Source organism: Stenotrophomonas sp. (genome assembly GCF_059505245.1).
In genome coordinates, this window is sequence record NZ_JCACKF010000010.1 from 54,575 (window position 1) to 145,701 (window position 91,127).

Sequence of the window (91,127 nt, forward strand, 5' to 3'; positions counted from 1 at the left end):
AGTCAGAGTTAAATCAGTTCAAGGAAGTGGTTAGCGTAAATGGCCTTGAACAATACTTTGAAGTCATTCGAGCCGCAGCCTTAAAGCTGAAGAGCAACACCTTGATCAACGCGATCGAGGGTGAGTTAAAAGAGCAGAATGTGAAAGGCCCCACTTGGAAAGTGGGAGTCGCAATCATCTACAAGCTGCGATGCGCGATTGTTCACGCAGGACAGAAGCACGTTGTGTTCGACCGGCACCAAGACGGCAATGATGCGTTGGTGGAGCTCGTGCCGCTGCTAGAGGACGCAGTACTTGCACTATTAGGATTACGATTGAGTTAAGCCCACTCCGACACTTAATTCAAATTGTTCGCCAAGCCGCAGCAGGCGCGGCAGAAGGCGACAGTGCGGGTGGCAGATGGGTCTAACATGCAGATCTATAAAGGTTTGATGCGGATTGCAAAGCCGTTTACGGCGGTTCGATCCTGTTGATGCCGCCAATGGAATAGCCCTGACTCCGGTCAGGGCTATTCTGTTTGGAAACATTGCGTCGGAGCGGCACGCGATCCCGATCTGCGAGGCGTGGGTGAGGATAGGGCTCCAGCATCTACGGCACGCGGTATGAGCTGAGGCCCAGATACGTGGCCCACTCCTCCATGAGGAGTCGTCGCTTGTCCAGAAGCTGCCCACGGCGGTAGGCCGCCTCTGCCTTGTTCTTGATGGCGTGTGCCATCGCCATCTCCACAACCTCGTTTGTATAGTCCGTCGTCTCGGCTGCCCAGTCGCGGAAGCTCGATCGGAAGCCGTGCACAGTGAAGGGCAAGCCCAGGCCTTTGGGCGCCGGCTTCTGCACTAGGTAGAGCATCGCGTTCTCAGACAGGGAGAACGGGGGTTCCTTCCGGGATAGCGGTTTCAGCAGCGCCACCGCAGCTTCGGTCAGCGGCACGATGTGTTCCCGTCCGCCCTTCATCCTGGTGGCTGGGATGGTCCACACTCGGTGTTCCAGGTCGAACTCGGACCAATCCGCCCCGGTCACCTCGGCCGTCCGCGCTGCGGTCAGGATGACGAACTGCAGCGCCCGTCGGCTGCGCGCCTCCCGCCCGGCAAGGGTGGCCATGAAGGCCGGCACATCCGCGTAGGGCATCGCGTCGTGGTGCTTGGGCTTACTCACCTTGGTGGGCTTGGGAAGCAGGTTCTCCAGATGGCCACGCCAGCGCGCCGGGTTGTCGCCGTCGCGGTGCCCGTGGACCTTTGCCCAGTCCAGCACGCGCTCGATGCGCCCGCGCACGCGCGTGGCAGTCACGGTCTTCTCGGTCCAGATGGGCCGCAAGCATGCCATGACCAGGTGGGTATCGACGCTTCCGACTGGGGTATCCCGCGCCGGCCCGTAGGTCCGCAGGGATTGCTCCCACTGTTCCGCTTGGGCCTCGTTCTTCCAGCCAGCGCGGTGGGAGGCGATGTAGGCGTCTGCTGCCTCGCCAAATGTGGTGCCGGCCGACCGGCTTACTCGGCGGGCCTCAATAGGGTCATCTCCCGCGAGCAGCTGTCGGCGGTGCTGCAAGGCTGATGCCCGAGCCTCCTGCAGGCTGACTAGCTGCGTGGGGCCAAGTCCCATTTCCCGACGACGGCCGCCCCGCTGGTAGCGCAGTACCCAGGACTTTGAACCGGTCGGTCCGACCAGCAGGTACAGGCCCCCGCCATCTGCGTGATAGCCTGCTTTGGTTGTGGTCTGCACGGCGCGCGCGCTAAGTCGATTGGTCGGTCTTGCCATCAATAGTGCCCCACAGTTCGCCCCATGTTTAGGGTCCGGATTCCGCGAGACTCGATGGTATGGGTGTGGAGTCTCAGGCCTTGATACGCCTAGGTTTCTGGACTCCCTGAGAGATTGTGAGAGTGGAAAATCGGCCACTCTCTCCGCCAAGAAGTTCAGAAGAGCCCCTGGAAGCAGGGGCTTTTCTGTTTCCACGGCCCTTGCTGGCCAGCCATCCGGCAACCAAGGTCAGGTGAACGAATGAACCGGTGCATTCCTCTGACCCAACAGGGAATTGCTTCATTCAAGGACGTAATCGTTGCAGGTGCACAAGCGCTGACGTTGGCGCCGGGCAATTTGAATGTGCCAGACACCCGCGCTAGGCTTCGGATGCCCAAGGAGGGCGACCAACGGAGTCATGGCATGAAGATTGGATTCAAGCTTTCTGTTGCTGTTGCGGCCTGTGCGTTGACCTTTGGAATCAGCAGCGCTACGGCGAAGGCCCCTGGCCCTTGTTCCGTCTGCGAGGTCCAATACATTGCATGCGAGGCGTCAGGTACAAACTTGAGTATCTGCACCCGGAACTATATGCAATGCCTGCGTCTGAACGGCTGCATTATCCCGTAGCAGGGCGCGGCGGGGACGTGTGGGGACCTTGCGATACCCTGCAACCTTGCCACCCTCCAGACAAAAGCCTCGGTCCTGCCGGGGCTTTTTCGTTTCCGGAAACGCCATGGCGCGCATCGTGTCGGGGGCGAAACCGAGACGATGCCTATGTGCCCTGATGCAGGCAGGCATATGTGGAGGGAGCGGCATTCAGCCCCGACGCCCACCTGTTGGCTTGTTGTGGCACAACGGGTAACTCGAGCACGACCGGAAAGCCCCATGTGGCCCATTCCGGTCCACGAATACGCCCACCTTGCACACCGGGCAGCGCTCATCGTGGATGGCCGCGCCTGAAATCGCGGTTACTTCCACTGCCCCGTCCTTCACCAGCTCATCCAGGAATGGCGAGTGCTTGCCCTGCAGGGTGAACATCGCGACCGACCGTCGCGCACGCGTCAGCGCGACATAGAACAGGCGCCGTTCTTCGCTCAGCGGATAGGTATCGCCGTCCGGCATTGCCAGCGAAAGCACCGGGTCATCCGCGCGCAGGCTCGGGAAGCTGCGGTTGATCATGCCCGGCAGGATCACGTAGTCCGCCTCGCGCCCCTTCGATCGATGTGCGGTAAGGAACTCGACGTCCATCGTGCTGCCGAAGGCCGTCTTCCAATCCGAAGGCATCGCACCGCGACCCGCGCGATACCGCCCCAGAACAAAGACCGTCACGCGCCCGGTGCGGCCCTGCGGCACTGCACCTGACAACAGTTGCTGGTGCAGCTTCGCAAGGTACTGGCGAACGCCATCCTGCACCTCCTCGCGCCGGTTCATCTGGAACGCCTGCAGCACCGGGCCCATTGCCGGCGCAGCAGAGCGAACGTTTTTGGCGATCTGCGCGGGGTTGCGGCTGATGAAGCGGCTGGACACATCACACAGTGCCTGTGGGCAGCGGAACGTCTGCTCCAGTTTCAGCACCTGGCCATGGCCCATCCATTCGCCGAATCCAGTCATCACCGCAACGTCGGCGCCAGCGAAGCGATTGATCGATTGCCAGTCATCGCCCACTGCAAACAGATAGCGGCCCGGTTGGCTGACCAGCGCACGGCAGAGGCGCGCGCGGGCGCGCGATGCGTCCTGGAACTCATCGGCCATCACCAGGTCGTAGGGCGACTCATAGTGGCCCTGTTCCAGCAGCCCGGCCGCCATGTTGAGCATGTCCTCGAAATCGATGCTGCGCTCGTCAGCCAGCGCATTGTCCCAGGCCTGGAATACCGGCCCGGCGATCTCCAGGAAGCGCCGGTAGCGTTCCTTGAACTGATCCTCAGGCATCTGCCGCAGACGCGCCGCCATATCGTCCAGCGTCAGGCAGTTGCTCTTGGCATGCGCAATGAAGGTGCGCATCAGGCCAATCAGGTCTGCGTCCGGCATCGGCTTGGCGCCTTGATCGGGCAGCTCGCGGTCGGGGTTCGGGTCAAGCTCGACATCAGACGCGCCAAGCCGCTCGGCAAGATGCTGCAGGGCCTGTCCACTGCGCAGGCCAAACGACGTCGTCTCGACCAGAGCGGTGCCGCGCGCCACATGCTGCTGGCGCTTCCAGTGCATTCCTTCGCTGTAGTTGGCAAAGTGCTTCGGCGGCTGGCCATCGGCATCCAGCGCAAAGTGCTCGTGATACAGCTGGGCGTCCGGATAGTAGAAGTCCGGGCGATACTGGCGATGGGTGTCTGTCGCGGTATCGAATTCGTAGCGCCGCTCGTAGTCGTACGCCACGCCGTTGTAGAACAGCCAGTCGGCGATGACGCACTCCTCCAGGCTCTTCACCCGCTCACCCTGCAGGGTGCGGATGTAGGGCGTGCCATCGCGGTCGTAACCATCGGCCATCATGTCGGCACCGAACGGCGGCAGGTCGCGCCCGAACACCAGGCGGAACATGTCCCACTGGGTGCGGAAATGGGTCGAGCGGTCCTTCAGGTCGTCCACCAGTTCGGCCAGCTTGTTGAAGCCCAGCGTGGCGTCGATCGCCCATTCCGGGATATCAGGCTTGCGTCCCGTGGCCTTGGCGATGATGGACAGGCCCAGGGCGTGGAAAGTCCGGGCTTCCACCACGGTGTCGCCCATGCCGAGCCGGTCGAAGCATCGCTGCGCGCGCTCCTCCAGCTCCTGGGCGGCGTCCTTGTTGAAGGCGAGCATCACGATCCGTTCGGGTTCGACAAAGCCGCGGTCGATGGCATACGCGGCCTTGGCGACCATCGTGGAGGTCTTGCCCGAGCCGGCCGCGGCCACGACCTGCACCCGGTTGTCGAAGCAGATAACGGCGTGGGCTTGTTCTGCGGTCAGGGGCTTGCTCTCGACCCGGTCCAGGAAGTCCTTGGCCAGCACCCGCTCGCGCTCTGCCATGGTCGCGTTGGCCTCGGCCCAGACGGCGGGCCAATCCAGCTGCCAGTCGTGCAGGGCGTCCAGCGCCATGCGGTGGCCGGGCGCGTGCAGGTCGTCGTGCACCTCCTCGTCGAGGAACAGCTGCTCCAGCTCGGCGGGCGGCAGGGGCAGGGCGGGGCGGTCGGCCAGCAACGCCTGCTGCTGTTCGTGGGTGATCCAGCGGCGTCCGGCACTGCCGCGGTCGGTGAGGGCGTCCGCAGCGCTTAACCACGCCTGGATCTGCTCCAGGATCGTGTCGAACAGGGCCTTGCGCCCCCGTGTGGTACGCGCAAAGCGCGCCTGCTGCAGCGCCGCCGCAAGCCGGGACGCCTGCGCGTTGGAGAGCCCGTCCACCGACAGCCGGGCGGCGCTTCCCGTTTGCAATTCGACCCGCGACCAGAAAAGCCCGGGAATGACCTTCACGCTGTGTTCGTCGTCCACGCGTTGCCGGTATTGCTGACCGGCGATGTTCAGCTCGATGCTTTCGCCCTCCAGCCGCAGCCACCAGTGTGGCGAACGAGTCACACGTTGGCCCCAGTTAGAGGGGCGCCATTCCATAGACATCCAGGTACTGCCTTGCAAGCGTCAACCGGGCATGTAGAGCCCCTAAGCCCGCATGATAAGGGGCCTTGACGTTGCATGTGGCCTTTCACACGCGGGCGGGGTGAGTGCGGGAGCCGTCCATTGCTGCCCACCCAATTGCCTGGCGCATGGCATCATGGAGCGTCTGGATCCAGGAGCTGGCCATGGATATCGACTGGGACCGCGTGGGAACCTTGAAGCACATCGGTGGTGGCTACGATATCCGGACGGATCCATTGAGGATCCTGGTGACCACCGCGAAGCAAGGGCACGAGGGCGAAGTTTCCGACATGCTGATCGTGATGGATGATGGCACCGTCATTCCGCCGGATGGGATCCTGCGTTTGGCACGGGCGCCGGGCCGGATCCCTTAGGCGTTCGGAAACCGGCAGCGCCAGCGGCAGTTGCTGAATCAGCAGTTGCTGAATCACTCGTAGGCACGATCCCGCTTTGCAGGGGGGACTTCAACCGCGTCGCCACGCCGGATCAGCTCATCCAGATCCACCGCCGATGCCGCCAGTGCATCCTGTGCGTCGAAATCCCACCTGTTCCTGTAGTCCCGCGCCAGCAGGTCGCAGACCGCTTTTGCGCGCTGGTAGGCATCGTCTTTTCCCTCGGCCTGCTGCAACTCATCGCGATGGATCTGGCACAGCATGAGCTGGTGCGCGTCCTCGGCGCGCTGGCGCTCCCAGTCGATGTCGGGCAGGCCCGAAAGTGCGGCGGCAAGCGCGAATGCGGTCATTGGCATGTCGGGAGTCCAGCGGCGGTGGGAGCCTGAGCGTATGCGACCGGCGATGGCCGAAGACCACTGCCGCGCCGCATGTTTCACGGCAGGTTCACCATTCGCTGCAGCATGGAAGGCGCGTTGCAGCCCTCCATCTACACCCATCCATCGAGCCCCGTTGCGGTCATCCGCTCAGGCATTTACATCCACAACGATGCGGCCGCGCACCTGACCGGGGATGATCTTCTCGTACACGTCCAGCACGTCCGCAAGCCCGATCAGCTGCACCGTGCTTTCCAGCTTCTGCGGGTCCAGGTCGGTAGCGAGGCGATCCCACGCGCGCTGGCGAACGTCCTGCGGCGCGTTCACCGAATCCAAGCCCGCAAGGGTCACGTTGCGCAGGATGAAGGGCAGCACCGAGCCGTGCAGCGCGTCGCTCTGCGCCAGGCCGCACGCGGCTACGGCACCGCGGTACTTGGTCTCGGCGATCGCGTTGACGAGGGTAGGGCCGCCGGCCACATCCACCACGCCGGCCCAGCGTTCGGCGCTCACCGGCCGGTCGCGCGGTTCCGAAAGCTGCGCGCGGTCGATGATTTCGCTCGCACCCAGGTTGTGCAGATACTCAGCATGCTCCGGGCGCCCGGTAGCGGCCACCACGCGATAGCCCAGCTTTGAAAGGATCGCCACCGCGATCGAGCCGACACCGCCGTTGGCGCCGGTCACCAGCACATCGCCCTTGTCGGGCGTCACGCCAGCATGTTCCAGGGCCAGTACGCACAGCATGGCGGTATAGCCAGCGGTGCCGATGGCCATGGCGTCGCGGGTGCTCAGGTTGCCGGGAATCCGGTTGAGCCATTCACCCCGCACGCGGGCGCGCTGTGCCAGGCCGCCGTGGTGGCCCATGCTCAGGTCCCAGCCATTGAGCACAACGCGGTCGCCTGGCTTGAAGTCGGCCCTGCTGGATTCCAGCACCACGCCTGCCAGATCGACGCCGGGAATGAGCGGGAACGTCCGGATGACCGGACTCTTGCCGGTGAGGGCAAGCGCATCCTTGTAGTTGAGCGTGGAGTACTCGACCTGCACCAGGACGTCACCGTCCATCAGGTTGGCTTCATCGAAATCGACCAGTTCGGTCGAAACCTGGTTGTTCGTCTTGCGGGCGAGCAGTGCTTTGAACGTCATGGAGGGGCTCACATTCACCGGATGAGGCCATGCTAGGCTCGCGCCTCTATCGCAACAAGAACGATGATTTCCCGTAGGTACTATGGTTTTCCGGAGTATGCATGCGTAGCAAGCGTTGGGATGGCAAGAGCGGTTGTGCCGTGGAAGTCACGCTGTCGGTGATCGGCGGCGTGTGGAAGCCGATCATTCTTTTTCACCTGATGACGGGCAAGCGGCGTTTCATGGAACTGACGCGGCGGGTGCCCAACGCCACCCAGTCCATGCTGACCAGCCAACTGCGTGAGCTGGAAGCCGACGGCGTGGTGATCCGCCACGTGTACCCGGAAGTGCCGCCGAAGGTGGAATACGAGCTGTCCGAGTTCGGACGCACGCTGGTGCCGGTGCTGCTGGCCATGCGCGAGTGGGGTGAAACCTACCGCGGCTATCAGAGTACCCAGGGCGATAGCTGAAGGCTGAGCGGCGTTGCACATGCCGCATGCCGGTTTTGCGAACGCGCACGGCCACCGACGGGTCTTTGGTGGCGGCAGCACGTGTGTCGTATACGGCGGGATAGGGCGCCCGGGCAGTGCACGCTGGCGGGAGTCGTCTGCTGGCGAAGCGCGTCAGCCGATGGACAACTCGACATCCGCTGACGCAACCAACGTAACAGCGCGATCGCCGGGGATTTTCCTGCTTTCCATCGCCGGTTCGGGGCGGTAACCATGGCCGCGCCAAGGCATTCGCCGTGGCCGGGATTGGCGTCCCGAACGTACATGATGCGCGGCGTCACGGTTGCAGCCAGAGTTGCAACCGTGACAATGCATCGTCTGCCAGTTCATGGCGGACGGTGCGTGGGGATCTCTCGATCCGCCGGCTTCTTGCATCATGTATCCGGCACGCCAACCCGCACCGTCCGCCACCTTGCATCTGCAGGTGGCCACATCGTGAGGTTGCCGTCATGCCCGAACGTCTTCCCGAACATCCCCGCCTGCACGCGCTGCTCGGTGCCGCCGTGCGCGATCTTCCTGCTGCCTTGGCCGAAACGCTGGAGGACGCGCTCCGCGAATCCGCCGATCTCGTCACGCCGTCGGCATTCTTTGCACACCTGAACGGCCACGGCAGGAACCTGCGCGCCGATGGTGAGGCCTGGAGTGAAATGTGCCTGAGCCCCGGCCGCGCCTTCGACATGGCCCTGGCGACCCGCAGCGCGTCGGGCATCACGGCGCTGACCGCGGTACTGCACGCCGCGCATGTGGCACGTGAGAACGACGATCCTGCCTGCTGCCCCTCCGCAGCCGTGGTCGAGGGCCTGTTCAACGCCTGCCAGGTGCTGTCGCTGCAGGTCGAACGTTGCCTGGTGCCGTGAAGGGCTGCGATGCGGTTCCTGTTCCGTTGACGTCTGGTTGCCTATAGTGGCGCCGGAACCCTGCAATGGAATGCCCATGCACGTGATGTCTCCCGGCCGTTGCCTGACGCTCGCGCTTGCCGTCGTAGTGAGTGCCGGCGCGTGTGCACGTCCGCCGTCCACCGAACACGAAAGGAATCCCGCCATGTCCGGCGCAATCCAGACCGGCCGCACGATCAACGGTCACACCTATACCGATGCCCCCGTGGACGTGAAGCTGGGGCCGAACACCTTCCGCATTCCGGCCAACTACCTGGACAGCCAGATCGCACCGTGGCCCGGTGAGGGCGTGACGCTGGTCATCGAGTGGCCAGACATGACGCCGACGGCTCCGGGTGCCCGGGCGAATCCGCGTACGAATGATTTCCGCAAGGAGATTGCTGTCCGTATCAACTACATTGATCGCATTCCAATTGAGACTTCGCTTTCAAGGCTTTCCTCAAATGAAGCCATCACGGAGGAGGGTTCTGTGGAAAGGGAGGATCCCAGGGACCGTCTCGATCAACGCGTCGCACAGCCGGAGACCTTGGGCCTGACGCCCTATGCAATCGATGAAGGGAAGATGGTGTTGTACGCGAAGAAGTATGAGGCCCGGTATGGGAAGCCGCCTGTCCGCAATCCGGCATTCGAGCGCGACTGGTATGTTGCACGGGACGGTGCCGGGGGGCTGACAAGCTTCATCAAGTGCGATAGCGCAACGTTCCTGGGGGACGGAGTGCGCCTGACGCAGGACGAGGTCATTGATCTGGACGATCCTGTGGCTGCCGGATGCGTTCACTACTTTGTCGATATCTCTGACAGCCTATCCATCTCCCTGCATTACAAGAGAGCTTTCTTGAAAGACTGGAAACGCATGGAAGATGCTGTTCGCGATGTTCTTGCTGCAGCACGGACACGCTAAACGACGAGGCTCAAGGAGAAAGCAATGAGCGGCCTGACCCAGAAGGACATCAGAATCCTCATCGATTATGCGGATGCCGGTAATCGTGAGCTGTACTGGAACTACCTGTCGCAACTGCCGGGTTCGGACGGCTACGGTACGCTGGCACTAGGTGTGGTACGTAATGACAGTTTGCCTGGACGCGTGGCCAATGCCTACGCGCAAAGCCATGCCAGATCTCAGAATGACGAAGGTTCGCGCTTTCCAAATGCTGAGCTGAGCGAGCGCCAGTGGGAGGCATTCGGCCGGACACTGCTGCGGGAAGATCTGGAGCTTCGACAGGCGTGGATGGGAAACGGACGTGCGGATCTCGCGCTGAATCTGCCTGGCGCTGACGTCATGCTGGCTCATGACCGCGCTTTCGAGCAGCACAGACTGGACCCCAATTGCTGGACTCCTCGAGTGCTCCTGCAAGCCGCCTCGGACAAGAGCGGCCCCGAGAAGCTGGAGCAGATCTGGACCAACATGCTCAACAATGACTACGCCGGGGGCCCGCGCGTAGGCAACACCAGCGTCGATGCCATCAGCCAGATGGGATGGGCGAAGGGCGGGCAGTACCTGACCCGGTTGAGCGTGCTGGAAGCCACCCAGGCACTGGAGGGCCGCTCGGCGGTCGATCCGAACGTCATCGGTGGCAACAGCTATTACGCGATGTACTTCGAAGCGGACAGGAAGTGGGTCAGCGTCAGTGCAGGCGGCGGCCACATGTCGCTGCGCGAGATCACCGATCCCGCCCGTATCGCCGAACTCAACGACGCCCGCGAGGTTCGTCTGGAGCGGCAGGAGAAGCGGACCCAGTTCCACCCGGACGACCCGTACCGGACCATTACCCGCAGCCCGCTTACCGCAGCGGTGGACGCCGTGCCGGATCCCGCACAGGCACCGATCCGTCTGGCCGACATTGGTCCCGGCCATCGTGAGTACGCATTGATGCAGCAGGTGCGCGAAGGCGTGGCCGCGATCGATGCGAGTGCTGGGCGAACCCATGATGAGAACAGCGAGCGCCTCGTGGCGAGCGTCATGGCATTGGCGCGCCGCAACCAGCTCGAACGTGCCGACCATGTGCTGCTGAGCGCCCAGACCGCCGATCACCCGGCCGGCCGCAATGTGTTCGTGGTGCAGGGGGAGTTGAATGATCCGGCGCATCTGCGGGCCTCCATGCCCACGGACAGGGCGGTGCAGACACCGGTCGAGCAGTCGCTGCAGGCGCTGCAGGCAGTGGGTGCGGAACGTGAACAGGCACACGCGCAGCGCCAGCAGCAGGAGGTCGATGCGCGGGCGCGCGACACCCCGGCCATGCGGATGGCCTGACCGGCCCCCCGGGTGAGCCGGTCACGGGCTCGGGTCTAAAGTGGTTTTCGCCTAGGCCTTTAAGCCTTGGGGCGCGGACCCTTCGTTCGCCTCCGCAGTTTTACCTATAATCGATTGGGAACTCTGCAATGGAATGCCCATGCACGTGATGTCCCCCGGCCGTTGCCTGACGCTTGCACTTGCCGTCGCGGTGAGTGCCGGCGCGTGTGCGCGGCCGCCGTCCACCGAACACGAAAGGAATCCCGCCATGTCCGGCGCAACGCAGACCGGCCGCACGATCAACGGCCACACCTATACCGATGCGCCCGTGGACGTGAAGCTCGGGCCGAACACTTTCCGCATTCCGGCCAACTACCTGGACAGCCAGATCGCACCGTGGCCCGGCGAGGGCGTGACGCTGGTCATCGAGTGGCCGGACATGAAGCCGACGCCGCCGGGTGCCCGGGCGAATCCGCGTACGAATGATTTCCGGAAGGAAATTGCTGTGGCGATCGACTACATCGATCGTGCGCCAATCGAAACATCATTGGAGCGATTGTCCTCCAACCAGGCATCCGCCGAGGAAGGATCGGTGGAGCGAGGGGATCCTCGGGATCGACTCGATCTGCGTATTGCGCGGCCCGACGTCATGGGACTGACGCCTTACGCCATTGATGAAACGAGGATGGGGATTTTCTCGAAGGAATACGAGGCACGCTATGGAAAACCGCCCACCCGTAATCCTGCCTATGAAGATGACTGGTACATCGCGCGCGCTCCCAACGGCAGCCTGACCACATTCATCAAATGCGAAAGCACGGCGTTTCGGGGGGATGGCGTTCGCCTGCAGGGCGATCAGGTCATCAGTGAGCAAGGGCAAGCCGCTGCGGGGTGCTTCCACTATTTCTCGGATGTGGAGAACAAGCTTTCCATCTCGCTGAACTACAAGCGGGCCTTCCTGGCGGACTGGAAGCGGATGGAAGATGCGGTGCGGGATCTTCTCGCGCGCTCCCGCGTCCGGCAGTGAGTGCATTCAGGAGCAGGCGATGGGCGGATTGACGCAAGAGAATCTCAGGATTCTGGCCAGCTATGCCAAGGCCGGAAACCGTGAGTTGTACTGGAACTATCTGTCGCAGCTGCCAGATGCGGATGGCTATGGCACGCTTGCGCTGGGTGTTGTTCGCAACGACAGCCTGCCAGGCCGCGTTGCAAACAGCTACGCACAGGATTACGCCCGAGATCAGGAAGGCAAGGGCTCCGGCTTTCCCGATGCGCAGCTGAGCGAGCGGCAATGGGAGATGTTTGGGCAGACGCTTCTGCGCCAGGACCTGGAGCGACGCCTGTTCTGGATGGAGCAGGGGCGTCCCGAATTTGCACTGAATCTTCCCGGCAAGGATGTAATGCTGGCACACGACCGGGCATTCGAACGGCATGAACTCGATCCCAACTGCTGGACGCCGCGCGTGTTGCTGCAGGCGGCTGAGCAGAAGAGCGGCCCCGAGAAGCTGGAACAGATCTGGACCAACATGCTCAACAATGACTACGCCGGAGGCCCGCGCGTAGGCAACACCAGCGTCGATGCCATCAGCCAGATGGGATGGACGAAGGGCGGGCAATACCTGACCCGGTTGAGCGTGCTGGAAGCCACCCAGGCACTGGAAGGGCGCTCGGCGGTCGATCCGAACGTCATCGGTGGCAACAGCTACTACGCGATGTACTTCGAAGCGGACAGGAAATGGGCCAGTGTCAGCGCGGGTGGTGGCCACATGTCGATGCGTGAGATCACCGATCCGGCCCGCATCGCTGAACTCAACGACGCGCGGGACGTTCGTCTGGAACGGCAGGAAAAACGTACCCAGTTCCACCCGGACGACCCGTACCGGACCATCACCCGCAGCCCGCTGACCGCAGCCGTGGACGACGTGCGGGATCCCGCGCAGGTAGCGACCCGTCTGGCCGACATTGGACCCGGCCACCGTGAGTACGCATTGATGCAGCAGGTGCGCGAAGGCGTGGCCGCGATCGATGCCGGCGCCGGGCGTACCCACGACGAGAACAGCGAGCGCCTGGTGGCGAGCGTGATGGCCTTGGCGCGCCACAACCAGTTCGAACGCGCCGACCATGTGCTGCTGAGCGCGCAGACTGCCGATCACCCGGCCGGCCGCAACGTGTTCGTGGTGCAGGGCGAGTTGAATGATCCGGCGCATCTGCGGGCCTCCATGCCCACGGACCGGGCGGTGCAGACGCCGGTCGAGCAGTCACTGCAGGCCCTGCAGGCAGTCGGTGCGGATCGTGAACAGGCACACGCGCAGCGCCAGCAGGAGGTCGATGCGCAGGCGCGCGACATCCCGGCGATACGGATGGGCTAGGGTCCCGGCCTGTCGCAGCTTCGCCTCACGCGGTCTTTGCAACTCGGTGCGCGGGCATTGCTAAGTTCGCTTGGCGACCGACGCGTACCAGCCGGGTAGATGTCCGCCTGGGTGAATGCCATTTCACCGCTGCGGTAGCCGCCCACTTTGGTGGGCATTCTGGCCCTGGCGCGCGGTGACGCAGCCGTGCCCACCAAGGTGGGCACCCACCAAGGCGATGTGGATTGGCATCCAGTACCAGGGCGCTACCTCGCCGGGGCGTCTGCCGTCTGCGCGGCCACCATGGCCTGCTGCATCTCCTTCAGCGACAGATAGCCATCACCATCGGTGTCCAGGCCCGCAAAGTACTTCGCAATCTCCGGCACCAACGTGGCTTCATCCTTGCTGATCCTGCCATCCTTGTTCGTGTCCATGGCACTGAACGCGGCGTCGATCGAATCGGCCTGCTTGCTGAAGCGCCCCTGCTGGAATCTGGTGTATTCGGCCTTGTCGACGCGCCCATCCTTGTTGGTGTCCATCGCTGTGAACGTGGAATCGATGTAGGCCTGCTTCGGGTCAGCCGGCGCGGCCTGGGAGGCCAGCGGAGCGGCGCACAATGCGATCAACAGAGCGGTCTTCTTCATGGGTCGTATGTCCTTGAGATGTGCAGGTCAGCGGCAGGGATAGGTGTAGCCGTCGGCGCCGCGATAGGTATCGTTGCGGCGGTCATAATTGCCGTAGCGGCGAATGCAGTAGTCGGCGCGTTCGCGGGTCTCGCGTTCGCGCTTGGCGGCTGCGGCAATCACACCGGCCACGACGGCTGCGCCCACCACGCCCACCACCACACCGGTGGTCTTGGCATCGTGGCGGCGCTCACGTTCCCGGTCACGCTCACGCTCGCGTTCACGACGCTCCCATGCATCACGATCGCGGTCACGGTAGTCCTGGTCCCACTGCGGGTTGTAGCGGTTACCGCGTTGCGCATGGGCGTCGCCGGAGTAGGGCAACAGCAGCATCAGTTGTGCAGCCGCTGCCAGCAGCAGTGCGGTTCCTCCTGGTTTCAGAGACATCGTCCAGCTCCTGTGCGGACATTGTTGGTAGCTCCAGTAGAGCCCGCAGACATTGCGCGAACCTGCCGTCACTGCAGGTAAGGTCACTGGCTATCGAACCAGTGCTTCGACCGGGTCCAGCTGCGCGGCGCGGCGTGCTGGCAGGAAGCCGAAGCCAATACCGATCAGGCTGGAACAGGCGAAGGCGGCCAGGATCGAATTGGCGGAGAACACCAGGCTGAAACCCACGTTGGCCAGCGCCAACCCTGCCCCCAATGCCAGGGCCACGCCGATGCCGAGCACGCCACCGAGCAGGCAGACCAGGACCGATTCGATCAGGAACTGTTGCAGGATGTCGCTGCGCCGCGCGCCCACCGCCATGCGCACGCCGATCTCGCGTGTTCGCTCGGTCACCGACACCAGCATGATGTTCATCACTCCGATTCCGCCCACTACCAGCGCGATGGCGGCGATGGAGCTGATCATCATGGTCAGGATGCCGGTGGTCTGTTCGATGGACTGGCGGATCTGCGCGTTGTTGCTCATGTAGAAATCGGTGCTGCCATGGCGGCGTGCCAGCAATCGTCCGATGGCGCGCTCGGCCGCCTCCATGCTGATGGCATCGGAGACACGCACGGTGATGCTGGAAACGTGGCTCTGCCCGAGCATGCGCGCCATGGTGGTGGTGTAGGGCAGCCACACCCGCAGCAGCGAGGCATCGCCGACCGCGCCGGCGTCCTTCTTCACCACGCCCACCACGCGCACCGGCACGTTGCCCAGCAGCAGGGTCTGGCCGATGGGATTGTCCACCGCAGCGAAGAAGCGGGCGCGGGTATTGGCATCGATCACCACTACCTGCTGGTAGCCGGCCACGGCGGCCGGGCCGAAGAAGGCACCTTCGCCCAGCTTCAGGCCATGCACGCGGAAGTACTGCTCGCTGACGCCCTGCACCTGCACGCTGGCCGAGCGGTTGCCGCGCAGCGCGGTGCCGGTGGTGGCCACGCCGGGTGTAGCGCTGTCCACGAACGGCTGCCCGGCCAGGGCCACGCTGTCGCCGGGGGTGAGCGTTTCCACCCGCGCCGAGTGCAGGTCGCCGAAGCCGGACCCGGGATAGATCTCGATGGTGTTGGTGCCCAGCGAGGAAATGTTGGACAGGATGGCCTGGCGCGCGCCGGTACCCAGCGCGACCACGGAGACGACCGACGCAATGCCGATGATGATGCCGAGCATGGTCAGGAAGGTGCGCATGCGGTGCGCGTTCATTGCGCGCAGGGCCATGCGTAACGCCTCCGTAAAGCGGTCACGCACCGCCTGCCAGCCGCTGCCACCGCCGCGCTGCGGCGGGGCCGCCGCTGACCCATCCGCGGCAGAGACCTTGCCCGTGGCGCGATCATCGACAATCCGGCCATCGCGGATCTCGATGATGCGATGAGCATGTTCGGCCATGGCCATGTCGTGCGTCACCAGCACCACGGTGTGGCCCTCGGCATGCAGCTCGCCCAGGATCTTCATCACCTCCCTGCCGGAGTGGGTGTCCAGTGCACCCGTCGGCTCATCGGCGAAGATCACCGCGCCGCCGTTCATCAGTGCGCGCGCAATCGAAACACGCTGCTGCTGGCCACCTGACAGCTCGCCAGGCAGATGCTGCATACGTTCGCTCAGGCCCAGCCGCGCCAACAGCTCGGCCGCGCGGGCGCGGCGGGTGGCCCCCGCCATGCCGGCATAGATCGCTGGCACTTCTACATTGCCCAATGCGGTCAGGTCGGTCAGCAGGTGATAGCGCTGGAAGATGAAGCCGAAGTGCTCGCGGCGTAGTTCGGCCAGTTCATCGGGCGACATCTGAGCGGTTTCGCGTCCGGCGATCTGGTATGCACCGGCGGAAGGGCGATCGAGGCAGCCGAGGATGTTCATCAACGTGGACTTGCCCGAGCCGGACTGGCCCACGATGGCCACCAGTTCGCCTGCGTGGATGTCCAGGTCCACGCCATCGAGCACGACCAGGGTCTGTTCGCCGGCCGCGAACTCGCGGCGGATGCCGCGTACGCGCAGCAAAGGGGCGGTGGTGGATGTGCTCATTTCGACGGCGCGTGTGCGGTAGCGGCTTCGTCCCGGGCCTGCGCCAGCACCACCTGTTCGCCCTCTTTCAGGCCGCTGCGTACCTCCACCTGGATCTGGTCGTCCAGCCCGATGGTGATGCGGCGCGCATGGGCGTGCCCGTCCGCGCCACGCACCTGTACGCTGTAGCTGCCATCGGCCGCGCGTGCACCGAGCGCAGCGGAGGGCAGCGTCAGTACGTTGTCGGCGCGACCCAGCACGATGCGCACCTGCGCGGTCATGTAGCTGCGCAGGCGGCCATCGGCGTTGGCGACGTCGAACTGCCCGTTGTAGTACATGGCGGTGCGGCTGCCACCGCCGGTCGCGGGTGAAGCAAGGGCGGAGGCGTCTTCCTGGGTGATCGATTCCGGAGCCGGGGCGATGTCGCGCAGCGTGCTCCTGTAGCGACGTCCCGCGTCGCCAAGAATGGTGAAGTACGCTTCCTGACCAACGGACGTGTGCACAACATCCGCCTCGGAGATTTCCGCGTAGACCGTCATCACGTCCTGGTTGCCCAGCATCACGATGGTCGGTGCGCTCTGTACCGCGTTCACGGTCTGCCCCTGGCGCGCCACCACGGCCAGCACGGTGCCGTCGGTGGGGGCGGTGATACGGGTGTACTCGAGGTTGGTCTGTGCGATATCCACGTCGGTCTGCCGCTGCACGATCTCACCCTCCAGCGCGGCGATCTGTTCCCGGGTGGCATCGACCTTGGCCTTGGCCGCATCGACGTCGGCGCGTGCCACCAACTGCGAGGTCACCAGCTGCTGCTGTCGATGCAATGTCAGCTCGAACTGGCGCAGGTCGGTGGCCAGCGCATCGCGGTTGGCGCGCGCGGTGCGCTGTGCTGCCTGCGCACTCAGCAATGCGTTGCGCTGGGTGCGCGAATCGATATCGGCAATCGGATCGCCGGCCTTCACCTTGTCGCCCAGCTTCACATGCAGGGCCTCGATGCGGCCGGATACCTGCGCGCCCACGCTCACCAGCCGCGAGGGCTTCAGTGTTCCGGTGGCTTCAACGACCTGTTCAATGTTGCCCCGGGTTACCGGTGCCACCTGCAGCTTCGGTGGTGGTACGGGCCGGAGCCAAGCGAAGAGTGCCAACGTTGTGCAGAGGAGTGCGGCAGCAATGATCAGCACACGGCGGCGGCTGCGCGGTGTGGCGCTCATCGGCGCGGCATCCGGAAGAGACAGGGCATCGTGGATCCTCGAGACTGTTGGAATGCACGCCTGGGGCGACAGGTGTGGATGGTGGTCGAGTCTCGATGCGCTGGATTGCGCGAACCTTGCGATGGTGCAGGCGTGTCAGTGGGCAATGCCCTGCGTGAGCAGTGCCATCGCGATGAACTGGATCATGCTACCGAGCGCCAACAGCACGTGGCGGAGGCGTTGCGCCGGCGTGGGCAAGGTCGAAAGGTGGCACAATGCGCCGACCAGCAGCACGGCGCAGACCGCAATCGGCAGCGTTGCGGTGGCGGCGATGATCGCGATGATCATCAACGTGGCAGCAAGCATCACGGTGGCTGCATGCGTATCCAGGGCCCGCAGCAGCGGGGGAGCCGGGCGCAGTGCAGCCCCTCGCCACACGACCAGCATGTGCAGTGCGGCATGCACGGCGACGAACACCAGCACGGCAGTGGCCGTTGCATGCGCGTGCCGATACGCGGAAGCCACCAGCGCAAGGCCTGGGAGCAGCAGGAACAGTGCGGCGAACAGGCGGATCAGTACGCCGGCCCGCTCGCGTTCGGGAATCATCCGCAGCCAGTGCGGCCAGTGTTCCAACCCACGCGCGCGGCCTGCATGCGCGCGGCAGTTCCATGCTGCGGCGGTCAGGCTGGGCGTATTCCGAGGCGGCGGGGCAGGGGTGGAAGAGGGCGGTGGAGGAGCTCCCTGTGTCACATGCAGGCTTCCTGTCAGTTCCGGACGCAGCACCTGCTGTGCCGCTCACCTGGATGCTGGGCAGCGAACATTGCCGCAACCTTGCGCATCAACCGCAGTCCTGGCGCGCGGACAGCCAGTAGTCATCCGCGCATAGTCATCCACGTGGAAGCGATGCGCTCAGTACTCCGGCGCCAATGCGCTGGTGACGCCTGGATGCACGGGGAACTCGATGCGGATCAGGGCGCCGCCACCGGGCGCATCCAGAATCGTGACGTGGCCACCGTGGCGGTCGATCACCTGCCGCACCAGGTTCAAGCCCAATCCGGCGCCTGTCTGCCGGGGGCGCAGGCGTTGGAAGGGTTCGAATACGCGTTCGCGCTGGTCGACCGGAATGCCAGGTCCATCGTCTTCCACCTCAAGGCAGCTGCCCTGTACGCGCACGATGATATGGCGTCCACCGTGCTCGGCGGCATTCAATACCAGGTTGGAGAGCACCCGTTCGATGGCACCGGACTCGCCCAGCACCGGGAAGTTCGGTTCCACTGCCACGGCGACCGTCTTGTCGGACTGGATCAGCAGGGGGGCCAGATCGGCGACGACCCGCTTGGCCACGCGGGCCAGGTTGAGGGAGTCCTTCGGTCCATCGGCTTCCATGCGGTGCAGGTCCAGGAGCTGCTCGGCAAGCGTTGCCAGCCGAGCGACTTCCACCGCCAGGCTGCGTGAGGTGGAATCGTCGGTGGCATCGATCTTCACCCGCAGGATGGCGATCGGTGTACGCAGCTCATGGGCGGCGGCGGCGATGAAGCGGCGCTGCCGTTCGTGCCCTTCGTCCAGTCGGTCCAGCGCTTCGTTCACCGCGGTCACCAGCGGTGCGATCTCCACCGGTACGGCGGTCTCTGTCAGACGGATGCCGCGACGGCTGGCAGAGATGTTGCGGGCTTCCTGCGCGATGCGCTCCACGCCAGCCAGGGCGCGGCGCACGATGATCGGGGTCAGGATGATGGTGGCCAGGCCCAGCAGCAGGAAGATCGGCAGGGTGATGATGTGTGCGGCCAGCGCCATCTGCCAGGTCAGCGAATCGGTTTCGCCATGGGCCATGATGGTCAGCTTGCCGGCCGGACCGCTGTGCTGGCGTATCACCACGGCCAGGCCGTCGTTGCGGCCGCGTCCGCGCAGGTCGCCATAGGGAATGCCGTCGAGGGCGCCGACCAGCGAGGCGTAGGCGGGCGGAACGTGGCCGAATGTCACATGTTGGCCCTGCTCATCCTCGGCGATGAACCACGCGCCGGGGACGATCTTCAGCAGCTCGTCCAGCGCCGGCGTGCGTTGCACATACAGCTCGCCCTTGCTGTCCCGACGAACGGCCTCTGCCGCCACCGGGGCGAAGGTCTGGATGGTGTAGTAGCCGCCGCTGTCGACACGCACCAGCACCATCAGCAATGCGAAGAAGGCCACCAGCAGTGCGAGCAGCTGGTAGATCAGGGTTTTGACGATCAGCGGGCGCTTCAGTGAGGGACGAAGCGCCATTACTTCGTTTCCCGCATCAGATAGCCGACACCGCGGATGGCATGGATTTCCACCCCCGCATCCGCGTCGGCCAGCTTGCGCCGCAGGCGTGAGACATGCGAGTCCAGCGTGTTGGAATGGATGCCGTCGTCGAAGCCGTACACCGCCATCTCGATGGATTCGCGAAGCACGGTGCGGCCCAGCCGGCGGGCGAGGGCCGCCAGCACGCGGATCTCGCGGCGCGGAAGCTCCAGTCGCTGTCCGCCCACGCTGGCTTCGCCCGAGGTGGGGTCGAACAGCAGCCGGCCGATGCTCACCGGCTCCACCTGCATGCCGCTCGGCCGGCGCCCGGCCGCGCGGATCCGCGCGAACAGTTCTTCCAGCGCGAAGGGCTTGGCCAGGTAGTCGTCGGCGCCCTCATCCAGGCCGGCGATGCGGTCCGGCAACTGTCCCAGTGCGCTGAGCACGATGATCGGCACCCCCGGATTGCGCCCGCGCAGCACGGGAATGAGCCCCAGCCCGTCACCATCGGGCAGGGTGCGGTCCAGCAGCACCAGGTCGTGTGATCCGGAAAGTGCTGCTTGGCGGGCCAGTGCCAGGGTGCTGGCCAGGTCCACGACGTAGCGCTCCCGCTGCAGGGCAGACTTCAGGGTGGCAGCCAGTTCGGCTTCGTCTTCGATCAGCAGGATGTGCATCGGCAGGCGTCAGGCGGGAAGGAGGCATAAGGCGGGCGGCAAGCGCCGGCACCGTATTACAGGAACATTGCGTGAACATGGCGTTCCTTCGGGGCCTGCCGGTGACGCCGCAACACCCGCTGCGGCGCGGGCCGCCCGGCGCAAGGTTCGCGCAATCCGCGCACTCCAGCCTTGGCGCCCGTTCGCTGATCCCCAACCCCTGGAGTGCCCATGAAGTTGTTCGTCCCGCTGTTGCTGGTTGCCGCCTTGAGTGCCTGCACCACTGCCAAAATGACCGTCACCCCCGATGGCCGCCGTGGTGTTTCCATCGACTGCAGCGGTTCCAGTTCCTGGAGTGGCTGCTACGAAAAGGCCGGGCAGATGTGCCCAGGCGGCTATGTGGTCTTCAGCAAGGATGGCGATGAAGGAAATGCCATCGCGGTGGGCAACAGGAACGGCTTCACCTCTACCCAGATGGCCACCCGCTCGATGCTGGTGTCCTGCTCGCACTGACCTGGGCAGGGGAGGTGGGTTGCCACCTCCCCCTCGATATCCAATACAACGATGCCCCTCGAAAGGGGCATTGTTGGGGGTTACGGCGCTGTCTTCGCTTGTCGCGGATCGGCAATGATGCGCGAGGGCGATCCATACAGCACCAGGACCCGCATGCCGGTGGTGAACACCGGATCGGGGCCCTGCACAACCGTCATCAGGTTGCCGTTCTCCGTCTGCACAACATATTCCAGGCCCTTGGCCTGCGAGAGTGCGCGTTCGGAGGCTGCACCGGCAATAGCTCCGACCACGAGGCCGCCAATGGCACCGATGGCCGCCCCCTGGTCGCTGCCACCGATGGTGGAGCCGGCCACACCGCCAGCCGCAGCGCCGGCAACGGCACCACCGCCCTGTGAACCGTCAATACTGACCGCGCGGACGCTGATGACCGTACCGCCGACAGTTCGATTGACCTGTCCCACTGAACCGATGGAATAACTGTCCGTACGCACATTTGGCGCGCAGGCCGTCAGCATCGCAGCAACGGATGCAGCCACCAGCAGGCGCTTCATGGCGCTTCCTGCTTGTTCGGGAACATCGGCTTGGTAATGTCCACGGTTTCCAGCGCCTGCAGGAACTGGGCGATGTTGTTCTGTGCTGAGCGGCTGATCGACTCGCGGGCACGGATTACCCCTGCGAAGGCATAGTTGAACGGAACTTCGCCGGATGCGCTGACATCCTGGGTGTAGACGATGCTGCCGGTTGCACGATCGATCAGCTCGTAGCGGGCGATCGTCTTGGTGGTCATTGATGCACCGAAGCTGGGAATGTCGATCGCCAGAATCTTCACCGACAGGCTCAACTTCACCGGTGCATCGTCGCGGAACACCGCCATCTTATTGAGCGCTTCGGTCAGCGCGTTCTGCCACATCTGCGGCACTTCGTGCTGGGCCTGCGCGGGAATCTTGCCCTTGGCTTCATCCGGACGTGCCAGCGTGACCGTCAGCGACTTCAGTTCGCCATCAATCTTCTTGCTGCTGACCCCGACGTTCGGGACCGAGAAATTGAGCGGCGGATTGGTGGTACAACCCGCCAGCGACACGGCGATGATCGCCGCGAACAGGAACTTCTTCATCCATTTTCCCCTGTGACTACGTTGAAACATCCATGGTGAATCGTATGTTCGTCGGCAACGTCGATGCTGCACCGCAGCGGTCGCATGAAGACGTGGCTGACTGCGCGCAAGGATACCTGAATTGGGGCGGTCTACCGTCCGGGCAGGCGGCACGCTGGCACGAGATGCCGGCGACGCAGGTGGCTCCGCTCAGAAGCTGTAAGCCGCCTGCACATACACCCGCCGCGGCTCGCCCGGGAAATGCCCGTTGCGCTCGATGAAGCCGCTGGCCGCGTACACCTTGTCGAACAGGTTCTTGACGTTGGCCTGGAACTGCCACTGCTTCCACGTGGTCTTCCAGCTCATGTCGAATACCGTGTATGCCTTGACCGCCTGCCCATCCAGGCTGACACGCTCGCCCACATGGTCGGCGCCGAAGCCGATGGCCGAGTTGATCGACGGCAGGTCGTAGCGCGTCCACACGCCGAGCTTGTTGCGTGGCGCATTGGCGAAGCGGTCGCCGGAGGCATTGGTGATGCCGTTCGGTCCGGCATCCTTCACCCGTGCGTCGTTGTAGGCGTAGGTCAGGTTCACCACCCAGCGCTCGGTCACGTCGGCCAGCAGGTCCAGTTCCATGCCCGTGCTGCGTACCAGGCCCAGTGCAGCGAGTTGGTTTACCCCGCCGATCACCTCGCCGGTGGCCTGCACGATGTTGCTGCGGTCGATGCGGTAGGCCGCCATGTTCAGGGTCACACGGTCGGCCAGCAGGGACTTCAGACCGACTTCCCATTGCCTGCTGCGCTCCGCGTCGAACGGTCCGCCGGCCGCCGGGTTCTGGTTGGTGGCACTCTGCGGCACGAAGCCGCTGGCGATGTTGGCGTACAGGTTCACGCCGTCCCGGACGGTAAAGGTACTGCCCAGGCGCCAGCTGAGATCGTTGCCATCCACGCTGCCGCCACCCATGCGGTCCTGATCCTTGAACCCATCCCAGCGCAGCCCGGCCAGCACATGCCAGCGCGTGCCCAGTGCCAGCTCATCCTGCAGGTAGCCGCCGTAGCGCTTGCTGCGGGTGGCGGTGCTGCGCCACGGCAGGGCAGCCAGGTTGTAGTCATGCCAGGTGCTCGCGCCATAGACCGGGTTGAACAGGTCGATGCCGCGCACCGGGCCGGCGCCGCGTGCCAGGTCGGCGCTGTTGGCGGTCTGCGCGGTGAAGTCGGCGTCGAGCTGGTACACGTCGGCGCCGAACAGCACCTTGTGTTCGATACGGCCGGTGTTGATCCGCCATACGGCATTGCCGCTGGCGGTGAAGGCAGTGTTGTCACGGATCTGGTTGCGCAGCTGGCGCGTCATCCACTCGGCCACGCCGTCGCGGTCACGATCAATCAGCCCCATCGGCTCGTGGTACATCTGGTGCTCGTTGTTGCTGAACCAGCGCGCAGCAAGGTCCACGTCCAGGTTGTCGCGCGGTGCGAAGCGATACTGCGCCAGTGCGACCTTGGCGCGCATGTCGAGGAAGTCACTGGCCTCGTTGTGGTTCCAGCGGCGGTCGGTCAGGAAGCTGCCGGCATCGTTCACCGGCACGCCGCGCAGGCGGTTGCCGCCCAGGTTCTGGGTGATGTCGGTGAACTGCAGCACCAGTTCGCCGGTCTGGCCGACATCGAAGGCCAGCGAGGCATCGCCGATCACGCTTTCGCTGTCGGCATTCCAGCGCACGCCCTGCTCGCTGTCGGCATACAGGCCGGCGCGATAGCGAATGCTGCCGCTGGCATTCAAGGGGCCGGTGCCTTCGATCGATCCGGCGCGGAAGTCCTTGTCGCCTGCCTGCAGCTCGATGCGGCGTTCGGCGCGCGCCTTGGGCTTGCGCGTTACATAGTTGATGACACCGCCCGCATCACCACCGCCGTACAGCGCACCGGCCGGACCTTTCAGTACTTCCACGCGTTCGATATTGAACAGTTGCGGCACCGAGAAGCCCGCATAGGGATCACCACGCAGGCCGTCGTAGAGAACGTTCTCCTGGCGGAACCCGCGCAGGGTGACGCCGGCATAGCTGAAGAAGCTGATGCCGCTGATGCTGCGGTACAGATCGGTGACCTGGCGCGCGGCCTGGTCGTCGATCAGCTCGCGCGGCACGACCTGGATCGACTGCGGCACCAGTTCCAACGGGGTATCGGTGCGGGTGCCGACGGCCGCATCGTTGGCACGGTACAGGGTCTGCGCGCGGCCGCGGACTTCGACCTTGTCCAGGTCCTTCGGGGTGTCAGCGGAGGCCTCGGAGGCCAGTGCAGGCGTAGCCAGGGAAAGGGGCAGCGCCAGGCAGAGGGCGTGCTTGAGCGGGGTTGGAAGCGGCATGAGGGGGTCGGGGCGGGCTGCAAATGAGAAAGATTAGCATTTGCAATGCTTCGTGACCTATCCCCCGAGTGCGCTATGGACGCAGGCCCGGGTCGGTATATGGGGTGCCGGCCAAGGCCACCAGCACGCCGGTGCCACCGCGCACGATCAGCTGCAGCATCGCTTGGCGCGGATCCTCGCCCCTCTGCTGGCTGGCCAGTCCACTCTCATAGGCGGCCACCATCGACGCCAGCAGCATGGCTGCGCCCAGGCGTGCCTCCGCGTCCTGCGCGGGCCGACCGGCCGCGTCGGCCATCAGCTGGGCCAGGTCGTCGGCCAGCTGTGCCTGCAGCCGTCGCGCGTGCGCCACCAGCACCGGACTGTCGGCCACGGTTGCCCAGAAGGCCGCTGCACCGGAGTTGATCCGTAACAGCGGATGGCCGCTGTCCAGCAGCTCCCGCACCAGCGATTGGAAGGCGGCCAGCGGGGCCATGCCACGGCGCGCCGCCATGCCTTCGCGAAGCAGGGTCCGGGCCTCCTCATCGCGGTCGAACACCAGGTCTTCCTTGCTGGCGAAATAATTGAAGACCGTCTTGCGCGAGACCCCCGCCGCATTGGCAATCTCGGACATGGACACGGCTTCGAAGCCGCGGCGGATGATCAGTTCGGTGGCGACGTCCGAAATGGTCTGTCGGGTCTCGGTCTTGCGCTGCTCGCGGCGGCCCCGGGGCGGGATCATGGGCGGTTCACTCGTGGAAACGTACACCGAGTGTAACATTGGTGTCGCCAGAGCGCCGGCCCGGCGCTCACAGGGAAATCCCATGTTGTACGACGTCGTCATCGCCGGGGCCGGCCCGGTCGGCCTGTTCCTGTCCTGCGAGCTGGCCCAGGCCGGCTGTTCGGTCCTGTTGCTGGAGCAGGCAGCGTCGCCCGAGACACCCTTGAAACGCCTGCCCTTTGGCTTGCGCGGCTTGAACGCGCCCACCCTGGAGGCCCTGGATCGACGTGGCCTGCTGGATGCGGTTGCCGCCAGTCAGGTGCTGAAGCCGGACAACGGCGCACCGCCGCCCGGCACCGCCCATTGGCTGGCGCAACCGCGGCCGCTGGGCGGCCACTTCGCCGGCATTCCTTTTGCGCTGGACAACGTGGACAGTGCGCGCTGGCGCCATCGCCTGCCGACGCCGGTGCCCACCCAGATGGCGGTCGAGCTGCAGTCGCTGGAGGCGGTGCTGGCCGAGCGTGCGGTGTCACTGGGTGTACAGATCGAGCGTGGCTGCACGGTGCAGGCGGTGCACGCACGCGAAGCACAGATGGTGGTCCAGACCGGTCGCGGGCTGATGCGGGGCCGCTGGCTGGTCGGTTGCGATGGCGCCCGCAGCACGGTACGCAAGCAATCGGGGTTCGTGTTCGCAGGGACGGCGCCGGAGTTCACCGGGCACACGCTGCAGGTCGAACTGGCAGACCCGTCGGTGCTCGTCCCGGGGCGTCAGTTCACCGAACACGGCATGTGCAATTTCAATCCGCCGGGCATGCTGGCGCTGGCCGATTTCGACGGTGGCGCCGGCCATCGCACGCCGCTGGACCGGCACACCGCCCAGGCGCTGCTGCGGCGTGTCTCCGGGCGAGAGGCAACGATCACGGCGTTGCATCTGGCCACCACATGGACCGATGCCGCGCGCCAAGCCACGGCCTATCGCAGCGGCCGCGTGCTGTTGGCCGGTGATGCCGCGCACATGCATTCGCCGTTGGGCGGGCAGGGGCTGAACCTCGGCATCGGCGATGCGATGAACCTGGGGTGGAAGCTGGCCGCGGTGGTGCGAGGTGATGTGGCAGAGTCGCTGTTGGACAGCTATCAGGCTGAGCGCCATCCGATCGGCGCCCAGGTGCTCGACTGGTCACGTGCGCAGGTGGCGTTGATGCGGCCAGGCCCCGGGTCGCGCGCGCTGGCGGCGGTCATCGCCGACCTGGCCGCGACCCGCGACGGTGCCACCTATCTCGCCGAGCGGCTGTGGGGTATAGCACCGCCACCGGTGCTCGACGGCAGCCATCCGCGGGTTGGCCGAAGCGCACCGGACGTCCAACTGGCTGATGACCGTCGGATGGGAGAGCTGCTGCGTGCAGGGCAGGGCGTGCTGCTGGGGCTCGATACCGGCGATTCGCTCGGTCCGATCATTGAGCGCTGGCAGCGGTCGGTCACCTGCGTGATGTCCACGGCGCGCGACACGCTGGGACTGGGCGCCGTGCTGGTCCGCCCCGACGGTATCGTCGCCTGGGCCTGCGATGCTGGCGGTGACACGTCGGGGCTGGAGCCTTCGCTGGAACGCTGGTTCGGTTCGCTGCGGTGACCGCCCGCTAGGGCGACGCCACCACGGCCTGCGCGCAGCGCCCGGCTTCGGTCATCACCGAGGCCAGCTGCTTCAATGAGTAAGGCTTGCGCAGCAGGGTGAAGCCATGGCCAGGGTCCCGGGCCAGCAGTTCGCTGTAGCCGCTGGTAAGGATCACTGGAAGCCCAGGCAGGCGGCTGCGGATGGTACGGGCCAGATCCAGGCCGTTCATGCCAGGCATCACTACGTCGCTGAACACTACATCGAAGCGGGAGGCATCCCGTTCGAGCTCCGCCAGGGCCTCGTCCGCATTGTGCGCAAGTACCACGTTGTAATCGAGCTCGCGCAGGGCGCCGACGGCAAATTCGGCCACATCGACGTTGTCTTCCACAACCAGCACGCAGACACCGTGACCATGCTGCAGCCCCGGTAGCGTCGCCGGCCGTTCCGTCATTTCTCTCGCCTGCGCCAGCGGCAGGTACAGGGTGAAGCGGGTACCGGCGCCCGCCTGGCTCTGCACGTCCACCTCGCCTTCCGACTGCTTGACGAAGCCGAACACCTGGCTGAGGCCGAGGCCGGTTCCGGCGCCGACGCTCTTGGTGGTGAAGAAGGGCTCGAAGATGCGGTCGACGACGGCGGGGTCGATGCCTGCTCCGGTGTCGGTCACGCTGATCGCGGCGAAGTCGCCCTTCATCGGCGCGGCGAAGCGCACCGAAGGCACCGCGGTTACCTGCTCCACCTCGATGGTCACCCTGCCGTGTCCCTCGATCGCATCGCGCGCGTTGACCGCGATGTTGATCAATGCAGTGTCCAGCTGGGTCCGGTCCAGCAGCACCGGCAACGGCGTGCCGGGCAAGGTCAACGACACCTGGATGCGTGCACCCAGTACCGTGGTGATGATGTCCGAAAGCGCGTGCACGCTCTCGCAGAGATCGAAGACCTCCGGCGACAGGCTCTGGCGACGCGAGAACGCAAGCAGTTGCGCGGTCAGCTTGGTGGCGCGGTCCGAGGCTGTGGCAATGGCCTGGATGTAGCGGCGCCGGGTGTCGTCTGACGGCCACGTGTGCAGGAGCATGTCCACCGAACCGGTGATGACCTGCAGCAGGTTGTTGAAGTCGTGGGCCACACCGCCGGTGAGCTGGCCGATCGCCTCCAGCTTCTGCGACTGGCGCAGCTGCTCGCGGGCGCGCACCAGTTCCAGATGGGCCTCCCGCGCCTGCTCGGTGATCGCCGCGACCTGGCGGCTGTGCAGGTCGCGCTCGATCACCCGTTCGGTCTGCTCGCTGACCACGCACAGGATACCGGCGACACTGCCGCAGCCGACGCGCAGCGGTGAATAGGAAAACGTCCAGAAAGTTTCGCGCAGCGTGCCGTCGCGATCCATCATCAATGGCAGGTTCTTGAAGCTGCGGCTGGTGCCGGCAAAGGCGTCGTCGACGGCCTGCACCACGTCCGGCCATACGTCCGCCCAGACATCCTCCAGACGGTTGCCCATCGCGCCGTGCAGCTTTTCCCCCAGCATCGGCAGATAGGCATCATTGAAGAAGAACGCCTTGTCTTCCTTGCCCCAGGCAAGCCACAGGGGTTCCGGCGAATCCAGGATCATCGCCAGCAAGGTGCGAAGTTCGGCGGGTGCGCTTGCGGCAGTGGCCGAGCGGGCCCAGTCACTGTCCTGCAGCAGTCGGTAGGCGAGCTGATCAGGTGCAGAGACTGGCAGGGGAAAAGGATGCATGGCCGCCATTGGCGCAGGGAGGTGGCGCAGCATAGCCGAGCGCATGTCATGATGCCCTGCACACCCTCGGCATGAAGGGCCTCGCCACTTCGCCGTTGACGTGGCAGGGATGCACCCTTTGTTCAGCAGGTTGCCGCTATCGCGGCGCAGCGCGAAGGGAGGCGAAGCTGGCCTGATCGGCGGGTCTAGCCCTTACGACCTGCCTGCGCGGTGAGCACATCCCGGCCAGCCTCGGTCAGATCGATATCCCCGTCTTCCGCCTGTACCGCCCATCCGGCGGTCACCGCCCACGTTGCGGCATCGCCGCGCACCGGCTCTGCAGCGGCGATTGCCTGGAGTATTTTCCGCTGTTCCGCAGTCATTTCCACGTGGCGGCCCTCAGATACCCAGCAACGACGCCGGTTGCCAGTCCGACAGGCGGGCGTGGCTGACCGGTTGATGGCAGCCGCACCCGTCACAACGAAACAACGCCCCGCCCGGAAGTTGCACCAGGTTGTCTTCGCTGGCAGAGCTGGTCGACGAGCAATGCCGGCAGGTGACCGTGAGCGCAGTGATGCGCTGCACGCTGCCTGATAGATCGAACACGGCCTCGAACGCGCGAATGACAGGGTGGGCAGTGTCCGGCATCTGAGTCTCGACAGGGTGGGGAGACCTCATCGTCGCGCGCCGGCTGTGATGGAGCAGTCAGCCGGATGCATGGGCGCGATCAAGACAGGCGCGGCAACCGGGCGCGCACCTTCGTCAGGGATTGTTCTTCTTTCCGCTCAGGTCCAGCGGCTTGTCACTGCCCTTGCGCTCGCTCGACCACACTTCCATGCCCTTGTTGCAGCGGCTCTCGCGGGCAGCGACCTCGGGCGGCAGGTCCTTCAGGTGCGGCGACTCCTGGCAGGCTTGATGCATGTTGCTGTCGTCATAGGTGGCGCAGGCGCTGAGCGATGCGAGGGCGATGGCAATGAGGGTCACGCGGAGCGGGGGCTGCAGGTTCATGGGGGGGCCTCGGGTGATGCCGGGATGGCCATGGAATTCAAATCCGTGACACCGGGCATGCACAATCGGACCAACCGCACTTGTTATCCTATAACAGATGCGCGATAGTCCGGCCCCTGCCGGCGTCAGGCGATGCAGATCACCAGTACCGTGCACAGCACCAGCATCAGCACGAACACGCGTCGGCTCAGTGCCAGGCAGGCCAGATAGGCTGCGAGCGCCCACGCTGCCAGCAGCGCGCAGGCCATCACCCATAGCCCGATACCCATCATCGAACCCGTCGCCAACGCAGACAGTGCGATGGCCTTGAACAGCGCCACGCCCAACACGCTGCCCAGCATGCCGGCCTGCAAGGCGATGGCATCATGGCGGGCAGGTGCGCGATGGGGGTGCATTGCGGGTCCGGTACGGGCCGAGAGCGCGGCGTCGGCTGCACTGTGCCCAAATGCACATCCACGAAATGTGTTCATCGCGCGCGAAGACCGCGATGAAGCCCGTTCAGTCGAACTCACCCTCGGCCGATTCCAGGCGCTGCCGGTACGCCGCGCGGTGCTGGTACAGGCGCTGGCACTCGGCCGACCTGTGGATGCGGCTGCCGGGTTCATTGGCCACCGAGTCGCACATCCGCGCGATGTGATTGTTCTCCGCCAGTTCGGTGACGAAGAACACGGCAGTGATGCCGGTGCCAAGCAGCACGACATACAGCAGACGGCTGAGCCAGCGTGACAATTTCCGCTCGAAGTGCTGCTGGATGGTCAGGTCGAAGCGGATGATGCTGAGCACGATCCAGACGATGGCGACCAGGAAGCAGAGCGTGGGCAGCAGGTCGCGCCAGATGCCTGCTTCGTAGACCGACTCGCTGTAATGGACCGCAGCTCCGGCACCCGCGATGGCAATGGCCAGCGCCCAGTTGCGGCCCAGTGAGAGCAGGTCATCGAGCAGCTTTTCGTGGTTCCTGGTTGGTCCTGCTGCCACGAGGGTTCCTTCTGCGTGTTGCGACCGGCGACGGGCTGCCGCCGATCGTGCAGATGGTGAAGCATCGATTCGGTGATGAGAAGCCTGCCCGCTCAGTATCCTCCTGCGCGTGCACCGATCCAGCGCCGGTAGCGGCGGGTCCGGCACTTTGCGGCCGCCTGTGCCAGCAGCAGTGCCCAGACGGGCGAAACACCCGGCGCCGTGGGCCGGAGCCTGCTCAGCCGCGCCAACTGGTACTTCACTGCGGCCATGTGTGCGCTGGCGGCCAACGGTTTGTTGCGCCAGTCGATGGTGCGCAGTGTCGGCACCGGGTCGCGGCCCTGCTGCCAGCGGTGTGGCAGATCCGGCTCGATCGCCAGCGCGGTTGCGACGCCGACCATGGCCACACCGCTGTCAAGTACCTGATCGGCCACGGCGCGACGGCGGATGCCACCGGTGACCATCAGCGGCATGGTTGCCACCGTGGCGATCTCACGCGCGAACTCAAGGAAGTAGGCCTCGCGGGCCAGGCTGCGCTGGTCGCGTGCGGCACCGGTCATGGCCGGTGCTTCGTAGCTGCCACCGGACAGTTCGACCAGGTCCACGCCGAGCGGCGCCAGCATTTCCACCACTGCGCGCGCATCCTCGGGCGAGAAGCCACCGCGCTGGAAATCGGCGGAATTGAGCTTCACGGCCACCGCGAACGTGGGCGACACGGTGGCGCGCACCCCCTGCACGATCTCCAGCAGTAGGCGCGCACGGTTGTGCAGGCTGCCGCCCCAGCGGTCGTCGCGGCGGTTGGACAGCGGCGACAGGAACTGGCTGAGCAGGTAACCGTGCGCGGCATGGATCTGCACGCCACTGAACCCGGCGCGCTCGGCCAGCTCGGCGCTGCGGATGAAGCGGGCGATCACCTCTTCGATGTCCGCCTCGGTCATCGCCCGCGGCGGTGCGAACTGCCTGGACAGCGCGCCCATCTCCAGGGCGACGGCTGACGGCGCGAGTGCCGGTTGGCCGAGTGCGGCCGGCATCTGCCTCCCGGGATGGTTGATCTGCATCCACATCTGCGCGCCCCGTGAGCGTGCCGTTTCGGCCCAGGCGATGAAGCGGTCAAGGTGGCGGTCGTCTTCCAGCACCACGCCGCCGGGGCCGGTCATGGCGCGGCCATCGACCATCACGTTGCCGGTGATGATCAGTCCTGCGCCGCCATCGGCCCAACGCTGGTAGAGCTGCAGCAGCGCAGCGGACGGCGCGTGGTCGGCGTCGGCCATGTTTTCCTCCATCGCGGCCTTGGCAATGCGGTTGCGGATGATGGCACCGGAGGGTAGTGCCAGGGGCGAGAACAGCGACATCGGACAGCTCCAGGACAGGGGAATGGCGCTACGCTAACCTTCAAGTTTTATTGAAGGTCAACAGACTCCCATGGCGAGGATTCAGGCAGATGAAGATCGGTGAGCTGGCCCGCCTCACGGGCCTCGCGGCGTCGCGCATTCGCTTCTATGAAGACGCGGGGCTGCTGGTGGTGCAGCGCCAGGCCAATGGCTACCGTGACTATCCGGAACAGGCGGTGCTGTTGCTGGAGTTGATCACGGGCGCGCAGCGTGCAGGCTTCAGCCTGGAAGAGATCCGCGCCCTGCTGCCACCGGACATGGGCCAGTGGCAGCATGAGGCGTTGATCACGATGCTGCAGCAGAAGGTGGCTGACATCGAAGCGTTGCAGCTGCGGCTGGCAGAGAGCCGGGCGCATCTGCTGGCCCTGATCGAGGACATCCAGGCGCGGCCGGACGGCATCGACTGTGCAGCCAATTCGCGGCGGGTGCTGGACCGTGTGAAGCGCGGTGAGCTGGCGCGGCCGACCCTGGTGGCCGGCGATACAGCGTTGCTGCGACCGGATCGCCGTCGCCGCAGAGGCAGCAACTGACGATCCGGCGCAATGTTCAGTGGCTGCCGACGACGGCGGTGCTGCGCTTCTTGTCCAGCATCACCGCCACGCACCACAGCAGCAGGCCGCCGATCGCGGTAGCCGCGCCGACATAGCCGGTACTGGCCGGGCTGAAGCCGGCGCTGATTGCCATGCCGCCCAGCCACGGGCCGAGTGCGTTGGCAGTATTGAAAGCGGCGTGGTTGGAGGCCGCCGCCAGCGTCTGCGCCTCACCGGCCACGTCCATCAGGCGGGTCTGCAGCACCGCCGCCAGTGCGCCCATGGTGCCGACAGTGATGATCATCGGGCCGATGGTCCACACCGACTGTGCGGCCAGCGGATACAGCAGCAGCATCACGATCGACCACAGCAGCACCACGGCGGCGGCCTTGAAGTGGAACTTGTCCACCAGCCAGCCACCGGCGATGTTGCCGATGATCGCGCCGATGCCGAACACGCCCACCGCCAGCGGCATCCACGATTCGGCCACGCCGGTGACCTGCACCAGGGTCGGTGCCAGGTAGGTGAACACGCAGAACATGCCGGCGAAGCCGACCGCGCCGATCGCCAGCGCCAGCCACACCTGGGACGTGTTGAAGGCGCGCAGCTCGCGCATCGGCGAGGTACGTACTTCATCCGGGTCCGGCAGCAGGAAGCGCGCGATCATCGCCACGGTGGCGATGGCCAGCACGCTGACCAGGGCAAAGGCGGTGCGCCAGCTCAGCTGCTGACCCAGCCAGGTCGTCAGCGGGTTGCCGACCAGGATCGCGATCGACAGGCCCAGCAGCACGCGTGACATCGCCTGGCCGCGCTGGCCTGCGGGACTGATCGCCGCGGCCACCAGCATCGCCACGCCGAAGTAGGCGCCATGCGGCAGGCCGGCAACGAAGCGCGCCACCAGCATCGTGCCGTAGTTCGGTGCCAGCGCGCTGGCCAGGTTGCCGACCGCGTAGAAGCCCATCAGTGCCAGCAGCAGCTTGCGGCGGGGGAAGCTGGCGCCGACGAAGGCGAGGATCGGGGCGCCGACCACCACGCCGATGGCATAGGCGCTGATCAGATGCCCGACCTGGGTTTCGGAAATCGACAGGCCGCGGCTGATCTCCAGCATCAGGCCCATGCTGGCGAACTCGCTGGTGCCGATGGCGAAGCCACCCAGTGAAAGGGCGAGGATGATCAGGGTGCGCTGGCGGGGCGTCAGCCGCGCAGCCAGGGAAGAGTTGGGGCTCATGCGGGGGCGCGATGGGGGGCGGGAGCCGCCCATTGTACTGCTGCACTGCAGCAGGAGCAGCAGCACTCAGGGTAAATCAGCGTTTGATCGGTGACACGCCGGCCCGCCGAGCCTCGTCGCGCCCGGCTCAGATGCCCAGCGCCGCCCGGGCATGAGCGTACTTTCCGTGCAGGCGCGCGGCCGTCGCCGCATCGAGCATCGCCAGCCGCTGCGGATCGGCGTTGTCATCCAGATCGGCGCGCTTCACTTTCAGTGCCAGCGGGTGGGCGGCAATGCGCGCGTAGTAGCTGTCCGCGTCGGGTGCTGCATCGCGGTTGAGCAGTTGCACCGCCTCGCGCAGCGGTGCGGGAAATACCTCGATCCGCGCGGCAAACGCCGGGCAGTCCTCGGCCACGTCATGCAGCCAGGCCACCACTTCGGCGTCATCGTCGCCGCGCACCGCAGCCGCCACCCGCGCCACATGGCCGATGTAAGGCTGGCCGGCCTTGTCGATCTGCCCCGCGTGGGCCTCGGTGGCCAGCGTGCGGGCAAGTGCTACCCAGTCCATTGCGGTCTCCTTGGATATCCGCGCACAGTTTCGCGCAGAAGCCGCAGCGGTTGTGGATGCGCCCATGACGCTGCCACCGGCATGATGGCGGGGCAGGGGGCGCAGTGTTGCCCCGACAAGGAGGAGTGCGATGCAGGAATTCAGGCATGTGCTGGAAACCCGTGGCCGCTACCAGCTGGTAGCGGTGTCCCACGAGCCGGTGTACGCTCCCGGCGATGTGGTCGGCCATGCGGTCGTCGCCGACGATGGGGATCGTCTGACCGACCTGATATCACTGGCCGAAGCGCGCCAACGCTTGCTGCAACTGGTGCGTGAAGAGGGCGAGGAGCCCGGGCTGGAAAACGAGAACCACCTGCGGAAGAAGGCGTCGCGCTGGCGCCACCGCTAGGCCGTCGCGCCGCGTGCGCATCATGGAGGATTCGGGTGTTGCCCAGTAAGAAGTATCTGCTCATCGCCATCATCACGCTGGCGACCCTGTTGCTTGGTTTCGTGTTCTCCGGCTACTTGACCTTGCTGTTCCTGGGGCTGGACACCCAGCTGTTCACCTGGAACACCTACTACCAGTACGTCCACGCCATCGGCCAACCGCAGGTCGCGCCCTTCGTGGGCAAGATCAAATGGGCGGGCTACGTAGGCTTCGGCCTGCCCCTGCTGGTGCTGCTGGTGGCCGGCCTGGTGCTGCTGCTGAAGAAGGACAAGCGCTCGCTGCACGGCGACGCGCGCTTCGCCACCGGCGCCGACCTGGCCAAGCACGGCATGTTCAAGAAGACCGGCCAGAGCATCGTGGTCGGCAGCCATGGCGGCAAGCTGGTGCGCCTGGATGGCCAGCAGTTCGTGATCCTGGCCGCGCCCACCCGCTCGGGCAAGGGCGTGGGCGTGGTCATCCCGAACCTGCTGGAGTACGGCGAATCGCTGGTGGTGCTGGACATCAAGCAGGAGAACTTCGACCTGACCAGCGGCTGGCGCGCCAGCCAGGGCCAGGAGATCTACCTGTTCAACCCCTTCGCCGAGGACCGGCGCACGCACCGCTGGAACCCGCTCAGCTACGTCTCCGACGATCCGGCCTTCCGGGTGTCGGACCTGATGAGCATCGCCGCGATGCTGTACCCAGACGGGGCCGAGGACCAGAAGTTCTGGGTCAGCCAGGCACGCAACGCGTTCATGGCCTTTACCCTGTACCTGTTCGAGAACTGGGACGACGAGCGCAGCAGCGGTTTCCCGGGCGGCGCCGGCACGCCCACGCTCGGTGCGGTGTACCGTCTGTCCTCCGGCGACGGCACCGACCTGAAGAAGTACCTCAAGACCCTGTCGGAGCGACCGTTCCTCAGTGCCAATGCCCGTTCGGCGTTCGCCAACATGCTGTCGCAGGCCGATGAGACCTTCGCCTCGATCCTGGGCACCTTCAAGGAGCCGCTCAATCCCTGGATCAACCCGGTGCTGGACAAGGCCACCAGCAGCAACGACTTCCTGCTGACCGACGTCCGCAAGAAGAAGATGACCATCTACATCGGCATCCAGCCCAACAAGCTGGCCGAGAGCCGGCTGATCATCAACCTGTTCTTCAGCCAACTGATCAACCTCAACACCAAGGAACTGCCCAAGTCCAACCCGGACCTGAAGTACCAGTGCCTGCTGCTGATGGACGAATTCACCTCGATCGGCAAAGTGGAGATCATCGCCTCGGCGGTCTCCTACATGGCCGGCTACAACATCCGCCTGCTGCCGATCATCCAGAGCATGTCCCAGCTCGACGCCACCTACGGCCGGGAAGTCTCTCGCACGATCATCACCAACCACGCGCTGCAGATCCTGTACGCGCCGCGCGAACAGCAGGATGCCAACGACTACTCGGACATGCTGGGCTACACCACGGTGCGCAGGAAGAACGTCACCCATGCCCGCGAGAAGACCCACAACTTCACCGAGGAACGGCGCGCGCTGATGCTGCCGCAGGAGCTGAAGGCGATGGGGCCGGACATGGAGGTGTTCCTGTACGAGGGGATACCTCACCCGGTGAAGTGCGACAAGATCCGGTACTACAAGGATCGCTACTTCACCTCGAGGCTGCTGCCGAAGGTGGACGTTCCGATGCTGAACGTCTAATTCACGTCGCTGAATTTGTGATCACCATTCGTAGTTAATAATGTGAATTCGTGATTTCGGTCAAGAATTTGGCATTTGTTCATGGATTTTCAGACTTGTCTGACATGGAATTGACGCGTGGTTGTGCGACCCTGTGCATGTCGTTCAGAAATGTGTGATGGATGGCAGATGTTGTAGAGCAGGGTGGCCAGGAGTTTGTGCCATGAAACAAGGATGGTTTCGACGTTGGTGAGGTATGCGGGTGTGTCGTCGGCAGTGTCTGGCGGCCCCGCGACTTGGTTGGCAGCCGTTGGCTGCAGGGGAGCCGGAGCAGGTGTGCTGCCAGTCAGTGCGTCGCTCCGATTCCGGCGTGCGCGACGCAGCGCCGGACGACCAGGGGGCCAATGCTCGGGACTGCTTTTTCGTACGTCAAAGTGAAGCCCGTATGAATCAGGCGTTTATCGCGAAAATGTCCATCGCCGCAGTGGCGGCGTTGATGGTGGCCGGTTGCGCCACCAAGTCCGCTCCCGATTTCGGAGGCCGCTGGAAGCCGGTCAACCGCTTTGCTGCGGCACCCACCGAGATCCCGCTGTACTCCAGCTACGTCTACCAGGCCTCGCCGATGGATGGCACGCTCAAAGCCATGCTCGAGCGCTGGGCCAAGGATTCCGGACGCACGCTGGATTACCGCCTGAGCTCGGACTTCACCCTGTACGGCGCGGTCTCCAGCATCGACACCACCAACGCTCAGCAGGCCGTGATCGATCTGACGGCGGCCTATGCAGCGCAGGGCATCTCCGTCTCCATCGTTGGCAACCAGATCGTTGTGCAGAGCGCTGGCTCGACGCCGACCGCGTCGGCACAGGGCGCTGATTCAAACAGCGGCACCTGAGTCCACCTCGAAATCATCGAACGTGCCGCTCCCCGCGCCTGTCGCAGGGGTGCCACGCCCATTGATGTTTCAGCAGTACGGAAGAATCCATGTTCCGCAAGAAGGATCCCGGCAATAGTCCCAAGGTCGAGCAGTCGGTCGCCAAGGCGGTCAGCTACGAGATCACCGTGGCCGACATGGCGCGCCGCAGCGAGCGGCGTGCGTGGTGGGTCGCCACAGGCTCGTTGCTGATGTCGCTCGCACTGGCGGGCGGCTACTACTACATGCTGCCGCTGAAGGAAAAGGTGCCGTTCCTGGTCATGGCCGATGCCTACACCGGCACAGCGACCGTCGCGCGGTTGAGTGGCACCTTCCAGGGCGAGACGATCACCACCAACGAAGCGATCAATCGCAGCAACGTCGCCCAGTACGTACTCGCGCGCGAATCGTATGACTCGGCGGTGATGGGCCTGCGTGACTGGGAACTGGTGTTCGTGATGTCCAGCAGCCCGGTTGCTCAGAGCATGCGTATGCGATACGCAGGAAGTAACCCTCAGAACCCGTTTGTAATGTACGGCCGCGAAAAGGCCATTCGGGTCAAGATCCTGAGCATCACGCCGCTGGGGGCTGAGCCGAACGGCAGCTTCCGCGGTGCGTCGGTGCGCATCCAGCGCAGCCTGTTGGACAAGCGGACCGGAGCATCCAGCTACCTTGACAACCAGCTGGTGACGATGCGCTTCGAGTACAACCAGAACCTGGCGTTGTCCGAACAGGATCGCATCCTCAATCCGCTGGCCTTCCAGGTCACCGAGTACCGAGTCGACAACGACTATTCGCGTGGCGTGCCGGTGCCGGATGACGGCGCCATGCAGGCGCAGGCGCAGCAGGCCGCACAGGCGGCGCAGCAGGCACAGGGCGTCTACGATCCCAACAATCCGGCCGCAGCCACCATGATCGACCCGGCCACCGGCCAGCCGGTCGCGGTGCCAGCCAACGGTCAGGTACCGGGCCAGCCGATGCCGGGACAGCCTGTACAGGGCCAACTGATGCCGGGTCAGCCGGTGCAGGGGCAAGCGATGCCGGGGCAGGCCATGCCCGGACAGCCGGCCATGAGGCCGGCGCAGAACAATTCCACCGGAACTGCTGATGGAGCAAGCAACCGATGAGTAGTCGAAATATCAGGGGAAGCGCGCTGGCGCTGCTGTCGATGTTGTCGTTGCTGTTCTCAGCAGCGGCGATGGCGCAGGCGGTGGACCACTACGAGTACGAGAAGGACCGTATCTACCCGGTTCGCACCGGCCTGGGCCTGACCACCCAGATCGAGTTGAGCCCGAACGAGAAGATCCTCGACTACAGCACCGGCTTCAGCAGCGGCTGGGAACTAACCCGTCGCGAGAACGTGTTCTACCTCAAGCCGAAGAACGTCGACGTCGACACCAACATGATGGTGCGCACCGAGACCCATTCCTACATCTTCGAACTGAAGGTGGTGGCCACCGACTGGCGCCAGCTGGAGCAGGCCCGTCGTGCAGGCGTGCAGTACAAGATCGCCTTCGTCTATCCCAACGACACCGTGTTCGGTGTCGCCCAGGAAGCGGTGGAGGAAGAGGCCAAACCGCTGTTGAGCTCTGAACTGGCCAAGGACCGCCAGTACAACTTCAACTACTCCTATTCGACCAGCAAGGCGAAGAAGATGGGGTGGCTGATCCCGGTCAACGCCTACGACGATAGCCGTTTCACCTACCTGAAACTGCCGAACTCGCCGGAGTACAAGACCGGCATCTTCCCGGCGGTGTTTGGTCGCGAAACGGAATACGGTGAGGACTTTGTGGTCAACACCACGGTTGAAGGCAATACGCTGATCGTGCACGGGACCTACCCGTACTTGGTCATCCGCCACGGCGACTTCGTCGTCGGTCTGCGAAGGAACGTGAAGAAATGAGCCAGCAGAACACTCCCGGAAACGACCCGAACAACGGACGCGACGAGAGCCAGAGCCCGTATGGCGCACAGGGTGCCGCGGACGCGCCGTCGAATCCCTACTTCGGCACGGCCCAGGCCGAGCCGGCGCCGGATCTTGACGCGGCCGCGCCGCAGCTGCGCTCGGCCGAAGAGCAGCGGCTGAACCGAAAGGCGCTGCTGTTCCTCGGTGGCATCGTGCTGCTGCTGATGGCAATGGGCTTCCTGCTGTTCCGCAAGGGGCAGGATGATGCGACCGAGCAGAACAAGCCGCGGGAAGAGGCGCGTGCGACGACACCACAGCTGCCGAGCGTGGGTACCGCAGCTGATCCGGCGCCGCCGGTGGCTGCTGCCGATCCGATTCCGATGCTGCCGCCTGCGCCCCAGCAGGAAGTGCCCATGCCCGGTTTTCCGTCGGCGAGTAGGCCACAAGAAGATCGCGGGCCGACGTTGATGGACCGGCGCATGGGCGGCGGTTCCGGGGTAGGGGGGGGCGACGCGGGCGCGTCGTCCGGTAGCCAGAACTCTGACTACAACCAGGCGATGATCGCTGCCATGCAGGCGGCAGCAAATCCTCAGACCCAGCCGCAGAAGGTCCGTCGTGGCCCCGACGTGGAAAATGTCTCCAATGCCGCCTATATCCGTAGCCCTGACGCGCTGCTGGTTCGTGGCACGTACCTGAGATGCGTGCTGGAAACGCGGATCATCACCGACGTGGCCGGCTACACATCGTGCCTGCTGACCGAGCCGGTGTACTCGATCAATGGGCGCAGCCTGCTGCTTCCGAAGGGCTCCAAGATCTATGGCTCCTACGGCGGTGGTCCGATCGGCAAGCGGGTGGAAGTGATCTGGGATCGCATCACCACGCCGAATGGCATCGACGTGGCGATGTCCAGCCCTGGTACGGACGGCCTGGGCGGGGCAGGACATCCTGGCCAGTACAGTGCGCACTGGGGTAGCCGTATCGCGTCGGCGCTGATGATCAGCCTCATCGCTGACGCCTTCAAGTACGCCGCAGCCGAGCACGGTCCAGAATCGACAACGGTCGCCAGCAACGGCTTTGCCGTGCGCTCTCCCTACGAGAGCGCAACCGCTCGCACCATGGAGCGACTTGCCAATGAGGCGCTCAGCGAGCGCCGTCCGCCAACCGTCACGATCAACCAGGGCACGATCGTGAATGTCTACGTCGCCAAGGACGTTGACTTCACCAACGTGCTGAACCCCCGCCGGTAACTCAACGAACGATCATGGACGCCGAAGTGTCACCCCTCGCCCTCGTCTCCAGCGATTTCCTGCGCTATCAGTACGAAGTGCTGGGCATCGCCGAGTACATGACGTCTCCGGAAGTGACGGAAATCTGCATCAACCGTCCCGGTGAGCTGTACCTGGAAACCCGGGCGGGGTGGCAGCGGGTGGACGTGCCGAGCCTGACCTTCGAGCGGGCCCGGCAGTTCTGCACGGCGGTGGTGAACGAGAGCAACACCGGCCAGCGCATCACCGATGCCGATCCGGTCGTGTCGCTCACGTTCCCCACTGGCCAGCGTGCGCAGTTCGTGATTCCGCCGGCATGTGATGCAGGCAAGGTGTCGATCACCATCCGTCTGCCGTCCAAGCACACCAAGTCGCTCAGCCAGTATCACGAAGACGGCTTCTTCAATCAGATCCTGGAAACCGATGGCAGCATCAGCGAGCAGGATCGTGAGCTGCTGGAGCTGCGCCATTCGCGCGAGTACGCCGAGTTCTTCCGGCGTGCGGTGATGTACCGCAAGAACATCGTGGTATCCGGTGCGACCGGTAGCGGCAAGACCACCTTCATGAAAGCGTTGGTCAATCATATCCCGGACAACGAGCGACTGGTCACCATCGAGGACGCGCGCGAACTGTTTCTGACCCAACCCAATGTCGTGCACCTGCTGTATTCCAAGGGTGGACAAAGCACCAGCAATGTCAGCGCCAAGAGCTGCATGGAAGCCTGCCTGCGCATGAAGCCCGAACGCATCATCCTCGCCGAGCTGCGCGGTGACGAGGCGTTCTACTTCATCCGTAACTGCGCGTCCGGCCACCCGGGGTCGATCACCAGCTGCCACGCCGGCAGTCCGGAACAGACCTGGGACCAGCTGGCGCTGATGGTGAAGGCTTCGGCCGAGGGTTCGGGCCTGGAGTTCAACGTGATCAAGCGGCTGTTGATGATGACCATCGACATCGTCGTGCATATCAAGGCGCATGCCGGCTCGCGCTACATCACCGGCATCGACTTCAATCCTGGGCGTGCCCAGGGGCAGGAGGGCTGAAGGATGCTGCCAGGACTGGAAATGATGGCGTGCCCGGAGATGGCCGTCTCGATGGATGTGATGCAGCATGTAATCAACGTCGAATCGTCGCGCAATCCCTACGCCATCGGCGTGGTCGGCGGCGCACTGGTGCGCCAGCCCAAGGCCTTGGATGAAGCGCTGGCGACGGTACGCATGCTGGAAGAGAAGGGCTACAACTTCTCGATCGGACTGGCCCAGGTCAATCGCTACAACCTGGGCAAATACGGGCTGGATTCCTACGAGAAGGCCTTCCAGCAGTGCCCGAACCTGCAGGCGGGTTCGCGCATCCTCGCCGAGTGCTACAAGCGCTCCGGTGGTGATTGGGGCAAGTCGTTCAGCTGCTACTACTCGGGCAATTTCGAGACCGGCTTCCGTCACGGCTACGTGCAGAAGGTCTATGACTCGATGCGCCGCGGGCAGATGCTTGCCAGCAATGGCGTTGCACCGATCGACGTGGTCAGCCGCGGCGAGCGCCGCAGCGTGAAGGTCGAACATCATCCGCAGCTGGCCTCTCCGGCGCAGGCCCGCATCGTTGCGCAGTCCAATGGCCCGGTGTACGTGCCGTCGGAAGATCCCGCACGCGCCTATGTCGTGTACCCGTCCACCGGTGCGATGGCGCGGGGCAGCCTGCTGAATCTCGCCGACCAGACGCTGTCCAAGGTGGTGCTGGGTTCAGTGGACAGGATGATGCAGCCTCAGGCGCAGCCCAGCCAAGGGCCCGCCTATCCCCAGCAACAGGCCGGTGGCATGCCGCAGCAGCTGCCTCAGCAGGGTGCTGCACAGGCGATGGCCATGCCGCAGCAGTTGCCAAGTGCTGCTGGCGCCGGCAATGAGGGGCCAGTGATGCTGCGGCCCTGGAGCGAGCGCAACCAGCCTGTCGCCGGTGGCGACAATTCATTCAACGCACCGGTGCAGGCTGCGCCGGTGCAGCAGATTCCCGCAGGGGATGCGGCCTTCGTGTTCTGACGAAGTCGTGGTGCGGCCAGTCCCCCGGCTGGTCGATTCAGTTGTGTTAGTCCATCAACAAGGAAATCAATCCATGAAGCGATCCAATCTCGACCTCGTCCAGGCCCAGCGCACGCTGAAGACTCTCCTGATGGCCACCCTCTTCGTTGGTGCGCTGTTCGCTCCGGAGGTCTTCGCCAATCAGGGCGGCGTCAATTATGGTGGCACCGAGAAGAAGGTATGTGGCTTCTTCGACAGCATCAATGGTCTGCTGAACATGGCCTCGATCGCCGTGGTGACCATTGCCGTCATCTTTGCTGGCTACCAGATTGCCTTTGCGCATAAGCGCATTGGTGATGTGGCTCCGATCCTGATCGGTGGCGTACTGATCGGTGCCGCTGGCCAGATCGCACGTATGCTGCTGGGTGACGACTATGGCACCTGCGAGGGCAAGACCTCCATGCTGATCCAGCAGGCTGTCCAGTACTACAGTGCATAAGAACGTCGTCTTCCGCGGCTGCACACGTCCGGCAATGTTCCTGGGCGTTCCCTACCTGCCATTCTTCATGGTGGCAGGTGGGTTGCTGCTGCTCAGCATGTACACGAACTTCTGGTTTCTGCTCACCATTCCGGTGGCGGTCTTCATCATGCGGCAGATGGCTAAGCGTGACGAAATGATCTTCCGCCTGTTGGGCCTGCGCCTGCTGTTCAAGCTGAAAGTCCGCAACGTGCAGGAACACGATGGTATGTGGGTGTTCAACCCCAACCATTACCGCGACAAACCGGCCCGAATGGATTGAGGTCCGGATCCGGCCCGCGGGCGCAAGCGTCCGTCGGGTCTGTTGAAACTTCTTGGCAGTACCTCTTTGGAAGCAGTCGTATGTTCAGCCCTGACACCTCCATCAGTGAGTTCATTCCCCTGTCGACGCATGTCGCCCCGAACGTGGTCAAGACCACGGGCGGCGACTACCTGTTGACGTGGTACCTGGAAGGACTGCCGTTCGTTGGTCGCGAGGAATGGGAGCTGGAGCACCGGCACAATACGTTCAACCGCCTGCTGCAGACGCTGAGGGCACCGGATTTCGTCAATGTCGCCTTCTGGGTGCACGACATTCGCCGTCGCCGTACGTTGAAAGGCAAGAGCCACTACAGCCAGCGCTTCAATCAGGATGTATCCGACCAGTACATGGGCATGCTGTCCGCCCAGCGCATCATGCAGAACGAGCTGTACCTCACCATGATCTACCGCCCGGTCGTGGCCGGGAAACGCTTCGTGGAAAGGTCGGCGAATGTCGAGCGCTTGCAGGCCGAGCAGGAGCAGGCCATCGAGAAGCTGATGGAACTGGCCGGCAACGTCGAGGCAGTGATCCGCGATTACGCACCGTATCGCCTGGGCATGTACGAGGCCAAGAACGGCGTGGTGTTCTCTGAAACGCTGGAGCTGTTCGGCTACCTGATCAATCGCATCGACGAGCCGGTCCCGGTGCTGTCGGCACCGATCAAGGACTACCTGCCGGTCAGCCGGCACATGTTCTCGGCCAAAACCGGTGACTTCGTCATCAACACCCCTAATGGTGCCAACCACTTCGGCGCCATCCTGAACATCAAGGAGTATGCCGAAGGAACTTACCCGGGCATCCTCAACGGCCTGAAGTACCTGGACTACGAGTACGTCATCACCCATTCGTTCAGCCCGATGGGGCGTCAGGACGCGCTCAAGGTGCTCGACCGCACCAAGGGCATGATGATCTCCTCCGGTGACAAGGCAGTCAGCCAGATCGTCGAGCTGGACCAGGCGATGGATCAGCTGTCGTCGGGTAATTTCGTGCTGGGCGAGTACCACTTCATCATGACGGTCTACGGCGACAGCCAGGCCAAGCTGTCGCAGAACGTGGCCACGACACGCGCCGAGCTGTCCAATGCCGGTTTTGTGTCGACCAAGGAAGACCTGGCGGTTACCTCGTCCTTCTATTCGCAATTGCCGGCCAACTGGCGCTACCGCACCCGCCTCGCCAACGTCAGCTCGCTGAATTTCCTGGGCCTGTCGCCGCTGCACAACTTCGCGACCGGCAAGCAGCACAACAACCCGTGGGGCGACTGCGTCACCACACTGCAGACCACGAACGGCCAGCCGTACTACTTCAATTTCCACGCGACCCATCCGTCGGAGAATTCGCTGGGCGAGAAGGCGATCGCCAATACCATGGTGATCGGCAAGTCCGGTACCGGTAAGACTGCGCTGATCAACTTCCTGCTCAGCCAGGTTCAGAAGTACGAGCCGTCACCGACCATCTTCTTCTTCGACAAGGACCGTGGCGCTGAGATTTTCGTCCGCGCCTGCGGTGGTAACTATCTGGCCCTGGAGAACGGCGCGCCGACCGGGTTCAACCCGTTCCAATGCGAGAACAATGAAGCCAACGTGCAGTTTCTGGCCGACCTGATCAAGGTGCTGGCCGGCAAGCGTGAATACAGTGCGCGCGAGGAGGAGGACATCTACCGCGCAGTGGAAAGCATGCTTGATACGCCGATGCACCTGCGCAGCATGACCAACTTCCAGAAGAGCCTGCCCAACATGGGCGACGATGGGCTCTACGCGCGCATGCGCCGCTGGACCTCGGGCAATTCGCTGGGCTGGGTATTCGACAATCCGGTCGACACCGTTGATCTGAGCAAGGCCAATATCATCGGCTTCGACTACACCGACATCATCGACAATCCCGAAGTGCGCGTGCCGGTCATCAATTACCTGCTGCACCGCCTGGAATCGTTGATCGATGGTCGTCCGCTGATCTACGTGATGGACGAGTTCTGGAAGATCCTGGACGGCGAGGGTGGCTTGAAGGAATTCGCGAAGAACAAGCAGAAGACCATCCGTAAGCAGAATGGTCTGGGCATCTTCGCAACGCAGAGCCCGGAAGATGCACTGAAGAGTGATATCTCCGCCGCCCTGATCGAACAGACCGCCACCCTGATCCTGCTGCCGAACCCGAATGCCAGCAAGAGCGATTACATGGATGGCCTGAAGCTGACCGAGGCCGAGTTCAAGGTGGTTACCGCGCTCGACGAGCGCTCGCGCTGCTTCTTGGTCAAGCAGGGCCATGCGTCCAGCGTCTGCCAGCTCAACCTGCGTGGCATGGACGACATCCTGTCGGTGATCTCGGCCTCGACCGACAACATCGACATCATGCATCGCGTGTTGCAGACCGCTGCAGTCCGCAACCGGATCACCGTGGACGAGCTCACGCCGGAGCAGTGGCTGGAAGACTTCTACAAACATCGAAAAGGGTCCGGGAAGCGGGCCGAGCAGGAGGAGACGGCATGAAGACGCTCGCTCAGACGAACAAGGAAACCCCCATGACAACTGAACTCCGCCGCACTCCGGTGCGACGCAGGCGCTTCGCGCCGATGATGGCCGCAGTGTTGACCCTGGGCATGACCATCAGTACAGGCACCAGTCCCGCGCAGGCGATGACGGTCTATGACCCATTCAACTGGATCATGAATTTCATGCAGGAGATGAAGGCCGGTCAGGAATATCTTCAGACTGCGCAGCGTTGGAGTGAAACGGCTCAGCAGTACTCCAAGACCATCGACAACTGGATGTCCAAGCTCCAGAACTGGACCCAGATCATTGCTTCCCCCCTGATGCCGCCGACTCCTGCGCTGACGAAGATTCCCGAGAACTGGAACGTGGCCGAGAAGTGCGGCGGCGATTCCATGATCAGCATGAATGGTCTGATGGCAGTGTTGAACATGAGCCCGGGCGGTGACATCGGCGCGCAGCAGCGTGCGATCTGCTCTTACATCCAGGTGCTTGAGAACAAGAAGTACAACGAGACTGTCGAGGTCGTGCAGATGTCCATGCCGGCGATGGAGCAGATGCTTCAGCAGCTGCGTCGGATCCGCAACGCGTTCAAGAATGAAGGCGCACTGCAGGAGGATATCTCCAACAATACGGCAACCTCGGTCGAGCTTGAGAAGGCCTTCAAGAAGTGGGAGACCACCATCAAGGTCTACGACCAGCAGATCGCTGCCTTGCAGGGGCGGCAGAAGAATCTGGCCGAGCGTGCGTTGCGGGGCGAGCGCAACCCGATTGGAAGTGTCATCAAGGCCGGCGCGCTGAAGGCCGCGCTCTCCACCAAGTGAATCACGTGCGCAACGCACTCCAGCAGGGCCCCGACGCGGGGCGGGTGATGTGATGAGTCAGGGAATGATGCACGGTATGGTGTTCAATGATCTGTTGCACGGCACGTTGTTCGCCTCCGTGGGCGACTTCGTCTTCTTCCGGCTGATCCTGGAATATCTGCGCGAAGAGATCACCAATTTCGGCAACGGTATCCTGAGCCGGATGATGACCTGGGTCGGCACGATGGCCCTGGTGCTGATGACGCTGTGGGTGCTCATCCAGGGCTTCCGCATCGTGACTGGGCGAAGCCGTGACTCGATGGCTGCGTTGATGACGAACATGGCACGGGCGGCACTGATCGTTACGGTCGCTACGTCGATGGCCATGTTTGGGACCAAGCTGCAGAACTTCCTGACTGGCGATGTTCAGGACCAGATCACCTATATCGTGACCGGAAAGAAGTCGACTGCCGAGGAATTGATTGATAAGAACCTGGGTTATATGCAGTTGGCGCTCACGTCGGTGAGTGTGCTGGATGTTGCCGGCGACGTAACGCTGGATAGCGCAAAGACCCGTGCGATGTGGTTCATTGGGCTGGGCACCGGCGGACCGGCCGTTACGGCGGGCGCCATGCTATTGCTGTACCAGATCGCAATGTCATTGTTCATTGGTTTTGGTCCGCTGTTCATCCTCTGCCTGCTGTTTGAGCAGACAAAGTCCCTGTTCCAACGATGGTTGTTCTATGGCATCGGCACCATGTTCTCAATGGCGGTGCTGGCTGCGATGACCGGCATTGCCATGGAAATGGTGGCGCGCGTGGCGGCTTCGTTCTGGGGCGCGTCTGCGCTGGGTGCACTGCTGGGGTCGAACCTGACCGAGGGCATGAGCAGCATGGCGCTGCAGCAGGGCGGCATGGGCCTGATCCTGACGACGCTGATCCTGACTGCGCCCCCAATGGCTGCGATGTTCTTCCAGGGCACCCTGGGTACCTTCATGGCATATTCGCAGATAGGTGGTAGCGCCGTGCCGACCTCGCCGGGTCCGAATGGGCAGCCGCCGGGTTCTAGTGGATCGGGTGGTATGTTTACGCCTCCGGCGCCAGCTTCGAACTCAAGTACCGGTGTGTTGGCCAACCAGAGTGCGACACCTAGGCTCCAAGGTCAGGGCGAAGTGCAATCTACTTCAGGCCCAGGTTTGCGGGGCAATGCTCCCTCCGGCAACACTTGATTGACCAAAATTGTCGTCAATGGAATCCCGTCCTCATGAAATCCGTGTTGCCTGCATTGATGGTCCTGATGGTTGGAACTGCTTGGAGCATTGATTCCGCCTTGGCGGAGGGGAATTGTCCGCCTGGCTTCTATCCTATAGGTGGCCAAGGGGTGCAGGGTTGTGCGCCGATTCCCGGGGCAAGTGGCGGTGGTACAACCGCCCCTGTTTCACCGCCTCAACCTTCCGGTGAGTGGATCACCACTTGGGGAGCGATTGCCACCTCCAAGCGCACTTCCGATGCTGGTGTATCCACTGGTCAGCGAAAGAAAAGTGGCGCGGAAAAAGAGGCGCTTGGCAAATGTTCCTCGGCGGGTGCAAAGGACTGTCAAGTGGTGCTTGCCTACTTCAATCAATGTGCCGCGTGGGTGGTGCCAAGTGGACAGACGGGGCGGGGAGGATCTGGCATAGGAAGAGGGCCAACACTTGAGCTGGCGGAGCAGGAGGCGCAGAAGGGCTGCACAAATGACGAAGCTGGGGCCTGCAAGGTCTTTTACACTGACTGCACAAAGCCCATATTCAGGACTTACTGAAACAGTAGAATTGAATCTGTTCTGAGGACCTCGGGACTCTACATATGAAGCGTCAGATCTCGTGCTTCGGGGAGAAGACAGGTTTGTGTGCGGATGATTTGATGGCTGAGGCTCTACTATATTGAGTTCGCAATCACTTCGGTGAGCCAGCGGAAGTTGTTGGAGATGTACTCAGACGAGGTCAGCGCGTGTCGCGGACAGATCATCGGCTTCGTAACGGTGGACCGGCCGATACAGCAGGCGCATGCTGTTGCTGTACGAGATCGCAATGTCATTGCTCATTGGTTTAGGTCCGCTGTTCATCCTCCGCCTGCTGTTTGAGCAGACAAAGTCCATCTTCCAACGCGGGTTGTTCTATGGCATCGGCACCGTGTTCTCAATGGCGGTGCCGGCTGCGATGACCGGCATTGACATGGAAATGGTGGCGCGCGTGACGGCTTCGTTCTGGGGCGCGTCTGCGCTGGGTGCATTGCTGGGGTCGAACCTGACCGAGGGCATGAGCAGCAAGGCGCTGCAGCAGGGCGGCATGGGCCTGATCCTGACGACGCTGATCCTGACTGCGCCCCCAATGGCTGCGATGTTCTTCCAGGGCACCCTGGGTACCTTCATGGCATATTCGCAGATAGGTGGTAGCGCCGTGCCGACCTCGCCGGGTCCGAATGGGCAGCCGCCGGGTTCTAGTGGATTGAGCGGGGGGGTGTATATGCCTCCGGTTCCCACCAATTCGAGGGCCTCAAGTCAGGTTCCGGTTCAAGATGCAACGCCTAGATTTGGAGGTGCGACCACTGAATCTCCGATTCAGAGTGGGCAGCGCGGCAATGCTGGAACAATGAATTCGTAACTCTTCGGGAATTGGAGGCCATGATGCGAACGACTTTGACCTACACAGTTCTCGTTGTATTGTTGTTATGCGTACACTCCGCATCAGGAGAGGGTGGCTGCCCCCCGGGGTCGTATCCGATCGGTGGGCAGGGTGTCCAGGGTTGTGCGCCAATTCCTGGTGCAGTTGGTGGAACGGCTTCAGCCTCTGCTCCCGCTCCTGCTCAGCCGTTGGGGGAGTGGTTGACGAGATGGGGAGCCGTGGCTGAGTCGCCTACGTCAAATCTCGTCGGTACCGCAGCCAATGAGTCCAGCGAGCGGCGCGCGGTGGCTGCGGCGATCAAGAAGTGTGCCGCAGAGGGTGCAAAGGACTGCAAGTCTTCGGTTACCTATTACAACCAATGCGTTGCATTCGCTGTGCCGTCCTCAGGAAAGGGGCAGGGCTCCCTGGATACGGCGGTGGACGCAGAGACCGTCGCTAGAAATGCGATTGGTCATTGTCGGGATACCGGAGGCGGAAAGTGCGCCGTCGTCTATTCCGAATGCTCCTTGCCCGTCTTCCGGAAGTATTGATAAGGCCTCAGATAGGTCAGCAGAAAAATTGGGAATTGATCGTCAGATTAGCGTGAGTGGGGTTGCGCTCTTGTCAGTACCTCGAATGCCAGCGTTTCCATGAGATGCCGCTAAAAGAAGGGCCCAGAACGGGAAGCTGTGTAAGAATGCGCCGCTTTTGGGCGCGTGATCACAGCGGCGGCATGACTTTCTTCAATTGGTACGCTTTGTGGATCACCCTGAGCGGGGGAAGCACGTACTTCCTGTCTGGCATGGATCCAGTCTGACGCAGAGGCTACGGGGGCCGCGCAAGGGAGCTGCAGGAACGAATCATCGTGCGCACTGACTGCGCCCCCAATGGCTGCGATGTTCTTCCAGGGCACCCTGGGTACCTTCATGGCATATTCGCAGATAGGTGGTAGCGCCGTGCCGACCTTGTATCCCAGAAATCGAAGTGAGCTGCGGAAGCGGCGGCGATCGACAGATGTGTCCGGCGAGGAGGGAGCAAGTGTCAGATTCGTTTGAGCTATCACGATCAATGCGCCGCAATCGCCGATCCGTCGCCCCGCTCGGGCGGACAGGCTGCCGGAAATTCAATCGTTGCCAGCGCTGAAACACTTGACGAAGCTCAATCGCTCGCGTTGAAGGAATGCGCCTCTGTGAATGATGGGGGAGCGTGTGAAGTGGCCTACTCGGCCTGCAGCATGTCGGAATTCAGGGCGTATCGCTGATCGCCAAGTTCCGCATGATATCTGTCAACAGGTACGCATGCCACGTCAGAAAAGGGCGCTATGCGTGACAGCGTCTGATATGGCTTGGACTTTTTCCAGTGTGCCCCGGAGACTTCATACGTGTTCGCAGATGGTTGCAAATTGGATCGGACGCGAGTGAGTGAAAATGACTAGTCGTTCGATGCAAATGGTCGTAGCAGCAATGCTCTCGCTAGTATTCTCGTCCGCAAGTGCGGAGGGCAACTGTCCCCCTGCTATGTATCCGATCGGAGGGCAGGGAGTACAGGGCTGTGCACCTATCCCGGGAGCAAACAAAGGCGGGTTGACCGCTCCCGTCTCGCCGCCACAACCGTCTGGAGAATGGATCACCACCTGGGGTGCAATTGCCACATCCAAGCGAACGTCGCATGCAGGTGTGTCGACAGGGCAGCGAAGGAAGAGTGGAGCGGAGCAGGAAGCCCTTGGCAAGTGTGCTTCCGCGGGTGCGAACGATTGCAAGGTTATGCTTGCCTACTTCAATCAGTGTGCGGCATGGGTAGTTCCCAGCGGCCGGACAGGTCAGGGTGGATCTGGTATTGGACGCGGACCGACACTCGACGTGGCAGAGCGCGAAGCTCAGAAAGGCTGCACAAATGACCAAGCCGGGGCATGCGAGGTTTTCTATACGGATTGCACAAAGCCGATCTTCAAGGCGTATTGATGTTGCCGCCTCTCAGCTGTGCCTCCGGAACCGCTGGGCGAAGGGTTGAGTGGATGGTGAGCCGTTGCCAAATTTCACATGTCCAAATCAAACGAGTCCAGTGAGTGGCAGGCGATAGCTGTCGCCATCAAAAGGCGGGCAGCTGAAGGAGCAGGGCTACAAGCCTTCTGCGACCTGTTTTAATCCGGGAGTCGCATCCGCGGCGCCATCCTCGGGGAAGGCGCAAGGATCACTGAATCAGGAGGTTGGGATGATGAAATGCGGTCTGGCCGGGGTGTTGGTTGCTGCTGCCGCCGGGTTTGTTGGAGGCATCAGTTCCGCGCACGCAGAAGGCAACTGTCCGCCAGGGATGTACCCCATTGGCGGCCAGGGTGTTCAGGGGTGTGCACCAATTCCCGGATCTAGTGGAACTTCCATGACTCCGTCCGCGCCGGCACCCGCGCCCGCTGGGGAATGGGTGAAAACCTGGGGCGCGATTGCGGTCTCGAAGGCCACGTCCGAGGCCGGTGTTTCAACCGGGATGAGATCCCGGCGAGCCGCTGAGAAGGAGGCGCTGTCCAAGTGTGGTATCAGCGGAGCTCCTGATTGCTCGCTCAACATGACGTACTTCAACCAGTGCGTCTCATGGGCCATCCCTGCTGGCCGTTCGGGACGGGGGCAATCTGGTATTGGATCGGGACCCACGCCGGAAGCTGCACTTGAGACGGCGCGGTCACTGTGCAGGAACGATCAACCGGGCGCATGCGATGAAGTCTATGCGGATTGCACGCAGCCGGTGTTTGATCGCTATTGAGTGGCGTTGCGACAGGTGAGGCTCGCGCTTTGGGCCCCGCGGCGGGTGGGCTGCTGGGAGCCCATGCGGCGATGGTAGCGTGCGCCGAGCCGTGACCCACTTCGCCGGGCCCGCACGAACAATTGCGGAGTGCTGATCGTATGGATGGTGTATCCGGAATCGGGATCCATCAGCGCCAATCCCGATTTTATGTGATCAAGTGCGCTTTTCATCCCAAGCACCCTTCGACGAGCGCTGCCTCCTCGAAGTAAGCTGCGTGCGCGTCAAAATCCCGACGCGCCGGTGCCATCGAACACAGGAGCTTTTCCGTCCATGAGGACTGTGTCCCCCCGCGGTGCGGGTGACGCTTGCCACCATCGCGGTTGCCGTGGGCTCGGGGCTATCATCCGCCATGGCGGCCGCAGGGCACGTGCGAGGCATCGCCCCGTTTCCGGCCTCCGCTCGGGAACTGGCAAGACGGGATTGAAGGAGTTGCAGGGGATGGAGAAGGGGAGTGGCACGCACATGGACAATGCCCTGGCGTTCGTTCCGTCCGGCGCGAACCTGCTGGAAGCCGTACGCGGCGATCTGACCGGTAATGGTTTCCAGGACCAGCTGCTGGTGATCGACCAACCTCCTCCGGAGGGCTTGCTGCCCGGCGAGCACGGACCGAACCGGGTCCTGCTGTTGCTGCTGGGCGATGCCACGGGCCGCTGGCAGCTGGCGGCACGCAACGACAAGCTGGTGCCGTGCTCAACGCGCGGTGGCATTGCCGGTGACCCCTTCGCCTACGTGACGATTGAAGACGGCGCGTTCAGCGTGATCACCAACGGCGGCAGCCGCGAACGCTGGAGCAGCGTCTACACCTTCCGGTATGCACCTGCCGAGCAGGCGTGCTGGGTGCATGGCGTGCAGCGCAAGGTGGTGGACACCGAAACCGAAGCGACCCACACGCGCGATTTCTCTGCGGCCGAGCTTGGCCGGGTGCGGTTCGAGGATTTCGATCCGTCCGTCGTCGCCGACGTGAGCTTGCCCTGAGTGCCATGCCCGTGAGGAGGCGGGAGTATCCAACGATGATCGAGCAGGAGTTTCACCGTGTCGCAGGATAGGGAGTCGTTGCTGTTGCGGCAGGCCACGGAGGCCGGCATGACTTCGTCCCGGGAACTGGCCAACTTCATGGCGCAGGCCGGGCATGAATCCCGTGGCTTGAGCCGTCTCAACGAGAGTTTCAACTTCACCCGGGGCATCTCGCAGATCCCGGTGGAAGCAGCGTGGCGCAATGGCAATGGCGCGCTTGAGAGCGCCCGCCAGGAGGCGCTGCGTGGGCGGCCGGAGAACCTGGCCGAACTGATGTATGGCGGGCGCATGGGCAATGACGCGCCCGGTGATGCACTGAAGTATCACGGCCGTGGCTATCTGCCGCTGGTCGGCAAGGAGAATTACGAGCGTGCCGGCAAGGCGCTGGACCTGGACCTAGTGAATCAGCCGGAGCTGGCCGCGCAACCCGAGCACGCAGGCCGTATTGCCGTGTGGCAGTGGCAGACGCGGGTGCCGGAAGCGGCGCGCGAGGACGTGCGCGAAGCGACGCGTGCCCTGAATGGCGCGCTCAACGGCATCGAAGCCCGCCAGCAGCGTTTTGACGTGTGGCAGCAGAAGCTGACCCCCGATGTGATGGCGCGCCTGGAGCGTGGCGAAGTGGGGGCGCCTGCCCAGCCCACAACGGGACGCGACATGTCGCAACCGGGCGAGCCGGGATACACGCTGTTCTCGGGAGCGCGCCAGCACCTGCAGCAGATGGGGCCGCAAAGCGGTCTGCGCAGCGTGCAGGAACTGGACAATGCCGCCGGCACACTGGCGCTGAGCGCGCAGAAGGCGGGGATGTCGCGCATCGATCATCTCCTGGCGGGTAATGACGGTCGCACGCTGTTTGCTGTACAGGGCGCGCTAGGCGATCCGGCCATGCTGCGCGCATCGGTCGATCGCGAACAGGCGGCGCAGCAGCCGCTGGCGCAGAGCAGCCAGCAATTGGCTGCCAATGTCGCCCAGCAGGACCCGGCGGCCGCGCTCGCCCGCGAGCAGGAGCAGCGTTCTCGATCCCTGTAACACCGATGCCGGCGGGCAGGGTGCCCGCTGGCGCTTTACGTACGACGCGTGGCGCCCTGTGGCGCCGACATGGAAACCCACCCGTAAGGACACCACATGCGAATCGTTCCCCCGAATGCCCGCCACGCCGCTGCCCGCTGCAATGCACCCGTGCGTCGCCTGCCGCCGCTCTGGCTGCTGTCACTTGGACTTGCCGCAGCGTCGGCACAAGCTCAGGAGGCAGCGGCGCCCGTCGTGGAGACGCGCCCCGCTGCCGAGGCTACCGTTGAGGCGCCTGCAGGGGCGGCGCCCGTTGCAGCGCCCGCGGCGGCCGACGCCGTTGTCGCGGCGCCGGCTCCCGAAGTACCGGCTGCCGGGACACCCCCTGCGACACCGGTGGTGGACACGCAGCCGGCGCCGGCTGCGGACCCGGCGCCTGCGCCCGTTCCGCCCGCAGCGGCGGCGCCTGTGGCTGCACCGCCTACAGTCGTCGAGTCAGCGGTCCCGGCGGTAGCGCCGGCACCGCCTGCATTGGCCATCGTGCCGTTGCCGCCCGAGCAGGCGACCGAGCGTGCGCTCGGTGCCCGCTGCCCGGTGGATCTGGCCGGGCGGCTGGCGAGCCAGGGCGACCTGCTGATCGGCGCCTGCCAGGGCACCATGCCGGCGCATCTGGCTGCGATGCTGGTCGCGCTGCCCGAGCAGGACATCCACCTGCCGCGCAGCTGGCGCGAGCGTGAGGTGCGGCAGAAGGCCTGGTTCAAGGCGGTGCCGGGCTACGGCCAGCGCCCGGACTTCATCGTGCGGATGGGCGACATCTGGGTGCGCTCGTTGGAAGGGCGCGACGCCGACAGCACGTTCTACCTGGTGTCGGCGCCGTTCACCTGCAGCGACCAGGTCGCCAACCGTGATGAGTACGGCGCGGAGCCGGTCCGCGTGCCAGCGGGTGATTGCCGCGAGGCCTATGTGGGCCAGCGTGTGTACCAGGTCCGCGGGGACGCGGCGCCGAGGGATGTGACCGCCGATGCCATGCCTGTCATGCCGCAGCAGACGGAAGCGGATCGTGCGCGGCAGCTGTCGCGTGAGGGACGGATCAGCCTGGACCACAGCAAGTTGCAGTATGGCCCGGCCATGCGCTGGTTCGTGCAGTATCCGGAGTCGGCGCAGAAGGGTGGTCCGCGCGCCTACGGTGACTGGAACCGCGAGCACATCGCGTTCGTGGTCTGGACCGGCGATCGCTTCGAGCTGCGCGACAAAGTCGCGCGGGCGCAGTGGCCCTGTGATCCGGTGGCGCCCGGCGATCGCGCCTGCGGTGGATTCCCGGATTCCGGGCCGGATCTGTTCGTGACGGCCGGAGCATCGCTGCCGGTGGCGGCCTCCAGCCCCTGAACCAGAGTGCCGATGTACAACGGGAGCCGGAAAGACCGGCTCCCGTGCTGTCCATCAGGCCTGCAGGCTGCGGGTCTGGTTCTGCTGCTGTTCCAGCTGCTGGTCGCGCTCCAGTGCAAGGCGCTGACCTGCGGCCTGCTGGTCGATGCGCTGGCTGCTCTGTTCCAGCGGTGTGTTCATCGCCACCGCCGTATCCACTGACACGCGAAGGTGGGCCGGGTCACCGCCCTGGCCCTGCACGGCGAAGCTGCGCGAGGCATCGGCATTCATGACCACCTCGTCGATGCGCTTGCCGCCCGCCGCATGCATTTCGGCGGCCAGGCTGCCGGCCAGTTGCGTGCTCATTACGTCTGGTACCCGGCCGACGCGGACGTCCTGCGCGTGCACGCCACGGATCGCGTCGTTGAACAGTGGGTTGCCCACGTGGTTGGCATCGTCCATGCGCAACATGCTGGTGTGATGGCCGTTCTTCTCCGCTTCGCGGCGTGCCGGCTCACCGGGCTGCAGCGGGCCGCGGATATGGTCGTACAGATCGACGGCGCCGCCCGGAATGCCGCGCGCCGCGCGGGTGACACCACGGCGCAGTGATTCAACGTCGTCGCGGTACTCCTCGATCATCCTGGCGTTGTCTTTTGCCAGCTTCTGCGTTTCCGGGTGTTTCAGCACCGAGCCGTCGCCGAGGAAGTTGCCCAGCTTGTGCGCGCCGAACGAGCTGCCTGCGGCGATGATCGGCCGGTCAGGGATAAGGGCGCGCAACGAGTGATTGCTGAAGCCGTTTGCGGCGAGTGTCTTGATCTCATCCGGCTTGGCGTAGATGCGCACTTGGCCGAAGTGCGGCGAGGCAGAGCTGACCGGATCGGAGGCCATGACATGGTTGATCATGGTGTTGCCGCCTTCCGGGATGCGGTAGCTGAGGCTGACCGCGCCATAGGCGTTGAAGGTCTCGCCCTTGACGTTGAAATGGTGCGAGGTGATCTGGGCCAGCGCGCCACCGAGAGAGTGGCCGGTGACGGTGACTTCGGGTGGGCGCTGTCCGAGATCCTGCCCCTCCTTCTTGGCGTAGGCCAGGGCGCGTTGGGTCAGCGCGATGGCGTCCGGTGCCTGGACGTTGGTGCGGGCGACAACCATGCCACCATCGGTCAGGATCGCATCGCGGGCGATCTGTTCGGTGCCGCGATGTGCGACGACAATTTCATTGGTGTCGACTCGCTGGTAGATCGTTCCCTGATAACCGTTCAATCGATTATCAACGTGCTCGAGGATCTTGTACTCATGCCCGTTGATCGCTACGAGCTCTTCCTTGCCGGGAGCGCGTCGACCGACCGCACGGTCCTTGTACACGTCGTCGGAAATACCCGCATAGTCTTGGCTGCTGAGGCTCATTGGCGGACCTCATTGGCTTCAAGTGAAGCCGAGAACAGCGAATTCTGCAGCTCAGGGCGGAACTTGGTGGGGTCTTCTTGGCCGCTTGCGCCGTAGTCAGGAATCTCGTTCACGCGCGGATAGTCCGAACGAGGATAGTGGCGAGTCTCGGTCTCGCCTTTCACGAATGGCGCTGCTTCAATAAATGAAAGGAAACGCGTCTCGCCCTCGGCCCCCGTCGCCTTCAGCATCGCGCCTGCACCGGTGAACTCCCACTTGCAGACACCGCGACCGTAGTAATCCTCATCCAGCATGCGGTCGATGTATACAGTGCCCCGGTACTCGCCATCAGCGACCTTGCGCAGTTCCACCGGTTCCTGGCTGGTAATCCGTGCAGCCGTGCCGGTGGCCGGCTCGATATAGCCACACTGGTCTTCGTTGGTGACGTCGTACTGCGCGACACCTTCGACCACCGCGAAATCGCCCGGGGCGTCCTTCAGGCGCAGCACCAGTTCATAGGCCTTGCGCGGGCTGGGGTTGAGCTTGGCGAGGCCGCGCCCACCCTGGGCGACATCGGCTTCAGCAGCGGCACGTTCCTGGTTCATGGCGGTCTCCGGATGGCAGGCGGTCAACAGAAGCAGAGCAAGGCACGGAATCATCTTGTGGCGCAATGTCGGCCTCCTGGTGTGTAGGGGGAAATGTGGCACTGGCAGCTCATGGCGCGAGCGTCCGCACAGTGGTTGTGGTCGAGAACAGCGCGTCGCGCAGTTCCTCCTTGTAGGCCGACGGCTCTTCTTTGCCGCTGGCAGGGAAGTTGGCAGCGAGCTCGGCGCGGGGATAAGCAGTCTTCGGATAGTAGAGAGTCAACGGCGATCCCGCGTCCATGCGCTTCTTGTCGATGAACGTCAGGAATCGCGTATCAGCTTCGCCGGTCGTGGCACGCAACATCGCGCCAACGCCGGTCAGCGTCCAGTGGCACGTACCGCGATCGTAATAGTCCTGGTCCTGCATGCGGTCGAGGTAGAACGTACCGCGGTATTCGTTCTCGCCCGTCCTGCGCAGTTCCACCGGTTCCTGGCTGGTGATGCGGCTGGCCGTGCCGGTGGACCAGATGACCCTCCCGCAGTCTCCGTAGTTGCTCACGTCATACTGGGCCACGCCCTCAACAACCGCGAACGGGCCCGGTGCATCCTTCACTGTCAGCACCAGCTCATAGGCCTGCTTCGGCGCCGGGTTGAGTTTGGCCAGGCCGCGTCCACCCGCGGCGACGTCGCGCTCTGCATCGGCGTAGGGCGAGCATGCCGCCAGCAGGACGAGGGCGAGCACTGCCAGCAGCGGCCGTCCCCTGTGTGCGAGGTGCGCTACACCCATGGCCCGATCCTGCATGGTGCGTCCATGTCCGTCTATCCTTCCTGGGTGGCAGGTTTCTCGATTATGGAGCGTGCCGGGAGCCCTGTGCCACCCTTGGAGACGGATTTTTGACGCTCCCGGGGCGCGCCGCCGGCAGATCGCTTGCCGCACAGGGCATCCGATCGTCGCGTTGGCTCTGACGCCGACGCAGGTTCGCAGCTGAATCCGTGACCGGAATCGATCATTCACATGTCCATCACTTCATCAAAGGTGTTGTCCTTGAACTGCACGATCCGCTCTGAAACCCGCGAAGACCACGCTGTCATCCATGCACTCACCGAGGCGGCCTTCCGCGAAGCCCCGCACAGCAGCCACACCGAGCAGTTCATTGTGGATGCGCTGCGTTCGCGTGGAGAGCTGAGTCTTTCGCTGGTCGCCGAGAAGGACGGACAGGTCGTCGGGCACATCGCGCTGTCGCCGGTGACGATCAGCGATGGCAGCACCGGCTGGTTCGGCCTCGGGCCAATCTCGGTGCTGCCGGACTGGCAGGGGCAGGGCATCGGTGCGGCGCTGATGCACGCGGCGCTCGGCGCATTGCGTGAGCAGGGGGCACAGGGCTGCGTATTGCTGGGAGAACCCGCGTATTACGGTCGATTCGGATTCCGCGCCGAGCCGGGCCTGGTGCTGCCGGGTGTGCCGCCAGAGTACTTCCAGGCGCTGTGCCTGCGGCCACCGATGGCGCAGGGAGAGGTGCAGTACTCGCCGGCATTCGAGGCCACGGCCTGATGATCGGGGCGGGCCTCGAACATCCGTCGAATGTCAGCCGTTGTACCGGAGATGGATCAGGGGATACGGGCGGCCCTGCGAATCCAGCGGTGAACGTCCGGTTTCGACGAAGCCCATGCGCTGGTAGAAGCCGACGGCCTGCGCGTTCTGTTCGTTGACGTCGGTACTCAGCTGCGGATGCAGGGCCAGCGCGTGCTGCAGCAACTGCCGGCCGATACCGGTGCCGCGTACGTCCGGATCGATGAACAGCGCTTCCATGTGCGTGCCGTCGATCAGCATGAAGCCAAGGGGGCGGTCCTGAGCGTCGACGGCCACGGTCATCGGAGCCTGCGGCAGGAAGCCGGCGACTTCGCCATCGATGGCCTGGCGGTCGTCGGCGCTGAGGAAGTTGTGGGTGGCGTCGACGGCGCGGCGCCAGAGGTCGACGAGGGCGGCGCCGTCGTCGGCGCGCGAGGGACGGAGGGTGGTCATGGGTTCACCAAGGTGCTTGCAAAGAGCGCGTAGTATGGCGCGTCCCGACCCAGCGCGCAGGCGTGGATTCATCCGGTGTTGCGATGGCGGATGAAGGGGCTGTAGGCAGTGGCCTCCGCGCGCAGCACCACGCCATCCTCGAAATCGCCGCTGTCGTTGAAGGGCACGGTGGGCCACCGCGGCCATTGCGCCAGGCGTTCGCGGTAGTAGTGGGTTGCTGCAGCCAATGCCTCGTCGTGTGCCTGCACGCGCTCCGCTGCCAGCCCGGAACGCACGCCATGCACCAGATGCGGCTCCAGCACGTCGAAGCCGACGTAGCGCAGGCTGTACATCAAGGGCCACAGCAACAACCGGGTATCTCCCTCGCGGCCGTCGACGGCGCAGGCCCGTGCCGATGAGCCGGTGGTGACGCTCAGCAACGCACGCTTGCCGCGCATCGCGCCGTGCTCGTGGCGCAGGCGGCTGTTGTACATCGGCCCGTAAACCAGCACGCGATCCAGCCAGCCCTTGAGGATTGCCGGCGGCGCGAACCACCACAGCGGGAACTGCAGGATGACCAGATCCGCGGCCTGCAGCAGCTGCAGATGGCGCTGCACATCGGCGGGCAGCCGACCCTGTTCGGCGCCGTGGCGTTGTTCGCGCTGGGCATCGAAACGGCCGGGCTGCAAGCGACTTGAATGATGGCGGGCCGCTTCCAGCGGATCGAAGCCCTCTGCATACAGGTCGACCACGTCCACCTGCAGCGCGTCATGCCGCAGCTGTTCGGCGGCCTGTGCGGCCAGGTGGGCGTTGAAGGAGCGGGGTTCGGGATGGGCAAGCAGGATCAGGGCGCGCATGGGGCGAGGTGTTCGAGGAGTGTGCGACCATCCTCGCGGCGCCGGTATGCCCCGGCAATTACGCACCTTGAGGTAACCATGGCCTACCCGGGCGATGTCTATGCCGCCGATTGCTCGGCACGCGATGCGCTGGCGCTGATCTCCGGCAAGTGGGTGATGCTGCTGTTGCCGGCGCTGGCGCAGGGCCCGCAACGCAATGGCGCGCTGCTGAGGAAGATCGAAGGGATCTCGCAGAAGGTGTTGACCCAGACCCTGCGGCAGCTGGAGCGCAACGGCCTGGTCGAGCGGTGTGATCTGGGCAGCAAGCCACTGCATGTGGAATACCGGCTGACCGAGGTCGCACGTGGACTGGTTGACACGCTGTCCGCCCTGGACCGTTGGGCCGAGCACAATTTCCCGGCGCTGGACGCCGCCCGCGAGCGCTTCGACGCGCGTTAGCGGCGCCTGCACGGCCGCGGGCGTACAATGCGGCCCCGGCGGCCATCCTGGCCCTGCAGACACGCGAGAACCGCCATGACCGACGCCCTGGGTGTACCGGTGCACGACGCCGATGAACACTGGATGCGCCATGCGCTGGCGCTGGCCGAGCGTGCGCAGCGCGAGTACGACGAGATCCCCGTTGGTGCGGTACTGGTGGGCGCCGATGGCCAGCTGCTGGGCGAGGGCTGGAACCTCAACATCGCTTCGCACGATCCCAGTGCGCATGCCGAGATCGTGGCCATGCGGGCCGGTGGCACGCGGCTGGCCAATCATCGGCTGCTCGGCAGCACCCTGTACGTGACCCTGGAACCGTGCGCGATGTGCGCGATGGCCATCGTGCATGCACGCGTTGCCCGCCTGGTCTACGGCGCCAGCGACCCCAAGACCGGCGCCTGCGGCAGCGTGTTCGACCTGCTGGGCGATGCCCGCCACAACCACCGGGTGGAGATCCACGGTGGGGTGCTGGCCAAGGAGGCCAGCATGCGCCTGACCAACTATTTCCGTGCCAAGCGTGGCAAGCCGCCGCTGCTGCTGGAAGACCATGCCGGCGAGGCCTGAGGGGGCGAACCGGTATGATGGGCGCCTCTTTCCATCACCGGCAGGCCGCGCGCCTGCCCAGCAACGAGGCGACACATGGCGGACAACGGCGCGGCCAACGAGCGACTGATCTGGATCGACCTGGAAATGACCGGGTTGGATACCGACAACGATTCGATCATCGAGATCGCCACCGTGGTCACCGATGCCCAGCTCAACGTGCTGGCCGAAGGGCCGGAATTCGCCATCCACCACCCGCTGGAAACGCTGGAAGCGATGGACGAGTGGAACCGCAACCAGCATCGCCGCTCGGGCCTGTGGCAGCGCGTGGTGGACAGCACCACCACCCTGGGCCAGGCCGAGGCGCAGACGGTGAACTTCCTGGCGCAGTGGATCCCGGCCGGCCTGTCGCCGATGTGCGGCAACTCGATCTGCCAGGATCGCCGCTTCCTGCACCGCCAGATGCCGCGACTGGAGAAGTACTTCCACTACCGCAACCTGGACGTGTCCACGGTGAAGGAACTGGCCAAGCGCTGGGCGCCGAGCGTGGCCGCTGGCGTCGGCAAGAACAGCAACCACACCGCGCTGAGCGACGTGCACGATTCGATCGCTGAGCTGCGCCACTACCGCCAGTTCATGGGCGCGCTGTCGGGGCTGCCGGTTGCCTGAACAACGACGCCGGGCATGGCCCGGCGCTATCGGATGACACGCCAACGGGTAGTGCCGGCCGCTGGCCGGCAAGGCGCCGGGGTCGGATCCCTTTCCTGCGGAAAGGGCTCTGACCCCTCTGTCGTACCCCGCGACGAACCGTTCAACTTCCTGGCGCTAAGATCGGCGCCATGAACGAGCCGATCCTGCTCCCCCGCGACATCGCCCATGACGCCCGCGACTGGTCCGACCTGCAGCGCGCGGTGGCCCTGCTGGAAGCGCCGACCCTGACCGCGCGCATGGCCAACCTGGTCGGCACGCCGCTGGAGTTCGCGGTGAAGGCGCTGCCCAGCTCGGTCTCCAACCGCATCCACGGTGCTGTGCAGGCGGCGCTGAGCAAATCGGCGCAGGCCGCGCTGTGGAGCATGGACAACACCCCCGGCAAGGGGGCGTCCACCCGCTGGCACAAACTGGCGGCGGCCACCTCGGGCGCGGTCGGTGGGGCCTTCGGCTTCGCGGCCTTGTTCATCGAGCTGCCGGTGTCGACCACCATCATGATGCGTGCGGTGGCCGACGTGGCCCGCAGCGAGGGCTTCGACCTGTCCGAGTTCAGCACCCGCCAGGCGTGCCTGGAGGTGTTCGCGTTGGGCGGCAACTCGCCGCGCGATGATGCCAGCGAGACCGGCTACTACCTGGCCCGCGGCTTCACCACGGATGTGATGCGCCACCTGTCGGCCGAGCTGGCCGGGCGCGTGGTGACCGGCCGCGACCTGACCCTGGGCGTGGCGCCAAAGGAAGCTGGCAAGCTGCTGGCGAAGATGGTGGAAAAGGTGGCGGCGCGCTTCGGCGTGGTGGTTACCGAGAAATTCGCTGCGCAGGCGGTGCCGATCGTCGGTGCCGCCGCCGGTGCAACACTGAATACCATGTTCACCGACTACTACCAGGACATGGCGCGCGGCCACTTCATCGTGCGCCGTCTCGAGCTGAAGTACGGGGAAGACGTGGTGCGCGCCTGCTATGACCGCGTGGCGCATGGCGGCGTACTGATCGAGCCCACGCTGTAACCGGCTTCGGGGTCGGAGCCCTTTGCGTTGCAAAGGGATCCGACCCCGGTTGCGCGCGGGGTCGGATCCCGTTCCGCAGGAAGGGGCTCTGCCCCCCGGCCGGTCATCCTTGCCTTGGGGGAACAATTGTTTTGCCAGTACATGCCTGTTGCCTGGCAGCTGGCATCCCCATCCTTTGCGGCAGTCCCCCCCGCAAGAGATCGCCGCCATGTTGTTCACTCCCCACCGCTTGGGCGCCTTGACCCTGCCCAACCGCATCGTGATGCCGCCGATGACCCGCTCGCGTGCCGCCGACGGCAACGTCGCCACCGCGGACATGGCCGCCTACTACGCCCAACGCGCCAGTGCTGGCCTGATCGTCAGCGAAGGCACCCAGATCAGCCCGCAGGGCCAGGGCTATGCCTGGACCCCGGGCATCCACAGCCCGGAACAGGTGCAGGGCTGGCGCCGGGTGACCGATGCGGTGCACGCCGCTGGCGGCCGCATCTACGCCCAGCTGTGGCATGTGGGCCGGGTCTCGCATGTGGCCCTGCAGCCGGGTGGTGCCGCCCCGGTGTCGTCGTCGGCGCTGCTGGCCGAAGGCGTGAAAGTGTTTGTCGACCCTGCAGGCGCTGGCCCGGAAGCGGGCGTGGGCGAGATGATCCAGCACTCGATGCCGCGCGCGCTGGCCGAGGACGAGATTCCGGGCATCATCGCCGACTATGCACAGGCCACCCGCAATGCACTGGCCGCCGGCTTCGATGGCGTGGAGTTGCACGGCGCCAATGGTTACCTGATCAACCAGTTCATCGACTCGCAGGCCAACCGGCGCACCGATGGCTATGGCGGCGCGTTGCAGAACCGGCTGCGTTTCCTGCGAGAGGTCGTGCAGGCGGTGACGGCCGTAGCCGGTGGTGACCGCGTCGGTGTCCGTCTGGCGCCGCTGACGACGTTGCAGGGCGCGGTGGACGATACGCCACAGGCGACCTATCTGGCCGCGGCGCACCTGCTGGGTGAGCTGGGCGTGGGCTACCTGCACATCGCCGAAGCCGACTGGGACGATGCACCGTTGATGCCGGTGGCGTTCAAGCAGGCGCTGCGCATGGTCTACCCGGGCACGCTGATCTACGCCGGCAAGTACACCGCCGAACGCGGCGAGCAGGCACTGGCTGAAGGCTGGGCTGACCTGATCGGCTTCGGTCGCCCGTTCATCGCCAACCCGGACCTGCCGGAGCGACTGCGTACCGGTGCGGCGCTGAATCCGCCGGATCGTGCGACATTCTTTGGCGGTGGCGCGGCGGGCTTCACCGATTATCCGACGCTGGAAGAGAGCGTCGCGGCCTGATCCTGGACGCTGCCGGCCAGCGGCCGGCATTCCGATGTCGTATCGCCGATGGGTGGGTGCCGACCGTTGGTCGGCACTACCGGCATGGATCAGGGCTTGTCGCGCACCAGCGCGTCAGCCTCTATCACGCCGCCATCCTTTCCATGCAGGTACAGGTGCATGTCCTGCTGCGGGTACGGGATGTTGATGCCGGCCTTGTCAAAGCCCAGCTTCAGCTGCTCCAGCAGCGTGACCTTGGTACCGAACCAGTCGGCCGACTTCACGTAGCAGCGGATGCCGAGGTTGATGGCGTGCGCGCCCAGCTCATACACCACCACGTCCGGTGCCGGTGTCTGCAGCACGCGTGGGTCGGCCTTCATCAACGCCAGCGCGGTATCGCGCGCCAGCTGGATGTTGTCTTCATAGCCGATGCCGATCACCAGTTCGACGCGGCGCGTCGGTTCGGCGGTGAGGTTGATGATCGGTGCGGCAGTGATCAGCGTGTTCGGAATGGTGGTGTGCTGGTTGTCGGCACCGGTGATGACGGTCTGGAAGATGCGCACTTCGCGCACCGTGCCGGTCTGTCCGGCCACGGTGACCACATCGCCCACACGGAACGGTCGCAGCGTCACCAGCATCACGCCCGAGGCGATGTTGGACAGCGAATCCTTCAATGCCAGACCGACGGCCAGGCCAGCGGTACCGAGCACGGCCAGCAACGGGGTGATCTGCACGCCCAGCGTGCCGATCGCCAGCACCACCACGATCACAAGCGATGCGGCATACACCACGTTGCGCAGGAAGCTGCCCAGCATCGGGTCCACACCCATGCGAGCCGTAGCGCGCGGCATCGCGTTGGACAGGCGTCGTGCCACCCACAGGCCCACCAGCAGCACCACGATCGCGGCCAGCAACGGTACGCCGTAGGTTTCCAGCAGGCGCTCCCAGTTGAGCGAGTGGAACCAGGGCGTTGCGGCGGGGGCGGGTGGGGCGGCGGCGATCATGCGGGAGTTCCTTTGCTGCTGAGGGACAGGCGCGAGGTGCGCGTGGCGTGCACGGACGCCAGAAACAGCAAGCCCCGCAGAGGCGGGGCTTGCGTGCGGCAGCAGTATGGGCGGACGTCGATGAAAGCGACGTCAGCCCATTACGGCATCAGCCGTTGGCCTTCAGCTTGGCCAGGCGCAGCCAGGTATCGACCACGGTGTCCGGGTTCAGCGACACCGACTCGATGCCTTCCTGCATCAGCCATTCGGCCAGATCCGGGTGATCGGACGGGCCCTGGCCGCAGATGCCGACGTACTTGCCCTTGGCGCGTGCGGCCTTGATCGCCATCGACAGCAGCTTCTTCACTGCCGGGTTCCGTTCGTCGAACAGGTGCGCGACGATCGACGAGTCGCGGTCCAGGCCCAGGCTGAGCTGGGTCAGGTCGTTGGAGCCGATCGAGAAGCCGTCGAAGATCTCCAGGAACTCATCGGCGAGCAGTGCGTTGGACGGCACTTCGCACATCATGATGATCTTCAGGCCGTTCTCGCCCTGCTTCAGGCCGTTCTGTTCCAGCACCTCGACGACCTTGCGGCCTTCCTCCAGGGTGCGCACGAACGGAATCATGACCCACAGGTTGTCCAGGCCCATTTCGTTGCGCACGCGCAGCACGGCCTTGCACTCCAGCGCGAAGGCGGCCGAGAAGCTCGGGTCGACGTAACGGCTGGCGCCGCGGAAGCCGATCATCGGGTTTTCTTCGTGCGGCTCGTAGTTGCTGCCGCCGATCAGGTTGGCGTACTCGTTGGACTTGAAATCCGACAGGCGCACGATCACCGGGTTCGGTGCAACCGAGGCGGTGAGCGTGGCGATGCCTTCGGCCAGGCGGTCCACGTAGAAGCTGACCGGATCACCGTAGCCGGCGATCTTCTCGTCGATCTTCTTCTTGGTCGCCGCATCCTGGCGGTCGTATTCCAGCAGCGCGTTCGGGTGGATGCCGATGTGGCTGGCGATGATCATTTCCAGGCGAGCCAGGCCGATGCCGGCGTTCGGCAGCTGGCCGAAGTCGAAGGCACGTTCCGGGTTGGCCACGTTCATCATGATCTTCAGCGGTGCCGGCGGCATGTTGCCCAGATCGGTGGTGGTGCGCTCGAAGCCGAGCTTTCCTTCGTAGATGAAGCCGGTATCACCTTCAGCGCAGCTGACGGTGACCAGCTGGCCATCTTCGATCACCTTGGTGGCGTTGCCCGAACCGACCACGGCCGGCACGCCCAGCTCGCGCGCGATGATCGCGGCGTGGCAGGTACGGCCGCCACGGTTGGTGACGATGGCCGAAGCGCGCTTCATCACCGGTTCCCAGTCGGGATCGGTCATGTCGGCGATCAGTACGTCGCCCGGCTGCACGCGGTTCATGTCGTCCAGCGTCTTCACCACGCGGGCCACGCCCGAGCCGATCTTGGCGCCGACGGCGCGGCCTTCGGCCAGCACGTTGCCGCCCTTTTCGGTCAGCGCGAAGCGCTCGATCTGGGTGGCGTGGCTGCGCGACTTCACCGTTTCCGGGCGCGCCTGCACGATGAACAGCTTGCCGCTGACGCCGTCCTTGGCCCACTCGATGTCCATCGGGCGGCCGTAGTGCTTTTCGATGACCAGCGCCTGCTTGGACAGTTCCTGCACGTCCTCGTCGCTGATCGAGAAGGTGTTGCGCAGTTCGGCCGGGGTGTCCTCGATCCTGACGCGCTCACCCGGAACATCGGAATACACCATGCGGATCGCCTTGCTGCCGAGCGAGCGGCGCAGGATCGCCGGCTTGCCGGCCTGCAGGGTGGGCTTGTAAACGTAGTACTCGTCCGGATTGACCGCACCCTGCACGACCATTTCGCCCAGGCCGAACGAAGAGGTGACGAACACCACGTCGCGGAAGCCGGACTCGGTGTCCAGGGTGAACAGCACGCCGGAGGAACCGACGCCCGAACGCACCATCAGCTGCACGCCGGCGGACAGGAACACGTCCTCATGCTTGAAGCCGTGGTGGACGCGGTAGGCGATGGCACGGTCGTTGTACAGCGAGGCGAACACTTCCTTGACCTTGTGCACGACATCGTCGGCACCGGTGACGTTGAGGAAGGTCTCCTGCTGGCCGGCGAAGGAGGCATCCGGCAGATCCTCGGCGGTGGCCGACGAACGCACGGCCACGGCCACGTCGCCGCCGCCGTTTTCGGCGCTCAGCTTGGCGTAGGCGGTGCGGATGTCCTGGTCCAGCTGCGGCTGCAGCGGCGCATCGATCACCCAGCTGCGGATTTCCTTGCCGGCGGCGGTCAGCGCGTTGACGTCCTCGACGTCCAGCGTGGCCAGCTTGTCGAAGATGCGCTTGGACAGGTCGTTGTGCGCGATGAAGTCCTTGAAGGCTTCAGCGGTGGTGGCATAACCGCCCGGCACCGAAACGCCCAGACCGGCCAGGTTGCCGATCATCTCGCCCAGCGACGAATTCTTGCCGCCTACGCGGGCCAGATCGGCCAGACGCAGTTCGTGCAACCACAGGATGTTCTCGTTCAAGCGCGATGCTCCGTTTGGCCATCGCCCGAGGCGGGCTGAGTGGCCGCGTCCGTAGGAAGAAGCCGATATGATGCCGGGCAGAGCACCGTCGGCACAAGCTTGTGCTGGCGGCCTTTTTAAGCTTCGTAGGGGGTAAAAGCGCGCATGTCGACCATCCGTCCGGTGTTCTACGTTTCCGATGGAACCGGTATCACCGCTGAAACCATTGGGCATAGCCTGCTGACCCAGTTCTCCGGGTTCAGCTTCATTACCGACCGCATGTCGTTTGTCGACGACCCCGAAAAAGCGCGTGAAGCCTGTGCCCGGATCCAGGCGGCAGGGGAGCGCTACCAGGTCCGGCCGATCGTGGTGAACTCCTGCGTGGACCAGAGCCTGAGCCTGATCCTGGCCGACAGCGGGGCGCTGATGCTGGATGTGTTCGCGCCGTTCATCGAGCCGCTGGAGCGTGAACTGGCCAGCCCGCGCCTGGCCCGGGTCGGCCAGGCCCACGGCATGGTCGATTTCGATACCTACCACCGTCGCATCAACGCGATGAACTTCGCCCTGACCCATGACGACGGCATCGCGGTGAACTACGACGATGCCGACGTGATCCTGGTGGCGGTGTCGCGCGCGGGCAAGACGCCGACCTGCATCTACCTGGCCCTGCATTACGGGGTACGCGCGGCCAACTACCCGCTGACCGACGAAGACCTGGAAAGCGATCGCCTGCCGCCGCGACTGCGCAATTACCGGCGCAAGCTGTTCGGCCTGACCATCGATCCGGACCGGCTGCAGCAGATCCGCCAGGAGCGCCGTCCGAACTCGCGCTACGCCAACCTGGAGACCTGCAAGCGCGAGGTGGCTGCGGCCGAGACCATGTTCCGCATGGAGCGGATCCCGACCCTGAGCACCACGCATACCTCGATCGAGGAGATTTCCAGCAAGGTGCTGGCCACGCTGGGGCTGCAGCGCGAGCTGTATTGAGCCTTTCCGGCGCGCCGCACTTCGCCCTGTAGAGCCGAGCCCACGCTCGGCTGGGCCGCCGGGTTCTTCCCGAACAGCAGCCGAGCATGGGCTCGGCTCTACACAGGGATCGTCGCTGACGGGTTGGCTGTGGCTTGAGGCGCCCCCACGTTGAAGCACCAACGTGTAGGATCGACCCATGGCCCAAGCCTCGCCCCGCACCGAACGCATTCCCCGCCTGAGCCGGTTGAGCTGGCTCATGGGCCTGTACGCGGAGAACTACCGCCATCTGGTGCGCCTGTTCGAACCGGCCGGACTGGTGGCGGGCAGCTACATTTCCTCGATCGGCGACGGCCTGGACGTACGCCTGGACGTGATCGAGTGCCACCGCTACACGGTGGAACTGCGCCTGACCTACGACCTGGCTGACCCGGTCACCGGTGAGCCGGATCCCTCGGCGTATGTGCGTCTTTACCGTGACGCACGCCAGGCCGAGACCACCCATTGCTACGTCGGCCGCCGCTGGCAGGACACGATGGGCCTGTACCCGCCGCCGGCCGAGCTGATCAGCCACCGCATGCGGATGAACACCTTCCTCGGCAAGTGGCTGGAATACCTGGCTGAGCGCGGTCACGGCGTGGCCACCCTGCGCCGCGATCCCGATGGCGCAGGCACACTCGCCGAGCGCCGCCTGTCGCTGGTGCGCTGATCGGCCATAATCCACGGCTGACCTGCCGCTGGATGCCGCCCATGCCGTACACCCCGATCGTCGCCACCCTGGGCTACGTGCTGTCGCCTGATCGTCGCCAGGTGCTGATGATCCATCGCAACACCCGTCCGGGTGACCACCACCTGGGCAAGTACAACGGGCTGGGCGGCAAGATCGAAGCGGACGAGGACGTGGCAGCCAGCATGCGTCGCGAGATCGCCGAGGAAGCCGGCATCGACTGCACCGGCATGCGCCTGCGCGGCACCCTCAGCTGGCCGGGCTTCGGCAAGCACGGTGAAGACTGGCTGGGCTTCGTGTTCGTCATCGACACTTTCGAAGGCACCCCGCACGGCGGCAACCACGAGGGCACGCTGGAGTGGGTGGACCTGGACAAGCTGGACACGCTGCCGATGTGGGAGGGCGACCGCAACTTCCTGCCGCTGGTGTTCGACGCCGACCCGCGCCCGTTCCACGGCGTGATGCCGTACAAGGACGGCCGCATGGTCAGTTGGTCCTACAGCCGGCTGTGAGGTGACGAATCGGGTGGGTGCCAACCTTGGTTGGCACGCTCTTCTGGCAAATTAATACCCGGACAATATTGACTCGGTTAAATTACCCGGGCAATATTCACGCATCGCCTCTGATGCCATTGCCATGCCTGTGTCCCGACTTCCTCCCTTCAGCTGTTTCGACGGCCATCGCCTGGTCGCTTCCGGCACGCTGGAAGTGGCAGCGCTGGCGTTGAAACAACTGCGTGCCGACAACGCAGCCGGTCCGCTGCTGGTGTTCGACAACGCCAGCGGGCGAACCCGCGATTTCGACACGCGCGGCAGCGACACAGAGCTGCTGGCACGGGTGACCGAAGCGTTTCCCTCCGCCGTGGAGGCGGATGCCGACGTCACTACCGGAGAGGCGCCCGCAACCCCGCGTGGCCGTGGCCGCCCCAGACTGGGCGTGGTCGCCCGCGAAGTGACGCTGCTGCCGCGGCATTGGGCGTGGTTGGCCGAACAGCCGGGTGGGGCTTCGGTGGTGCTGCGCAGGCTGGTGGAAGCGGCCAGCCGTGCCGGTGCCGACGAGGATCGGCAGCGCCGCCACAGCGAGCGTACCTATCACTTCCTGCAGGCCATCGCCGGTGACCTGCCGGGCTTCGAGGAGGCCATTCGGGTGCTGTTCGCGCATGACCGCGCGGGCCTGGAAGCGGCGCTGCATTCCTGGCCCAGGGATGTGCGCGACCACGCCCTGCGGCTGGCGTTCGAAGACGCTGACGGCTGAGCCATCGCGCCGTTGCTGAGCGACGGCGTCATCTGATCGCGGGCCGCGGCCCGCTTCCCCTGTGCTTGCTTTGCTGGCGGAAACGCCGGGCAGGGCGGCGCCTTGCCCAGAGAATCCCATGAGCCCCCCTGTACATCCGACACCTCCGGCAGCACCCCCGCTGTGGCGCACCTACCTGACGCTGCTGCTGCCGATGCTGCTGACCAATGCGTTGCAGCTGGCCGCAGGCACGCTGGACAACATCTATCTCGGCCACCTGCTTGGCACACAGGCGGTGGCTGCGGCCGCGGCGTTCTTCCCGGTCTTTTTCCTGCTGCTGGCCCTGGTGATGGGCCTGGCCACGGGCGCGATGGTGCTGATCGGCCAGGCCTGGGGCGCGGGCCGCCCGCAACAGGCGCGCGCGGTGGCCGGCAGCGCGGTGGCGCTGATCCTGCTGTTGTCGGTGCTGGTGATGGCCCTGGGCGGCGGTTTCGCGCCACAGCTGCTGGCGGCACTGGGCACGCCGGCAGCGATCCTCGGCGAGTCCATCGTGTACGCGCGCGTGCTGTTGCTGGCGGCTCCGGTGTTCTTCCTACTGTGGCTGGCCACTGCCGTGAGCCGCGCGGTGGGCGATGCAAAGACGCCGCTGCAGGCGCTGCTGCTGGCCACGGTGGTCGGCCTGCTGTGCACGCCGCTGCTGATCCTGGGCTGGGCCGGCCTGCCGCGGCTGGGGTCGGCCAGTGCGGCTGTATCGGCGGCGTTTGCCTCATTGTTGGCCTTGGGCTGGTTGCTGTGGCGCTGGCAGCGGGTAGGACATCCCCTGGCGCCACGGCGCGAGCTGCTGCGTGCCATCCGTTTCGATGGCGCGCTCATCCGCGCGATGCTGCGCATCGGCGTACCGTCTTCGCTGCAGATGCTCAGCCTGGCCATTGCCGAGATCGTATTGCTGGGCTGGATCAACCGCTACGGCTACACGGCCACGGCGGCCTACGGTGCGGTCAACCAGTTGATGAGCTGGGTGCAGCTGCCGGCCATGTCACTGGGCATTACCGCCACCATCCTTGCGGCGCATGCGATGGGCGCGGGGCGTACGGCACGGCTGCCCGGCATCGCCCGCACCGGCGTGCTGCTTGGACTGGCGATGCTGAGTGCAGTGGTGCTGCTGGTGATGGCGCTTGCGCCCTGGCTGACCGGCCTGATCCTGGTGGCTGCCGAAGCGCATGAACTGGCCACGCTGCAGTTGCGCACGGTGGCATGGGGCGTGCTGGCGATGGGCGGCAGCACCGTGTTGGTAGGGGTGATGCGCGGCAGTGGCACGGTATGGCGGCCAGCGCTGCTGGGCATGACGGCGGTATTGCTGCTGGAGCTGCCGCTGGCGATGTGGTTGCAGGCGCGGCATGGGCTGGCCGGCGTGTGGTGGGCGTGGCCGCTGGGGTTGCTGGCGATGCTGGTGATGCAGGTGTTCTGTTTCGAGCGCTGGCGGCGGGTGCAGGCTGGGTAGTGCCGGCCGCTGGCCGGCAACGCTGAACGGTCGGGGCAGCCGGCGAGCGGTCGGCTCTACCACTTCAGGGCCGCTGCGCCAGCGGCAGGTGGAAGCATCCGGCATCATCGCCGCCCGTCACCAGGAATCGGACGCGGCGGCGGCGGGCCCGCCGGTGACCATAGCGCCGACTCTGCGGCTTGGGAAGTAGGGAAACCCCGCGGAAGAGTGATGAGGAAATGTCCACCGTCGCAGTCGGTGAGATCTGGTTGTCCACAGGGGGTGTGGATTACGCGTGGGCAACTTTGTGGATAAGCCCCGACAGGCGCCACCCCCCTAGGCTGTCAAGATGGGTGGCGAAAAATTCACCGCCGGTGACGACGGGTGAGGGGGCGGTGAAGGATCGGCCGCGCCAGCGCTGTCGCCAGCGGCGGCGCTCGCGGTAACCTGTGGGCCTTGATGCTCCGTGAGACCCCATGAAACGTCACTTCTCGATGCTGCGCGAATTCCAGCTGGCCGACTGGTTCACCCTGGCCAATGCTTTCTGCGGCACCGGTGCGGTCTTTGCCGCGATGCGCTTCCTGCAGGACGGCGAGCGCGGCTATCTGCTGTTCGGCATGGCGCTGATCCCGCTGGCCTTCATCTTCGACGCCCTCGACGGGCGCATCGCGCGCTGGCGCAAGTCCAGCTCCACCCTGGGCCGCGAGCTGGACTCGCTGTCCGACGTGATCTCCTTCGGCGTGGCGCCGGCGGCGCTGGCCTATGCCTGCGGCATGCAGGGCGGATGGGACTGGCTGGTGCTGAGCTACTTCGTCTGCTGCGGCGTCAGCCGCCTGGCACGCTACAACGTCACTGCCGAGGCGCTCGCCGGCGACGAGGGCAAGGTCACGTATTTCGAGGGCACCCCGATCCCGACCAGCCTGGTGCTGGTGATCGTACTGGCGATTGCCGCCGGCACCGATGCCATCGGCCAGAACATCTGGTTCGGCCAGTGGCAGATCGGCCCGTGGCAGCTGCACCCGATGGTGCTGTTGTTCGCCCTGTCCGGGTCGCTGATGATCAGCAAGACCCTGCGTATTCCCAAGCCATGAGCCAGCCCTGCGGAGGCCTGCGATGACCAGCTCGGCCCACGACACCGGCAGCAGCGATTTCGAAACCCTGGCCCGGCAGTATTTCGGCGCCTGGGGCGATGCCCTGCGCCATGCGAGCACGCCCGGCGCACCCGCCGGTGACGATCCCGGCAGTTGGCAGCGGTTGTTCGACTGGTGGGGCCATCTGTTGCCCGAGCAGGCGCAGGGCGCGCCGGAAGATGCCGTGCGCCGGTTCCGCGAACAGGCGGGCAGCTGGTACGGCACCATGCAGGAGGTCGCCGCACGGTTTGCGGGCCGCGACGCCAGCAGTGCCGATGTGGCCCAGGCCTGGCGCGAGGCGGTGCAGGGGCAGGGCGACGGCATGCTCCAGTGGATGCTGCAGGGCGCCCGTGGCAGCACGCACGCTGGCGCCGCGGTACCCGAATTCGCCGCCTGGCTGCAGCAGTTCCAGCTGCAGGCGGGCCCGTGGCTGCAGAGCCCGGCATTCGGCCCCGGCCGCGAGCACCAGGCGCGCTGGCAGGCCCTGCTGCGTGCGCAGGAGGAATACCAGCAGCATTCGCGCGCCTATGTCGATCAGATCAAGCAGGCACTGGACGAAGCCTTTGCGCTGTTCGAGCAGCGCCTGGCCGAGCACGAACAGCCCGGCAGCCAGTTGACCAGCGCCCGCGCGATGTTCGACCTGTGGATCGAAGTTGCCGAGGAGGCCTACGCCAAGGTCGCCATGTCCGAACCGTTCCAGCAGGTGTACGCCTCGCTGGGCAACGCGCAGATGCGCCTGCGCGCCGGCCTGCAGCGGGAGGTGGAACAGATGAGTGAACGGATCGGTCTGCCCACCCGCAGCGAGATGGATGCCGCACACCGCCGCATCGCCGAGCTGGAGCGCAGCCTGCGCCGCCTGCAGGCGCAGGTGGCTGTGCTGGCCGGAACCGCTGAGGTCGATCCGGTGGCGCAGCCGGCGCCGGCGAAGGTGAAGCCAACTGCGCGCAAGGCCGCGAAGAAGGCCGCGCCGGCAAAGAAGGCGCCTGCGAAGAGGACATCTGCGAAGAAGGCATCTGCGAAGAAGGCCGCACCTCGCGCTTCCGCTCGGGCGCGTGACCGATGAAGGGACCATTGGGCTTCAACGCCGATGACCTGATGCAGGAGAGCCTGGCCATGCAGCGCAAGCTGATGGAAGGGCTGAAGCTGCTGCCGCAGGTGGAAGACGTGGACTATGGCGTGACCGCGCGCGAGGAAGTCTGGCGCGACGGCAAGGTGGTGCTGTATCGCTTCGTCGGTGAGCAGGCGCCGACCCGGCGCACGCCGCTGCTGATCGTCTACGCGCTGGTCAACCGGCCGTACATGGTCGACCTGCAGGCCGACCGTTCGCTGGTGCAGAAGCTGCTGGCGCTGGGCCAGGACGTGTACGTGCTGGACTGGGGCTACCCGGACCGGTCCGAACGCTTCCAGACCCTGGAGGACTACCTGCTGCGCTACATCGACGGAGCGGTCGATGCGCTGCGCGTGCGCAGTGGTGGCCCGGTCGACCTGCTCGGCATCTGCCAGGGCGGCGTGTTCGCGCTGTGCTACGCAGCGTTGCGCCAACAGAAGCTGGGCAAGCTGATCACCATGGTCACCCCGGTCGATTTCCAGACCGCCGACAACATGCTCTCGCACTGGGCGCGGCAGGTGGACGTGGACCTGCTGGTCGATACGCTGGGCAACATCCCGGCCGACCTGATGAACGCCAGCTACCTGATGCTCAAGCCGTTCCGCCTGAACGTGCAGAAGTACGTCGGCCTGCTCGACATCCTCGATGACAAGGCGGCGCTGGAGGACTTCCTGCGCATGGAGAAGTGGATCTTCGATTCGCCGGACCTGGCGGGCGAGGCGTTCCGCGATTTCATCAAGCAGTTCTACCAGGCCAATGGCCTGATGAAGGGCACGGTAAGGATCGGCGAGGAAGCAGTGGACCTGTCGCAGGTGACGCTGCCGGTGCTGAACATCTACGCCGAGCAGGATCATCTGGTGCCGCCGGACGCCTCGCGCGCGATGCGCGGGCGCCTGGGCACGGACGACTACACCGAGTCCAGCTTCCGCGGTGGCCATATCGGCATCTACGTGTCCGGGCGCGCGCAGCGCGAAGTGCCGGCCACGATCGATGGTTGGCTGAAGGCGCGCGACCTGTAGAGTCGAGCTTGCTCGACTTCGAAAGGTGGATAAGCTCAAACACCGTTTGATGGACAGGCACATGGCTCAGCCAGCAGTTTTCGCCCGGAACAACGTCGTGTTCAACGATTCGTCGCCACCGGTGCCGATCGATCTGATTGCAGTGATGGTGCCGGGCAGATTTCCCGGCAGAGATGCCTTTATCGAATTCTATTCGAAGCACAATGGTGGCTACTTCGACGGCGGCGCGGTGTTCTATCGGGACACGTTCTACGAAGTTACCGCAGAAGATCGAAATCGGCTTGAGCTGGAGGCATTCCATTGCATCGAGGTGCCGGGCGTGCCTCCCAATCCTCGGCTTGTGTCAATCGTTGATGTGATGGAATGGAGGGCAGACCGCCATCGTGACGCTCTGGCGTTCTTTGAATCTCACATCCCCTTTGGGGTTGACTGCGGCGACAACGACTATTGGCTTGATACGCGGACAGGTAGTGTGAAATTCACAATTGCGGGGGAGCATATCCGTGCGGACGACGCGATTCTTGTCGCCCCGGACTTCCTCTCGTTTTGCGAGAATATTCAGGCCATGCAGCGATAGAATCGAGCTTGCTCGGCCGCCATGAGGCCCCTGATGTCCCGACGAATTCCTCTGATCTTGGCCGCGCTACTGGCAGCACCACTTGCCCAGGCCGCACCCAGTGCGGATGCACGGCGGGAGATCGCCCAGTTGATCGCCAGCCTGGACGGCTCCCAGTGCCGGTTCCAGCGCAATGGCAGCTGGTATGACGGCGGCGATGCGCGCGCGCATCTGCAGCGCAAGTACGACTATCTGCTGAAGAAGGACATGGTGGACAGCGCCGAGCAGTTCATCGAGCGCGCCGCCAGCCAGAGCAGCATGAGCGGCAAACCCTATCGCATCCAGTGCCCGGGGCAGCCTGAACAGACCGCAGCCGCCTGGTTCGGTGCGCGCCTGCAGGCGCTGCGTCACCGCACGCCGTAGACATGGGCAGGGTGTAGAGTCGAGCCACGCTCGACTGCCCTGTCCGTTGCCCGGAGCCGCCGCCATGAACACCACGCCCAAGACACTGTCGCGTTCATTGAACGACCGCATGATCGCCGGCGTGATGGGTGGCATTGCCCATCGCTTCGGCTGGAATGCCACCCTTCTGCGGGTGGTCTACGTGCTGCTGTCGCTGGCCTCGGCGGCCTTCCCCGGCATCCTGGTCTACCTGATCCTGTGGCTGCTGATGCCGAACGAGGCCGATTGAACACCGCCTCCCGGCCTTGGCCGATCTGGCTGCGCGCGCTGCAGGTGCTGGGCGCGGTGTGGACCCTGCCCAACACCCTGATCGGCCTGATGGGTGGGCTGGCCGGCATGCTCGGCGGCGCGACATTGCGCTGGAGCCGGCGTGACTGCGCGCTGGTGTTCGACCGCTGGCCGTGGGGGCCGGGTGGGGCGATCACCTTGGGCAATGTGATCCTGCACACGGGCCACGATCTTGGCATTTCCTGCCGGACCTACGCGCATCAGGCGGGGTGGGGCGTGGAGCCGCTGATCCGGCTGGACGACCATGAGCGTGCGCATGTCTACCAGTACATGGTGCTGGGGCCGCTGTACCTGCCGGTGTACCTGCTGTGTGGCGGGGTGAGTGCGCGCAATCCGTTCGAGCGGGCGGCCGATCATTTCGCCCGGTTCGGGCAAGGCTGGTGGCCGTAGTTTCCAGCCAACGGCACCGCCCCTCGTGGCTTGGTCGCGGAATGCCTGCTTCCTGGGGGCTGGCCGGGTGGGTGGGGCCAGCGGGGACGCCGTGAACCCATCCATGGGGGCTTGGCCGCGGCTTGCACGTGTGCGCTGTCCTGCGCACACGGCAAGACCGGGGTTGGGCGTCCTGCCCAACCCGTCGGGCGCATGCGCCCGACCCAAGCCGCGGATACCCGCCACCCCCACCCACCCGGCCGCTGACAGATTCCGTGCGCGTCCAGCCACGGAAGAGATAAAGAACAGCAGAAGCGGGTCGCGCGCTGCGCTTGCTCGTGTAGAGCCGAGCCTGCGCTCGGCTTCGCGGACTGGCCTGAAAGCAGCCGAGCGTGGGCTCGGCTCTACAAAAAGCGGCCAGCCAAGCTGTTTTTGCTTTTGATCTTCTTTTTTCTTTTCCGTGGCTGGACGTGCCCGAAAAACTGTCAGGGGCCGGGCGGGGTGGGTGCGCGGGACCGTTGGCGCCATGGATGGCGCCATCGAGCCCCCAGGGACGGGTTCACGGCGTGTCCCGCGCACCCACCTCGCCCGGCCCAATCACATCAAACGCGTTACACGACCACCCACGAGGGGCTGCGCCGTTGGCGGGAATCCCCCACGGATTCGTTAGCCGGAAGTTAAGGATCCGTAAGCATTCTGCTGCGATCCCGCAGTCATCTGCATGCAACCGATCGTCATTAGCCTTCGTGACGTTCCAGTCAGGTTCGACGCGGTAAGCTCTCCCCCGATGAGCTCGCAGCATCGCTCATCGAGTGCAGTACGCAGTAGCAATTTGGAGGAATACATCACATGGCAATCGTTCTTTATGTCGGTGGTAGCAAGGATGGCGAGAAGGGCGTGGTGCCCTACGGCTTCAGCAAATCCCGCGCCGACACCGCGCTGGGGCCGGAGTTCTACACGGAGCGGTTCATGGAACTGCAGGGTGTCGGCAAGGTCCGCCTGATGGCCCTGGAAGGCATGCGTGACGAGATCGTCATGCAGCGCGCTGCCCGCCACTACCGCTGACCTTCGCAACACGCGGCAGGGCGCGCCCACCATCGCGCGCCCGCGCCGGCATCCCAGCCCCGGGCCAGTCCGGGCCCGCTCTTTGCCAGGATGCCGGCGTCCACTCCGGCTACGCCGCTGAACCCCGTCCCCTGTCAATGCCTTGTCCGGCTCCGTCGTCGGTTGCCAGAATGGGGTCTTCCCGTAACGCGGCTCAGACCTGAAGCAATGCACGACGCCAAGAACGCCCAGAGCGCGCTCGCCCAGCAGATCGCCCAGACCATCGCCGACGAGATCGGTGCCCAGTCCGCCCAGGTACGCGCCGCCGTCGGCCTGCTCGACGAGGGCGCCAGCGTTCCGTTCATCGCACGCTACCGCAAGGAAGTGACCGGTGGCCTGGACGACACCCAGCTGCGCAACCTGGAAACCCGGCTGACCTACCTGCGCGAGCTGGAGGACCGCCGTGCGGCGGTGCTGGCCAGCATCGGCGAGCAGGGCAAGCTCAGCGACGAGCTGCGCAATGACATCCTGGCCGCCGATACCAAGAGCCGGCTGGAAGACCTGTACCTGCCGTACAAGCCCAAGCGCCGTACCCGCGCCCAGATCGCCCGCGAGGCCGGTCTGGAGCCGCTGGCCGATGGCCTGCTGGCCGATCCGACGCAGGACCCGCAGACGTTCGCGGCCACCTTCGTCGATACCGACAAGGGGGTGGCCGACACCAAGGCCGCGTTGGAAGGCGCCCGCGCGATCCTGATGGAGCGCTGGGGCGAAGATGCCGCGTTGGTTGGCGAGCTGCGCACCTGGCTGGGCGAGACCGGCGTGATCCGTGCCCGCGTGGCCGAGGGCAAGGAAACCGAAGGCGCCAAGTACCGCGACTATTTCGAACACGCCGAATCTCTGGCGAAGATTCCCTCGCACCGGTTGCTGGCGCTGTTCCGCGCGCGCCGCGAAGAGATCCTGTTCCTGGAACTGGACCCGGGCAGCGATGCCGAAGCGGGCCACCAGTACGCCGAGGCTCGGGTGGCACGCAAGGCCGGTATCGCCGACCAGGGTCGTGCTGCCGACCGCTGGCTGCTGGATGCCTGCCGCCTGACCTGGCGCGCCAAGCTGCACACCCATCTTCTGCTGGACCTGTTCAACCAGGCCCGCGAAAAGGCCGAAGCCGAAGCCATCGCGGTGTTCGGCGACAACCTGAAGGACCTGCTGCTGGCCGCACCGGCCGGCCCGAAGACTGTGCTGGGCCTGGACCCTGGCATCCGTACTGGCTGCAAAATTGCCGTGGTCGATGCCACCGGCAAGCTGGTCGCCACCGACACCATCTACCCGCACGAACCGCGCCGTCAGTGGGAGCAGTCGGTGCAGACGATCAAGCAGCTGTGCGCCAAGCACAACGTGGAGCTGATCGCGATCGGCAATGGCACCGCCAGCCGCGAAACCGACAAGCTGGCCGGCGAAGCGATCAAGGCTGCCGCCAACCCGAAGCTGCAGAAGGTCGTGGTCAGCGAGGCGGGCGCCTCGGTGTACTCGGCCTCCGAGTTCGCGGCCAAGGAGTTCCCGGGGCTGGACGTGTCGCTGCGTGGCGCGGTATCGATCGCTCGTCGCCTGCAGGACCCGCTGGCCGAACTGGTCAAGATCGAACCCAAGGCGATCGGTGTCGGCCAGTACCAGCACGACGTGGACCAGTACCGCCTGGCGCGGGCGCTGGACGCGCGCGTGGAGGACTGCGTGAACGCGGTCGGCGTGTATGTCAACACCGCCTCGGCCGCGCTGCTGTCCCGGGTGTCCGGCCTGTCGGCCACGGTGGCCGAGAACATCGTGCGCCATCGCGACGACAACGGCCCGTTCAAGTGCCGCAAGGACCTGCTGAAGGTCGCGCGCCTGGGCGAGAAGACCTTCGAGCAGTGCGCCGGCTTCCTGCGCATCGCCGATGGCGACCAGCCGCTGGACGCCTCGGCGGTACACCCCGAAGCCTATCCGGTGGTTGAGCGCATCGTGGCCAGCACCGCGCGCCCGATCAAGGCGCTGATCGGTGACGGCAGCTTCCTGCGTGGCCTGAAGGCAGAACAGTTCACCGACGACACCTTTGGCGTCCCGACCGTGCGCGACATCCTGAAGGAACTGGAAAAGCCGGGCCGCGACCCGCGCCCGGAGTTCAAGGCGGCGCGCTTCGCCGAGGGCGTCGAGGACATCAAGGACCTGCGCGAGGGCATGGTGCTGGAGGGCGTGGTCAGCAACGTGGCCGCCTTCGGGGCCTTTGTCGATATCGGCGTGCACCAGGACGGCCTGATCCACATCTCGGCGCTCGCCGATACCTTCGTGAAGGACCCGCGCGACGTGGTCAAGGCCGGTGACATCGTCAAGGTGAAGGTGCTGGAGGTGGACGTGGCGCGCAAGCGCATCGCCCTGACCCGGCGCCTGGACGATACCCCGGGCCAGGCCACCAGCCGCCCGGGCCAGCGCGATGAGCGGGGCCAGGGCCAAGGGCCGCGCCGTGACGCTGGCGGCCAGAACCGTGGACCGAACCGCGGCCAGGGCGCTGGCGGCCGTCCGGCCCAGTCTGCGCCGCCGGCCAACAATGCCCTGGCCGAGGCCTTTGCCCGGGCCAAGCGCAGCTGAGGATCGTGCCCCCCGTCACGGTTGATCCGGGGTGGGGGACTTGTCGGTTTTCCCCGTGATTGCGCACACTTGCGCCTGAGGGGGGCGTTTGGCCTCCCCGCTGTCGCTGGGGAGGACCATGACGCCAGCACGACCCGCCGTCTTCGTTGCAGGCCGCAGCGCTCCGCTGCGGTCGGCGCCTGCCCGTGCCGGCAGGGGACCGGAGTGATGCCGGGCCAGGGCACCCACGGCAATGGACTGCTGGAGCGCCGCCTGCAGGCGTTGGCGGAAGAGCGTCGCCGGCTGGCGATGATCATCGACGGTACCGCTGCGGGTACCTGGGAATGGAACGTGCAGACCGGCGAGATGCGGGTCAATGCGCGCTGGGCCGAGATTGTCGGTTATCGCCTGGATGAGCTGGAACCGATCTGCCAGAAGACGTTCCTGAAGCTGGTCCATCCCGATGACATTGCGCTGTCCGATGCAGCGCTGGACGACCATTTCGAAGGGCGCAGCGACAACTACGCCTGCCTGCTGCGCATGCGCCACAGGAACGGCCAGTGGATCTGGATCCAGGACCGTGGCCGGGTCTTTGAATGGGACGGGCACGGCAAGCCGCTGTGGATGGCCGGTGCCCATGCCGATGTCACCGAGCTGCAGCAGGCAAGGCAGGACGCGGCCGAGACCCGGCAACGCCTGCAGGCCGTGGTCGATGCGTCCGATGAGGTGGCGGTGATCGCCACCGATACCGATGGCACCATCACCCTGTTCAACACGGGGGCGGAGCGCCTGCTGGGCTACAGCGCGGCGGAGGTGGTCGGCCAGCGCCGGCTCGACGCCTTCCACGATCCAGCCGAACTGAAAGCGTGGTTGCAGCCGCTGGCCGATGCTGATGGCAATCTTCCCGGCGTGTTCGAGGCGCTGAGCGCGCGTGCCGACGGGCAGACCTACTCGCGGCAGTGGACGCTGCTGCGCAAGGATGGCCAGTCACGCCAGGTACGCCTGTCGATCAGCCGCATGGAGAGTGCCGATGGAACGCGCATCGGCTACGTCGGCATGGCCATCGACATTACCGAGATCCTGCAGGCACGCGCCGAAGCACGACTGTCGGCAGAGAAGTTCGCTGGCGCGTTCACCTCTGCCGCACTGGGCATGGCACTGGTGTCGCTGGAAGGACGCTGGCTGGATGTCAACGACGCGCTGTGCCGGATACTGGGCTACCCGCGAGAAGAGCTGCTGCAGGTCGATTTCCAGCGCCTGACCCATCCCGATGACCTGCAGACCGACCTGGCCCTGGTACAGGACCTGTTGGCCGGGCGACGCAGCCACTATCACCTGGAAAAGCGCTACCTCGACCGCGACGGCCGCATCATCTGGGCGCGGCTGTCGGTGTCGCTGGTGCGCAACGAGCATGGCGAACCGCTGCATTTCGTGTCGCAGATCCAGGACATCACCGCCCAGCGCAGCAGCGAGCAGCGCCTGTTCGAGAGTGAACAACGCAGCCGAATCACCCTGGATGCGGTGGCCGACCTGGTGCTCAGCGTCAGCCTTGATGGCCGCATCGACTACGCCAACGCGGCTGCGGTGCGCACCCTGGCCGGTGATGGCGCCTTGTCGCTGGCCGGACATAAGGTTCAGGACGTGCTGGCGCTGACCACCGAGTACGCGCCCGGTTCGGTACTGGATGTGACGGTGCTGCTGGACCCGGAGAGCAACGCGGTGGACCTGCACGCCGACCTGCTGCTGCGCCTGGGCACGGCAACGGTGCCGGTGGACCTGACCCGCGCCTGGCTGCGCGATGACGAAGGCCACGTGCGCGGCGCGGTGTGGGTGCTGCGCGACGACACCCAGCAGCGGGCACGCCAGCGCGAAGCCCGCCACCTGGCCGAGATCGATCCGCTCACCGAACTGAGCAACCGCCGCGGTTTCGAGGTGCACCTGCAGCAGGCGATCACCCGCGTGGAGCGCACCGGCCAGGCCGCCTCGCTGATGTACATCGATCTGGACCGCTTCAAGCCGGTCAACGACACCTGGGGCCATCTGGCCGGCGATGCCGTGCTGTGGGCGGTGGCCAGCGTGCTGCGCCATGGCGTGCGCGATTCGGACGTGGTGGCGCGGTTGGGCGGTGACGAATTCGCGGTCATCCTGTCCGGTTGCACGCCGCGGCGTGCGGCCCGCATCGGGGGCGAGCTGCTGCACACCCTGGCCGCGCTGTCCATTCCGTGGGACCAGGACCGGCTGCGGATCGGTGCCAGCATCGGTATCGCGCCGCTGGCCGGCGGCATGAGCGTGGACCAGGCGGTGGCTGCGGCCGATGCCCAGTGCTACCGGGCCAAGGCGATGGGGCGCAACAACGTGCAGGTGCAGGGCGAGTTGTCCCAGCTTCCGGGTGACGATCCCGACGCCGCGGAGGACTGATCTCAGCCTGTGAGAGGACGCGCGCGAATACTGCGCGCACTCCACTCACGCAGGTAACCTCCATGAATGCCTGGAACCCGGTTGCGGTACGCAAGTTCATTCCGGCCCTGATCGGCTGGTGCCTGGCGCTGGCCGCCTGTCTACGCGCCGAACAGCTGCGCGGCGACCTGCACGCACGGGCGTTGTTGCCCGTGTTGCAGCAAGGTGCGGTCGCGCTGCTGGTCCTGAGCCTGTCCTGCACGGTTGCGGCCTGCCTGTTGCTGTGGCGGCATGGCCGCAGCGATCATGTGCATCCCGCTGCAGGCACTACACCCGTACGGCATCCATCAGCAGGAACCGGCACGGCGCACACTGGAAGGCATTGATCTGTGGCACCAGGCGCTGGAAGTGTTCGCTGGCACAGTGCAGGTCGAGCGCGGCGCGGTCGGGCCACAGCTCGATGAAGATGAAGTGGCCCGGATCCTTCTGGTCGACGAACAGTTCATAGCCGAGGCAGAGCGGCTCGCGCAGCGTGCACGCGACCAGCTCCCGGTACAGGGGAAGCACGGTGTCCACCGCATCGGGATGGATGAAATCCTCGGCGATCACTTTCAACATGTCGGCACCTGCGAATCGGGCCTTGCAGGATAGCGCCGGCGCATGGCCGGCACCTGTTCCCGTCAACGCAATACCGTGTCCGCACTGACCAGCCGCACGTCATGCATCTGATTGAGGTAGGCCTCGTAGTAGCCCTTGTGCGAGGCACCCACGATGGCCAGCATGCGTCTGCCAGGATGCTGGCTCAGCACGTCGCGGATGTTGGCGACCATGCGCAGGTTGCGGGTTTCCCAGTAACCGACGTACATCCGGCCGAACGCCTTGGAGGACGGCTCGACGAGCGTCGCGCCGAAGTCGCTCTGGTAGGCGGCCATCGCCGCCGCCGGGCTGTTGTAGTCCCGATACAGCGCCATGACGCCGCCGGGCTTGTCCAGACCGGCCACGAGGCGTTCATCGGCCTCCCGCCGCGCGCGCGAGTGCGTATTGTTCCAGGCACCGGTGATGGCCGCGCTGGCCGCCGCTTCATCCTCGGCGGGCGTGGGCGAATCGGCCGTGTGGTCGTCCACGGCCCACAGGCGTTCCTGCCCGAGGCGGGCGGCGACCTCGGCGGCGATCAGGTGGGTTTCATTGCGGCGAACCAGGCCTTTTTTGAGGATCTCGACCAGGGCAGGTGTCAGTCCATCACCGCCTTTGCGCTCGGACGCAGGCAGGCGCAGCCACTGCACCTGCGCCGAGCCGCGTTCACCCGCTGCCAGGAACAATGCTGCGAGCCGACGACGCTGGGCGGGCGTCGGCTCGTCCGGCCAGGTCGCAAGCAGGCGCTCGGCCTGGGTGTTCGCCGTAGGCACGTCCAGTCCGGTCGCAGCCTGCGCAGCGGTGGTGTCGAAGCAGTAGGTGGCCACGCTCTCCGCATAGCGTGCCGGGTAGCGACGCATGAAATCGCACTGCAGGCCTGACAGGTCTTCGGTGGCGATCAGCTCGGGCTTCCAGGCGACCAGTCGCTGCAGCAACGGTTCAAGCAAGGCGGGCTGGAAGGACTTGGGCAGGCCGGACAAGTGGGGGGTGCCCAGTACCAGCACTTCGTTCGGGCGCCCGGCAGGCGGGCCCTTCAGCTGGTCGGGATGGAAGCTGGGGCGGTAGGTGGCGTCGGCAGCGAAGGCGCCGCTGCTGCACAGGCCCAGGATGAGGAAACTGGCCAGGCGTGGGAACATGCGATCTCCGTGTCAGTGAGCGTCCTGCGGTTCGCTGCATGCTGGCCAGTTTCATCTACCACCGGATCTCCCGTTGGTCATGCAAACCTTTTCCGCTTGAACTGCATCCGCGTGCCGGGCAAGGCTATGCCCAGTGACGGCGACAACGCGCGACATATGCCCTGACGACACCCGGTGCCGAGCAGAACCTGCCCAGCCGGCGCCTGGCGAAACCGCTCGGCGGTGCCCCTGTCTCGCGTGAGCAGAATGTGAAGTGCATCGCGATTGTCTACCGCATCCCTGCAGGAGCATCTGAAGATGCGACGGACGTCGCGGAATCCGGCTAAAGCCACCGATCGCATCGCCGATATTCCCTCTGGATCCCGCTCAAGTCGCCCGCTGCAGGACCCCAGGCTGCCCCCGACGGGCGGCCCGCGCTGTGTGTTCCGCCGCTCCTTATGCCGATCGCACCCGCACCAGACGTTCTTGCCAGCCGCTCGAGGGGTGCCTGCCGGTACCTGTAGTCCCAAGCAACTGAAGTTGCCGCCGGGCATCCCGCCCGTCGGGTCGCAACCGCTTACCGGACACCGAGGATCAGACAATGCTCATTCCAGGCTTTACGGCGGGCGCGCAGGCGCCGGCCGAGCTGCATACCCGTTGGTCGCCGTGGCGCGCCCTGCTGGGCGCGCTGGCACCGCAGCACCGCAGCGGCGTCGAGGCGGCGGCCGATGGCCGTGCCGAGCTGGAGGCGCAGGTCGCGGCGCTGCACCGGGTCCAGGCGGTCATCGAGTTCGCCCTCGATGGCACCATCCTGCAGGCCAACGAGAACTTCCTGCAGGCGATGGGTTACCGGCTGGAGGAGATCCAGGGCAAGCATCATTCCCTGTTCGTCGACCCCGAGCAGGCGCGCAGCGCCGGATACCGTGACCTCTGGGCGCGGCTGGGTCGTGGCGAATACGACGCGGGCCAGTACCGGCGTTTTGGCAAGAACCAGCGCGAGATCTGGATCCAGGCCTCGTACAACCCGGTGCTGGACCGGCAGGGGCGTCCGTACAAGGTGGTCAAGTTCGCCACTGACATCACTGCGCAGAAGCTGCAGGCGGCCGACTCGGCCGGCCAGCTGGCGGCGATCGACAAGTCGCAGGCGGTGATCGAGTTCAGCATGGATGGCCGCATCCTGTCGGCCAACGACAACTTCCTGGCTGCCACCGGTTACAGCCTGGATGATGTGCGTGGCCAGCACCACTCGCTGTTCGTCGAACCTGAGTATCGCAGCAGTGCCGAGTATCGGCAGTTCTGGGAAAAGCTCGGCCGTGGCGAATATGATGCCGGCCAGTACCGGCGCCTCGGCAAGGGCGGACGCGAGGTCTGGATCCAGGCGTCCTACAACCCGATCCTGGACCTCAACGGGAAGCCGTTCAAGGTGGTCAAGTACGCCACTGACATCACCGCGCAGGTGCATGAGAACCAGGCCATGCAGCGTGCCGTGGCGCAGACCCGTGAAGTGGTGGCGGCCGCCAAGGAGGGCGACCTGACCCGGCGCGTGGCCACTGCCGACAAGAACGGGCCGATCGCCGAGCTGTGCGAAGGGGTGAATTCGCTGGTCGAGGCGATGGCCGCGATCATCGGCCAGATCAAGTTCGCCGCTGACACCATCGCCGTCGGCGCCACCGAGATCGCGCAGGGCAACAGCGATCTGTCGCAGCGCACCGAGCAGCAGGCAGCGTCGCTGGAGGAGACCGCGGTGTCGATGAAGGGCCTGGCCGAGACCGTGCAGCGCACCGCGACCAACGCACGGCAGGCCAGTCAGCTGGCCGGTGGTGCCGCCGATGTCGCCGCGCGCGGCGGTAACGTAGTGCACGAAGTGGTGGAAACCATGGCGGTGATCAACGCGTCCTCGCGCCGCATCGTCGACATCATCGGCGTGATCGACGGCATCGCCTTCCAGACCAACATCCTTGCCCTGAACGCCGCGGTGGAAGCCGCGCGTGCGGGCGAACACGGGCGTGGCTTCGCCGTGGTCGCCACCGAGATCCGGGAACTGTCGCAGCGCTCGGCCAGTGCCGCCAAGGAGATCAAGCAACTGATCGATGCGTCGGTGGCCAATGTCGGTGCCGGTACCGCGCAGGTTGAGAGCGCCGGCCGCACCATGGACGAGATCGTGGTCAACGTGCGCCGGGTCAGCGACCTGATGTCCGAGATCAGCACGGCCGCGCAGCAGCAGAGCGACGACATCCAGCAGATGAACCATGCCGTCGATCTGATCGACCAGGGCACCCAGCAGAACGCCGCGCTGGTCGAGGAAGCTTCGGCCGCGGCGCGCAGCATGGAAGAACAGTCGGCGCAGCTGCTGCAGACGGTGGCCAGCTTCCGCGTGCAGGGTGGGGCGGGGCACCTGCATGGTGCGGCGGTGCTGCGCGCGGTCTAGGCGCGGCGGTCGGCGTGTTGTTCCCCGGCCTCGACGGCCGGGGCGGCGTGCACGCAGTTGCGGCCGGCATGCTTGGCCCGGTACAGGGCCTGGTCGGCACGCTCGACCAGGCTGCGCGGGTCACCCTGGTCATGCGCGGCCTGCCAGGCCACGCCGATGCTGATGGTCACATGGGCCTGGGCGGCGGGCAGGGCGGCGGCTTCCACGGCGGCGCGCAGGCGCTCGCCCAGGCCCAGGGCGTGGCCGATGTCGGGCGCGGGCAGGGCGGCGATGAACTCCTCGCCGCCGTAGCGGGCCAGCAGGTCATCACCGCGTTGCAGGCAGCCGTCGAGGATCGCGGCGACCGCCTGCAGGCGGCGATCACCTTCCGGATGCCCGTAGGTGTCGTTGAGTCGCTTGAAGTGGTCGATGTCGATCATCAGCACCGCCAGCCCCACGCCCTGGCGACGGGCGCGGCCGTGCGCGCTGCCGAGCGCTTCATCGAAGTTCCGCCGGTTGCCGAGCCCGGTCAACGGATCGCGCCGGGCCAGCAGCGCCAGCTCGTCGCGCTCACGCTGGATCTGCACCTGGGTGAGCACGCTGCGCAGGGCATGGCCGAGCATGGCACCGATGAACCCCACGGTGGCCAGGGTCGGCTGCAGGCGTGCCACCAGCAGCGCCACCATCATCAGCAGCAACGGCAGCATCAGCGGCACGCCGGCATCGACGATGCGGCGGAGGTTGCGCGGCACAGCCACCGCCGGTGGGCGGTACGTGCTGCCGGCCAGCACTGCCAGCAGCACGAACAGCCCGCTGATCAGCAGGTCGCCCCAGCCACCATCGGGTACCTGCGGCTGCCAGGTATTGATGTAGAGCGCCATCAGGAAGTAGCCCAGCGCGTAGATCGTCAACGTGCGGAAGAAGTCGCGGCGGTCGGCATTGTCCTCGGCCAGGAAGCGGATCAGCGCGAAGCAGAACACCAGGCTGTTCTGCACGTTGCTCATGGTATGCAGGCATTGCGTCCACAATGCGGTGTTGAGGTGTGCCATCGCCCGCGTATGCACGAAGTACAGCACCCACAGCAGCGCGATGACCGCCAGGTCCACCGCACGGATACAGCGGTTGCCGCCGCCTGGGCTGGCGGCAACGTAGGTCAGCGGAATCCGGTAGAACACATACAGGATCAGCGACGAGGCGGTCATCTGCGCAGGGCTGAGGCCGGCCACATTGCGATACAGCAGGGCCAGCAGGGCCAGCGAGAACAGGCCGACGGCAGCGCCCAGCGTTCGCCACTTGCAGGCCGCCTGGCTGTCGCGCGCGCGTCGCACGCAGGCCAGAGCGGCCAGAAGGGAGGCGGTGATCAGCATCAGGTAGGAGCCAACCGGGTCCTGCGGGCCGATCAAGGCAATGACGAGCGCGTGCGTGACCATGAAAAACAGTGCCGCACGCAACGTCATGCATTCCCCCGCCCCCAGATCCGGCTGGGATCACGATAGGCAGAAGTAGGTGAGGCTGGCAAGAAAAGTGTGCGCTAGTGCTATTCGCAACCTTGTCGGCTGTCACATTTTCGTTTCATCGGGGTGACACGACGGCGTTGCCGTGGGCGTACGTCCAGAAGTCGCGGGGCTGCCCCCGCACGTGGCGATGGGCGCGCAGTATGTCGGCGAGCGTGGGAGGGGCATGCTGGGGCATCCTCGCCAGTGCCGGCGCTCCGGTCCGGGAAATGCAAAAGGCCAGGTCATGGACCTGGCCTTTGATGCAGTGGTGCCGGTGAAAGGACTCGAACCTTCATGGGGTCACCCCCGGCTGATTTTGAGTCAGCTGCGTATACCATTCCGCCACACCGGCAGGCAGCGTGCGAGTGTAACCGAGGTCGGCAGGAGATGCCTAGTAGGAGAGCCTATCAGGGCGGTTCCTGTCGGCATTGGCCCCTTGGTAGCTATACTCCCGACGTGCAATTGCCTCCAGGAGCGGTAGCTGATGACAGTGTTGCAGGACCTGAGGGTGCTGGTGGTCGAGAACGACGAGATGAGTGCGGCCCTGCTGCAGATGCAGCTGGTGCATGCCGGTGCGACTGTGGTCGGGCTTGCCGCGAGTGTGTCCGAGGCCCTGCGGCTGCTGGAGCAGAGCACTCCTGACGTGGCCCTGCTGGATTACCGGCTGGCCCGCAACGAGACCAGTGAACCAGTGGCTGCAGCGCTTTCGGCGCGTGGCATTCCGTTCGTGCTGGCCACCGGGATGCTGGCCGAGCAGCTGCCTGCGCCGATGCTGGCCGGCCTGTTGCTGGTCAAGCCGTACCTGTCGGCCGATCTGTCGCGGGCGCTGGCGCGTGCGGTGGGACGCTCCAGCGCCAAGGCCTGAGCCGCTCGCCACGCACCGGCAGGGGGATGCTGCGGGGGCTGAATCCTCACGTCTGCGATGTGCGGCGGCAACCCCTGATCCAGGAGCCCTGCCCACGCGCGGTTTTTCATTCGCGTCCGGCGCTCAGCCCGCTTCCTCGTACACGTAACGGATTTCCTCGCGGTCATCGAGGATGCGGTACTGGCGCGCCAGATCATCCGGTTCGGGGTTGAGCCAGGCGTCCAGGTGTTCCCTGCGGATCGGTACCACGCCGCGGTCATGCCCGGCAGCGGCGACGTCGCTGGGCGGTGTGTCGGTGATCGTGGCAAACGAAAGCAGGCGGCCTTCCGGTCCTTCCCATTCCGCCCAGAGGCAGGCCAGCAGCAGGTCGCGGGGTGGATCGGGGCGGAATTCGAGCACCACGTCCTGCTCCTTTTCGTCGGCACCGAGGCTGCGGCCGGCGATGGCGTGGCGGGGCACGTGCTCGTAGAACGCCTGCACCACCACCACGCCGTGGCGCAGTCCGAACGCACCCCGCCAGTAACCTTCCAGGCTGTCGCGCCGCGCGTTGTAGGTGCCGGGGTACAGCACGTCGTTGCGCGCCGGCTTGTCCGGCAACCGGCACTGGTAGCGCATCGGCTTGATCACGCGCCGGCCGTTCTCGCTGACCATCACCGGTGCGTAGGTGCCGGGGAAAATGCGGTTGTCGCGCGGCAGCAGCTGCACTCGATGCAGGTCGTTCAGCCGGGCCTGCGCGCGCTCGATGCGGTTGCCGGCCACGCGCAGGTCATTGCGCGCTTTCTGCGTGGGCCGGGTGGCCAGCGTGGCATGGGCAATATCGCGTCGTTCGCGCTGCCGGACCAGTTCAGCCTCCAGCGCCTGCTGCTCCTGCGCATGCCAGTGCTGGATCTTCGCCACGATGTCCCGGCCCTGTTCGGTACGCGCACCGGTGAACCCGTCATCCATCGCCTTCGGCGTCTTCGGCCGCTTCTTGCCTGGATCGTGTGCGTACAGTTCGGCGAACTCCTCCAGCGACAGGATGGCGCCGAACTCGCGTACCAGCTTGGCGTAGTCAGCGCGGATCAGGGCGGAATAGCACATGGGACTCTGGGGGCCTGGGTCGCAGCGGCTGCGACGTGGATGCGGCAGGATAGCCCGACCCATCTGGAGATGCCGCATGACTGATTCCATCACCTGCCAGTTCCGCGAAGCCGTGCCCACGGTCGAGGACTACTGCCGGTTGCGCGTGCTTGCAGGCCTCGGTGCCAAGGCCCGGGAAGCGGCCGCCCGCGCGCTGCCCAATACGCTGTTCGGCGTATGTGCCTACCAGGGCACTGAGCTGGTGGCGATGGGCCGTATCGTCGGCGATGGCGGCTGCCACCTGCAGGTCTGTGATATCGCGGTGCTGCCGCGGTTGCAGGGGCAGGGCCTGGGCAAGGAAGTGATGCGGCGCCTGGATGGCTGGATGCAGGCCAACCTGCCGCCATCGGCGTACGTCAGCCTGCTGGCCGATGGCGAGGCGCATCGGTTGTACGCACAGTTTGGTTTCGCGCCCACGGCACCGGCATCGATCGGGATGTATCGGCGGTTCTGAGCCGTAATCGGGGTGAAGCCATCCACGCCATGCGTGGATAGGCCTTCCCAGGAATCACAGGCAAAGAAAAACCCCGACCGGAGTCGGGGTTTTCAAGAATTGGCGTCCCCACGGGGATTCGAACCCCGGTCGCCACCGTGAAAGGGTGATGTCCT

91 protein-coding genes, 1 tRNA gene and 2 pseudogenes (1 of these 94 cut by a window edge) are annotated in these 91,127 nt (G+C 65.0%); 58 read left to right on the forward strand and 36 right to left on the reverse strand.

From position 1 onward, the window contains the following. Window positions 1-323 carry the 3' portion of a hypothetical protein gene (locus AC5JLE_RS03385; protein WP_496065038.1) on the forward strand. The gene continues 814 nt to the left of window position 1, outside the view, so 323 of the gene's 1,137 nt are visible here — the last part of the coding sequence; its start codon lies off the left edge, out of view; its stop codon occupies window positions 321-323. 265 nt (window positions 324-588) lie between these two features. Here AC5JLE_RS03385 and AC5JLE_RS03390 read toward each other — a convergent pair whose 3' ends face one another. Further along, on the reverse strand, window positions 589-1,752 hold the full coding sequence (locus AC5JLE_RS03390; RefSeq protein ID WP_496065039.1) for a tyrosine-type recombinase/integrase: 1,164 nt from the start codon (window positions 1,750-1,752) through the stop codon (window positions 589-591). A gap of 795 nt (window positions 1,753-2,547) precedes the next feature. Further along, window positions 2,548-5,301 carry a UvrD-helicase domain-containing protein gene (locus AC5JLE_RS03395; protein ID WP_496065040.1) on the reverse strand — a complete coding sequence of 918 codons (2,754 nt, stop codon included), beginning with the start codon at window positions 5,299-5,301 and terminating at the stop codon, window positions 2,548-2,550. A gap of 188 nt (window positions 5,302-5,489) precedes the next feature. On the opposite strand from AC5JLE_RS03395, the gene AC5JLE_RS03400 reads away from it, so the two are divergent. Next, window positions 5,490-5,699: a hypothetical protein gene (locus AC5JLE_RS03400; RefSeq protein ID WP_101766421.1), complete on the forward strand. Its 210-nt coding sequence runs from the start codon at window positions 5,490-5,492 to the stop codon at window positions 5,697-5,699. A 53-nt stretch (window positions 5,700-5,752) separates the two neighbouring features. Here the strand turns inward: AC5JLE_RS03400 and AC5JLE_RS03405 are convergent, their stop codons facing one another. Beyond that, a complete protein-coding gene (locus AC5JLE_RS03405) occupies window positions 5,753-6,073 on the reverse strand; it encodes a hypothetical protein (RefSeq protein WP_049444348.1) in 321 nt (106 codons plus the stop codon). A 168-nt stretch (window positions 6,074-6,241) separates the two neighbouring features. Beyond that, window positions 6,242-7,231 carry an acrylyl-CoA reductase (NADPH) gene (gene acuI, locus AC5JLE_RS03410; protein ID WP_262217584.1) on the reverse strand — a complete coding sequence of 330 codons (990 nt, stop codon included), beginning with the start codon at window positions 7,229-7,231 and terminating at the stop codon, window positions 6,242-6,244. Window positions 7,232-7,332: 101 nt separating this feature from the next. Here acuI and AC5JLE_RS03415 point away from each other — a divergent pair, with 101 nt between their 5' ends. From AC5JLE_RS03415 to AC5JLE_RS03440, 6 genes are all read left to right on the forward strand, one after another. Continuing rightward, on the forward strand, window positions 7,333-7,680 hold the full coding sequence (locus AC5JLE_RS03415; protein WP_014037677.1) for a winged helix-turn-helix transcriptional regulator: 348 nt from the start codon (window positions 7,333-7,335) through the stop codon (window positions 7,678-7,680). Window positions 7,681-8,168: 488 nt separating this feature from the next. Beyond that, entirely contained in the window at window positions 8,169-8,576 is a 408-nt protein-coding gene (locus tag AC5JLE_RS03420; protein WP_496065041.1) for a hypothetical protein, read from the forward strand. A 76-nt stretch (window positions 8,577-8,652) separates the two neighbouring features. Then, window positions 8,653-9,516 (forward strand): Smlt3025 familytype IV secretion system inhibitor, encoded by an 864-nt coding sequence (locus tag AC5JLE_RS03425; protein ID WP_496065042.1) that lies wholly within the window; start codon window positions 8,653-8,655, stop codon window positions 9,514-9,516. Window positions 9,517-9,540: 24 nt separating this feature from the next. Further along, on the forward strand, window positions 9,541-10,866 hold the full coding sequence (locus tag AC5JLE_RS03430; protein WP_496065043.1) for a Smlt3024 family type IV secretion system effector: 1,326 nt from the start codon (window positions 9,541-9,543) through the stop codon (window positions 10,864-10,866). 139 nt (window positions 10,867-11,005) lie between these two features. Then, window positions 11,006-11,872 carry a Smlt3025 familytype IV secretion system inhibitor gene (locus AC5JLE_RS03435; protein ID WP_053451569.1) on the forward strand — a complete coding sequence of 289 codons (867 nt, stop codon included), beginning with the start codon at window positions 11,006-11,008 and terminating at the stop codon, window positions 11,870-11,872. 19 nt (window positions 11,873-11,891) lie between these two features. Beyond that, window positions 11,892-13,214, forward strand: a complete 1,323-nt coding sequence (locus AC5JLE_RS03440) for a Smlt3024 family type IV secretion system effector (RefSeq protein ID WP_496065044.1) — start codon at window positions 11,892-11,894, stop codon at window positions 13,212-13,214. 245 nt (window positions 13,215-13,459) lie between these two features. Here the strand turns inward: AC5JLE_RS03440 and AC5JLE_RS03445 are convergent, their stop codons facing one another. The 7 genes from AC5JLE_RS03445 to AC5JLE_RS03475 form a co-directional block, all read right to left on the reverse strand. Next, complete coding sequence (locus AC5JLE_RS03445; protein ID WP_014647601.1) at window positions 13,460-13,837, reverse strand: EF-hand domain-containing protein; 378 nt, start codon at window positions 13,835-13,837, stop codon at window positions 13,460-13,462. A gap of 27 nt (window positions 13,838-13,864) precedes the next feature. Next, the gene (locus tag AC5JLE_RS03450; RefSeq protein WP_032957406.1) at window positions 13,865-14,263 is read right to left on the reverse strand and encodes a hypothetical protein; all 399 of its coding nucleotides are present in this window, start codon (window positions 14,261-14,263) and stop codon (window positions 13,865-13,867) included. 90 nt (window positions 14,264-14,353) lie between these two features. Beyond that, window positions 14,354-16,318 (reverse strand): MacB family efflux pump subunit, encoded by a 1,965-nt coding sequence (locus AC5JLE_RS03455; RefSeq protein ID WP_100450283.1) that lies wholly within the window; start codon window positions 16,316-16,318, stop codon window positions 14,354-14,356. Next, the gene (locus AC5JLE_RS03460; protein ID WP_046431376.1) at window positions 16,315-17,505 is read right to left on the reverse strand and encodes an efflux RND transporter periplasmic adaptor subunit; all 1,191 of its coding nucleotides are present in this window, start codon (window positions 17,503-17,505) and stop codon (window positions 16,315-16,317) included. The genes AC5JLE_RS03455 and AC5JLE_RS03460 overlap by 4 nt, the downstream gene beginning before the upstream one ends. A 135-nt stretch (window positions 17,506-17,640) precedes the next feature. After that, a complete protein-coding gene (locus AC5JLE_RS03465; RefSeq protein ID WP_080354615.1) occupies window positions 17,641-18,090 on the reverse strand; it encodes a hypothetical protein in 450 nt (149 codons plus the stop codon). 303 nt (window positions 18,091-18,393) lie between these two features. Further along, window positions 18,394-19,743 (reverse strand): sensor histidine kinase, encoded by a 1,350-nt coding sequence (locus tag AC5JLE_RS03470; protein WP_197556815.1) that lies wholly within the window; start codon window positions 19,741-19,743, stop codon window positions 18,394-18,396. Continuing rightward, complete coding sequence (locus AC5JLE_RS03475; RefSeq protein ID WP_014647595.1) at window positions 19,743-20,417, reverse strand: response regulator transcription factor; 675 nt, start codon at window positions 20,415-20,417, stop codon at window positions 19,743-19,745. Before AC5JLE_RS03475 ends, AC5JLE_RS03470 begins: the two co-directional genes overlap by 1 nt. A gap of 210 nt (window positions 20,418-20,627) precedes the next feature. Here AC5JLE_RS03475 and AC5JLE_RS03480 point away from each other — a divergent pair, with 210 nt between their 5' ends. Next, window positions 20,628-20,909 (forward strand): hypothetical protein, encoded by a 282-nt coding sequence (locus AC5JLE_RS03480; protein ID WP_496065045.1) that lies wholly within the window; start codon window positions 20,628-20,630, stop codon window positions 20,907-20,909. A gap of 80 nt (window positions 20,910-20,989) precedes the next feature. Here AC5JLE_RS03480 and AC5JLE_RS03485 read toward each other — a convergent pair whose 3' ends face one another. The 4 genes from AC5JLE_RS03485 to AC5JLE_RS03500 form a co-directional block, all read right to left on the reverse strand. After that, window positions 20,990-21,460 (reverse strand): outer membrane lipoprotein, encoded by a 471-nt coding sequence (locus AC5JLE_RS03485; RefSeq protein WP_032957414.1) that lies wholly within the window; start codon window positions 21,458-21,460, stop codon window positions 20,990-20,992. After that, complete coding sequence (locus AC5JLE_RS03490; RefSeq protein WP_032957416.1) at window positions 21,457-22,023, reverse strand: putative periplasmic lipoprotein; 567 nt, start codon at window positions 22,021-22,023, stop codon at window positions 21,457-21,459. Before AC5JLE_RS03490 ends, AC5JLE_RS03485 begins: the two co-directional genes overlap by 4 nt. A gap of 189 nt (window positions 22,024-22,212) precedes the next feature. Next, on the reverse strand, window positions 22,213-24,354 hold the full coding sequence (locus AC5JLE_RS03495; protein WP_496065046.1) for a TonB-dependent siderophore receptor: 2,142 nt from the start codon (window positions 24,352-24,354) through the stop codon (window positions 22,213-22,215). A gap of 73 nt (window positions 24,355-24,427) precedes the next feature. After that, window positions 24,428-25,072 (reverse strand): TetR/AcrR family transcriptional regulator, encoded by a 645-nt coding sequence (locus AC5JLE_RS03500; protein ID WP_046431363.1) that lies wholly within the window; start codon window positions 25,070-25,072, stop codon window positions 24,428-24,430. Window positions 25,073-25,154: 82 nt separating this feature from the next. Between AC5JLE_RS03500 and AC5JLE_RS03505 the strand changes: the two genes are divergently transcribed. Further along, window positions 25,155-26,678 (forward strand): FAD-dependent monooxygenase, encoded by a 1,524-nt coding sequence (locus tag AC5JLE_RS03505; protein WP_134966688.1) that lies wholly within the window; start codon window positions 25,155-25,157, stop codon window positions 26,676-26,678. A 7-nt stretch (window positions 26,679-26,685) separates the two neighbouring features. Here AC5JLE_RS03505 and AC5JLE_RS03510 read toward each other — a convergent pair whose 3' ends face one another. From AC5JLE_RS03510 to AC5JLE_RS03535, 6 genes are all read right to left on the reverse strand, one after another. Continuing rightward, a complete protein-coding gene (locus tag AC5JLE_RS03510) occupies window positions 26,686-28,389 on the reverse strand; it encodes an ATP-binding protein (protein ID WP_478439566.1) in 1,704 nt (567 codons plus the stop codon). Window positions 28,390-28,767: 378 nt separating this feature from the next. Beyond that, entirely contained in the window at window positions 28,768-29,016 is a 249-nt protein-coding gene (locus AC5JLE_RS03515; RefSeq protein ID WP_014647589.1) for a hypothetical protein, read from the reverse strand. A gap of 114 nt (window positions 29,017-29,130) precedes the next feature. Next, on the reverse strand, window positions 29,131-29,376 hold the full coding sequence (locus AC5JLE_RS03520) for a hypothetical protein (protein WP_032957423.1): 246 nt from the start codon (window positions 29,374-29,376) through the stop codon (window positions 29,131-29,133). A 125-nt stretch (window positions 29,377-29,501) separates the two neighbouring features. Continuing rightward, window positions 29,502-29,771 (reverse strand): hypothetical protein, encoded by a 270-nt coding sequence (locus AC5JLE_RS03525; protein WP_032957425.1) that lies wholly within the window; start codon window positions 29,769-29,771, stop codon window positions 29,502-29,504. A gap of 103 nt (window positions 29,772-29,874) precedes the next feature. Further along, window positions 29,875-30,351 carry a hypothetical protein gene (locus AC5JLE_RS03530; RefSeq protein WP_046431353.1) on the reverse strand — a complete coding sequence of 159 codons (477 nt, stop codon included), beginning with the start codon at window positions 30,349-30,351 and terminating at the stop codon, window positions 29,875-29,877. 92 nt (window positions 30,352-30,443) lie between these two features. Further along, window positions 30,444-31,682: an NADH:flavin oxidoreductase/NADH oxidase family protein gene (locus tag AC5JLE_RS03535; protein WP_100450279.1), complete on the reverse strand. Its 1,239-nt coding sequence runs from the start codon at window positions 31,680-31,682 to the stop codon at window positions 30,444-30,446. A gap of 89 nt (window positions 31,683-31,771) precedes the next feature. On the opposite strand from AC5JLE_RS03535, the gene AC5JLE_RS03540 reads away from it, so the two are divergent. Continuing rightward, window positions 31,772-32,251, forward strand: a complete 480-nt coding sequence (locus AC5JLE_RS03540; RefSeq protein ID WP_496065047.1) for a MerR family transcriptional regulator — start codon at window positions 31,772-31,774, stop codon at window positions 32,249-32,251. Window positions 32,252-32,267: 16 nt separating this feature from the next. Here AC5JLE_RS03540 and AC5JLE_RS03545 read toward each other — a convergent pair whose 3' ends face one another. Continuing rightward, the gene (locus AC5JLE_RS03545) at window positions 32,268-33,479 is read right to left on the reverse strand and encodes an MFS transporter (RefSeq protein WP_014647583.1); all 1,212 of its coding nucleotides are present in this window, start codon (window positions 33,477-33,479) and stop codon (window positions 32,268-32,270) included. A gap of 127 nt (window positions 33,480-33,606) precedes the next feature. Then, entirely contained in the window at window positions 33,607-34,026 is a 420-nt protein-coding gene (locus AC5JLE_RS03550; protein WP_032957003.1) for an HD domain-containing protein, read from the reverse strand. Window positions 34,027-34,156: 130 nt separating this feature from the next. Here AC5JLE_RS03550 and AC5JLE_RS03555 point away from each other — a divergent pair, with 130 nt between their 5' ends. From AC5JLE_RS03555 to AC5JLE_RS03665, 23 genes and pseudogenes are all read left to right on the forward strand, one after another. Then, window positions 34,157-34,414, forward strand: a complete 258-nt coding sequence (locus tag AC5JLE_RS03555) for a hypothetical protein (protein WP_014647581.1) — start codon at window positions 34,157-34,159, stop codon at window positions 34,412-34,414. A 35-nt stretch (window positions 34,415-34,449) separates the two neighbouring features. Next, window positions 34,450-36,129, forward strand: a complete 1,680-nt coding sequence (locus AC5JLE_RS03560) for a type IV secretory system conjugative DNA transfer family protein (protein WP_014647580.1) — start codon at window positions 34,450-34,452, stop codon at window positions 36,127-36,129. A gap of 424 nt (window positions 36,130-36,553) precedes the next feature. After that, window positions 36,554-37,000: a hypothetical protein gene (locus tag AC5JLE_RS03565; protein ID WP_032957008.1), complete on the forward strand. Its 447-nt coding sequence runs from the start codon at window positions 36,554-36,556 to the stop codon at window positions 36,998-37,000. An 89-nt stretch (window positions 37,001-37,089) separates the two neighbouring features. Beyond that, window positions 37,090-38,145 carry a VirB8 family type IV secretion system protein gene (locus AC5JLE_RS03570; RefSeq protein WP_032957011.1) on the forward strand — a complete coding sequence of 352 codons (1,056 nt, stop codon included), beginning with the start codon at window positions 37,090-37,092 and terminating at the stop codon, window positions 38,143-38,145. After that, entirely contained in the window at window positions 38,142-38,921 is a 780-nt protein-coding gene (locus tag AC5JLE_RS03575) for a TrbG/VirB9 family P-type conjugative transfer protein (RefSeq protein WP_021202792.1), read from the forward strand. The genes AC5JLE_RS03570 and AC5JLE_RS03575 overlap by 4 nt, the downstream gene beginning before the upstream one ends. Then, the gene (locus AC5JLE_RS03580; RefSeq protein ID WP_169411833.1) at window positions 38,918-40,171 is read left to right on the forward strand and encodes a TrbI/VirB10 family protein; all 1,254 of its coding nucleotides are present in this window, start codon (window positions 38,918-38,920) and stop codon (window positions 40,169-40,171) included. The genes AC5JLE_RS03575 and AC5JLE_RS03580 overlap by 4 nt, the downstream gene beginning before the upstream one ends. A 14-nt stretch (window positions 40,172-40,185) precedes the next feature. Further along, window positions 40,186-41,229, forward strand: coding sequence for a P-type DNA transfer ATPase VirB11 (gene virB11, locus AC5JLE_RS03585; RefSeq protein ID WP_032961561.1), 1,044 nt, complete (start codon window positions 40,186-40,188; stop codon window positions 41,227-41,229). A 3-nt stretch (window positions 41,230-41,232) separates the two neighbouring features. Next, on the forward strand, window positions 41,233-42,216 hold the full coding sequence (locus tag AC5JLE_RS03590; protein WP_241884535.1) for a lytic transglycosylase domain-containing protein: 984 nt from the start codon (window positions 41,233-41,235) through the stop codon (window positions 42,214-42,216). 73 nt (window positions 42,217-42,289) lie between these two features. Then, a complete protein-coding gene (locus tag AC5JLE_RS03595; RefSeq protein ID WP_014647573.1) occupies window positions 42,290-42,694 on the forward strand; it encodes a TrbC/VirB2 family protein in 405 nt (134 codons plus the stop codon). Further along, a complete protein-coding gene (locus AC5JLE_RS03600; RefSeq protein ID WP_005417227.1) occupies window positions 42,687-42,995 on the forward strand; it encodes a VirB3 family type IV secretion system protein in 309 nt (102 codons plus the stop codon). The genes AC5JLE_RS03595 and AC5JLE_RS03600 overlap by 8 nt, the downstream gene beginning before the upstream one ends. An 80-nt stretch (window positions 42,996-43,075) precedes the next feature. Continuing rightward, on the forward strand, window positions 43,076-45,517 hold the full coding sequence (locus AC5JLE_RS03605) for a VirB4 family type IV secretion/conjugal transfer ATPase (protein ID WP_241884534.1): 2,442 nt from the start codon (window positions 43,076-43,078) through the stop codon (window positions 45,515-45,517). Continuing rightward, entirely contained in the window at window positions 45,514-46,341 is an 828-nt protein-coding gene (locus AC5JLE_RS03610) for a hypothetical protein (RefSeq protein ID WP_236636397.1), read from the forward strand. Before AC5JLE_RS03605 ends, AC5JLE_RS03610 begins: the two co-directional genes overlap by 4 nt. A 76-nt stretch (window positions 46,342-46,417) precedes the next feature. Continuing rightward, entirely contained in the window at window positions 46,418-47,548 is a 1,131-nt protein-coding gene (locus tag AC5JLE_RS03615) for a TrbL/VirB6 family protein (RefSeq protein WP_241884533.1), read from the forward strand. Window positions 47,549-47,616: 68 nt separating this feature from the next. Then, window positions 47,617-48,120, forward strand: a complete 504-nt coding sequence (locus AC5JLE_RS03620) for a DUF4189 domain-containing protein (RefSeq protein ID WP_080281910.1) — start codon at window positions 47,617-47,619, stop codon at window positions 48,118-48,120. Window positions 48,121-48,364: 244 nt separating this feature from the next. Beyond that, window positions 48,365-48,961 (forward strand): type IV secretion system protein, encoded by a 597-nt coding sequence (locus AC5JLE_RS03625; RefSeq protein WP_496065048.1) that lies wholly within the window; start codon window positions 48,365-48,367, stop codon window positions 48,959-48,961. Window positions 48,962-48,984: 23 nt separating this feature from the next. Continuing rightward, on the forward strand, window positions 48,985-49,512 hold the full coding sequence (locus tag AC5JLE_RS03630; protein ID WP_423172721.1) for a DUF4189 domain-containing protein: 528 nt from the start codon (window positions 48,985-48,987) through the stop codon (window positions 49,510-49,512). Between the two features lie 321 nt (window positions 49,513-49,833). Further along, window positions 49,834-49,923: pseudogene (locus AC5JLE_RS03635) on the forward strand (type IV secretion system protein); the annotation flags it as partial. 38 nt (window positions 49,924-49,961) lie between these two features. After that, window positions 49,962-50,222 (forward strand): annotated as a pseudogene (locus tag AC5JLE_RS03640) (DUF4189 domain-containing protein); the annotation flags it as partial. A 256-nt stretch (window positions 50,223-50,478) separates the two neighbouring features. Continuing rightward, window positions 50,479-50,922, forward strand: a complete 444-nt coding sequence (locus tag AC5JLE_RS03645; protein ID WP_241884532.1) for a DUF4189 domain-containing protein — start codon at window positions 50,479-50,481, stop codon at window positions 50,920-50,922. Window positions 50,923-51,337: 415 nt separating this feature from the next. Further along, the gene (locus AC5JLE_RS03650; RefSeq protein WP_258010630.1) at window positions 51,338-51,715 is read left to right on the forward strand and encodes a DUF4189 domain-containing protein; all 378 of its coding nucleotides are present in this window, start codon (window positions 51,338-51,340) and stop codon (window positions 51,713-51,715) included. Window positions 51,716-52,195: 480 nt separating this feature from the next. Then, entirely contained in the window at window positions 52,196-52,732 is a 537-nt protein-coding gene (locus tag AC5JLE_RS03655) for a hypothetical protein (protein ID WP_049408130.1), read from the forward strand. 57 nt (window positions 52,733-52,789) lie between these two features. Continuing rightward, on the forward strand, window positions 52,790-53,797 hold the full coding sequence (locus AC5JLE_RS03660; RefSeq protein ID WP_321210784.1) for an XVIPCD domain-containing protein: 1,008 nt from the start codon (window positions 52,790-52,792) through the stop codon (window positions 53,795-53,797). Window positions 53,798-53,893: 96 nt separating this feature from the next. Continuing rightward, a complete protein-coding gene (locus tag AC5JLE_RS03665) occupies window positions 53,894-55,162 on the forward strand; it encodes a hypothetical protein (protein ID WP_496065049.1) in 1,269 nt (422 codons plus the stop codon). 54 nt (window positions 55,163-55,216) lie between these two features. On the opposite strand, the gene AC5JLE_RS03670 is transcribed toward AC5JLE_RS03665, so the two are convergent. Genes AC5JLE_RS03670 through AC5JLE_RS03680 form a run of 3 tightly spaced genes read right to left on the reverse strand, consistent with a single transcriptional unit; the run spans window position 55,217 to window position 57,895 of the window. Continuing rightward, on the reverse strand, window positions 55,217-56,545 hold the full coding sequence (locus AC5JLE_RS03670) for an XVIPCD domain-containing protein (protein ID WP_197574413.1): 1,329 nt from the start codon (window positions 56,543-56,545) through the stop codon (window positions 55,217-55,219). Continuing rightward, window positions 56,542-57,195: a hypothetical protein gene (locus AC5JLE_RS03675; RefSeq protein ID WP_014647564.1), complete on the reverse strand. Its 654-nt coding sequence runs from the start codon at window positions 57,193-57,195 to the stop codon at window positions 56,542-56,544. Before AC5JLE_RS03675 ends, AC5JLE_RS03670 begins: the two co-directional genes overlap by 4 nt. Window positions 57,196-57,238: 43 nt before the next feature. Then, the gene (locus AC5JLE_RS03680) at window positions 57,239-57,895 is read right to left on the reverse strand and encodes a hypothetical protein (protein WP_262217548.1); all 657 of its coding nucleotides are present in this window, start codon (window positions 57,893-57,895) and stop codon (window positions 57,239-57,241) included. Window positions 57,896-58,153: 258 nt separating this feature from the next. Here AC5JLE_RS03680 and AC5JLE_RS03685 point away from each other — a divergent pair, with 258 nt between their 5' ends. Next, window positions 58,154-58,660 (forward strand): GNAT family N-acetyltransferase, encoded by a 507-nt coding sequence (locus AC5JLE_RS03685; protein WP_262217547.1) that lies wholly within the window; start codon window positions 58,154-58,156, stop codon window positions 58,658-58,660. 33 nt (window positions 58,661-58,693) lie between these two features. Here the strand turns inward: AC5JLE_RS03685 and AC5JLE_RS03690 are convergent, their stop codons facing one another. Both AC5JLE_RS03690 and AC5JLE_RS03695 read right to left on the reverse strand, forming a co-directional pair. Then, window positions 58,694-59,131, reverse strand: a complete 438-nt coding sequence (locus tag AC5JLE_RS03690; protein WP_014647561.1) for an acetyltransferase — start codon at window positions 59,129-59,131, stop codon at window positions 58,694-58,696. 68 nt (window positions 59,132-59,199) lie between these two features. Beyond that, window positions 59,200-59,967, reverse strand: a complete 768-nt coding sequence (locus tag AC5JLE_RS03695) for an NAD(P)H-dependent oxidoreductase (protein WP_069118271.1) — start codon at window positions 59,965-59,967, stop codon at window positions 59,200-59,202. A 78-nt stretch (window positions 59,968-60,045) separates the two neighbouring features. Here AC5JLE_RS03695 and AC5JLE_RS03700 point away from each other — a divergent pair, with 78 nt between their 5' ends. The 5 genes from AC5JLE_RS03700 to AC5JLE_RS03720 all read left to right on the forward strand — a co-directional run bounded on the left by AC5JLE_RS03700 (window position 60,046) and on the right by AC5JLE_RS03720 (window position 64,020). Next, on the forward strand, window positions 60,046-60,405 hold the full coding sequence (locus AC5JLE_RS03700) for a winged helix-turn-helix transcriptional regulator (RefSeq protein ID WP_126411094.1): 360 nt from the start codon (window positions 60,046-60,048) through the stop codon (window positions 60,403-60,405). 75 nt (window positions 60,406-60,480) lie between these two features. Continuing rightward, a complete protein-coding gene (gene tadA, locus AC5JLE_RS03705) occupies window positions 60,481-61,005 on the forward strand; it encodes a tRNA adenosine(34) deaminase TadA (protein ID WP_014647558.1) in 525 nt (174 codons plus the stop codon). Window positions 61,006-61,080: 75 nt separating this feature from the next. Next, the gene (gene orn, locus AC5JLE_RS03710; RefSeq protein WP_014647557.1) at window positions 61,081-61,653 is read left to right on the forward strand and encodes an oligoribonuclease; all 573 of its coding nucleotides are present in this window, start codon (window positions 61,081-61,083) and stop codon (window positions 61,651-61,653) included. A gap of 170 nt (window positions 61,654-61,823) precedes the next feature. Then, window positions 61,824-62,696: an EcsC family protein gene (locus tag AC5JLE_RS03715; protein WP_049441668.1), complete on the forward strand. Its 873-nt coding sequence runs from the start codon at window positions 61,824-61,826 to the stop codon at window positions 62,694-62,696. Between the two features lie 208 nt (window positions 62,697-62,904). Continuing rightward, window positions 62,905-64,020 (forward strand): alkene reductase, encoded by a 1,116-nt coding sequence (locus AC5JLE_RS03720; protein WP_142234919.1) that lies wholly within the window; start codon window positions 62,905-62,907, stop codon window positions 64,018-64,020. Between the two features lie 89 nt (window positions 64,021-64,109). On the opposite strand, the gene AC5JLE_RS03725 is transcribed toward AC5JLE_RS03720, so the two are convergent. Continuing rightward, window positions 64,110-65,003, reverse strand: coding sequence for a mechanosensitive ion channel family protein (locus tag AC5JLE_RS03725; RefSeq protein WP_496065050.1), 894 nt, complete (start codon window positions 65,001-65,003; stop codon window positions 64,110-64,112). 148 nt (window positions 65,004-65,151) lie between these two features. Continuing rightward, window positions 65,152-67,530, reverse strand: coding sequence for a phosphoenolpyruvate synthase (gene ppsA, locus AC5JLE_RS03730; protein ID WP_241884528.1), 2,379 nt, complete (start codon window positions 67,528-67,530; stop codon window positions 65,152-65,154). Between the two features lie 144 nt (window positions 67,531-67,674). Here ppsA and ppsR point away from each other — a divergent pair, with 144 nt between their 5' ends. From ppsR to AC5JLE_RS03805, 15 genes are all read left to right on the forward strand, one after another. After that, window positions 67,675-68,496, forward strand: a complete 822-nt coding sequence (ppsR, locus tag AC5JLE_RS03735) for a posphoenolpyruvate synthetase regulatory kinase/phosphorylase PpsR (RefSeq protein WP_014647552.1) — start codon at window positions 67,675-67,677, stop codon at window positions 68,494-68,496. A gap of 178 nt (window positions 68,497-68,674) precedes the next feature. Then, a complete protein-coding gene (locus AC5JLE_RS03740; protein ID WP_049444258.1) occupies window positions 68,675-69,184 on the forward strand; it encodes a DUF1249 domain-containing protein in 510 nt (169 codons plus the stop codon). A gap of 41 nt (window positions 69,185-69,225) precedes the next feature. After that, window positions 69,226-69,714: an NUDIX hydrolase gene (locus AC5JLE_RS03745; RefSeq protein ID WP_014647550.1), complete on the forward strand. Its 489-nt coding sequence runs from the start codon at window positions 69,226-69,228 to the stop codon at window positions 69,712-69,714. A 124-nt stretch (window positions 69,715-69,838) separates the two neighbouring features. Next, window positions 69,839-70,456 carry a DUF2239 family protein gene (locus AC5JLE_RS03750; RefSeq protein ID WP_496065051.1) on the forward strand — a complete coding sequence of 206 codons (618 nt, stop codon included), beginning with the start codon at window positions 69,839-69,841 and terminating at the stop codon, window positions 70,454-70,456. Window positions 70,457-70,574: 118 nt separating this feature from the next. Continuing rightward, window positions 70,575-71,936, forward strand: coding sequence for an MATE family efflux transporter (locus AC5JLE_RS03755; RefSeq protein WP_241884526.1), 1,362 nt, complete (start codon window positions 70,575-70,577; stop codon window positions 71,934-71,936). 455 nt (window positions 71,937-72,391) lie between these two features. Continuing rightward, window positions 72,392-73,006 carry a CDP-alcohol phosphatidyltransferase family protein gene (locus AC5JLE_RS03760; protein WP_014647547.1) on the forward strand — a complete coding sequence of 205 codons (615 nt, stop codon included), beginning with the start codon at window positions 72,392-72,394 and terminating at the stop codon, window positions 73,004-73,006. 22 nt (window positions 73,007-73,028) lie between these two features. Then, on the forward strand, window positions 73,029-74,108 hold the full coding sequence (phaE, locus tag AC5JLE_RS03765; RefSeq protein WP_241884524.1) for a class III poly(R)-hydroxyalkanoic acid synthase subunit PhaE: 1,080 nt from the start codon (window positions 73,029-73,031) through the stop codon (window positions 74,106-74,108). Continuing rightward, window positions 74,105-75,172, forward strand: a complete 1,068-nt coding sequence (gene phaC, locus AC5JLE_RS03770; RefSeq protein WP_046431281.1) for a class III poly(R)-hydroxyalkanoic acid synthase subunit PhaC — start codon at window positions 74,105-74,107, stop codon at window positions 75,170-75,172. The genes phaE and phaC overlap by 4 nt, the downstream gene beginning before the upstream one ends. A gap of 61 nt (window positions 75,173-75,233) precedes the next feature. After that, window positions 75,234-75,749 carry an SMI1/KNR4 family protein gene (locus AC5JLE_RS03775; protein ID WP_197562167.1) on the forward strand — a complete coding sequence of 172 codons (516 nt, stop codon included), beginning with the start codon at window positions 75,234-75,236 and terminating at the stop codon, window positions 75,747-75,749. Window positions 75,750-75,782: 33 nt separating this feature from the next. Next, a complete protein-coding gene (locus tag AC5JLE_RS03780) occupies window positions 75,783-76,151 on the forward strand; it encodes a YfeK family protein (RefSeq protein WP_241884520.1) in 369 nt (122 codons plus the stop codon). A 64-nt stretch (window positions 76,152-76,215) separates the two neighbouring features. Then, window positions 76,216-76,419 (forward strand): PspC domain-containing protein, encoded by a 204-nt coding sequence (locus AC5JLE_RS03785; RefSeq protein WP_014647543.1) that lies wholly within the window; start codon window positions 76,216-76,218, stop codon window positions 76,417-76,419. Further along, window positions 76,416-76,868, forward strand: a complete 453-nt coding sequence (locus AC5JLE_RS03790; RefSeq protein WP_046431279.1) for a hypothetical protein — start codon at window positions 76,416-76,418, stop codon at window positions 76,866-76,868. Before AC5JLE_RS03785 ends, AC5JLE_RS03790 begins: the two co-directional genes overlap by 4 nt. A gap of 828 nt (window positions 76,869-77,696) precedes the next feature. Then, complete coding sequence (locus AC5JLE_RS03795; protein WP_005410085.1) at window positions 77,697-77,912, forward strand: hypothetical protein; 216 nt, start codon at window positions 77,697-77,699, stop codon at window positions 77,910-77,912. Window positions 77,913-78,119: 207 nt separating this feature from the next. Then, window positions 78,120-80,507 carry a Tex family protein gene (locus AC5JLE_RS03800; RefSeq protein WP_496065052.1) on the forward strand — a complete coding sequence of 796 codons (2,388 nt, stop codon included), beginning with the start codon at window positions 78,120-78,122 and terminating at the stop codon, window positions 80,505-80,507. Between the two features lie 207 nt (window positions 80,508-80,714). Further along, complete coding sequence (locus AC5JLE_RS03805) at window positions 80,715-82,904, forward strand: PAS domain S-box protein (RefSeq protein WP_049404946.1); 2,190 nt, start codon at window positions 80,715-80,717, stop codon at window positions 82,902-82,904. Between the two features lie 140 nt (window positions 82,905-83,044). On the opposite strand, the gene AC5JLE_RS03810 is transcribed toward AC5JLE_RS03805, so the two are convergent. From AC5JLE_RS03810 to AC5JLE_RS03820, 3 genes are all read right to left on the reverse strand, one after another. Continuing rightward, window positions 83,045-83,191, reverse strand: coding sequence for a hypothetical protein (locus tag AC5JLE_RS03810; protein ID WP_154582529.1), 147 nt, complete (start codon window positions 83,189-83,191; stop codon window positions 83,045-83,047). 19 nt (window positions 83,192-83,210) lie between these two features. After that, window positions 83,211-83,501 (reverse strand): putative quinol monooxygenase, encoded by a 291-nt coding sequence (locus tag AC5JLE_RS03815; protein WP_014647538.1) that lies wholly within the window; start codon window positions 83,499-83,501, stop codon window positions 83,211-83,213. Window positions 83,502-83,563: 62 nt separating this feature from the next. Then, on the reverse strand, window positions 83,564-84,652 hold the full coding sequence (locus AC5JLE_RS03820) for a DUF5694 domain-containing protein (RefSeq protein WP_164110565.1): 1,089 nt from the start codon (window positions 84,650-84,652) through the stop codon (window positions 83,564-83,566). 580 nt (window positions 84,653-85,232) lie between these two features. Between AC5JLE_RS03820 and AC5JLE_RS03825 the strand changes: the two genes are divergently transcribed. After that, the gene (locus AC5JLE_RS03825; RefSeq protein ID WP_100450264.1) at window positions 85,233-87,059 is read left to right on the forward strand and encodes a methyl-accepting chemotaxis protein; all 1,827 of its coding nucleotides are present in this window, start codon (window positions 85,233-85,235) and stop codon (window positions 87,057-87,059) included. Here AC5JLE_RS03825 and AC5JLE_RS03830 read toward each other — a convergent pair. Next, window positions 87,056-88,495 (reverse strand): GGDEF domain-containing protein, encoded by a 1,440-nt coding sequence (locus AC5JLE_RS03830; protein WP_496065053.1) that lies wholly within the window; start codon window positions 88,493-88,495, stop codon window positions 87,056-87,058. The genes AC5JLE_RS03825 and AC5JLE_RS03830 overlap by 4 nt on opposite strands. A 305-nt stretch (window positions 88,496-88,800) precedes the next feature. Beyond that, window positions 88,801-88,886, reverse strand: a tRNA-Leu gene (locus tag AC5JLE_RS03835). Between the two features lie 132 nt (window positions 88,887-89,018). Between AC5JLE_RS03835 and AC5JLE_RS03840 the strand changes: the two genes are divergently transcribed. Continuing rightward, window positions 89,019-89,399 carry a response regulator gene (locus AC5JLE_RS03840; RefSeq protein WP_032957303.1) on the forward strand — a complete coding sequence of 127 codons (381 nt, stop codon included), beginning with the start codon at window positions 89,019-89,021 and terminating at the stop codon, window positions 89,397-89,399. Window positions 89,400-89,522: 123 nt separating this feature from the next. Here the strand turns inward: AC5JLE_RS03840 and AC5JLE_RS03845 are convergent, their stop codons facing one another. Further along, the gene (locus AC5JLE_RS03845; protein WP_496065054.1) at window positions 89,523-90,479 is read right to left on the reverse strand and encodes an SOS response-associated peptidase family protein; all 957 of its coding nucleotides are present in this window, start codon (window positions 90,477-90,479) and stop codon (window positions 89,523-89,525) included. Between the two features lie 76 nt (window positions 90,480-90,555). Here AC5JLE_RS03845 and AC5JLE_RS03850 point away from each other — a divergent pair, with 76 nt between their 5' ends. Then, the gene (locus tag AC5JLE_RS03850) at window positions 90,556-90,972 is read left to right on the forward strand and encodes a GNAT family N-acetyltransferase (protein WP_481445156.1); all 417 of its coding nucleotides are present in this window, start codon (window positions 90,556-90,558) and stop codon (window positions 90,970-90,972) included. Window positions 90,973-91,127: the final 155 nt, after the last annotated feature.

Bases quoted from the DNA above. Each gene is read 5' to 3' on its own strand.
- AC5JLE_RS03390 (WP_496065039.1), bottom strand. From the start codon at position 1,752: ATGGCAAGACCGACCAATCGACTTAGCGCGCGCGCCGTGCAGACCACA.
- AC5JLE_RS03395 (WP_496065040.1), bottom strand. From the start codon at position 5,301: ATGGAATGGCGCCCCTCTAACTGGGGCCAACGTGTGACTCGTTCGCCA.
- AC5JLE_RS03400 (WP_101766421.1), top strand. From the start codon at position 5,490: ATGGATATCGACTGGGACCGCGTGGGAACCTTGAAGCACATCGGTGGT.
- AC5JLE_RS03405 (WP_049444348.1), bottom strand. From the start codon at position 6,073: ATGCCAATGACCGCATTCGCGCTTGCCGCCGCACTTTCGGGCCTGCCC.
- acuI (WP_262217584.1), bottom strand. From the start codon at position 7,231: ATGACGTTCAAAGCACTGCTCGCCCGCAAGACGAACAACCAGGTTTCG.
- AC5JLE_RS03415 (WP_014037677.1), top strand. From the start codon at position 7,333: ATGCGTAGCAAGCGTTGGGATGGCAAGAGCGGTTGTGCCGTGGAAGTC.
- AC5JLE_RS03420 (WP_496065041.1), top strand. From the start codon at position 8,169: ATGCCCGAACGTCTTCCCGAACATCCCCGCCTGCACGCGCTGCTCGGT.
- AC5JLE_RS03425 (WP_496065042.1), top strand. From the start codon at position 8,653: ATGCACGTGATGTCTCCCGGCCGTTGCCTGACGCTCGCGCTTGCCGTC.
- AC5JLE_RS03430 (WP_496065043.1), top strand. From the start codon at position 9,541: ATGAGCGGCCTGACCCAGAAGGACATCAGAATCCTCATCGATTATGCG.
- AC5JLE_RS03435 (WP_053451569.1), top strand. From the start codon at position 11,006: ATGCACGTGATGTCCCCCGGCCGTTGCCTGACGCTTGCACTTGCCGTC.
- AC5JLE_RS03440 (WP_496065044.1), top strand. From the start codon at position 11,892: ATGGGCGGATTGACGCAAGAGAATCTCAGGATTCTGGCCAGCTATGCC.
- AC5JLE_RS03445 (WP_014647601.1), bottom strand. From the start codon at position 13,837: ATGAAGAAGACCGCTCTGTTGATCGCATTGTGCGCCGCTCCGCTGGCC.
- AC5JLE_RS03450 (WP_032957406.1), bottom strand. From the start codon at position 14,263: ATGTCTCTGAAACCAGGAGGAACCGCACTGCTGCTGGCAGCGGCTGCA.
- AC5JLE_RS03455 (WP_100450283.1), bottom strand. From the start codon at position 16,318: ATGAGCACATCCACCACCGCCCCTTTGCTGCGCGTACGCGGCATCCGC.
- AC5JLE_RS03460 (WP_046431376.1), bottom strand. From the start codon at position 17,505: ATGAGCGCCACACCGCGCAGCCGCCGCCGTGTGCTGATCATTGCTGCC.
- AC5JLE_RS03465 (WP_080354615.1), bottom strand. From the start codon at position 18,090: ATGATTCCCGAACGCGAGCGGGCCGGCGTACTGATCCGCCTGTTCGCC.
- AC5JLE_RS03470 (WP_197556815.1), bottom strand. From the start codon at position 19,743: ATGGCGCTTCGTCCCTCACTGAAGCGCCCGCTGATCGTCAAAACCCTG.
- AC5JLE_RS03475 (WP_014647595.1), bottom strand. From the start codon at position 20,417: ATGCACATCCTGCTGATCGAAGACGAAGCCGAACTGGCTGCCACCCTG.
- AC5JLE_RS03480 (WP_496065045.1), top strand. From the start codon at position 20,628: ATGAAGTTGTTCGTCCCGCTGTTGCTGGTTGCCGCCTTGAGTGCCTGC.
- AC5JLE_RS03485 (WP_032957414.1), bottom strand. From the start codon at position 21,460: ATGAAGCGCCTGCTGGTGGCTGCATCCGTTGCTGCGATGCTGACGGCC.
- AC5JLE_RS03490 (WP_032957416.1), bottom strand. From the start codon at position 22,023: ATGAAGAAGTTCCTGTTCGCGGCGATCATCGCCGTGTCGCTGGCGGGT.
- AC5JLE_RS03495 (WP_496065046.1), bottom strand. From the start codon at position 24,354: ATGCCGCTTCCAACCCCGCTCAAGCACGCCCTCTGCCTGGCGCTGCCC.
- AC5JLE_RS03500 (WP_046431363.1), bottom strand. From the start codon at position 25,072: ATGATCCCGCCCCGGGGCCGCCGCGAGCAGCGCAAGACCGAGACCCGA.
- AC5JLE_RS03505 (WP_134966688.1), top strand. From the start codon at position 25,155: ATGTTGTACGACGTCGTCATCGCCGGGGCCGGCCCGGTCGGCCTGTTC.
- AC5JLE_RS03510 (WP_478439566.1), bottom strand. From the start codon at position 28,389: ATGCATCCTTTTCCCCTGCCAGTCTCTGCACCTGATCAGCTCGCCTAC.
- AC5JLE_RS03515 (WP_014647589.1), bottom strand. From the start codon at position 29,016: ATGCCGGACACTGCCCACCCTGTCATTCGCGCGTTCGAGGCCGTGTTC.
- AC5JLE_RS03520 (WP_032957423.1), bottom strand. From the start codon at position 29,376: ATGAACCTGCAGCCCCCGCTCCGCGTGACCCTCATTGCCATCGCCCTC.
- AC5JLE_RS03525 (WP_032957425.1), bottom strand. From the start codon at position 29,771: ATGCACCCCCATCGCGCACCTGCCCGCCATGATGCCATCGCCTTGCAG.
- AC5JLE_RS03535 (WP_100450279.1), bottom strand. From the start codon at position 31,682: ATGTCGCTGTTCTCGCCCCTGGCACTACCCTCCGGTGCCATCATCCGC.
- AC5JLE_RS03540 (WP_496065047.1), top strand. From the start codon at position 31,772: ATGAAGATCGGTGAGCTGGCCCGCCTCACGGGCCTCGCGGCGTCGCGC.
- AC5JLE_RS03545 (WP_014647583.1), bottom strand. From the start codon at position 33,479: ATGAGCCCCAACTCTTCCCTGGCTGCGCGGCTGACGCCCCGCCAGCGC.
- AC5JLE_RS03550 (WP_032957003.1), bottom strand. From the start codon at position 34,026: ATGGACTGGGTAGCACTTGCCCGCACGCTGGCCACCGAGGCCCACGCG.
- AC5JLE_RS03555 (WP_014647581.1), top strand. From the start codon at position 34,157: ATGCAGGAATTCAGGCATGTGCTGGAAACCCGTGGCCGCTACCAGCTG.
- AC5JLE_RS03565 (WP_032957008.1), top strand. From the start codon at position 36,554: ATGAATCAGGCGTTTATCGCGAAAATGTCCATCGCCGCAGTGGCGGCG.
- AC5JLE_RS03570 (WP_032957011.1), top strand. From the start codon at position 37,090: ATGTTCCGCAAGAAGGATCCCGGCAATAGTCCCAAGGTCGAGCAGTCG.
- AC5JLE_RS03575 (WP_021202792.1), top strand. From the start codon at position 38,142: ATGAGTAGTCGAAATATCAGGGGAAGCGCGCTGGCGCTGCTGTCGATG.
- AC5JLE_RS03580 (WP_169411833.1), top strand. From the start codon at position 38,918: ATGAGCCAGCAGAACACTCCCGGAAACGACCCGAACAACGGACGCGAC.
- virB11 (WP_032961561.1), top strand. From the start codon at position 40,186: ATGGACGCCGAAGTGTCACCCCTCGCCCTCGTCTCCAGCGATTTCCTG.
- AC5JLE_RS03590 (WP_241884535.1), top strand. From the start codon at position 41,233: ATGCTGCCAGGACTGGAAATGATGGCGTGCCCGGAGATGGCCGTCTCG.
- AC5JLE_RS03595 (WP_014647573.1), top strand. From the start codon at position 42,290: ATGAAGCGATCCAATCTCGACCTCGTCCAGGCCCAGCGCACGCTGAAG.
- AC5JLE_RS03605 (WP_241884534.1), top strand. From the start codon at position 43,076: ATGTTCAGCCCTGACACCTCCATCAGTGAGTTCATTCCCCTGTCGACG.
- AC5JLE_RS03610 (WP_236636397.1), top strand. From the start codon at position 45,514: ATGAAGACGCTCGCTCAGACGAACAAGGAAACCCCCATGACAACTGAA.
- AC5JLE_RS03615 (WP_241884533.1), top strand. From the start codon at position 46,418: ATGGTGTTCAATGATCTGTTGCACGGCACGTTGTTCGCCTCCGTGGGC.
- AC5JLE_RS03620 (WP_080281910.1), top strand. From the start codon at position 47,617: ATGGTTGGAACTGCTTGGAGCATTGATTCCGCCTTGGCGGAGGGGAAT.
- AC5JLE_RS03625 (WP_496065048.1), top strand. From the start codon at position 48,365: ATGCTGTTGCTGTACGAGATCGCAATGTCATTGCTCATTGGTTTAGGT.
- AC5JLE_RS03630 (WP_423172721.1), top strand. From the start codon at position 48,985: ATGCGAACGACTTTGACCTACACAGTTCTCGTTGTATTGTTGTTATGC.
- AC5JLE_RS03645 (WP_241884532.1), top strand. From the start codon at position 50,479: ATGTATCCGATCGGAGGGCAGGGAGTACAGGGCTGTGCACCTATCCCG.
- AC5JLE_RS03650 (WP_258010630.1), top strand. From the start codon at position 51,338: ATGACTCCGTCCGCGCCGGCACCCGCGCCCGCTGGGGAATGGGTGAAA.
- AC5JLE_RS03655 (WP_049408130.1), top strand. From the start codon at position 52,196: ATGGAGAAGGGGAGTGGCACGCACATGGACAATGCCCTGGCGTTCGTT.
- AC5JLE_RS03665 (WP_496065049.1), top strand. From the start codon at position 53,894: ATGCGAATCGTTCCCCCGAATGCCCGCCACGCCGCTGCCCGCTGCAAT.
- AC5JLE_RS03670 (WP_197574413.1), bottom strand. From the start codon at position 56,545: ATGAGCCTCAGCAGCCAAGACTATGCGGGTATTTCCGACGACGTGTAC.
- AC5JLE_RS03680 (WP_262217548.1), bottom strand. From the start codon at position 57,895: ATGGGTGTAGCGCACCTCGCACACAGGGGACGGCCGCTGCTGGCAGTG.
- AC5JLE_RS03690 (WP_014647561.1), bottom strand. From the start codon at position 59,131: ATGACCACCCTCCGTCCCTCGCGCGCCGACGACGGCGCCGCCCTCGTC.
- AC5JLE_RS03695 (WP_069118271.1), bottom strand. From the start codon at position 59,967: ATGCGCGCCCTGATCCTGCTTGCCCATCCCGAACCCCGCTCCTTCAAC.
- AC5JLE_RS03700 (WP_126411094.1), top strand. From the start codon at position 60,046: ATGGCCTACCCGGGCGATGTCTATGCCGCCGATTGCTCGGCACGCGAT.
- tadA (WP_014647558.1), top strand. From the start codon at position 60,481: ATGACCGACGCCCTGGGTGTACCGGTGCACGACGCCGATGAACACTGG.
- orn (WP_014647557.1), top strand. From the start codon at position 61,081: ATGGCGGACAACGGCGCGGCCAACGAGCGACTGATCTGGATCGACCTG.
- AC5JLE_RS03715 (WP_049441668.1), top strand. From the start codon at position 61,824: ATGAACGAGCCGATCCTGCTCCCCCGCGACATCGCCCATGACGCCCGC.
- AC5JLE_RS03720 (WP_142234919.1), top strand. From the start codon at position 62,905: ATGTTGTTCACTCCCCACCGCTTGGGCGCCTTGACCCTGCCCAACCGC.
- AC5JLE_RS03725 (WP_496065050.1), bottom strand. From the start codon at position 65,003: ATGATCGCCGCCGCCCCACCCGCCCCCGCCGCAACGCCCTGGTTCCAC.
- ppsR (WP_014647552.1), top strand. From the start codon at position 67,675: ATGTCGACCATCCGTCCGGTGTTCTACGTTTCCGATGGAACCGGTATC.
- AC5JLE_RS03740 (WP_049444258.1), top strand. From the start codon at position 68,675: ATGGCCCAAGCCTCGCCCCGCACCGAACGCATTCCCCGCCTGAGCCGG.
- AC5JLE_RS03745 (WP_014647550.1), top strand. From the start codon at position 69,226: ATGCCGTACACCCCGATCGTCGCCACCCTGGGCTACGTGCTGTCGCCT.
- AC5JLE_RS03750 (WP_496065051.1), top strand. From the start codon at position 69,839: ATGCCTGTGTCCCGACTTCCTCCCTTCAGCTGTTTCGACGGCCATCGC.
- AC5JLE_RS03755 (WP_241884526.1), top strand. From the start codon at position 70,575: ATGAGCCCCCCTGTACATCCGACACCTCCGGCAGCACCCCCGCTGTGG.
- AC5JLE_RS03760 (WP_014647547.1), top strand. From the start codon at position 72,392: ATGAAACGTCACTTCTCGATGCTGCGCGAATTCCAGCTGGCCGACTGG.
- phaE (WP_241884524.1), top strand. From the start codon at position 73,029: ATGACCAGCTCGGCCCACGACACCGGCAGCAGCGATTTCGAAACCCTG.
- phaC (WP_046431281.1), top strand. From the start codon at position 74,105: ATGAAGGGACCATTGGGCTTCAACGCCGATGACCTGATGCAGGAGAGC.
- AC5JLE_RS03775 (WP_197562167.1), top strand. From the start codon at position 75,234: ATGGCTCAGCCAGCAGTTTTCGCCCGGAACAACGTCGTGTTCAACGAT.
- AC5JLE_RS03780 (WP_241884520.1), top strand. From the start codon at position 75,783: ATGTCCCGACGAATTCCTCTGATCTTGGCCGCGCTACTGGCAGCACCA.
- AC5JLE_RS03785 (WP_014647543.1), top strand. From the start codon at position 76,216: ATGAACACCACGCCCAAGACACTGTCGCGTTCATTGAACGACCGCATG.
- AC5JLE_RS03795 (WP_005410085.1), top strand. From the start codon at position 77,697: ATGGCAATCGTTCTTTATGTCGGTGGTAGCAAGGATGGCGAGAAGGGC.
- AC5JLE_RS03800 (WP_496065052.1), top strand. From the start codon at position 78,120: ATGCACGACGCCAAGAACGCCCAGAGCGCGCTCGCCCAGCAGATCGCC.
- AC5JLE_RS03805 (WP_049404946.1), top strand. From the start codon at position 80,715: ATGCCGGGCCAGGGCACCCACGGCAATGGACTGCTGGAGCGCCGCCTG.
- AC5JLE_RS03810 (WP_154582529.1), bottom strand. From the start codon at position 83,191: ATGATCGCTGCGGCCATGCCGCCACAGCAACAGGCAGGCCGCAACCGT.
- AC5JLE_RS03815 (WP_014647538.1), bottom strand. From the start codon at position 83,501: ATGTTGAAAGTGATCGCCGAGGATTTCATCCATCCCGATGCGGTGGAC.
- AC5JLE_RS03820 (WP_164110565.1), bottom strand. From the start codon at position 84,652: ATGTTCCCACGCCTGGCCAGTTTCCTCATCCTGGGCCTGTGCAGCAGC.
- AC5JLE_RS03825 (WP_100450264.1), top strand. From the start codon at position 85,233: ATGCTCATTCCAGGCTTTACGGCGGGCGCGCAGGCGCCGGCCGAGCTG.
- AC5JLE_RS03830 (WP_496065053.1), bottom strand. From the start codon at position 88,495: ATGACGTTGCGTGCGGCACTGTTTTTCATGGTCACGCACGCGCTCGTC.
- AC5JLE_RS03840 (WP_032957303.1), top strand. From the start codon at position 89,019: ATGACAGTGTTGCAGGACCTGAGGGTGCTGGTGGTCGAGAACGACGAG.
- AC5JLE_RS03845 (WP_496065054.1), bottom strand. From the start codon at position 90,479: ATGTGCTATTCCGCCCTGATCCGCGCTGACTACGCCAAGCTGGTACGC.
- AC5JLE_RS03850 (WP_481445156.1), top strand. From the start codon at position 90,556: ATGACTGATTCCATCACCTGCCAGTTCCGCGAAGCCGTGCCCACGGTC.